We start from the raw sequence: 101,138 nt of genomic DNA, 5'->3' as shown, positions 1-101,138 counted from the left end.
AGCTTGGCCAAGCGCTCCTCGAGCTTCTCGCGGTCCCATTCGGAGTCGGAGACCTCGATCTCGGCCCGCAGCTGCGCCTTTCGCGCCTCGATGGCTTCCTTCGTTCCGCCGCCGTCGACGATCGTGGTGCTGTCCTTGTTGACCACAACGCGCCGGGCGGTGCCGAGCACCTCGAGGCCCACCTCGCGCAGTACCAGGCCGACGTCGGGGTTGACGACCTGGCCGTTGGTGACGATGGCGAGGTCTTCGAGGAACGCCTTGCGGCGATCACCGAAGAACGGCGCCTTGACCGCCACGGCCTTGAGCGTCTTGCGGATTGCGTTGACCACCAGTGTCGAGAGTGCTTCGCCCTCAACGTCTTCGGCGATGATCAGCAGCGGCTTGCCCGCCTCGGCGACCTTCTCCAGCAGCGGGAGCAGGTCCGGCAGGGAGCTGATCTTCTCGCGGTGCAGCAGCACGTACGCGTCCTCGAGCACCGCCTCCTGGGCGTCGAAGTCGGTGACGAAGTACGCCGAGAGGTAGCCCTTGTCGAAGCCGACGCCGTCGGTCATCTCCAAATAGGTCTCAAGCGTGGAGGACTCCTCGACGGAGACGACGCCGTCGGCGCCGACCTTCGTCATCGCCTCGCCGACCAGCTCGCCCACCTTCTCGTCGCGTGACGAGACCGTGGCGACCTGGGCGATGGCGTTCTTCTCCGACACCGGCGTGGCCGCGCTCAGCAACGCCTCCGACACCGCATCGGCGGCCTTGGCGATGCCCGAACCGAGCGCGATCGGGTTGGCGCCCGCCGCGACGTTGCGCAGTCCGCCCTTGACCAGGGCCTGGGCCAGCACGGTCGCGGTGGTGGTGCCGTCGCCTGCCACGTCGTTGGTCTTGGTGGCGACCGACTTGACCAGCTGCGCACCGAGGTTCTCGAACGGGTCTTCCAGGTCGATCTCGCGGGCGATCGTCACACCGTCGTTGGTGACGGTCGGACCGCCCCACGACTTGGACAGCACCACATTGCGGCCGCGCGGCCCCAGGGTCACCCGCACCGCGTCGGCCAGCTTGTCTACGCCGGTTTCCATTGCGCGGCGCGCAGTTTCGTTGAACTCAATCTGCTTGCTCATAGCTGTCTTTCTTTAACTGCAATTCGCTGTAAACGCATGCCGCCCCGGAAATCACCCGCGATAGACGGGGATTCCCGGGGCGGAACACGGGTGCTTACTTGTTGACGACGGCCAGCACGTCGCGTGCCGAGAGGATCAGGTACTCCTCGCCGTTGTACTTGATCTCGGTGCCGCCGTACTTGCTGTAGATGACGGTGTCGCCCTCGGAGACGTCCAGCGGGATGCGCTTTTCGCCGTCCTCATCCCAGCGGCCGGGGCCAACTGCGACGACGGTGCCTTCCTGCGGCTTCTCCTTGGCGGTGTCGGGGATGACCAGACCGGAAGCGGTCGTGGTCTCGGCCTCGTTGGCCTGAACGAGGATCTTGTCCTCGAGTGGCTTGATGTTCACGCTCGCCACGATGGAGCCCTCCACTAGTTCGGGTGTCGATCCGGGGTCCCGGATCTATCAGTTACCAGGTGTTCGGCATGGCGTCCGTGCCCACGCAACCGTCGTCGCGGGTGCCGGCGCTGGGGTTGGTCGCCTGCCACCTAGCACTCTATACATGAGAGTGCTAGCACTCAAGGTCGGGTCTCGACAAGATCAGGCGACCTGAGCCTGCACGACCGGCAGGCCCGGATCGCTGACCGCATCCAGCGGCGACGGCTGAGCGCCCGCGGCGATCAAGTGGGCCGCGAACGAAGCGATCATCGCGCCGTTGTCCGTGCACAGACGCGGTCGCGGGATCCGCAGGGTCAACCCGTTGGCGGCACACCGCTCCTCGGCCAGCTCGCGCAACCGCGAGTTCGCCGCCACGCCGCCGGCGATCAGCAGCGTCGACACGTCCAGCGCCTTGGCCGCCCGGATGGCCTTGAGCGTCAGCACGTCGGCGACCGCCTCCTGGAAACCGGCCGCGACATCGGCCGTCGACGCCTCCGGGTGGCTTTCGACGTACCGCGCGACCGCGGTCTTGAGACCCGAGAAGCTGAACGCGTACGGATCGTCGCGAGGTCCGGTCATGCCTCGTGGAAACACGATGGCATCTCGGTCGCCCTCACGGGCCAGCTCGTCGAGCACCCTTCCGCCGGGGTAACCCAGACCCAGGAGCCGCGCCACCTTGTCGTAAGCCTCCCCCGCAGCGTCGTCGACCGTGCTGCCGAGCTCGACGATCGGCTCCCCCAACGACCGCACGTGCAGCAGGTTGGTGTGCCCGCCCGAGACCAACAGGCCGACGCACTCCGGCAGTGGCCCGTGGTCGTAGACGTCGGCGGCCAGGTGGCCACCGAGGTGATTGACGGCGTAGAACGGCACCTGCCAGGCCGCCGAATAGGCCTTGGCCGCAGCCACTCCCACCAGCAGCGCACCGGCGAGGCCGGGGCCGATCGTGGCCGCGACGATGTCGGGCTTGTCCACCCCGGCCGCCTGCAGCGCGCGCCGCATCGTCGGCCCCAACGCCTCGAGGTGCGCCCGGGAGGCGATCTCGGGCACCACCCCGCCGAACCGGGCGTGCTCGTCGACGCTGGAGGCCACCTCGTCGGCGAGCAGCCTCACCGATCCGTCGGCGCCCGATTCGGCGATGCCGACGCCGGTTTCGTCGCAGGAGCTCTCGATGGCCAGGATGATCGTCATGTCGGGTCTCGCCGCATCGTATAGGCGTCCGCCCCGCTGGCCCGGTAGTAGCGCCTGCGCAGGCCGACGTTGGTGAAGCCGAAGCTCTCGTACAGTTTGATCGCCGCGTCGTTGTCGGTGCGGACCTCGAGGAACACCGCGCCACCCGAAGCGTGGCTGAGCAGCTCGGTCAGCATGCGCTTGCCGATGCCCTGGCCTTGGTATGCGGGGTCGACGCCGATCGTGTGAATCTCATACTCGTACGGCTTCTTTCGGCCCAATCGGGCGATACCCGCGTAGCCGACGAGCTTGTCCTCGTCGCGTGCGGCGACGTAGCGGATGTGTTTGGCGGCGAGCTCGGCGAGGAAGGCGCGTTCGGGCCACGGGTCGTCGCCGTCGAACAGCTGGGCCTCCAACTCGGCGCAACGGGCCGCGTCCGTCGGCTTCAGCGGGCCGTAGGTGATGCTCATCGCCGGGCCACCGAGGGTTTGGCGTCGGGCCGGCGCAGATACAGCGGCACCAGCGGAGCCGGCTCGGCGTCCCAATCGGCCACGGCGCGCACCAGCCCCGAGACGGTCGGATAGACGGGCTCCTGACGAGGCAGGTCGAACAGCGCGGCGTGCTCGGGTGATCCGGCGACCGCGGCGGCACCTGCAGGCACGTCCGCGGGCGCGCACACGGCGGGACCGTCGGTGCGCACCCCGTCGCGATAGCGCGCCCAGTACACCTCCCGGCGCCGGGCGTCGGTCACCACCAGCACCTCGCCAACGGTGTTCACCCCGATCGCGTCGAGGCTGCAGACGCCGTGGACGGGGACGCCGAGCGCGTGGCCGTAGGCGGCGGCGGTCGCCATCCCGACACGCAGCCCGGTGAACGGTCCCGGACCACATCCGACAACGACCGCGCCCAGGTCGTCGACGCCCAGTCCTGCGTCGGCGAGCGCCTGCACCGCATTCGGGGTGAGCTGTTCGGCGTGCGCCCGCGCGTCAACCGTCACCCGTTCGGCCAGCACCTCGACTGCGTCGAGGCGGACCACCCCGGCGGTGACCGCGGGCGTCGCCGTGTCGATGGCCAATACGTTCACGCCGTGCCCCACTCCCACACCGCCGTGCGCACCTCGGTGTCGCGGCCACGCTCGAGCCGGACGTCGAGGTGGTTGTCGGAGAGCCGTTCGACGAGCCCCTCACCCCATTCCACGACCACCACCGCGTCCTCGAGATCGGTGTCGAGGTCCAGCGAGTCGAGTTCGGCGAGCAGGTCGACCGACGGATGGTCGAGCAGGCGGTACATGTCGACGTGAATCATGGCCGGGGCCTCGGGTCGGCGGGCGCGATGTACGCGCGCCAACACGAACGTCGGCGAGATGACCGGGCCCTCCACATTCATCGCTTGCGCAATGCCCTTGGCGAGGACCGTCTTTCCCGCGCCCAGGGGCCCGGACAACACGACGACGTCACCCGCGCGCAACTGCTCTCCGAGTTCGGCGCCGAGCGCGATGGTGTCTTCCGCGGTCGGCAGTTCGGCCGTGCCCCCGCTGCGCTCACCCATTGTTGCGGACCTTCTCGCGGACCCGTCTGGTCAACGCGACGAGCTTGGAAGGGGTCGCGCGTTCGACCAGTCGGACCAGCGCCTCGTTGATCGCCTCGGGTTCTTCGAGCTGCACGAGATGCCCTGCGCCGCCGACGATCACCAGCTGCGCCTTGGGTAGCAGCGCGGCCATGGCTTGCGAGTACTCCATCGGGGTCAGCAGATCGCGGTCACCGCACGCGATGAGTGTCGGGATCTTGGCCAGTGTGGTCAGGCCGTCGATCTCGTTGTGCACCTCGAGCGCGTGCAGGAATTCCACGAGGGTCGCGATCGGCGTGCCGTGCATCATCCGTTCGGAGAACGCCACCACGCTCGGGCTGATCTTCTCGTCCCCGTACGACGCGGCGCGCAAGATCGGCGCGATCACCCGCTTCGCCGCGCCGCGGGTGCGGTGCACCATCTTCGGTGCATACCGCACCGCGAAACGTGCCGCCTCCAGTGCCGGGTTCTTCAGGATCTCACCCAACGGCGATCGCGAAACTCCCTCCGCCGCCGACGAAATGATCGCGGCACCGACGATCCGCTTCGGGTAGCGCTGCGGGAACTGCCGGGCGTGCGAGAGCACCGTCATCCCACCCATCGAATGCCCGACCAGGACCACCGGGCCGCGCGGAACCACCACCGACAGCACGGCCTCCAGATCCTGACCGAGCTGCGCCACGGTGTAGGTCTCGGGCGGCGCCTCGTCCGACTGGCCGTGACCCCGCTGGTCGTAGAACACCATCCGGACCTGGGGGCCCCACTGCTCGGTCAGCCGGACGCGCTGAAAGTAGAAGGCGCCCATGCGCAGACAGAACCCGTGGGCGAACACCACCGTCAGCGGCGCGTCCTCGGGACCGACCTCGCGCACTGCCAGCGATACGCCGTCCGGGGTGGTCACCACCGAACTGCGATCGGCGTCGAGCAGTTCGAAATCCTCGTCCTTGTAGCGGTCGACGGTCGCGAGCCTGCGCCGCAGCGAGCGTGCCGCCGACATGCTCGCCGCGCTACCGACCGCGGTGAGCCCGGCTGCACCCGCAAGCCATCGTCCGTTCTGGTTGCGGCGGCCACGCGGCATCGGGAGTCCGGCGTCGCTCAACGTGTCTCACCGATCGAACCGGTGTAGGTCCGCACGAAGCGGCCACGCGGACTGGTCACGACCTCGTAGTTGATGGTGCCGAGCAGGTCGGCCCAATCCTGCGCCGTCGGCTCACCGTGGGTGCCGGGCCCGAACAGGATCGCGTCGTCACCTTCTGCGGCGGCCCCGTCCGGCCCGAGGTCGACGACGAACTGGTCCATGCAGATCCGGCCGACGTTGCGGTAGCGCCGACCGTTGATCAACACGTCGATGCGGTTGCTCAGCGTGCGGAACACCCCGTCGGCGTAGCCGACCGGCAGCAGCGCGACCGTCGTGTCGCGGTCGGCGACCCACGTGTGCCCGTAGGACACCCCGTCGCCCGCCCGCAGCGACCGCACCAGTGCCACCGGACATTTCACCGTCATCGCCGGGCGCAGCCCCATATCCCCACGCTCGGGGATCGGGGCCTGCCCGTACACCGCGATGCCGGCGCGCACCATGTCGAAGGCGAGGTCGGGTCGCGTCATCGCCGCCGGGCTGTTGCTCAGGTGCGCGATCTCGAACCGCACGCCGTGTTCGGCTGCATACGTGCGCATCTCGGTGAGCCGCTGCGCCTGCAGTCCACTGAGGGCATTGTCGGGGTCGTCGCCGTGCACGAGGTGCGACATCAGACCGCGAACACTGATCGCGCCGTCGGCCTGGGCACGCGCGAGCGCTGCGACCATCGCCGGGAAGTCGGCCGAGCCGACGCCGTTGCGGCTGAGTCCGGTGTCGGCCTTGACGGTGACCGAGGCGCTGCGCCCGGTGCGGGTGACGGCGTCGAGAAGTTCGTCGAGTTGGCGCACCGACGACACCGCGATCTGCACGTCGGCGGCCACGGCGGGTGCGAAGTCGGTGCCCGGCGGGTGCAACCAGGCCAGGAGCGGGGCAGCGATGCCGTCGTTGCGCACCGCCAACGCCTCGCCGACGGTTGCCACGCCGAGTTCGGTGGCGCCCGCGGCCAGCGCGGCCCGGCTCACCTGCGTGGCGCCGTGCCCGTATCCGTCGGCCTTGACGACGGCCATCACCTGCGCGTTCCCCGCGAGGTCACGCAGCAGACGCACGTTGTGGGCGATCGCGTCGAGGTCCACCACCGCCTGGGGTGCCACGATCGCGGTCGGCGTCGTCAGCTCGGTCGTGTGCATTGTCGTTTCACCACGGCCGATTGTCCCAGACGGACGAGCGGCGGTCCGACGCGCTACGGCGGTAACCGCCTGAGCGCTCAGTGCGCGAAGGGCTGCTCCTGGTTGAAGTGTCCGCGCGGCTTGAGCTCGTCGAGGTGGCTAAGCACGGTCGCCATGTCGTCGTGCAGCGCCCGGGCCAGGTCCGCGGAGAATCCCTCGCGCACCACGATGCGCAACATCGTGACGTCGGTGGCTCCCTCCGGCATCGTGTAGGCGGGCACCTGCCAGCCGAACGCGCGCAGTCCCTGCGACACATCGAACTCGGTGTAACCGAAGTCCCCGGCCAGCTTGAAGCTGACCACCGGGATCGCCGAACCGTCAGCGACGACCTCGAAGTGCTTGCTTTCGCGGAGCTGGTCGCCGAGCCATCGTGCGGTCTGCGAAAGACACTGCATCACTTGCGAATAGCCCTCGCGACCGAGCCGTAGGAAGTTGTAGTACTGACCCACGACCTGGTTGCCGGGTCTGGAGAAGTTCAGCGTGAACGTCGGCATGTCGCCGCCGAGATAGTTGACGTGAAAGACCAGGCCCTCGGGTAGATATTCGGCGCTGCGCCACACCACGAAGCCGATGCCGGGATAGGTCAGGCCGTACTTGTGGCCGCTGACGTTGATCGACACCACCCGCGGGAGGCGAAAGTCCCATTCCAGGTCCGGGTGCAAAAACGGCACCACGAAACCGCCGCTGGCGGCGTCGACGTGCACCGGGATGTCGAGTCCGCCGTCGGCCGCCAGCTTGTCGAGGGCGGCGCAGATCTCGGCGATGGGTTCCAGTTCCCCGGTGTAGGTGGTGCCGAGGATGGCCACCACGCCGATGGTGTCCTCATCGATGTTCTCGAGCACTTGCTCGGGGGTGATGACATAGCGGCCCTCCGCCATCGGCAGGTAACGGGCCTCGACGTCGAAGTAGCGGCAGAACTTCTCCCAGACCACCTGAACGTTCGCGCCCATCACCAGGTTCGGCGTACGTCCCTTCCACTTCTCGCCGACGCGCTCGCGCCAGCGCCACTTCATCGCGAGCCCGGCGAGCATCACCGCCTCACTCGAACCGATCGTGGAAACGCCGATGGCGCTCGAGGGGTCGTCGTCGCGCAACCCCTCCGCGTGGAAGAGATCGGCCACCATGCACACACAGCGCTGCTCGATCGCGGCCGTGGCGGGGTACTCGTCCTTGTCGATCATGTTCTTGTCGAACGTCTCGGCCATCAGCCGTTCGGCCTGCGGATCCATCCACGTCGTGACGAACGTGGCCAGGTTCAGCCGGGAACTGCCGTCGAGCATCAGCTCGTCGTGAATGAACCGGTACGCCGCATCGGGATCCATCGCGTCGTCGGGGAGCCGCAGCGACGGCACCGGCGCCATCGCCAGCCGTCCGGTGTAGGCGGGGGCAATCTGCGGCGCGTGACTGCGCGTGGGCGGCATGAGCGTTCCTCTCGTTACAAACTGGCTTACAAACTTGCTATGGCGGTTCGGACGTGCGCGAGGATGCGTGACGCCGAAGTCGGGGCGGGCCTGGGCCCTGGGTCGGAAGCGGCCAGATTCGCGGCGCGGGCATGGACGAAGGCCGCGGCCGCGGCGGCCTCGCCGGGGGGCAGCCCTGCAGCCAGCAGGGCACCGATGATCCCGGTCAGCACGTCGCCGGATCCCGCTGTGGCGGCCCATGATTGGCCCGCCGGGTTGAGGTAGACCGGCCCGTCGGGTTCGGCGATGACGGTCACGTTGCCCTTCAGGAGCACGGTGACCCCGAGGCGGTCGGCGAGTCTGCGGGCGGCGCCGATGCGATCGTCGCCGGGCGATGAACCGGCGAGGCGGGCGAACTCGCCCGCGTGCGGTGTCAGCACCGTCGGCGCCTCGCGCCCGTCGACCAGATCGGGATGGGCGGCCAGGATCGTCAACCCGTCGGCGTCGACGACCACCGGCAGCCCGCTGTCCAACGCGAACCACAGCGCCGCCGCTCCGGTGTCGTCGGTGCCGAGGCCCGGCCCTACCGCCCAGGCCTGCACCCGCCCCGACGCGCTCGGACTCGGCGCCGCGATCACCTCCGGCCACTGCGAAAGAACCTGCTGTCCAGCACTTCCGGCGTACCGGACCATTCCCGACGTCGCCGCGACCGCCGCGCCGGTGCACAGCACCGCGGCGCCGGGGTAGGTGCCCGAGCCCGCGAGGACACCGGTGACGCCCTGGGTGTACTTGTCGTCTTTCGGACCGGGCACCGGCCACCGCGCAGCCGCATCGCCGGCGTCGAACGACATCATGTCCGACCGCGGCAGGTCCAGGCCGATGTCTACGAGTTCGACGCGGCCGCAATCGCCCAGCGCGTGAACGGGTTTGAGGGCGCCGAATGTCACGGTCAGCGCGGCGTGCACGTGCGGTCCGTCGGTGGCCCCGGTCTGCACGTCGACGCCGCTGGGGATGTCGACGGCGACCACCGGCACGCCCGCGTCGTCGACGGCGGAGAACACGCCGGCGGCGTTCGGCCGCAGCGGACCGGACCCAGAGATCCCGACCACGCCATCGATGACCAGGTCGGTGCCCGCCGGGACCGTTTCGGCGACGCGCCCGCCGGCGGCGGTGAACGCCGCGAGTGCACGGCGGTGGACGCGGTCCGGGTTGAGAAGCACTGCGGCGGCCCCGGCGCCGCGGCGGCGCAGGAACGTCGCGGCCCACAGCGCGTCGCCGCCGTTGTCGCCGGACCCGACCACGGCGCAGACGCGGCGCCCGGCGACACCTCCCGTGCGCAGCACGAGTTCCCGGGCGATCGCGAGGGCGAGACCGTTGGCGGCACGGCGCATCAGCGCGCCTTCGGGCAGGGACGCCAACAGCGGCGCTTCAGCCTCGCGGATCTGGTCCGCGGTGTAGTAGTGCCGCATCGCTGACCACGTTAATAGCAAACCGCTCGGCGGGGCTCAGTTTGGCGATCCCGATCACGGGCCGGTGCGGGTGAAGGTGCGCGATGTTGCCTCGCCACATGACCGGCGACCGAACGAGGTTGCCACGTCGCGGGATTCGGCGACCGGCGGCAGCTCTGCCATCGCGGCCCGGTAGACACCGAGGAACTGGGCGCGAGCCCGTTCGTTCTTGAAGGCCCCGACCCGGCCCGGCGCTACTCGACGGTGACGGACTTGGCCAGGTTGCGGGGCTTGTCGACGTCGTAACCGCGCGCCTGTGCGACACCCGCGGCGAACACCTGCAGCGGGATGGTCGACAGCAGTGGCTGGAAAAGGGTTGACACCGCGGGGATCTCGATCAGGTGGTCGGCGTACGGGCGGACGGTGTCGTCGCCCTCCTCGGCGATCACGATGGTGACCGCGCCGCGCGCCTGGATCTCGCGGATGTTCGACAGCAGCTTGGCGTGCAGCATCGGCGAGTTCTTCGGCGACGGCATCACGACGATGACCGGGAGGTCGTCTTCGATGAGCGCGATCGGACCGTGTTTGAGCTCGCCGGCGGCGAAGCCCTCGGCGTGCATGTACGCCAGCTCCTTGAGCTTGAGGGCACCTTCGAGCGCGACCGGGTAACCGACGTGCCTCCCGAGAAACAGCACGGTCTGCGACTGCGCGAAGCGGTGTGCCAGCGCCTTGACCGGTTCGACGGTCTCCAGCACGCGGCTGACCAGGTCGGGCATGGCCTCCAGCTCGCGGTACTCGCGCTCGACCTCATCGGGGTATTTCGTGCCGCGCGCCTGCGCCAGGGCAAGCCCGACAAGGTAATTCGCCGCGATCTGAGCGAGGAACGTCTTGGTCGACGCCACTCCGATCTCGGGCCCGGCGCGGGTGTAGAGCACCGCATCGCATTCGCGCGGAATCTGGCTGCCGTTGGTGTTGCAGATGGCCAACACCTTGGCCTTCTGCTCCTTGGCGTGCCGGACGGCCTCTAACGTGTCGGCGGTCTCACCCGATTGCGAGATCGCCACCACCAGGGTGTGGCTGTCCAGAACCGGGTCGCGATAACGGAATTCGCTGGCGAGTTCGGCCTCGACCGGCAACCGGGTCCAGTGCTCGATCGCGTACTTGGCCAGCAGCCCCGAGTGGTACGCGGTGCCGCAGGCCACCACGAAGACCTTGTCGACCTCGCGCAGTTCCTGATCGGAGAGCCGCTGCTCGTCGAGCACGATGCGGTTGTCGGCGAAGTGGCCCAGCAATGTGTCGGACACCGCGGCGGGCTGCTCGGCGATCTCCTTGAGCATGAAGTACTCGTAGCCGCCCTTTTCGGCCGCCGACATGTCCCAGTCGATGTGGAACGCCCGGGCGTTCGCACCATCGTCCACGCCGTCGAAGTCGGTGATGCGGTATCCGTCGGCGGTCACCACCACCGCCTGGTCCTGGCCGAGCTCGACGGCGTCGCGGGTGTGCTCGATGAACGCGGCGACATCGGAACCCACGAACATCTCACCGTCGCCGACTCCGAGCACCAACGGCGTGGAGCGCCGCGCCGCGACGATCGTGCCTGGGTCGTCAGCGTTGGCGAACACCAGCGTGAAGTGTCCTTCGAGGCGGCGCAGCACCGCGAGCACCGAGGCGGGGAAATCGCCCGCAGTGGGGCCGTGGTGGAACTGCCAGGCGACCAGGTGCACCGCGACCTCGGTATCGGTGTCGCTGGCGAACTCCACGCCCGTCTTCTCGAGTTCTGCCCGCAGCGCGGCGTAGTTCTCGATGATCCCGTTGTGGACGACGGCGATCTTGCCCGCGGCGTCGCGGTGCGGGTGGGCGTTGCGGTCGGTGGGCCTGCCGTGCGTCGCCCACCGGGTGTGGCCGAGGCCCGTGCTGCCGCCGAGGCTGGACGCGTCGGTCTCGGTCAGCGCGGCCTCGAGGTTGGCCAGCCGACCGGCCCGGCGTCGCACCGTGAGCCCGCCGTGGCCGTCGAGCAGGGCAACGCCCGACGAGTCGTATCCGCGGTACTCCATCCTGCGTAGCGCGTCGACGACGATGTTGCAGGCAGGACGCTGCCCGACATAGCCGACGATTCCGCACATAGGCATTCAGGGTAGTGCAAGAGCCGCCCGAAACCGTGTGGGCTACGGTCGTCTGGTGGCCAGCACGAAGAAGCTGTTCAAGGCCCTGACTCGCCGCGGCCCGCACCGCGTTTTACGAGGTGACCTGGCCTTCGCCGGGCTTCCCGGTGTGGTGTTCACTCCCGAGGCCGGACTCAACCTGCCGGGCGTCGCGTTCGGCCACGACTGGCTTGCCGGAGCCGACCGCTACCACGGCACGCTGGAGCACCTGGCGTCGTGGGGAATCGTCGCTGCGGCACCGGCGACCGAGACCGGACTGGCCCCGTCGGCGCTCAACTTCGCCTATGACCTGGGCACAACGCTCGACATCATCACCGGGGTGCGGCTGGGCCCGGGCGAGATCAGCGTGCAGCGCAGCAAGCTCGGGGTGGTCGGGCACGGGTTCGGCGGGTCCGCGGCGGTCTTCGCCGCGGCGGGGCTGCCCACCAAGCCGAAATCCGTCGTTGCGATATTCCCCACAGTCACCGCGCCGCCCGCCGAGGAGCCCGCGGCGACCCTGCAGGTGCCCGGTCTGGTGCTCAGCGGACCGGGCGACCCGATGACGCTGCGGTCCAATGCGGTCGAGCTCGCCAGGACGTGGAAGACGGCCACCTTGCGCACGGTCAGCAAGGCCAAGCCGGGCGGGCTGATCGAGGGCCGCCGCCTGGCGCGCGCTGTGGGCCTGCCCGGGGCCGACCGCAGCACCCAGAAGGTGGTACGTGCGCTGATCACCGGGTTTCTGCTGCATACGCTGACCGGCGACAAGACCTACCGCGACTTCGCCGACCCCGACCTTCCCCTGCCGAAGGCCCCGAACGTCGACCCGTTCTCCGACGATCCGGTGGACCTTGAGAACAAGGTCGTCGCGCTGCTGAAGCCCTGACCAGTGCCAACCAACCGGTTGGGTGTATAACTCGATGATGCGCACCGGGATCTTCCTCAACTACACCGACGGCTTCCTGCAGGCGGTGGATCAGGTCGTCGAGCTCGAGAAGGTCGGCGTCGACCTCGCCCTGGTCGCCGAGGCGTACTCCTACGACGCGATCAGCCAACTCGGCTTTCTGGCCGCCAGGACCTCGCGCATGGAACTCGGCACCGGAGTCGTGCCGATCTACATCCGTACGCCGACGTTGTTGGCCATGACGGCGGCGGGGCTCGACTACGTCTCCGGTGGCCGCTTCCGCCTTGGCATCGGCACGTCCGGCCCCCAGGTGATGGAGGGCTTCCACGGCGTGCCGTTCGACGCTCCGTTGGGACGCACCCGCGAGGTCGTCGAGATCTGCAGGCAGGTCTGGCGTCGCGAACGCGTGCAGTTCGACGGCAAGCATTACCAGATCCCGCTGCCCAGCGAGGGACCCGGGGCTCAGGGCACAGGACTGGGTAAGCCATTGCAGTTGATCAATCACCCTGTGCGCGACCGCATCCCGGTCACTATCGCGGCACTGGGACCGAAGAACGTCGAACTCACCGCCGAGATCGCCGAGGGTTGGCAGCCGGTGTTCTTCTATCCCGAGCAGGCCGACGCGGTGTGGGGCGAGGCGCTGCGGGCCGGCTTCGCCAAGCGCGATCCGTCGTTGGGTCCGCTCGACGTCATGGTCAGCGCTCCCCTGGCCATCGGCGAGGATGTCGACGACCGGTTGTCGTGGGTCAAGCCGCAGTTGGCGCTGTACATCGGGGGCATGGGCGCGCGGGGCCGCAACTTCTACCACAACCTGGCCACCCGCTACGGGTACGGCGACGTCGCGAACACCATCCAGGACCTCTACCTGGCGGGCAAGAAAGCCGAAGCGATCGCGGCGGTGCCGGATGACTTGGTGCGCAACGTCTCGCTTGTCGGACCGCGCGGGTTCGTCAAGGAGCGGTTGGCGGCGTTCGCCGAAGCCGGTGCGACGACGCTTCTGCTGCAACCACTTTCGGTAGACAGGCGTGAAATCGTCGGATTCGTCGAGGAACTGCACGACCTGCTGTCGTAGGCCCGATTACGCTGAAGGCCGCCATGGAGGGTACAGTGGGTGAAGCGGCATCTTCTGTTCTGCCTTTTGCCGCTTCTCGATCGTCACACCGAGCGCCGCGGATCATCCGCGCCGGGCAGGACGACCACACTGAACTTTCGGAGCTTTTACTTGTCTGTGCAATCCCCCTGTGGCACAACCGTGCCCACGTTCGCTGACCTCGGCCTCCCGAAGACCGTCGTCGACACTCTGGCTGCCAACGGCATCGACTCGCCCTTCCCCATTCAGGCCGCGACGCTGCCCGACTCGGTGGCAGGCCGCGACGTTCTCGGCCGCGGTCGCACCGGATCCGGGAAGACGTACGCCTTTTTGCTGCCCGTGGTGACGAGGCTCACTGCGAACCCGTCGAAGCGCGTCCCCGGCCGTCCGCGGGCGCTCATCCTCGCGCCGACCCGCGAACTGGCCGCTCAGATCAGCGCGTCGTTGGCGCCGCTGGCGGCGGCCACCAACCTGCGCTCGGTGACGATCATCGGCGGCGTCGGACCCAATCCTCAGATCGCGGCGCTGCGCCAGGGTGTCGACATCGTGATCGCCTGCCCGGGCCGGCTCGAAGATCACGTCAAGTCCCGCCACGCCGACCTGTCGGCCGTCGAGATCACCGTGCTGGACGAGGCCGACCACATGGCCGACCTCGGCTTCCTTCCCCCGGTGAAGCGACTGCTGGACAAGACCCCTCGCAACGGACAGCGGATGCTGTTCTCGGCCACCCTCGACGGAGGCGTCGACGTGCTGGTGAAGCGCTACCTGAACAATCCCGTTGTGCACAGCGTCGATTCGGAGCAGTCGCCGGTCACCGCGATGGAGCACCACGTACTGCACGTCGACAAGGCGTCCCGTTTGGCCGTGCTCGCCGACCTCGCCGCATCGCCGGGCCGGACGATCGTCTTCGCGCGCACCAAGCACGGCGCCAAGAACCTTGCCCGGCAGCTGAACTCGCGTGGCGTGCCCGCGGTCGAGTTGCACGGCAACCTGTCGCAGAACGCGCGGACCCGTAACCTCGCCGCGTTCTCCGACGGTTCGGCGACCGTGCTGGTCGCCACCGACATCGCCGCGCGCGGCATCCACGTCGACCACGTCAGCCTCGTGGTGCACGCGGACCCGCCCGTCGAGCACAAGGCGTACCTGCACCGCTCGGGCCGAACGGCACGCGCCGGGGCCGACGGCACGGTGGTCACGCTGATGCTCGACGAGCAGGTGTCCGATGTGCGGCAGCTGACCCGCAAGGCCGGCGTCAAGCCGACGATCACCCGCTTCAGCGGCTCGTCGCATCCGGTGCTCAACGAAATCGCCCCCGGCGCTCGGGCTTTCGGCGACCCGATCGTCGCCAGCCGTCCCGAGCCCACACGCCCGCACCAGCCATCGTCTCCGAGGGGTCGACAGCAGCGGCGGCGACGCCCGCAGCGCTCGCGTCGTCCGGCGAACGCCTAACGCTTGGCCACGATCTCGGCCAGCAACGCGACGACCACACCGAACGCGAAGTACAGCGGCACCAGCCACGGTGCGACACCGAAGAGGCCGTCGCAGGCTGGGTGATACGCGAACAGGCCCGCCTCGGCAATGACGATCTCGACGACGGGCCCGATGACCGCGGCCAGCACGCCGCACACGACCGCCGGGCCGTCGCCCAGTGCACACCAGGTGATGGTCGCGAGCGTGACGATCAGCGCAGTGGCCGGAACGGCGGGTGCGACAGCCCGTCTCGCAGCCGCAACTTCATCGCAGGGACGCTACCGATTCCGCGGCGCGGTCAGATGATGTATCGCTCGGCAAACTGCGGCAGGAGTTCCATGGACTGCCGGCCAGGATTACGGCCGAATGCGGTGAGTTTTGGTTATCGAACTGTAACAAGTGCCGGAGTGATCTTCGCCGAAGCGTGGGTATCCGGACATCACTCCGGAAGGGGTGTCGCAATGAGATCAGGCGAATGCTCACGGTTCACAACCCAGACGTGTGCGCGACACCCACATGGCAGCCGCAGAGGAGTCAGCCGTGCATGGCGGGCGACGTTATGGAGTTGCGAACGTCTCGGCACTAAGCGGCCGGCAGTCCATTTCTGGTGCGATCACTGCGGTACGAATCACCAGAACCGCTTGATCGTCGCGGAGTGCCTCCGGCTGTCGGCCAACGGTCCCGACTGGCCAGACCTCGGCACGTAGACACACACCGCCAGTCATTCGCCGACCTGCGGCAGCTCGTCGGCGGCTATTTCGCACGGCGTCCCGGCGGTGGGCGGCTCAGCCGGCACGGCTAACGGTTCCGGCGGCACCGGCGGTTCCGGCGGCACCGTCGCCGCGGGCGGTTCCTCAACGGGTGCCTCAGCCACCTCAGCGGGCGCAGCGGTGCATACCGGCTCCTCGACCGTCGGCTCAACGGAGTCCTCCGGTTGCGCCCCAGCTTCTTCGTTTTCCTCGTCTTCGTTTTCTTCGTCTTCCTCGGCCAACTTCTCGTCGTCTGACCCCTCATTCAGCGTGCCGATGTCGGGCTCCGTCGGATCGTCGAGACCGCCGTCCAGCGCGCCCTCGCCCAGAAGGCCGCCGAGCAGCTCAGCGAGCTGCTGGCCGAAACCCGAGAACGCACCGCCGAGGTCGGGCACTCCCCCGCCGAGCGAGGGCAATGCCGGAGCTGCGGACTCGGGCGGCGGTGGCGGCGTCACGGCCGGCGGTGGCGTTCCGGCCAGGGGCGGCGGCGTTGCGGACAGCGCGGGTAGCGCCGGTGACACAACAGGCGCGGCCCATCCGGCAGGCGTGACGGGAGCGGGCGCCACGCCCGCCGCGGCGGGTGGCGCGGAAACGCCCGTTGCGGCCGGTGTCGCGGAGATGCCCGTCGCGGCCGGGCCGAGCTGGCCGGGGACGTCGAACACCGCGCCTATCTCGGGCGCGAGCTGCGCCGTCACCGCTTCGTAGGCCGCCTCGATCGCATCGGTGGCCGCCCGCATTGCCGCGAGCCAGTCACCGCTGATCACGGTGTCCACGAACGGCTTCACCTCGTGATCCACCAACTCACTGGCGACCGCCCGATCGCCGGCCCCCATGGTGACGGTCTGCGCCGCCGCCAACCAGTCGGCACGCCGGGCTTGCACGCCGTCGCCGATGGCCGTCACCTTCGCGACTTTGTCATCCACCGTGGTCCACAGGCGCTCGCGCAGATCCGCGAGCGCGGACGCGGCGGTCTGGACCGCCGTCGCGGCAACGGTCGCTGCCTGCCCGTGGCGGCGCAAGAACTCGCGGGATGCGCTCGCCCCCGCCCCCTGCCATGCCGTCGAGAGCGCCTCCAGCTGAGCTTCGTGGCGTGCGAGTGCATCCTCTGCCGCCGTCACCGCCGATTGCAGTGCCGCACAGTCTGTCCCGAGAGCGCCGAGGTCCAAACCGTCCTCGGCGGCGTACCAGTAACGTACCTGGCCGGGATGCGCTGTCAGGTCCGGATGTCGGTAGCCGAGGCACTGACACGCTAAGACGTACTGCTCGAGATCGGCGACACCGGGTGCCCCGTCGGCCAAACGCGCTGTGGCGTCGAAACTCTCAGTCATGTCACCCCAACCGTCCCGCGACTTGTGCGTCGACTTCGGTGTAACGCTCGACGGAGGCCCGCAGCGCGGAAGCGATCTCGGCCGACGCGCGCGACCACGCGCGCAACTGGTTCACGACATCCTCGACCGCCGAACGCACCGCGTCGCCGTGTGCGACATACGATCGGCCCGCAACGGCCCCGCCGAACGCCAAGCCGCTCAGATGCGTTCGCACGGTGGCATCGACGATGTCGGCTGTGCTCTGGTACTGCCGCGCCACGCTCAGCAGCGCGGCGGCGTCGACACGTGATGCGTCCATATAGGAGTTCGACGCGCGACGACGGCGGCCGGTTCCACCTCAGCGTTGTGCGCTGACCTGCTCGGCCACCCGTACCGCGAGTTGGCGCGCGGTGTCCTCGTCGGCCGCTTCCACCATCACGCGCACAACTTGCTCGGTTCCCGAGGGGCGCAACAGAATTCGACCGGTATCACCGAGTTCGGCCTCGACCTCGGCGACCGCGGTACGAACCGAAGGCGCGTCGGCGACCGTCGTCTTGTCCGCCACCTGGACGTTGATCAGGACCTGGGGCAGTGTCCGCATCGGCTCGGCCAGGACCGCCAGCGGGGAACGGGTCTGCGCCATCCGCGACATCAACCGCAGCCCGGTGACGATGCCGTCCCCCGTCGTGCCCAACGCGGGCATGACGATGTGCCCCGATTGTTCACCGCCGAGCGCGAATCCGCCGGCGCGCAACTCCTCGAGGACGTAGCGGTCCCCCACGCTGGTGGTGCAGACCTCGACGCCGGAGGCACGCATGGCCAGATGCAGGCCGAGGTTGCTCATCACGGTCGTCACCAGGGTGTTCGACGACAGTTCGCCGCTCTCCTGCATGGCCAGGGCGAGGATCACCATGATCGCGTCGCCGTCGATCACGCGACCGTGCGCGTCCACGGCCAGGCATCGGTCCGCGTCGCCGTCGTGCGCGATTCCCAGATCGGCTCGGTACGACACCACTGCGGACCGCAGGCTCTCCATATGCGTCGAGCCGCAGCGCTCGTTGATGTTCAGCCCATCGGGCTGGGCGTTGATGGTGATGACGTTGGCGCCCGCGGCGCGGTAGGCCTGCGGCGCGGCGGCCGATGCGGCGCCGTTGGCGCAGTCGACGACGACGGTCAGCTCGTCGAGCCTGGTGGTGACGGCCTTGCTGACATGTCGCAGATAGCGGTCCAGGGCGTCGTCGGCATCGACCACCCGACCGATCCGCGCGCCCGTGGGGCGCTCGCCGGGGCCCTGGCTGACCAGCTCCTCGATCCGGTCCTCGGTGGCGTCGTCGAGCTTGTGGCCGCCGGGCCCGAAGATCTTGATGCCGTTGTCGGGCATCGGATTGTGGGAGGCGCTGATCATGACGCCGAAATCGGCGTCGTAGGCGCTGGTCAGATAGGCGACGGCCGGGGTGGGCAGAATCCCGACGCGGAGAGCGTCGACGCCTTCGCTGGCCAGCCCTGCAATGACGGCGGCCTCGAGCATTTCCCCGCTCGCCCGCGGGTCGCGGCCGACGACGGCCACGCGTCTGGCGTGTCCACCAGCCGTCGCCAACCGGCGCGCCGCGGCGGAAGCGAGGGCCAATGCCAGCTCAGCGGTCAGATCCTGGTTGGCGACGCCGCGCACCCCGTCGGTGCCGAACAGTCGAGCCATGCCGACAAACTTCTCACAGATGCCCGCCGGAGAGCCAACCGCGCGTGTCGGGGGCCGTGCCGTCGCCGAATCGGTACCCAGACGCGACTCACCGCCCGCATCCGGGGCGATACGGGCGGTGAGCCATGGGTCGGGGCCTGCCGGTCAGCCTCCGAGAATGCCGAGAATCTGGTTCAGCAGATCGATGATCGGCTGCAGCGGATTCGGAGGCACGGGAAGTCCGCCGGCCAGCGAGCACAGCAGCGAACCGAGCAGACCGCCACCCGGATCGGCGGTGATGTTGAGGACGACCTGGTTGAGGTCAACGATCAGGCCGAGCAACTCCAGATGCAGCGGCCCCAGCACCAGGTTCAGGACGTCGCAGACGGCCTGCTGGCTAGCGAAGCGGACTCGGTCGTCCTGGCCGTTTCCGGTGGTGGCCGATGATGGCGCAGCTTCTCCGCCGGGTGCGGAGATCTCATTGACGGGCATCGAGAAGTCGGAGATGTTCACATCTTGGGCGGCACCCCGATCACCCGGTTGATTCCCCTGTTGCGGTTGGCCCGGCGAGACCAGCTTGCCGGTCAGCTGACCGGTCAACGCGATGCCGGTGTTCGACGAGGTCGCGCCGTTGTCGTCGGCTGTGGCCGGTCCGGACTGTTGGGTCACTTCCTTGGCCGCCGTGGCCACGAACTGCCCGTTGAACTTGACCCCGTTCGGGCCGGTCCCCTGCACCTGGACAACGTTCTTCTTGCCCACGCCCGGCGGTTGCGCTACCGACGTTCCGAGCCCGGTGACACCCCCCACCAGCACCAACATTGCGGCGCTCACCAAGACGGTGAGCAAACGCGTCATGAGAATTTTCATGATCACTCCATTCATATTTCTCAGGAAGCAGCGACCCGGCCCCCCGACTGCTCCTGACGTCACGCCGGTGGCGGTAATGGACCGCCCTGCGCGCAGCATCCGTGCTCCCGCGCAGGTGGTTCCACTTGACGACGGAGACGAAACGGCAATTGTCGATAAAATTTTCGTCTGCGTAAGTATGTCGACCCTGCCTAATTAGCTATGCAGTCAATATCAAGCGCATTGCCCCAAGACCCAGCGCAATTAGCTGATCACACAAATGTTCACCGGCCAGCAAAAAGTTTTTTCAGCGCCGTTGACGCCACCGAACCCCCCGGAAACGACTCGCCGCCCGCATCCGGGCGGATGCGGGCGGCGAGGTTGCGGTCTTAGCTGCCGCCGTTCTCGGCGGTCGGGGCAGCCGTCGGCGGGGTCGTCGGCGTCTCGGACGTCGGCGTCGCCTCATGCTGGCGGTCCTGACCCGGTGCATTCTCGGAGTGACCCGGTCCGTTCTGCTGGATCGCGACCGTGCCGAGGGTGTTCGTGCACACCGTCTGATCGGTGCCCTCGGTGTCGGCGGCCTGCGCCAACGCGTTGACCGAGTTCACATCGGTGTGGCACACATCGGCGGCAATCTGCGCCGCGGCGGTCACGTCGACGTCCTCGAGGACACCGGCGTTCCCGAACGAGACGTTGACTCGGCTGTCGTTAGCCGTGTCCGGCTGCGCCATAGCCATACCCATGCCAGCTGTAAAGAGCAGCGATCCGCCCAACAGGGCGCCTGCGGTCAACTTCTTCGCGTTCTGCATCCATCACTCCTTTTCAGTCCGGAGGCGACGATCCGGTCCCCCACGAGGGGCGACTGGGTCGTATCGGTGGCAGTTGCGGTCTGCCGCGCGTGCAGCGCCGCCGCCTCCAACCCCGGTGCATTTACGACGGGAGGGCAAGCGAAACCGGATTTCGTCGAATTGTGAGATAGCCCGCAGCGGGTCTTGAATACAAAACCGCCGGGCGTGCAGTGCACACCCGGCGGTTTCTCGGTTTGATCAGCGCTTGCTGTACTGAGGAGCCTTACGGGCCTTCTTCAGGCCGTACTTCTTGCGCTCGATGGCCCGCGGGTCGCGGGTCAGGAAGCCGGCCTTCTTCAGCGCGGGCCGGTCCTCGGGCTGCACCAGGATCAGCGCCCTGGCGATCGCCAGACGCAGCGCGCCGGCCTGTCCGGACGGTCCGCCACCGTCGAGGTGGGCGTAGATGTCGAAGCTGTCCACCCGGTCGACGGTGACCAGCGGGGCCTTGATGAGCTGCTGGTGAACCTTGTTCGGGAAGTAGTCCTCGAGGCTGCGTCCGTCCAGGTTGAACTGCCCCGTTCCGGGAACCAGGCGCACCCGCACGACCGCCTCCTTGCGGCGGCCGACGGTCTGGATCGGGCGGTCGATGAAGACGGGCTCGCGAGGGGTCGCCTCGACGGCGGCCTCGGTCACGGCATCAGTGTTGTCATCGGTCGTCTCAACTGGCTGAGTCACTGGGCCACCTGCTTGATCTCGTATGGAATCGGCTGCTGGGCGGTGTGCGGATGATCCGGCCCGACATAGACGCGCAGCTTCTTTTTGACCTGGCGGCCGAGCTTCGTGTGGGGAATCATGCCCAGGATCGCGCGTTCGACGACCCGGTCGGCGTGCTTCTCCATCTCCTGAGCGAGCGAGCGCTTGCGCAGACCACCGGGATAACCCGAGTGGCGGTAGAAGAACGTGCGGTCCGCCTTGTTACCGGCGATGGCGATTTTCTCGGCGTTGATGATGATGACGAAGTCGCCACCATCGACATTCGGCGTGTATGTCGGCTTGTGCTTGCCGCGCAGCAATGTGGCTGCTGCGACGGCGAGCCGGCCGAGCACCACGTCGGTGGCGTCGATGACATACCATGAACGTGTGGTGTCACCCGCCTTCGGCGTGTACGTAGGCACAGCGCTACCTCTCCTCTATCGGGTTTCGAGTCCCGGTGACCCGGGTGCCGGTCAGGCGTATTCGGTGGGGCTGATCTCGGCGACCGACGTTGACCCGAGAACCCGTGCTTACCGCACGCCAACGAGGCAGCTTACCTGGACGCGTCGTCGCAGGTCAAAACGTGCATCAGCCCTCGCGCTCCAACTATAGGGAAATCCCTGATTCCTTTTCCTTCCCGTCGCCTTAGCGTCGTCGCCGGGGAGACAGCAAACCGGCCGTCTCACGTCCGATTGTCCAAGATCTCAACGGAGTGAAAATGATTCGTGGCTTGATCGTTGCCGCATTCGTCGTCGCGGCAACCGCCGCCGGGGCCGCCACCGCATCGGCGGACACGTACTACAAGAACTGCAGCGCCGCCCGCGAGGCTGGCGTGGCGCCGATCATGCAGGGCGAGGACGGTTACGCCCCGCACCTGGACCGCGACGGCGACGGAATCGCCTGCGAGTAGTCGACGGTGATGCGCCACCGTGGCCGCTCTCCTCGACCACGGTGGCGCGTACCGTGCGGTCGCCTGGCTCCCCTCCAGTCGGACCGCACAAACCTCTCGGCGTCAGAATCCCCACGCGCCGGCGGCGCTGCGGTCGGTCGCTGCCACGTCGTCGGCGCCGTCGCGGACCGCGTTGCCGAGACTGAACAGGATCTCGTTGAGCGCTCCGGCCGCCTGCTCCCATCGGGCCTGTTCGATGCGGTACGCGTCCGCCGCCTGGCGGGTCCACACCTCCTGAAGCGGCGCGATCTGTGCACGCAGCTCCTCGAGCGCGTTGTTCAGCCTCGCCGAGGTGGTGTGAATTTCCTGGCGGACGGTGTATTCGATCTCGTCGAAGTTGTACGACAACACGTTTTCCATGACCGGCCCTACAGGTGATTGGCCACCGCGCCGATGCGCTGCGAGTGGCTTTCGTTGGCTTCCCGCAGCGTCTGCTCGTTGAGCCGGATGGTCTCGGCGATGCGCTGTAGCGAGGCGTGCAGTTTCAGGGACTCGGCATTCCACCGGTCGACGACGTCGCGGAAGCGGGTCGCCGCGACGCCGCCCCAGACCGAGGGCGGCACAGCGCTCATCCGGCCGATGAACGACTGCAGCATGGCCCTGATTTCGTCGTTGCGTGTGTCGGTCTGATTGGCGACCGCCACCATCATGTCGAAATCGGTGTTGAGCGAACCGCCTTGCGGTGCTGTCATGGAAATCCTTTCATTCGGGCTCTGATTGATACGACGCATTGGGCGCCGGTCCGGTTCCACCCGATTTTTCAGGTGACCGCGTGCGCGGAGCTGATCGCTTGATCGCATACGTCGCGGACCCTGTCCTCGTCGCCCGGTGCGGTTTGACATCCGATGGCGATGCGAACACCGGCGTCGGCGAGAACGGTCCACGCGACGTGACGGTGGGCGCGGAGTTCGCGATAGGTCACGGCGGTTCTTCCCGCCCGAGAGTCGACCGGGTTGAAGTCGACGAAGACATCGCCGGGCTCGCCGGACAGAGCTTTGCGCAACGAGGCGGCGGTCTGCACGAGGTCCGCCTCGGGTGGGCCGACCGACTGGGTCAGGTGCAGCACGATGCCGTCGTCCGTCGGTGACGTGACTTGCACCCGAGCCGAACCCGGCCCGGTCGTGATGTGCTCCACCGGCCATCCTGCCGGCACCATCACCTGAACTCGGCCCTCCGCCAGCACGGTTGACGCGAGGTCCGGTGCTCGGTCACCACCACCGCGCAACCCCAAAGCGCCGCACACCGCCACCATCGACGCGACGGCACCGACCAGCACGGCCGTCCGCCGCGGTCGGGTCGGCTCGGGGACGGCCGTGGGGTCGGGTGTCGGCGGTGCCTGACGGATGGCGTCCTCGTCGACGGGGCGAGCCTCGATTCCGTTGTGCCGCAACTGAGTGAAGATTTCGTCGGTCAGCGGTCCACCGGCTCCGTCGATCAGCACTGGGTCCGCCGAACCCGCCGCTGCCACCACCTTCTCGACCACCTCGTGACCGATGTTGGCCATGACGACGGTCCGAGCGCCCGGACGGGTGACAACGATCAACTCCGGGGCGATTTCCACGACGGTGACTCGCGTGCGCCCCTGAAGCAGCGCTGCTCGTCCGATCACCTCGACGTCCGGTGCCGCCGTCGCGTGGCGCACGCGCTCGATCCGAGCGCTCGGCCACCATGTCGGGCAGACGAGGACGACGGTGTCGGCGTCGCACACCGCGACGCGCATCAGTTCGGTCCAGAGTTCCGTTACGGATACGGCGCGCTCGCCGACCAACACCAGTTCGTCGTCGATCGCGTCGAGCGCCGCTGAGACCAGTTCGGCGTCAGCCGGATTCGGGCCGCGAACCGCGGCCGGCCCTATCTCGACGACGGCGCGGCTCATGACGGCTTCACCCAGCCGATCTGGATGAGGCGCTCGCCGTCACCCCGAGCGATCAGCGTGCCGCGCCCCGGCGGCTGCGCCGACGGCCGAACCGACCCCAGCAGTACACCATCGTCAGGGCTCGCGCTCATCATCACGCCGAGGCATCCGATCTCACGCGTCCGAGAGAGAAGTGGATCGAACATCGCCCGCGCCGCGCCTCCGGACCGGCGGGCGACGATGATGTGCAGGCCGAGGTCGGCAGAGTGCGGCAGGAGGTCGGCGAGCGGGGTCAACGGGTTGCCGGTCCCGGCGGCCACCAGGTCGTAATCGTCGACCACGAGGAAGATCTCGGGCCCGGACCACCACGACCGGTCACGCAACTGCTGTTGCGTCACGTCCTCACCCGGCATCCGGGTTTCAAGCGTCGCAAGCAGTTTGGGCATACGTGTGGCCAACGCCGCGGGCGATGCCGCGTATCCCGTGAGGTGCCCGGATTCGACGACGCCGAGCAGCGAGCGTCGGAAGTCCACGATCTCCAGTCGCGCCTGCTCGACGGTTCGGGTCCGGACGATCTCGTGACACAGCAGTCGCAGCAGCGATGTCTTGCCGCAAGCACCCTCCCCGAGTACCAGCAGATGTGATTGCTCGGTGAAATCGATGCTCACCGGGCGTAAGTCACTCTCATCGAGACCGAGCACGATTTGCTGCCTGCACTGTGCCGGGCAAGTCGCGACCAGTTCGGAGTGATCCACCACTGTCGGAAGTAGCTCGATGCGGGGAGCACGCCGTCCGTTCCACCGCTTCCTGCATTGCTCGACGCTCACCGCCACCGCCTCACCCAGGCCTTCGGTTCCGGCCACGCCGTCCCAGCGCGGCAGCGCGATCGCCATCTCCCGACCGTCGACCGTGATCCCCCTTCCCGGCGGACAGTCGATCAACATGCGGGCCCGGCGGCGATCCATCTCGGACTCGGCCGGGTCGCCGAGCCGGAGTTCGATGCGCGTCGCGATCTGGTCCTTCAGCGCAGGCCGCAGTTCGGCCCATCGCGATGCGGTGATGACGACGTGCACGCCGAACGCGAGTCCCTGCGCGGCGATCGCGGTGATCGACGCCTCCAGCGATTCGAGATGCCGGCGTAGCTGACCCCAGCCGTCCACAACGAGAACCACGTCGCCGTAGGGGTCGTCGGCCGCGGCCGGTACGCGTGCGGCGCGCAGTGCGCGGTATTCGGCCATCGAACCGATACCCATTGCGCGAAACAGATTTTCCCTGGATCGGATCAGTGCTTCGACCACGGCGACGGTGCGACGGCACAAGTCGACATCGGCTTGGCTCGGTACCGCGCCAACCTGCGGGAGTCCCGCGAGCCCGGCCAGGGCGCCGCCACCGAAATCCAGGCAATAGAAGACGATCTCGTCGGGGCTGTGCGTCACGGCGAGCGCGAGGATCAGCGTTCGCACGGTAGTCGACTTACCCGACTGGGGTGCACCGACGATCGCAACGTGTCCGGCAGCCATCTGCGCGACGAGCAGATCGCGGCGCTGGTGGAAGGGATCGTCCACCAGCCCGATGGGGGCGCTGAGCGCGGGTCGGCCGCCGGGCGGGGTGATGAGGTCGAGCGTCGGAGGCGCGGCCAGCGGCGGCAACCACACGGGGTGCGCCGCCGCCCCTCGACCGGCGAGCTTTTCCAGCACGACCTCGAACACGGTGCGGGACTGCGCCGCGACGTGATGGTCCGGAACCGGTTCGGGTGTGGCGGTGAAGACCATCGGCTCTGGTTGCTGGTCATCCGAACACAGTTGGCGACACGGGCCGGAGACGAACCCCGTTTGGAACCGGGACAGGTCACCGTCGGCTGTCTTCAGCAGCGCCGCGCCTGGGGACAACGGAAGTGTGTGCGCGTCGGCGACGCCCAGCACGGCGCGGGATTCGCTCGCGGAGAAGGTCTTGAGGCAGATCCGGTATGACAAGTGGGTGTCCAGACCGCGGAGCCGCCCCTCGTCGAGCCGTTGACTGGCCAACAAGAGGTGAATGCCCAGTGATCGGCCCAGCCTGCCGATCGCGACGAACAGTTCGGCGAAGTCGGGATGTTGGCTCAGCAGCTCAGAGAACTCGTCGACGACGATGAACAGCGTGGGCAGGGGCGGCAATGCGCCGCCGCTTGCACGAGCCTGAGCGTAATCGGCGATGTTGGCGAAATTGCCTGCTGCGCGGAGCAATTCCTGCCTGCGGTGGACCTCACCGGCGAGCGCGTCGCTCATCCTCGCGACGAGGTGCACTTCGCCCGCCAGGTTCGTGATCACAGCGGCCACATGCCGCGCACGTTCCATGCCGAGGAACGTCGCACCGCCCTTGAAGTCGACGAGGACGAGGTTGAGCACCTCGGGCGGATGCATCGCGATCATGCCCAGGACCAATGTGCGCAACAGTTCGGACTTCCCGGACCCGGTGGCACCGACACACAGCCCGTGCGGGCCGATGCCGTCGCGGGCGGCCTCGTTGATGTCGATCCGGACCGGTGTTCCGTCGTCGGTGACGCCGATGGGCACCCCCCGCACCTGGCGCGTCTGCGCCCAGAGCGCCTCCGCGACAAGCTCGGCGGGGCGCTCGATGCGCATCAGATCGAACCAGCCGCCGCGGACCGGAGCGTCGTCGAGTCGGTGACCGGCCAACCGGCGCGCACACACCGTCGCCTGCACCAGCGTCATGAAGTCCGGCGTGCATTCGAGACCACCGCCGGCGGTCAACTTCTCGCCGTCGAGATGCATCCGCAGCACGTCGTCACCCGGGGAGATCCCGATCCCCAGGACCGTGACACCACCGGTCGCCGATGAGCGCCCGTGGCCGTCGACGACGACCACGAGGTGCTGCTGCGCCGACGGATGCGGCGAATGTCGATACTGAGGAAGCCATTTGAGCCACTCCCACTCGTAGCGCGTTCCGCGGTCGGTGAGGGCCGCGATCGCTATCGAATCGCTCGCGTGATGTGTCGCGAGTTGGCACACCATCGCCCGCACCAGTCCGCGGGCACGCTCGACGTCACCGTCCACCGCGATCACCGGGTGTCGGCGCAGCGGCACCGCAATCGGCATCTCACCGATGCTCGAGCGCTGCCGGATCAGTGCGCGCAGCGCGGACACCGTCACCGGGTCCTGCTCATCGACGCCGCCCAGGTCGGGCTCCGACAGCGGTGTGCGCAACGGCTGCTCGCCGACACCTACCCGGACGCAACAGAAGTCCGTGTCGGCGGGGCGCGGTCGCGCCATGAGCCGACCGCCCACTGATGCCCACAGCGACTCCGGCGCCGGGTAGCGCGAGAGCTGTTCGCGGCGTTGGTCCATCGCACTCGCGACGATCTCGTCGTCGAGCTCGTCGAGATAACGCAGGTAACTTCGCCGATTTCGGTCGATCTCAGCGGATCGTTCCGCCCCGCCCCTGGCGCCGTACACCAGCGTGCCGAGGACCGACATGACCATCATGGCCGGAAAGAACATGAACATCGGCGCCCGGCCGGCCGTGGCCCCCGACGTGAAGTACAGGGCCGTCATGCCGACGGTCGCGACAATCATGGCCAGCGGCAACAGGCGTGCGACGGGATTGGTTGACGACGCCTTCGGCAGCGCCGGTGGGGGTTTCACCACGAAACCGCGCGATTCAGTGGGCAACTCCATCGATGACTCGGACGCGGACGGACGGGATTCGGTTCCATCCACAGCCCGGAAAAGACGTGCAACGCGGCCAGCGTCGGGCGCGTTACGGTGACCACGCGGCGTCACAAGGGGGGATGCGGTGTCTGATTCACGCTGCCGGGTCAGCGTTCACGTCGACGACGTGGGCGCGACGAGCGCCGATCTGACGCTTCCGGGGCGGGTCTGCGTCGGCGACATGCTCCCGTCGATCATCGACCTGACCCGCGCCGGTCCGCGCGATCCCGCTCTGCGCTGGCGACTTCACCGAGTCGACGGATCGTCACTCGATGAGTCGCTGACCCTTCTGGACAACAACATTCGCGACGGCGAGCTGCTGTGGCTCAGCGCGGAGACCATTCCTGCGCCGGTCTTCGTCGATCGGGATCCCGGCGGTGCCGTCGCCCGGCTGCGACCGACGCACGACGGCGTCCCGGGCACGTTGTGTGTCGGAGGCAGCGTGGTCGCGGCCGGAATCGGTGGCATCGCGATCCTGACCTCGGGAAGTGGAGGTGCAGTTGTCGCCGGCGCCGCACTGACCGGGGCGATGATGACCGCCGCGCTGGTCGCGCGCCGCACCGCCCCGGAACCGTTGGTGTGCAGCGCTTTCAGCGCGTTGACCGCGATATCGGCCGCGGTGACGGGTGCGGTCGTGGTGCCTGACGGAGCCCTCGCCGCACATCTGCTGCTGGCGTCGGCGGCCGCGCTTACCGCCGCGGTCGTCTGCCTGCGCATCACGGGTCGCGGTCGCATCCCGCTCACCGCGATCGCCACCGCGTCCCTGCTGTGCAGTGCGGTTTCGGCCGCGTCAGTCGCGTGGCGTCTCGACGGTCTCGCCTCGGGCGCGTTGCTGGCGACGATCGCGCTGGTGACTGTCAGTTCATCGCCGAGGCTGGCGATCAAGCTCACCCGCGTCGGCTCCGATCCGCCGGAGGAGCGCCACGCGGCCCGAGCCCATGACCTGCTGACCGGCATTCTCACCGGGGCATCGACCGCCGCTGCCATCGCCACGGTGTTCCTCGGCCATGGCGCGCTGGCCGTGCGGCAGTTCTCCATCCCGGCTGCGGCGTTCGACGGCGTCGTCGGTGCGGCGCTGTTGTTGCGCACTCGTACGCATATCGGATCGGCCCGCCGTACCGCGCTGGGTGTATGCGGATTCGGCTCGCTCGCAGCAGGATTCGTGATCATGGTGGCGGCCATGCCGGGTCACGCACACTGGCTCGGCGCCATGGCCGCTGTCGCGGGCACCGGATTCCTGATCCCGTTTCTCCAGATCGCGCCCGGTCTGGTCGCACGCCGCGCGGTCGAACTGGCCGAGTACGCGACGCTCGCGGCGGTCATCCCGCTGAGCTGCTGGATCGCCGGGGTGTTCGGTCTTGTCCGCGGCCTGGCCCTGGCGTGAGACGCGTACTTCCCCTCGCCCTCGCCGTGGCGTTCGCCTCGGCCCCACTGACGGGCGCCTCCACGGCGGCAGCGATAACCCCACCGTCGGTGGACAAGTCACTGCTCCCCCCATCTCAGTCGCCGGTTCCCCCGCGACCCACCGTGCAGACGGAGGCGTGCACGATCGCTCAGAAAGCGTCGCTCGGCGGCGAAGTCGGCGGCCAACTCGACGACCTCGATCTGCAGTCGGTGTGGCCACTCACACGTGGAGCCGGGCAGACCGTCGCGGTTATCGACACCGGTGTGGCGCGCCACCGCATGCTTCCGCGTCTGCTTCCAGGCGGCGACTACGTGTCGAGTGGCGACGGCACCGAGGACTGCGACGGTCATGGAACGATCGTCGCGGGCATCGTCGGCGCCACACCGGGTTCCGCCGACGCGAACGCTTTCAGCGGTGTCGCACCTGAAGCCGCGATCATCGGTATTCGGCAGTCGAGCGCCAGGTTCAGCGAGGAAGGCGCTCCGACATCCGGTTTCGGAGACGTCGATACGCTCGCGCGCGCGGTGCGCACCGCGGCGGACATGGGCGCGACCGTGATCAACATCTCGACCGTTGCCTGCGTACCTGTCGGCACGCCGCTCGACGACGGTGCCCTGGGCGCCGCGCTGGCCTACGCAGTGGACGTGAAGAACGTCGTCGTCGTGGCCGCGGCGGGCAATGTGGGCGGCGCCGGACAGTGCGAGCACCAGAACCCTACGCCACCGGGTCGACCGGACTGGAACGACGTCAAAGCGGTGGTCAGCCCCGCCTGGTATGACGACCATGTGCTGACGGTCGGGTCGCTCGGATCCGACGGTGCGCCTTCGTCATTCACCTTGGCGGGTCCCTGGGTCGACGTCGCCGCCCCCGGCGAGCGGGTGGTGTCGCTGGATCGTGACGGCGACGGCCTCGTCGCTACGACTCCGACGGTTTCGGGTGGGAAGCCGCTCGCGGGAACCAGTTACGCCGCACCCGTGGTCACGGGTGCCGTCGCACTACTGCGGTCGCGCTCACCGCAGTTGACCGCCCGGGAGGTCATGCGGCGCATCGAGGACACGGCACGCCACCCCGCCGCGGGGTGGGACCCGCTGGTCGGTCACGGCGTCGTCGATGTGCTGGCGGCGGTGACGGGCGGCGCCCCACCCCGCGCGCACTCCGACCATCCGGTGACGGTATCGCTGACCCGGCCGTCTCCGGCAGACGAACAGGCGGCGGGTGTCGCGGTGCGGGGCGCAGTCGTCTGCCTGACGGCGGCAACCGCCATCACCGCGATGACGTTGTCGGCCAGACGGTTACGGCGCTCCGGTCCCGTCCCGCGCGACTGAGGCGGCCTCGACGCTCAGCTCCGGCCCGCGCGGCAGCCTGGCCAGCAGCGGCCACGGGGCGGGCACCGGGTCGCCGGTCAGACCGAGACGCCGCGCCGTCTCGTCGTCGCGGATGCCGAAGACCACCCCGGCATCGTTGACCAAGAACAGGGTTCCGGTGCGTGCACCGTCACCGCTCACCCCCGCCGCTCGCACATATGCGCTGCGGCCACCACTCATCGCAAAGCCGTCGATCGCGGCGCCGTCGTCGTCAGCCTGTGCCAGCCGCACTGTGGGCGCATCCGGTACTGCGTCGACGGCGATCGTATCGGTTACAACGGACTTCGCGTTCGCCGACCAGAACCACCGTCCGCACACCACCGGATCGTCGATCGGATCGGCGCGTTCGGGGAAGTGTCCGACGGGCAGATCGTCCACGACGGGGACGGTGCCGATGATGCCCGGCTCGACGGTGACGATCTCGTGCGCCTGCTGAGGCTGAGTGAATCGAATGAGATCGGCTGCCACCATCCCGATCCGCTGCACTCCCGTTCCCAGCACCACGTAGTGCTCCCACGACTCGGCACGCGGCACCCGGACCACGGCGCCGATGCGCAACCCGTGCAACGGCGCCGGCGCGGGCGCACCGGCGTCGCGGATGGCAGGCGCCTTGATCTCGGGCACCTCCGGCACGGTGTCGAGCAATGCGCGCGCAACCGGCCGCGGCACAACGCCGTCGAGCCCGAGCGCATGGACGACGGCCGGGCTGCGCATGTCGACGTTTGCGCGCCGGCCGCCGAAAAGCAGGTACGTTTGCGCCTCGCCTGCTGCGCTGACCAGTACGCCATCCTCCGCGGCGCGGGTGTCGCCGACGAACCCCACGAATACGGTCGATAGCCCCGAATCGTCCTCGCACACCATCCATGTCGATTCGTCGCCGGTCAGCGGCGAGCCCACCGCATCGGGAGCGCCCGGAATGCCGAGTGTCGCGCCCCGCGGCGCGGCCTCGACGGCCGAGCTGTTGACCAGCCGGGGCTTGGCGGGCGAACCGCTGACCAACCGGGCCGAAGCGAGGTTCGGCACCGGGTGCAGAGTCCGGTCGACCCGCACGTACAGCGCGCCGCTGTCGCGCACCATCACGATCGGGTCGTCGCCGAGTGCCCCTCGCGGCTGCAGGAACGCCAGGACGGCGGCCACCCCGAGTCCGACGACGGCAAGGATCGAACCAGCGAGCAGCGAAAACGCCTGTGCGCGCAGGGGATCGTCGATCATCCGCACATCGCCGCGAACCAGTGCGTGCTCCAAGCGCCGCAGCAGGAACCGGTGCGCGCTGATCTGCACGCCGGTGGTCGATCGCCCCGTCATCACTCCCCCGCGCAAAGCTTAAGGCCCGCGGGCAGTCCCGATCGTCACCGCTTTCGGGCTCGACGCTCCCGGTACGCCGCCACGTGCTGGCGGTTGCCGCAATTGCCGGTGTCGCAGAACTTCCCCGACCGATTGCGGGAGAGGTCGACCAGAACCGCGTCGCAGTCGGACGCCGCGCAGATCTTCAGCCGGCGCAGTTCGCCGATGCGGATGAGGTCGGCCAGGGCCATCGCCATTTCGGCCCCCATGCGCTGCCACAGCGGGTCGTCGACCGACGCCAGGTGCAGATGCCACTCCGGCATCTCCGGATGCCGCGTCAGCCACGGCGAGGCGTTGGTGTCGCTGAGCAACGCGTTGACCTGATCCACCGTGCTTTCCTCGTCGTCGGCGACCGCCCAGATCTGGCCGAGCCGCTCCCGCAGGCCGTGGACGGACGCGAGTTCGGCGTCGTCGTAGTCGCGTCGGCCCGTCCAGCCGAAGCTGTCGAGGTACTCGTTCAGCGCCGCCATGTCGGAAAGCCGCTCACCGTCGACGCGGTCGCTGTTGATCAGCACACACGCGGCCCGAAGGGTGAGCTCGGTGTCATGACTGAAAAGCATTTGACTCATGACGCCTCTCATCGCTAGTGTCAGGACCGTAGTTCATTTTACTCATTACATTACCCCGGAGGTGCGGTCATGGCTGTGACGAGTCCTGGCACGCGGCCGGCCGCCGACCACTTCCGGCTCGGTATGGCCCTGGCGTTGGGGTCGGCGGTTGCGTTCGGCTCATCGGGACCGTTCGCGAAGGCGCTGATGGAGTCGGGCTGGACCCCTACTGCCGCGGTCGTCGCCCGGCTGGCGGGTGGAGCGCTTGTGATGGCGCTGTTCGCGACCGTCGTCAGGCGCGGATGGGTGCGCGAGGCGCTGCGCCACCCCGCCACGGTGCTGGCGTACGGGGTGGTGCCGATCGCCGGCGCCCAGCTGTTCTACTACAACGCCGTCGCGCACCTCTCGGTCGGCGTCGCGCTGCTGCTGGAATACACCGCGCCCATCCTCGTCGTGGGGTGGGTCTGGGCCACCACCCGGCGCCGCCCGACCACGTTGACACTGGCAGGCGTCGCGCTGGCGATCGCCGGGATCACCCTGGTGCTCGACGTGTTCTCGGGCGCCCACATCGACCTCGTCGGCGTGGGCTGGGGCCTGGCGGCGGCGCTGTGCGCCGCCGGATACTTCCTGATGTCGGCCAACGTCGGTGTCACCGCCGACGATGATGACGGGATCAGCCCCGTCACCCTGGCCGCCGCCGGTCTGGTCGTCGGCTCGGCCGCCGTCACCCTCCTCGGCCTGGCCGGGGTGATGCCGCTGACGTTCGCCACCAACGACACCGTCGTCGCCGGGCACACCACGTCGTGGGTGGTGCCGGTCATCGCCCTGGGCATCGTCGCCACCGCGATCGCCTACACGCTGGGCATCATGGGCATCGCCTGGCTGCGGCCGCGTTTTGCGTCGCTCGTCGGCCTGTCCGAAGTCATGTTCGCGGTGCTGGCGGCGTGGATCCTGCTCGGCGAGGCGATCACCCCCACCCAGGCGGTCGGCGGCGCCATCGTCCTGGCCGGGCTGGCGTTGGCCCGGGCCGGTGACCGCACGGAAGCGGTTGCCGAGGCGAGCTGGCCGGACGGCCCACTCGAGGAGTCACCCGCACAGGCGAACTGTTAGCCCCCGGACCCCTCGGTATGTGAGGATGTGCGCGTGACTTTGCTGCGCGTGACGGCCCGACTGGCGGCCGCGGCCGTCCTCGGCGCACTCGCGGGCGGCGCGGCCCCGCTCGCGGCCGCCCAACCAGGTCCCCTGCCCGGCCCCGTCGACCCCGGATACCCGGGATACGGCGCGACCTCGTCGTCGTGCAGCGATATCGAGGTGATCTTCGCGCGCGGCACCGACGACACCCCGGGCCTCGGCACACCGGGCACCGCCTTCGTCAACGCGCTGCGAGGCCTGAAGAGCGGGAGCACGATCAGCACCTACGCGGTCAACTACCCCGCGTCCTATGACTTCCTGGCCGCCGCCGACGGCGCGACCGACGCCACCAACCGCGTCGCGATGCTCTCGCAGCAGTGCCCGAGCACCCGCATCGTGCTCGGCGGCTACTCGCAGGGCGCAGCGGTCGTCGACATGCTGGCGGGGGTGCCTCCGCTGGGCAACAAGATCGGCTCGATCGGGTCGGCTCCGCCGTTGCCCGGGAGCCTGGTGCCCAACGTCGCCGCCGTCGCGGTGTTCGGCAACCCGGCGACCAAGTTCAGCAACCCGATCACCAAGTCGGTGTTCGCGGGCCGGGCAATCGACCTGTGCAAGGACGGCGACCCGATCTGCTCCCGCGGCCGTAACCCGTTCGCACACAACGACTACGTCACCGCCGGCCTGGTTCAGGAGGCCGCGAACTTCGTCGCCGGTCTCGTCTGAGTCCGCGCGGCGATAACATCTCGTCCCGTGATTTTCGCGCGCCTCCGTCGGTTCGCCGCCGCAGCCGTCATCGTGGCGATCGGACTGATCCCCTCGCTTCTGCAGCCCCCGACCGCTTCGGCGCAGGGCTGCTCCGACGTCACGGTGGTGTTCGCCCGCGGGACCGGTGAACCACCGGGCATCGGCCGCGTCGGCCAGGCGCTGGTGGACGCCCTCCGCCCTCAGCTCGGGGGCCGGACCCTGTCGGCATACGGGGTGGCCTACCCGGCCACGTACGACTTCGCGCTGGCCGCCGACGGTGCCGCCGACGCGGCGGCGTTCATCACGACCACCGCACAGTCGTGCCCGGACTCGCGCATCGTGCTGGGCGGGTTCTCGCAGGGCGCCGCGGTCGTCGACATGCTCGCCGGAGTGCCGCCGCTGGGTAACCGGCTCGGCGCCCTGGGGCCGGTCCTGCCGCCGAACGTCACACCCAACGTCGCCGCGGTGGCGGTGTTCGGCAACCCCGCCACGAAGTTCGGCAACCCGATCACATCGGCTCCGCTGTTCGGGGGGCGCGCGATCGACCTGTGCACCGACGGCGACCCGATCTGCTCCCGCGGCCGCAATCCGTTCGCTCACAGCGACTACGTCGGAGCCGGAATGGCGAACCAGGCTGCAGATTTCGTGGCGCGACTGGTCTGAAATCACAGCACCCGCGCCGGATTACCTTCGTGCGCGTTGATTAGGTCCTATAGGATCGGCGAGGTGCTAAACGATCTTGTTCGCTGCTGGGGACGCCGCGGGATGCAGCTCACCGGAGCGCTCGCACTCGCCATTGCGGGTCTGATCGCACCTGTGCCGCAAGCCAGCCCGGGGCTCGTGCCCGTCGCCGCCGCACAGTCGTGCCCGCCGGTCGAGCTGATCTTCGCCCGCGGCCGCACCGAAGCACCCGGTGCGGGCGTGATCGGAAACGCGCTCATCAGCGCGCTGCGCAGCAAGACCGGCAAGAACATCAGCCTCTACTCCGTGCAGTACCCGGCCGACACCGAGGTCGACATCGGCGCCAACGACATGAGCTCACGGATCCAGGACATGGCGGCCCGGTGCCCCGACACCCGGCTGGTCCTCGGTGGGTACTCCCTGGGCGCCGCCGTGACCGACGTCGTGCTGGCCGCACCGATCGCCGCATTCGGGTTCAAGAAGCCGCTGCCCCCGGGCATGGACACCCACATCGCCGCGGTCGCGCTGTTCGGTAACGGCGCGGCGTGGGCGGGCCCGATCACGAACTTCAGCCCGCTCTACCGTGAGCGCACCATCGAGCTGTGCCACGGTGCCGACCCGATCTGCAACCCCGCCGAGCCGAAGACCTGGGAGGGCAACTGGCCCGACCACGCAGCAAGGGCGTACGTGAACGCAGGCATGGTCAATCAGGCGGCCGACTTCATCGCGGGGCGTGTCTAGTCGACGACCCGAAGGTCACGAGTCACCTTGGTCCTGGCCTCGAGCTGATCGTCGGGCGGATAGTCCACACCGACGAGCGTCAATCCCTGAGGCGGCGCCGCCGCGAATTCGCTGGACCGTCGCTCGGCCGTCAACAGTCCTGCGCACCAAGCGGGTTCGCGGCGGTGTTCACCGACCGCCAGCAGCGCCCCGACCAGCGAGCGGACCATCGACCAGCAGAACGCATCGGCGGTGACGTGCGCGGTGACCCGGGTGCCCTCGCTCGACCAGTCCAGCCGCTGCAGGTCACGGATGGTGGTGGCACCCTCGCGGTGCCGGCAGAAGGCGGCGAAATCGTGCAGACCCAATAGTTTCCGGGACGCCTCGGTCATCGCCTCCACGTCGAGCGGACGCGGCCAAGCGGTCACATAGCGCGCCTCGTGCGGTTCGACACCGTACGGCGCCGTCGACAACCGATACACGTAGTGCCTGCGCAGCGCGGAGAATCGGGCGTCGAAACCGGAGGCGGCACGCGCGATCTGGACCACGCGGACATCGGCGGGCAGGAACCTCCCGAGCCGACGCACCAGCGGTAGGAACTCGCTGTCGCCGGGCCGCGGCGTGCGCGGATACGCGTGCGCCAGAGCGTCTTCCGGCACGTCGACATGGGCGACCTGGCCGGTCGCGTGCACCCCCCTATCGGTGCGCCCCGCCGCGCGGGTCACCACCGCAGCGCGGAACACCGTCGACAGTGCGTCGTCGATGACGCCGGCGACCGTGCGCTGTCCGGCCTGGACCGCCCAGCCCGCGAATTCGGTTCCGTCGTAGGCGATGTCGAGCCGAAGACGAACGAGCCCGCCACCGGAATCGATGGCGGGCCCGCTCATGACGTCCTCAGGACTTGTCGTCATCCTTGTCGGCTTCGGCCTCGGCGTCAGCCTCGGCGGGAGCCTCCGCCTCGGCTTCCGAGGACTCGGCCTTGGCCTCCTCGACCGACTCGTCTTCCGTGGGACCCTCGGCGGCCTCCGGCTCGACCGCGGCTTGCGGCGCGGCTGCCGCCGCGACCGGCTGCTCGGTCTTCGAGCCAGCGGCGCCGGGCTGGATGTCGCCGCCGGAGCGGCTCCGGCGGGCCCTATCGGCCTCCGAGGTCACCGTCTTCTCCCGCACCAGCTCGATGACCGCCATGGGAGCGTTGTCGCCCTTGCGGTTCTCGACCTTGATGATGCGGGTGTAGCCGCCCTCACGGTCGGCGAAGAACGGGCCGATCTCGGCGAACAGCGTGTGCACGATGTCCTTGTCGCGGATCTTCTTCATCACCTCGCGCCGGTTGTGCAGCGTGCCCTTCTTGGCGTGGGTGATGAGCTTCTCCGCGTAAGGACGCAACGCCCGCGCTTTGGGCTCGGTCGTCTTGATGCGGCCGTGCTCGAAAAGCGACGTGGCCAGGTTGGCCAAAAGCGCCTTCTGGTGCGAGGACGACCCGCCGAGGCGAGGGCCCTTGGTGGGCTTGGGCATTGCGACTATCTCCTAAATGGGGCCGGCCCCCGTATCAGGTAGGGCCGGGACGGTTTGTGCTTAGAGCTGTTCGGTTTCGGCGTAGTCCTGGTTGTCGTCCAGGTCGTAGCCGGCATCGCTGTTCCAGGTGCCGGTGGCGACGTCGTAACCGGCGACCTCGGACGGGTCGAACGAGGCGGGGCTGTCCTTGAGCGATAGGCCCAGCTGGTGCAGCTTGATCTTTACCTCGTCGATGGACTTCTGGCCGAAGTTGCGGATGTCCAGCAGATCGGACTCCGTGCGAGCGACCAGTTCGCCAACGGTGTGCACACCCTCGCGCTTGAGGCAGTTGTACGACCGCACCGTGAGGTCCAGATCGTCGATCGGCAGCGCGAAGCTGGCGATGTGGTCGGCCTCGGCCGGCGACGGGCCGATCTCGATACCCTCGGCCTCGACGTTGAGTTCCCGTGCCAGACCGAACAATTCGACCAGCGTCTTGCCCGCCGATGCGAGCGCGTCACGCGGGGTGATCGAGTTCTTGGTCTCGACGTCGAGGATCAGCTTGTCGAAGTCGGTGCGCTGCTCGACGCGGGTGGCCTCCACCTTGTAGGTGACCTTGAGCACCGGCGAGTAGATCGAATCGACCGGGATCCGGCCGATCTCGGCACCGGAGGCCTTGTTCTGCACGGCGGGGACGTAACCGCGGCCGCGCTCGACGACCAGCTCGACCTCGAGCTTGCCCTTGTCGTTGAGGGTGGCGATGTGCATCTCAGGGTTGTGCACCGTCACGCCGGCCGGCGGAACGATGTCACCCGCGGTGACCTCACCCGGGCCCTGCTTGCGCAGGTACATGGTGACCGGCTCGTCCTCTTCCGACGAGACGACCAGGCCCTTGAGGTTCAGGATGATGTCGGTGACGTCTTCCTTGACACCGGGCACCGTGGTGAACTCGTGCAGCACCCCGTCGATGCGGATGCTGGTGACCGCCGCGCCCGGGATGGACGACAGCAGCGTGCGCCGAAGCGAATTGCCAAGGGTGTAACCGAAACCGGGCTCCAGGGGTTCGATGACGAACTGAGAGCGGTTCTCGGCCTTGACTTCTTCGGACAGTGTGGGTCGCTGAGAAATCAGCATGTGTTTCTTTCCTCCTCTACGGCACCCGCTATTTGATGCCGCAAATCCCTACCGCCATCCAAGCGGCGGGAAGACTACTTCGAGTAGAGCTCGACGATCAGCTGCTCGGACAGCGGGACGTCGATCTGCGCGCGCTCCGGCAGCTGGTGCACCAGGATGCGCTGACGCTCTCCGACGACCTGCAGCCACGACGGGATCGGCCGCTCGCCCGCGGTCTCCCGGGCGATCACGAACGGATCGGTGTTGAGCGACTTCTCCTTCACGTCGATGATGTCGTACTGCGACACCCGGTAGCTCGGGATGTCGACCTTGACACCGTTGACCAGGAAGTGCCCGTGGCTGACCAGCTGGCGCGCCATCCGGCGGGTGCGTGCCAAGCCGGCGCGGTAGATGACGTTGTCCAGCCGGCTCTCCAGGATGCGCAGCAGGTTGTCACCGGTCTTGCCCGGCAGACGGTTGGCCTCTTCGTAGTAGCGACGGAACTGCTTCTCCATAACCCCGTACGAAAAGCGGGCCTTCTGCTTCTCCTGCAGCTGCAGGCGGTATTCGCTCTCCTTGATCCGCGCACGGCCGTGCTGGCCGGGCGGGTAGGGGCGCTTCTCGAACGATTGATCTCCGCCGACCAGGTCGACGCCGAGGCGGCGTGACTTGCGGGTCGCGGGTCCGGTGTAACGAGCCATGTCTGTTTCTCCCTCGTCCTACTAGACCCGGCGCCGCTTCGGCGGACGGCATCCGTTGTGCGGCTGCGGCGTGACATCGGCGATCGCGCCGACCTCGAGGCCGGCGGCCTGCAGCGACCGGATCGCGGTCTCGCGGCCCGAGCCCGGGCCCTTGACGAATACGTCGACCTTCTTGACGCCGTGCTCCTGCGCCTTGCGGGCGGCGTTCTCGGCCGCCAGCTGCGCGGCGAACGGCGTCGACTTACGCGAGCCCTTGAAGCCCACGTGGCCCGACGATGCCCACGCGATCACGTTGCCCGACGGGTCGGTGATCGTCACGATCGTGTTGTTGAACGTGCTCTTGATGTGTGCGGCGCCGTGCGGGACGTTCTTCTTTTCCCGGCGACGGGTCTTCTGACCGCGTTTTGCGGAGGCCGTCTGCCCGGTCTTCTTGGTTGGTGGCATCTCTCTTACCTGGCCTTCTTCTTACCCGCGATGGTGCGCTTCGGACCCTTGCGGGTGCGCGCGTTGGTCTTGGTCCGCTGGCCACGCACCGGCAGGCCACGGCGGTGCCGCAAGCCCTGGTAGCAGCCGATCTCGATCTTGCGGCGGATATCGGCCTGCACCTCGCGGCGCAGATCGCCCTCCACCTTGAGGTTCGCTTCGATGTAGTCGCGCAGCTGGGTCACCTGATCATCGGTGAGGTCCTTCGTGCGCAGGTCCCGGCTGATGCCGGTGGCGTCCAGGATCTCCTGGGAGCGGGTACGGCCGACGCCGTAGATGTAGGTCAGGGCGATTTCCATGCGCTTATCGCGCGGAAGATCAACGCCCACGAGACGTGCCATCAGGCAGTGTTCCTTCTTCTATGCGGAGGTCTTGTCCCAGTCCGTTCCCGCTGTCTCGGGGTCCGGCCTCCGTGCCGGGCGTGATCGAGCGGCCTATCCGCTCAGTGGTACTGGGATTTCGTCATTCAGTTGTTCGGCAGCTAGCGCGTACTAACCCTGGCGCTGCTTGTGGCGCGGATCAGAGCAGATCACCATGACCCGCCCATGCCGGCGGATCACCCTGCACTTATCGCAAATGGGCTTGACGCTCGGGTTCACCTTCACGGCGTTCGATCCTGTTCTTCTGAAGTGTCTTTACTTGTACCGGTAAACGATGCGGCCCCGGGACAGGTCGTAGGGAGACAGCTCCACCACGACGCGGTCCTCGGGCAGGATGCGGATGTAGTGCTGCCGCATCTTGCCGCTGATGTGGGCAAGGACCTTGTGTCCGTTCTCCAACTCAATGCGGAACATCGCATTGGGCAGGGGTTCGACCACGCGACCCTCGACCTCTATGGCACCGTCTTTCTTGGCCATTGTGTTTCGGAGATCCTCCGTGTCCTGATCGTTGGCGCCTGCTGGGACAGCAAACGCTCCGACCACAGAACGTGAGCCAGTAGCCAGAAATTCCTGAACAGGGGCACGCAAAGAGTCGGCGCGGTCGCCGCACCGTTGGTAAAGAATACCCGCTGACCACCGGATGACCAAAATGCGCCGGCACCGGCCCACCCACCGTCGCCGACCATCGGGATCGCGGCCGGTGAGCCGGGAAATCTCGCCCCGATATCGGCTGGACGATAGGCGCATACTTATACGCGATGACCGGCCCCTCGCTCCAGCCCCGTAAACCCGTCATATTGAGTGTGGACGACGACCCGGCGGTGTCGCGTGCCGTCGCACGCGACCTGCGCCGCCACTACGGCGAGGGATTTCGCATCGTGCGCGCCGAGAACGGCCCCGACGCGCTCGAAACGCTCAACGAACTCAAGCTGCGCGGTGAGACCGTCGCCGTCTTCGTGGCCGACTACCGCATGCCGCAGATGAGCGGGATCGAATTCCTCGAAGAGGCGATGGACATCTTCCCGATGGCCCGCCGGGTGCTGTTGACCGCATACGCCGACACGCACGCCGCGATCGACGCCATCAACGTCGTCGATCTCGACCACTACCTTCTCAAACCCTGGGACCCGCCGGAGGAGAAGCTCTACCCGGTCATCGACGCGCTGATCGAGGCCTGGCGCGAGACCGGCGACCGCGCGATCCCGCACACCAAGATCATCGGGCACCCGTGGAACGCGCGCTCGTCGGAAGTCCGCGAGTTCCTCGCCCGCAACCGGCTCTACTACACGTGGTTCCGCGCCGACGAGCCCAAGGGCAGGCAGCTGCTCGACGCCGCCGGGCTCGACGGGCTGACGCTGCCGGTGGTGATCACCGAGCAGGGCGAGACGCTGGTCGCGCCCGACGACGCCGAACTCGGCGCGACGCTCGGCCTGTCCATTACGCCCGCGGAGGACTTCTACGATCTGGTCGTCATCGGCGGCGGCCCCGCGGGCCTGGCCGCGGCGGTCTACGGCGCCTCCGAGGGCCTCAAGACGGTGCTGATCGAGCGCACGGCCACGGGTGGGCAGGCCGGGCAGAGCTCGCGGATCGAGAACTACCTGGGCTTTCCCGACGGCGTCTCGGGCTCTCAACTCGCCGAGCGGGCCCGCAGACAAGCCGAGAAGTTCGAGGCCGAGCTCATCACGGCGGCCGAGGTCACCGCGCTCGAGATCGACGGCAACGCCCGCACCGTCCATCTGCCCGACGGCCGATCGATCGGGACGCGGGCGGTGATCCTGGCGATGGGTGTGGAGTATCGCCAGTTGCCTGCCGAGGGCTGCGCGGATCTCACCGGCGCGGGCGTCTACTACGGGGCCACCTCGTCGGTGGCCGCCGATTGCGAGGACGAGGAGGTCTTCGTCATCGGCGGCGCCAACTCCGCGGGACAGGCCGCGATGTTCCTGTCGCGAACCGCGAAGAAGGTGAGCATCGTCTGCCGCCGCACCCTCGAGGACTCGATGTCCTACTACCTGATCCAGCAGATCAGGGCGACCGACAACATCCGCGAACTGCCGCACACCGCCGTGCACAAGGTCGAAGGCAACGGCCACCTGGAACGCATCTGCCTGGAGAATCTGCAGACCGGGGTACGCGAGGAACACACCTGTGGGCGCATGTTCATCTTCATCGGGGCCCAACCCCGCACCGACTGGGTGGAGCAGGCCGGCATCGCCCGCGATGACCACGGTTTCATCCTGGCCGGGCCGGATCTACGCGACGTCGCCGGCTGGACGCTGGACCGTCCGCCGCACCACCTGGAAACAAGCGTGCCCGGTGTGTTTGTTGCAGGAGATGTGCGTTCCGAATCCGCCAAGAGGGTGGCGGCCGCCGTCGGCGAAGGGTCGATGGCGGTGATGTTGGTGCACCGATATCTGGCGGAGGCGTGATGGGCGACAACGAACCCCGGTGCCTGCCGGACGAGCTGCGGACGCTGTTCCTGTTCGAGGCGCTCTCTGACCGCCAATTGCAGGTTCTGTGCGACAACGGGCATATTGCCACGTTCGAACCCGGTCCGGTGTGCAGCGAAGGCGACCCGGCGACCTGCTTCTACGTCCTGCTCGACGGTGAACTGGTGATGTCCAAACGCTCGGGCGGGGTGGACATCGAGACGGGCCGCACCTCGCAGCGCGGGGTGTACTGCGGCGCCTGGTCGGCCTACGTGCCCGGCGAGGAGCACCTCTACGAGGCGTCGGTCCGCGTGACGCGGCCGTCCCGGTTCTTCGTGCTCGACGCCGACGCGTTCGCGAAGTTCATGCAGTCGGAGTTCCCGATGGCCGTGCACCTGCTCGAGGGGCACCGCGTCGGCGGCCGTCGCCAGAGCCAGATCCTCGGTCAGCGCGAGAAGCTGCTGGCGCTGGGCACCATCACCGCGGGCCTGACCCATCAGCTCAACAATCCCGCCGCCGCCGCGGCCCGTGCTGTCGCCGACCTGCGCGAGGGCGTCGGCAAAATGCGGCACAAGCTCGCGATGTTGGCCGACGGCCAGTTCACCCCCGAAGCGCTGCGGGTGTTGGTGCGGATCCAGGAAGAGGTCGCCGAGCAGGTCGCCAAGTCCAAGGCGCAGGAGCTCACCGCGCTGGAGCTGTCCGACTCCGAAGAGCAGATCGGCGACTGGCTCGAGAGCCGCGGCATCGCCAGCGCGTGGGATTACGCACCGACCTTCGTGGAGGCCGGCCTCGACCTGGACTGGCTCGAACGCGTGCAGGCCTCGATCGACGACGTCGACTGCTCCGCCACGCTGCAGAGCGCGCTGGGCTGGTTGAAGTACACGATCGACGCCGAGCTGCGGATGAACGAGATCGCCGACGCCAGCAAGCGGATCTCGGCGCTGCTGGCCGGCGCCAAGCAGTACTCCCAGATGGACCGCAGCGAGTATCAGGCCGCCAACGTCCACGAGTTGATCCACAGCACGATCAAGACGATCTTCGGCGACAAGGTCGGCAAGGACAAGCCGGTGAAGCTGGTGTGGGAGAAGGACACCTCGCTGCCTCAATTGTTGTGCTACCCAGGCGATCTCAACGAGGTATGGACCAACGTCATCGACAACGCGATCCAGGCGATGAACTACGAGGGCACGCTGACGATCCGTACCTCGCGCGTGAACGACGAGATGATTCGGGTCGAGATCTGCGATGACGGTGAGGGCATCGCCGTTGAGAACATCGACCGCATCTTCACCCCGTTCTTCACCACCAAACCGTTCGGCCAGGGCACTGGGCTTGGGCTGGACCTCGCCCGACGCATCATCGTCGAGAAGCACCACGGCGACATCCGGGTCACGTCCGCCCCCGGCGACACCCGGTTCGTCATCGATCTGCCGTTGGTCGCCCCTGCCCCCGAGGCGCCGACGCCGACGGAACTTCCCGTCACGGCCGGTTAGTCGGAATACGCCGTCGGCACCGAGAAGTTGGAGCGAACATGACGAAACCCGATCTCGGTTCCTACGGCGCGTTCGGCCACTACTCCATGTGGCAGCGAGTGGCCCCTGAGCAGCTGCGTGCGATCGATGACCTCGGATACGGCGCGATCTGGGCGGGTGGCTCCCCCGCGGCCGAGTTGGACTGGGTGGAACCGATTCTCGAAGCGACCACCAACCTCAAGCTCGCCACCGGCATCGTCAACATCTGGACCGCCGAAGCCGGTCCGGTCAGCGAGTCGTTCCACCGCATCGAGAAGGCCTACCCCGGACGCTTCCTGCTGGGCATCGGCGTCGGCCACCCCGAGGCTCACACCGAGTACCGCAAGCCGTATGACGCGCTCACCGACTACCTCGACAAGCTCGACGAGTTCGGGGTGCCGAAGGACCGACGGGTGGTCGCCGCGCTCGGTCCGCGGGTGCTCAAGCTGTCCGCGGAACGCTCCGCCGGCGCGCATCCGTACCTGACGACGCCCGAACACACCGCCGAGGCACGCAAAATCATCGGAGCGGATGCGTTCCTCGCGCCGGAACACAAGGTGGTGCTGACGACCGACCCCGAGCAGGCCCGTGCGGTCGGTCGCAAGGCGCTCGACATCTACCTCAATCTGCGCAACTACCTCAACAACTGGAAGCGCCTCGGATTCACCGACGACGAGGTCGCCAAGCCGGGCGGTGACCGGCTTGTCGACGCCGTGGTGGCGTATGGCACCGTCGAGGCCATAGCCGGACGACTCGAGGAGCATCACGCGGCGGGCGCCGACCACGTGCCCGTGCAGGTGCTCACCGGACCGGACAAGCTGGTGGACGCGTTGGCGCAGTTGGCCGGTCCGCTCGGCTTGAAGTGACGTCACCACCGAAGGGATCCGCATGACTGAGCTCAAGCCCAACCTCGGCCGCTACGGTGTCTGGACGTTCGGGGCGCCCACGCCCGAGCAGGCCGTGGAGATCGAGAAACTCGGGTATGGCGCGGTGTGGATCGGCGGATCCCCTGCCGGCGACCTCGAATACGTCGAGCCCATCCTCGAGCGCACCGAGAACCTCTCGGTCGCCACCGGGATCGTCAACGTGTGGACGGCGCCGGCAGACGAGGTCGCCGAGGCGTATCACCGCGTCGAGGACGCCTATCCGGGCCGCTTTCTGCTGGGCATCGGTATTGGCCACCCCGAACACACCGAGGAGTACCGCAAGCCGTACGACGTGCTCGTCGAATACCTCGACGCGTTGGACGCGAAGAAGGTGCCCACCAGTCGCCGGGTGGTCGCGGCGCTCGGGCCCAAGGTGCTGAAGCTCTCGGCGCAGCGCAGCGCGGGGGCGCACCCTTACCTCACCACCCCGCAGCACACCGGGGAGTCGCGAAACCTGCTCGGGCCCACGGTGTTCATCGCACCCGAACACAAAGTCGTGCTCGCCCGCGACGCCGAGGCGTCGCGGGAGATCGGCAGGCAGACAATCGATTTCTACCTGAACCTGTCGAACTACCTGAACAACTGGAAGCGCTTGGGGTTCACCGATGACGACGTCGAGAAGCCCGGAAGCGACCGGTTGATCGACGCGCTCGTCGCGCACGGCACGCCCGATTCGATTGCCGCGCGGCTCAACGAGCATCTCGATGCCGGCGCCGATCATGTCGCGATCCAGGTGCTCGGCGGCTGGGACGTTTTGATCCCCACCCTTACCGAATTGGCGGGCCCGCTCGGTCTGAAGGGCTGACCGTCGCGGCGTTCCGCTGAGTCAGAACGGTCGCGCGTTGTATCGGTCGTCGTTGGCGAAGCGCTCGTGGAGGGTGCGCAGCACGGTGGCGCAGGCGGCACGATCGGCGGCGGCAATGCGGTCCAGCACCCGCCGCAGCTCACGACGGCGGTACGCCGTCACCTGCCGGACAACGTCGCGGCCCTTGTCCGTCAGTTCGAGGGTCACGACACTGCGGTTGGCGGGATCCCCGCCGCGCATCAGGTAGCCGCGGGCGTGCAACCGGTCGGCCAGGCGGGTCACCGAAGAGCCGACCACGCCGAGCGCAGCGGCACAGGCCGACGATGTCGACGGCCCAGACTGCGCCAGCACGAGCAGTAACCGAAACTGGGGCAGCGACACGTCCACTCGGTCCACGCTGCGCAGTGCGACCCCGACCAGGTCCGCCGTCGCGACCTCGAACGCCACGAGCTCGTCCACCGGCGTCTTGGTTACGTCCGCCTTCTGCCTGGGCACGCGCCAAGTATCGCATGACGCAAGCCCGCCGGCCATCTATTGCTTAGAGCAACACTTGCACTATGCAAGACGACGTAGCAGAGTGGCACTTGAGTCGATCCAATCTTCAGGGGTGGTGCATGGTGACCCTCTGGCAGAGCCGCCTGCGACTGTCGGGATTGCGGGTGACGAAACCGCGTCTGGCGGTGCTGGCCGAGGTGAGCGAGCAACCGCACGCCGACGTGGAGGCCATCACCGCGGGTGCGCGCAAGCGCATCGGATCGCTATCGACGCAGGCGGTCTACGACGTGTTGTATGCGTTGACGGACGCCGGCCTGTTGCGGCGTATCGACCCGGCCGGCTCGCCGGCCCGCTTCGAGCTCGAGACCGGAGACAACCACCACCATCTCGTCTGTCGGTCCTGCGGCGAGATCGTCGATGTCGAATGCGCGACCGGCGAGAAACCCTGCCTGCGACCTGACGAAGAGTCGGGCTACCTGATCAAGCAAGCCGAAGTGACGTTCTGGGGCATCTGCCCCGAATGCCAAGCCAGCCCTAAGAATTAACAGCCCACGCGATTGGAGATCGGCATGACCACATCACCCTCCGGCTCGACCACCGGATCCGGCGCCCCCGCCCTCAGCGACCGCAACTCGTTGACGGTCGGCGCAGGCGGCCCGATCGTCCTGCACGACGTGCACTTCCTGGAGCAGATGGCGCACTTCAACCGTGAACGCGTGCCCGAACGCAGCCCCCACGCGAAGGGCTCCGGCGCGTTCGGCGTCCTGAAGGTGACCGAAGATGTCAGCCAGTACACGAAGGCGGCGCTGTTTCAAAGGGGCGCCGAAACCGACTTGCTCGTGCGCTTTTCCACCGTCGCCGGCGAACAGGGCAGTCCGGATACCTGGCGCGACGTTCGCGGTTATGCGATGAAGTTCTACACCTCCGAGGGCAACTACGACATCGTCGGCAACAACACCCCGATCTTCTTCCTGCGCGACCCGATCAAGTTCCCCCACTTCATCAGAAGCCAGAAGCGGCTACCCGACTCCGGGCTGCGCTCGGCGCAAATGCAGTGGGATTTCTGGACTCTGAACCCGGAGTCGGCGCACCAGGTCACCTACCTGATGGGGCAACGGGGCTTACCGAGGACCTGGCGGCACATGAACGGCTACGGCTCGCATACGTACATGTGGGTCAACGGAGGCGGCGAGAGATTCTGGGTGAAGTACCACTTCCACACCCACCAGGGCATGGAATTTCTCACCAACGCCGAAGCCGCGACGATGGCCGGTGAGGACGCCGACTTCCATCGGCGCGACCTCTTCGAGGCCATCGCCCGCGGTGACCATCCGAGTTGGCGCCTCTCGGTGCAGGTGATGCCCTACGCCGAGGCCGCGGACTATCGGTTCAATCCTTTTGACCTGACCAAGGTCTGGCCGCACGCGGACTATCCGTTGATCCCGGTCGGCATCTACACGCTCAACCGCAACCCGGAGAACTTCTTCGCCCAGATCGAGCAGGCCGCATTCTCCCCCGGCAACACCGTGCCGGGCACCGGATTGTCCCCGGACAAGATGTTGCTGGGCCGCGCCTTCGCCTACAACGACGCGCAACGCAACCGCATCGGAACCAACTTCCACCAGCTGCCGGTCAACCAGCCCCGCGAGGGCGTCGAAATGAACACCTATCTGTTCGACGGGCAGATGACCTACCACCACTCCGGCGCCTCCGCGGTCTATGCACCCAACAGCACCGGTCGCCCCTGGGCCGATACCACCGGCCCGGCGGAGGACGGCTGGGAGGCGGACGGCGAGTTGCTGCGCGCGGCGTACGCCCTGCACTCCGAGGACGACGACTTCGGACAGGCCGGCACGCTGGTGCGGAACGTCTGGGACGACCCGCAGCGCAGCGCTGCGGTCGAGACGATCTCCGGGGCCCTGCTCGGCGGCGTCAGCGGCGACGTCCTGGATCGGGCGCTGCAGTACTGGCGCAACGTCGACGCCGATTTCGGCGCTCGCATCGAGAAGGCCGTCCGCGCAGGTGGACAGGCCGAACCGGTGGACGGCATGGGCGAGGCCTAGTCACGAAACCGCGCCGGCGTCGACTCTTGCGTCGCCTGCCAAGGCATTACTAGGATATCCAACTATCTAGTAGTGAGGGGCACGCTCATGACCACCCAGGTTCCGCATTTCATCGACGGCAAGCGCACGAACGGACAGTCGAGCCGCACCGCCGACATCTTCAACCCCAGCACCGGTGAAGTGCAGGCGCAGGTGTCGATGGCCTCGACGGCCGACGTCGATGCGGCGGTGGCCGGCGCGGCCAAGGCGCAAAAGGAATGGGCGGCGTGGAACCCCCAGCGCCGCGCGCGCGTGCTGATGAAGTTCATCGATCTGGTCAACCAGAACGCCGACGAGCTCGCTCGACTGCTGTCTCTCGAGCACGGAAAGACCCACGCCGACTCCCTCGGCGACATCCAGCGCGGCCTGGAGGTCATCGAGTTCAGCGTCGGCATCCCGCACCTGCTCAAGGGTGAGTACACCGAGGGCGCCGGCCCCGGCATCGACGTCTACTCGCTGCGTCAGCCGCTCGGTGTCGTCGCGGGCATCACGCCGTTCAACTTCCCGGCGATGATCCCGTTGTGGAAAGCCGGTCCCGCGTTGGCGTGCGGCAACGCTTTCATCCTCAAACCGTCCGAGCGGGACCCCTCGGTGCCGCTCCGCCTGGCCGAGCTGTTCCTCGAGGCGGGCCTGCCTTCCGGCGTCTTCCAGGTCGTGCAGGGTGACAAGGAAGCCGTCGACGCCATCCTCGAACACCCGGTGATTCAGGCCGTCGGCTTCGTCGGCAGCTCCGACATCGCCCAGTACATCTATGCGGGCGCGACGGCAAACGGGAAGCGCGCGCAGTGCTTCGGCGGCGCCAAGAACCACATGATCGTGATGCCCGATGCCGATCTCGACCAGGCCGTCGACGCGCTGATCGGCGCCGGCTACGGCAGTGCGGGTGAGCGCTGCATGGCGATCAGTGTCGCGGTACCTGTCGGCGACGAGACCGCAGATCGCTTGCGGGCCAGGCTCGTCGAGCGGATCAACAACCTGCGGGTGGGCCACAGCCTCGATCCCAAGGCCGATTACGGGCCGCTGGTGACCGAAGCGGCGCTTCAGCGGGTGCGCGGCTACATCGACGCCGGGGTCGAGGCGGGCGCCGAAATCGTGGTCGACGGCCGTGAGCGCACCAGTGACGAACTGCAATTCGGTGACGACAGCCTGGAGAACGGCTGGTTCATCGGCCCCACCCTGTTCGACCACGTCACCACCGACATGTCGGTCTACACCGATGAGATCTTCGGGCCGGTGTTGTGCATCGTGCGCGCCAAGGACTACGAAGAGGCGCTCGCACTGCCTTCGGAGCACGAGTACGGCAACGGCGTCGCGATCTTCACCCGCGACGGCGACGCGGCCCGCGACTTCGTCTCACGCGTCCAGGTCGGCATGGTCGGCGTCAACGTTCCGATCCCGGTGCCGGTGGCCTATCACACCTTTGGCGGTTGGAAACGGTCCGGTTTCGGGGACCTCAACCAGCACGGTCCGCATTCGATCCTGTTCTACACCAAGACCAAGACCGTCACGCAGCGGTGGCCGTCCGGCATCAAGGACGGCGCGGAGTTCGTCCTGCCGACGATGAAGTAGCGCACGAGACCACCGGCAACATGCACTATTTCGGGCTCGACGACGACGAGCGGGTGATCGCCGAGACGGCAGCCGCGTTCGCCGAGAAGCGGCTTGCGCCGTTCGCGTTGGAGTGGGACAAGACGCACCACTTCCCCACCGACGTGCTGCGTGAGGCTGCTGAGCTGGGAATGGCAGCGGTGTACTGCAACGAGGATGTCGGCGGCAGCGGGTTGCGCCGGCTGGACGGCGTGCGGATCTTCGAGCAACTCGCGACGGCGGATCCAACGGTGGCGGCGTTCTTGTCCATTCACAACATGTGCACGTGGATGGTCGACACCTACGGCACCCCCGAACAGCGCAAGAGCCTGGTGCCGAGACTGGCATCGATGGAGCTGATCGCCAGCTACTGCCTGACCGAACCCGGTGCGGGCTCGGATGCGAGCGCGTTGCGCACCAAGGCTGTTCGCGACGGCGACCATTATGTGCTCGACGGGGTCAAGCAGTTCATCTCCGGCGCCGGAGCCTCCGACCTGTACGTGGTGATGGCGCGCACCGGCGGCGACGGTGCGCAGCCGAAATCAAAGGGCATCTCGACGTTCATTGTCGAAAAGGGCACGCCGGGGCTGACTTTCGGAGCTGACGAGGAGAAGATGGGCTGGCACGCCCAGCCCACCGCCCAGGTGATCTTCGAGGGGGTGCGGGTGCCAGCCGAGGCCATGCTCGGCGGCGCCGACGGTGAGGGCACCGGCTTCGGCATCGCGATGAACGGGCTCAACGGCGGCCGGATCAACATCGCTGCGTGCTCGCTCGGCGGCGCCCAAGCCGCCTACGACAAGGCCATCGCCTACGTCCGCGACCGCGAGGCGTTCGGCGGCGCGCTGCTCGACGAGCCCACCATTCGGTTCACGCTCGCCGATATGGTCACCGCATTGGAGACGTCCCGAAACCTGTTGTGGCGGGCGGCCACCGCGTTGGACGAGGACCATCCGGACAAGGTCGAACTGTGCGCGATGGCGAAGCTTTACGTCACCGAGTCCTGCTTCACCGTCGCCGACCAGGCGCTGCAGTTGCACGGCGGCTACGGCTATCTCAACGAGTACGGCTTGGAGAAGATCGTCCGCGATTTGCGGGTGCACCGGATCCTGGAGGGGACCAACGAAATCATGCGCGTGGTCATCGGGCGGTCGCAGGCCGCCAAGGTGCGGGCGTCCACATAACGCTGAAAGGGCTTGTGAATGACGACGATCGCGTTCCTGGGGCTGGGCAACATGGGTGGTCCGATGGCGGCCAACTTGGTCGCGGCCGGCCACACGGTCCGCGGGTTCGATCCCGTGCCCGCACTGAAATCGGCCGCGGCCGAGCGGGGCGTGTCGGTGATCGACAGCGGCGCTGAGGCGGTCACCGATGCCGAGGTCGTGATCACCTCGCTGCCCAACGGCGACATCGTGAAAGCGTGCTACGCCGAGGTTCTACCCGCCGCCAAGTCCGGCGCACTGTTCATCGACACCTCGACGATCTCGGTCGACGATGCGCGGTTCATTCACCGGCAGGCGCTCGAGCGTGGCTTCGCGCAACTCGATGCCCCGGTGTCCGGCGGGGTGAAGGGCGCGACCGCAGGCACGCTCGCGTTCATGGTCGGCGGTGAGGATTCCGCCGTCGAGCGCGCCCGGCCCGTGCTGGAGCCTCTGGCGGGCAAGGTCATCCACTGCGGGCCGTCGGGCACCGGCCAAGCGGCCAAGCTGTGCAACAACATGGTGCTCGCGGTGCAGCAGATTGCGATCGGCGAGGCCTTCGTGCTGGCCGAGAAGCTCGGCCTGTCGGCGCAGTCACTGTTCGACGTGATCACCGGCGCCACCGGCAACTGCTGGTCGGTGCACACCAATTGCCCTGTCCCGGGACCGGTTCCGACGTCGCCGGCCAACAACGATTTCAAGCCAGGCTTCGCCACCGCGTTGATGAACAAGGACCTCGGGCTGGCTATGGCAGCCGTCGAGTCGACGGGTTCGAACGCGCCGCTGGGCAGCCACGCCGCCGAGATCTACAAGAAGTTCGCCGCCGACCATGCGGACAAGGACTTCAGCGCCGTGATCGAGCTGCTGCGCGGCAACTGATCACCGGTCGGCCCAGGCGCGCTCGCCGTACCGGTCGAGGTGGGCGACCTGCCCGACCGGCCTGCGGGTGGTGGGCCCGTACCGTCCACGCGGCCAGCCCATGGGCACGACGCACACCGGCGTCACCGTCAGGGGCAACCCCAGGGTGCGCCGGGCGGAGGTGACGCTCCACAGCGGCAGGGTGATCAGCGACGCGCCGAGCCCCATCGCCCGCGCGGCGAGCAGCAGGTTCTGCACGCTGGGATAGATCGATCCGAAGAACGACGACTCACCCACGAACGGTGACGGCATGTACGGCAACCGCATGCCGCCGCGTAGACACGGCACGACCAAAACCGGAATCTCGCTGAAGTGGTCCACCTGCCACTGCACGGCCCGCAGGATCTTCTGCATCGATTCGTCGCCTGCGGCGACGCGCCGGCCGATCCCGCCGTAGAGCGACCACGCCTGCCGATACCGCTTGCCGAGCTGATCCTTGACGGCCTGGTCCTTGACCACGATGAATTCCCAGTTCTGGCCGTTCGATCCGGTGGGCGCTCGGAGCGCCAATTCGATGCACTTCAGCACGACCGCGTCGTCGACGGGGTCGGGCAGGACGCGGCGCACGGCACGTTGGGTCATCATCGCCTCGACCAGCGGCATGTCGAGGCGGGCGAGGGCTTCTTCGGTGGTGGGGATCTCAGCCATGAGTCGAAACTACTCAGCGTTGAGTTCGGGCACCGAGAACGCCGCGGAACAGGGCTTGGCGAAGCGCGAGTTCCCGGGGGTCGCTGAAGAGATGAAAGCCCATCTTGTTCATCACGTAGCCGTAGCCGGTGCCGGTGTCCGGATCGGCGAAGCCGAACGACCCTCCCGCGCCAGGCCATCCGAAAGCCTTGTCCGACGAACCGAACACGAACGTCGACGTCGGCTTGCCGAAGCCCAGCGAGTACGACGTGTCGGTATGCATGATCCTGTCCCGCACACCCTTGCTCGGCGCCGCGGCGGGCGCCTCCAAAGCGTCACGCACTGCGCGCGTAAGACCCAGCTCGGGAGCGCCGGTGGCCGCGGCGCCGTACAGTTTGGCGACGGCCCGTGCTGTGGTCGTGCCGTTGACTGCGGGCATCTCGACGACGCGGCACTCGTCGCGGTTGAGCGCCTCGGCCTCGACCACCCCCTGGGCCAGCACGAAGGCCCGCGCTACGAGGCTGGCCTTGTTCATCATCGCCAGCGCGAACATCGGCGGCATCGTGTTCATGTGGAACAACAGATCCAACCGGGACAGCGCCTTGAGGCGGGCGATGCGCTCGCGGTCCACGGATGCAGGGACCCCGATGAACAGATCGAGGTCGAGCGGCGCGGCGATCTCGTCGGCGAGAAACCGGCCCACTGTCCGCCGCTGCGGATCGACCTGGCGGATCAACGCGGACTCGTACCACCCGAGGGTCACAGCGTGATACCCGTGGCGGGCGCCGGGCGGCCATGCGGGAGCCAGCTTCGCGATTCGCGCCGTCATGACCTCTGGGTCGTTGATCTCCGAAAGCGTGAGCGGAGGATCGATGGCGACCAGACCGGCCTGGTGGCTCAGCAACTGGCGAACGGTGATGTCGGCCTTGCCCGCCTGGGCGAAGTCAGGCCAGTACTCGGCGACCTTCGTGTCGTAGTCGAGGAGACCGCGCGAGGCAGCGACCGCCACCGCAAGGGAGGCAACACCTTTCGTCGTCGAGAAGACGTTGACGAGCGTATCGCCCCGCCACGGCGACTGCGTGGACGCATCGCGGTAGCCGCCCCATAGGTCCACCACCTTGCGACCGTCGCGGTACGCCGCCACCGCAGCACCGATTTCACGTCCGCTGCTCAGGTTGCGGCGGAATGCGTCGGCGACCTTTCCGTAGCCCTCGTCGACGTCACCGCCGATCAGGTCGGGCGAGATTCTGGTCTTCTGAGCCATCGCGCGATGGTAGAGCGACCGCGCCGAGCGGAGCGGCCTTTCGGCGAATGCTGCGGCTAGGCGGCCGTCTGCTTGCGGCCGCGCGACCAGTTGGCGTGCAGGCGCTGGCAATCGGCGAACCGCAACGGATCGGCGCCGGCGAAGTCCGGCCGCACCGCGACCGCAGCCGGGATCTCGGGCGTGCCTTCCCCCGTGATCACCAGGGTCGGCATCCCGGCGGCGTTCGCGGCCCGCAGTCCCGACGCCGAGCCGGTGATCGCGAACGCCTCGTTAGCGGAGAGGCCGAGCTCCCACAGCGCGTGCCGGTGCGCCTCCGCATCGGGCACCGGTTTCACGACGTCCTCGGCGGCGACCACGACCTCGACGAGGCCCTCGCCGACCAGCTGGCGCACCAGCGGCTCGGCCCAGCCGCGCTGGCCGTTCACCACCACGGCCACCTGCGCACCGCCGCCGACGGCGTCCATCACGAAGTCGACGAGGCCGGCGCGCGGGGCCAGGTCCCGCTCGAGGATCAGCTCGTCGAACAGCATGGACTTGGTGTTGTAGATCTCGTCAGCCAGCAGCTTGGTCAGCACATCGGCCTCAGTGGCCACGCAGCGCTTGCGCAGTTCGGCCGCGACCCGTTGCCGCTCGTCGGTCAGCGCGAGCAGCTGCCGGTAGCGCGGCACCGACCACTGGAAACCCAGCCCGTGCGCCTCGAAGGCGGCGTTGTAGGCGACCCGGTGGCCGTCGATCTCGATGTCGGTCAACGCATCGAGGTCGAACACCAGACCACACACCGCACTGCGCGAACCGGGAGGCGCGCAGTCCCACCAGAACCGGCCCGCCCGCCACGTCGTCTCCTGCGTTGTCGGCATAGGTCAAGAGTGGCCGCCATCACACGCGTGGGCCTCCCCCAATCGGGGGATCATCGGTGCGGATTCCTTCCGCCACGCACCGACAACCTGCTTCACCTGGGAAATGACGCCTCTAAGGTGGGGGCATGCCGAGCAGCCCACCGGTGCGTCTTGTGCTGGTCGACGACCACGAGATGGTCATCGAGGGCCTCAAGGCCATGCTGGCGGCGTTCTCCGACCGGGTGCAGGTCGTCGGGCAAGCCGTGGGTGCCGAACGCGCGGTGGCGGTGATCGACGATCTCGACCCCGACATCGTCCTGTGCGACGTGCGGATGCAGGGGGCGAGCGGGCTGGACCTGTGCGCCGAACTGCGCCAGCGCAACGCCGGGCGCAAAATTGTCATGCTCTCTGTCTACGACGACGAGCAGTACCTGTTCCAGGCACTCCGGGTGGGGGCGTCTGGTTATCTACTCAAGAGCATCAGCAGCGACGAGCTGGTCCGCCAGCTCGAGTTCGTGCACCGCGGCGAAACCGCGATTGACCCGGGCATGGCGGCCCGAGCCGTCGACACCGCGGCTCGGCTGCAACGCGACGAGTTCTGGCCGGGTGCGCGCCAGGGCCTGACCCAGCGCGAAAGCGAGATCCTCTCGCTCGTCGTCAACGGGCTGTCGAACCGGGCGATCGCGGCCAAACTCGTGATCGGCGATGAGACGGTCAAGACGCACCTCAGCTCGATCTACCGCAAGCTGGGCGTCAACGACCGTACGGGCGCCGTCGCGACCGCTCTTCGCGAAGGAATCTTCAAGTGAGCACGGCACCGGGCTCGTCGGACGCGGTGCGCGATCTCAGCCAGTACGCGCTGGCCGCCGACCGCGAGCTGGCGCTGCTGCGCGAGCTGATCCAGGCGGCATCGAAGGGGCCGGGTGTCGAACCGCTGGCCGCGGCGGCCGCGCGGATGATCACCGCGGCGACGGCCAGCGATGTGTGCTTCGTCCACGTGCTCGACGACAGCGACCGCTCACTCACGCTGGCGGGTGCCACCCCGCCCTTCGACGCCGAGATCGGCAAGATCAGACTGCCGCTGGGACAAGGCATCTCGGGCTGGGTGGCGAGCCACCGCGAACCCGTGGTGATCACGCAGGACAAGGAGTCCGACCCGCGCTATATGCCGTTCCAGTCGCTGCGGGGTTCGGATTTCACGTCGATGGTGTCGGTGCCGATGGAGACCGACCCCGGCGGCCTGGTCGGCGTGCTCAACGTGCACACCGTCGAGCGCCGCGAGTTCACCGACCGCGACGTCGAACTGCTCGTGGTGATCGGCAGGCTCATCGCGGGCGCCATGCACCAGGCTCGGCTGCACCGGCAGCTGGTGGCCCGCGAACGCGCGCACGAGAACTTCGTCGAGCAGGTGATCGAGGCTCAGGAGCTCGAAAGGCGCCGTCTCGCGGGCGATATCCACGACGGCATCTCACAGCGGTTGGTGACGCTGTCCTACCGGCTGGACGCCGCGACCCGCTCCGACGACCCCGCGATCGTCGCCGAACAACTCGGCAAGGCGCGCGAACTCGTCGACCTGACGCTTCAGGAGGCGCGGGCGGCGATCAGCGGGTTGCGCCCGCCGGTCCTCGACGACCTCGGACTGGCCGGCGGTCTGGCCAGCCTCGCCCGGTCGATACCGCAGATCGGTATCGACGTAGACCTCGCCGAGCGGCGGCTGCCCGACCACATCGAGCTCGCCCTGTACCGGATCGCCCAGGAGTGCCTGCAGAACGTGGTCAAACACGCCAGAGCGACGTCGGCGCGCCTGATGTTCACCGTCGATTCCGGCGACAGTGGCGATGTCGCACGTCTCGAGATCGTCGACGACGGAATCGGTTTCGACACCTTCGAGCATCCGCTGGGCGGCGACGACATGGGCGGCTACGGCCTGCTGTCGATGGCCGAGCGCGCCGAGATCGTCGGCGGCCGGCTCAACATCCGGTCGCGCCCGGGCGCGGGCACCGCGGTGACGGCGACCATCCCGCTGCCGTCGGTGCCGGACTAGGGCCGATCACTCCAAGCTGCAGTCCTTCGCCCGATGCTCCTCGATTGTGGCGATCACGTCCTCGGACATTTCGCGAAGCGCCGCCAGCCGTTTCGGGCCGAGCACGTCGATGAACAACTCCCGTACCCGCGCCGCGTTGGCGGGTGCCGACGCCTTGATCGCGTCGCGCCCGGTCTCGGTCAGCACGATGTCCGGATAGCGGGCCCCTGAGTCTTCGCGGCGGATCATCCCGCGTTTCTCCATCCGGCGCAGGTGATGCGACAACCGGGTCTTCTCCCAATGGGTCGCCCTGCCCAGTTCATACGCTCGCATCCGGCCCTTCGGCGCCTCGGACAGGTTGACCAGGATCTCGAAATCGGAGTCCGACAACCCGAAATCCCGCTGCAGGTGGGCCACCAGGTGACGCTCAAGCCCGTGCCGCATCGCCACGAACGCACGCCAGGCGTCCAGTTCTTCCTGTGACAGCCGCCCTTCACCAGCCATGTTTCCGATGCTACCCGATTGGGTTGACATATCAACCTGACGGACTACCCTGAGTTGGGTTGACGTATCAACCTAAAAGGAGATGACCATGTCGCAGCAAGTGATCACCGTGGTGGGGGCCACCGGCAAGCAGGGCGGCGGGCTGGCCCGAGCGATCCTCGCCGATCGGGACCGGCAGTTCCGGGCGCGCGCGATAACGCGCAACCCGCGGTCGCCACAGGCCAAACAACTGGCCGACGCCGGCGCGGAAGTGGTCGAGGCCGACCTCTACGACTCCGCCAGCCTGGAGCGCGCATTCGACGGCGCCTCGGCGGCGTTCGTCGTCACGAACTACTGGGCGGACCGGACGGCGCAGGAGGAGGCTGCACGCAGCCGCGCGGAATCCGAACTGCACCAGGCTGAAACGGCGGCTCGCGCGGCGAAGTCCGCGGGCGTGGCACACGTCGTCTGGTCGACGCTCGAGGACACCCGTGACCACTTCGGTGACGACGACCGGGTGCCCACCGTCGAGGGACGCTACAAGGTGCCGCACTTCGACGCCAAGGCCGAGGCGGACGGCTTCTTCACCGAACTCGGTGTGCCGACGACGTTTCTTCGCACCGCCGGGTTCTACGAGGGGTTCACCGCGGACCTGCAACCGATGCGCGCCGACAGCGGCGAACTCGTGCTCACGTTGCCGATGGCGGACCGGCCGATGGCCGCGATCGCCGTGGAGGACATCGGCCGCACCGCGCTGGGCATCTTCAAGCGCGGGGCGGAATTCATCGGCGAGACGGTGAGCATCGCGGGTGACCAGTTGACCGGCGAGCAGTTCGCCGCGGAACTGTCGACGCTGCACGGCGAACCGGTGCTCTATCGTCCTCAGTCCTGGGACGAGTTGCGCGCGCTGGGCTTTCCCGGTGCGGTCGAGATAGCCAACATGTTCCAGTACTACGCCGAGAATTCCGAACGGTTCATCGCGGTGCGTGATCTGGAGTTCGTGCGGACGCTCAATCCCGATCTGCAGTCGTTCCGCGAATGGGTGGCGCGCCAGAAAGCGTGACCGCGTGACCTGAGACCGCGAGCAGACGCAAAGCTGCCCGAAAACGCGCTGAAGGTGGGCAAGTTTGCGTCTGCCCGGGCGGGGACGGGTTAGACCTAGAAGTCCCCGGAATTGCGGCGCAGCGTCTGGATCGAGTCGGCCAGCGCCCGCGATTCGGCGGCCGACATGCCGATGTCGGCGAACACTTCGTTGTTCAACGTCACCGTGGCGTCCTCGACCGTCGACCGGCCGAGGCCGGTGATCTGCACCAGCGTGGTCCGGCCGTCGGTGGGATGGGGAATCCGCTCGACCAGACCGTCGGCCTCGAGCCGTCGGATGGCGTGCGTGACGCTGGTGACGTGGACCTGTAGCCGGTCGGACGCCTTGGTGATCGGCAGTGCGCCGTTACGGGTGAACGCCAGCAACCTCAGCAGCTCGAAGCGCGAGAAGCTCAGGTCGTAGGGGCGCAGTGCGCTCTCCACGCGGGCCAGCAGGATCTGGTGGGCCCGCATCACCGACGTCACCGCGACCATGCCGTCGGCGACATCCCCCCAGCCGGAGCGCTCCCAATTGGCGCGGGCGAGCGCGATCGGGTCACGGTCGTCCTTCGGCGGTCGTGACGGTTCAGGGGCCACGCCTCTTCATACCGCATCGCTCGACGCGGTCCGCAGATTTCAGCGCAGCGCTTCAGCCATCGCCGCGACCACGGCGCGCGTCGACCGGCGATCGCCCACGGTGATGCGCACACCGCCGTCGGCGTACTGCCGGACGCGCACCCCCATCGACGCGAATGCCGCTCTCCAATCTCGGCCGCGGTCCGGCACGTACACGAAGTTGGCGTTGCTCTCGGTGCTGTACACGCCCATCGACCGCAGCCGCATGCGCAGGTAGCGACGCTCGCTGGTGATCATCCGGATGCGTTGGTACAGCTCGGCTTCCGCGTCGAAGGACGCCGCCACGGCGACGAACGCCGTGATCGCCACGCCGAACGGCAACTGCATGGTCCACAGCCGTCGGGCGAGCCGAGGTGAGCAGAAGCCGTAACCGATGCGCAGTCCGGCCAACCCGTACGCCTTCGAGAACGTCCGTAGCACTACGACATTGGGGTAGCGGGCGACGAGATCCACGGCGTCTATCCGGCACTCCGGCGCCAAGAACTCGACGTAAGCCTCGTCGAGGAGCACCACGGTATCCGGCGACACCCCCCGAAGGAACCGCTCGAGGTCGGCGGCGGGTTCGATGGTCCCCGTCGGATTGTGCGGACGGCACACCACCACGACGCCGGCATCGGCAGCGGCCGACGCCATCGCGTCGAGATCGTGGTGACCGTGCGCGTCCAGCGGGACGGTGACGGATCGGAGCCGGGCCATCTGCGCGAAAATCGGATATCCGTCGAATGTCGGCGAGGCCATCACCATGGTGTCACCGGGGCTCGTCACCGCATGCAGCACCTGCATGATCACACCGGTCGCACCGGCCCCGATGACGACCTGCTCGTCGCACAGACCCATCCGATCGGCGATCAACGAACGCAGCCGCTCGGGTAGGTACTCCGGATATCGGTTGGCCGCCTCGATCGAGGCCGTCAACGCCGATCGCACGGAGGGCAGCGGCGGAAAGGGATTCTCGTTGAGCGACAACGCCGTTGGGTCAAGGGCGGTGGGTAGCGCGCCGACGACATGCGAACCGCTGTGCCTGGGGGACGCCATCAGCCGCGGCCGCCCCACCGCACAGCGGCCGCGCCTGCGAAGTCACCGGCATGAGCGAACGCGGCCATCAGGACGACTCCACCCGACTCGAGCTTGCCGCTGCCGATCGCGCGATCCAGATTGACCGGAATGCCCGCGCCGAACAGGTTGCCGCACTCGTCGAATGTGTCGACGTGATGGTCGGCGGGAAGTTCGAGCGCCTCACGCCAGTTGCGCAAAAACACGCGATTCGGCTGATTGGTGACGAGCACATCGAGGTCGGGTGGCTTGATCCCGATGCGGTCGCACACGGCGTACGACACCTCGGGAACCTGGCGGTTACCCCGCGCGAGCACCTTGGTGATCTTGCTCTCGGTGAAGCCGATGTAGCCCTCCCCGGGGCCGGGCTGCCACCATTTTCGCGGCGGATCGGAGGTGACCGTCATATCGCCGGCGAACTCTCCGTACGTGCGGCATTCGACATCGAGTATCGGCGACTGTTCAGACACGGTGACGAGGCCGACGGCCGCACCGTCGCCGGGCACCGCGGCCTGCGCCTTGCGCCGGACCCCCGGCTGGTCGAACGCCTGCCCGGCGGCGTTCTGCGCGACGGCGATCAGCGCCGTGCGGCCGGCGCCGGACGACAACAGTTGTCGGGCCACCTGAAGGCCGAGCACGAACGCCGCGCAGCCGCCGTTGTGCAGATCGAGCACCCAGGACGGTTTCATGCCGAGACGGTGCGCCATGGCACCGCCGCCTCCGTAGAACGGCACATCGGGCATCTGGGTGTGGGTGATCAACACGTCCGCGCCCGCGACCGCATCCTGGCCGTGACGTTCGATCAAGCCCGCGGCCGCACGCTCGACCATGTCCACGGCCGTCTCGTCGGGGGCGACGTGGTGACGGAATCGCGGTGCGCGGAACATCAGGTTGTCCCGCAGGTCGTCGGATTCGGCGAACTGCGCATAGTATTCGGCACCGATCGGTTCGCCGGGCAGATACGTCGAGACGTCGAGAAGGCTGACGGTCATCGGTTCACCTCATCCATTCGGGTGTCACGGGAAGGCCGTTGCGGTGCCGGTACTCGGCGATCGCCTTGAGATTGCGCAACTCGAGCAGATGGCCGGGCCCGAACATGTCCCAGAAGTCACCGACCCAGACCGGCCGCTCGGACGGGGCCGTTTCCGGGTAGGGGTTTCGGTCGTAGAACGGGTGATGACAGTTCGTCCACAGCACCACCGATCCTGGCTTGTCGAGAACGACCCGTGCGTCGACGACGCGCATCAGGTAGATCATCCACAGATGCCTGCCCTGATCCCAGGCGCAGTGGTAATCCACCGTCATGGCGGCTTCGTTCGCCACCGTGCGGGTGAAAATCTGTGTCTGCGAACCCAACCGGTCGTAGGCCACCCACAGTCCAGGTTCTTCGGTGGGGGCGAAGCCGCGCAGGCTGTATGTCCATTCCTCGAGACACCGGGTGTCGGACAGGTATGCGAACAACTCGTCGGGCGGACAGTCGATGTAGTCGTTGACGGTGCAGTACTCGCCGTAGACGTAGTCGTGCGGATAGACCGAACGCATCATCTCCATGATGATCGGCGTCGCCTTCTCACGCGGCGACGTTTCGACGCGTATCAGACCGTCCAGTGGCTCGGCGGTACCCCGGTGGGCCGTGATGTCGTCAAGGGCGGGTAGCGACATGGCTTGAGATCTCCTCTGCAGCAGGCGGTTCGGTGGTGGCCTGGTCGAGAAACGCGGCGAACGGCGGAACCTCGTCGGCGGAACATTCGATGCTGACGACGGCGGGGCCGTCGGTCTGTAGCGCTGCGCTGAGCGCGTCTGGAAGCGACGCGATGTCATCGACGTCGACGCTCGGGAGTCCCGGGAACATCGCACCGAGCCCGGCGCCCAGCCGACTCGGCCCGAACCGGTTGTAGCTGTAGCGATCTCCATAGAAGCGCTGCTCGCGGGTGACGCACATCGCGTGCGCATGGTTGTCGAACAGGCAGAACGTCACGGGCAGGTGGTACTCGCGTGCGGTGTGGATCTCCATGCCGTGCATGAGGAAGCTGCCGTCGCCGGCGATCACCAGCGTGCGTCCGCCCCTACCGAACGCCATTCCGATCCCGGCGCCGAAGCTGTATCCCATCCCGCCCATGCCGAGCGCGACGACGAAGCGACCGTCGCGGCGCGCCGCCAGGTGGTGGATCGCCGCTGCCCCGATGTTGCCTGCGTCGACGACGATGTCCACGCCGTCGGGCAGCGCCGCGTCGAGCGCGATCATCGCGTCGCGGTAGCGGATGCCCGGCCCGCGGTGCGTAGGCGGCCGCAGCTCGGACCGCGTCACCGTGTCGGGCACCCGCACGTGTGTAGGACGGCCCGCACCCGACAGCGCTTCGGTGAGCGTCGTCAGCGAGCCACGAAGATCGTCGGTGTGCACATGCGTGCACGCGAGATATGGTGGCGCGGAACCGATCGAGTACACCGGCACCGAAGCCAGTGCGTCGTCGAGGCCCGCGCGGGCCGTCACCGTCATCCTGGTGCCGATCACCAGGCACACCGCGCTGCCGGCGAGTGCCGAGACGATGTGCGGACGCCCCATCACACCGATCACGCCCAGCGCCGACGACGAACCCATCCCCGGTGTGCCCGCCGCATCCTTCGCGTCGGGCACGGTGGCGATCCGGGCGCGAAGAACCGCCCGCAGCGCCTCGAGTTCTGCACGTGCATCGTCTCGGGCGACCTGTTCACCCGCGATGATCGTGACCGGCCCCGCGGCCCGGCGCAGCGCCCGCGCGATCACCCGCGGATCGCCCGAGCGCACATCCGCCTGCTCACCGACCACCACGCCGCCGTTGGCCGGCACCTTGCCTTGCTGAATATCTTTGGGCAGCAGGAGGACCGACGGCCCCCGCCGTGTCCGTGCGGCCTCGATCGCGGCGGGCAGCGCACACACGATGTCGGCGGGCGCAGTCACCCGACGGCAATGCACGGACACCGCCGAGAACAGCGCGTGCGCGTCGAGTGCCCCGTTGCGGCCACTGGTGTCCTGAAACGCGCCTCGCCCGTCGAGCGCGGTCGGTGACTGCCCTATCAGGGCCAGCACGGGAACTCGGCTCGCGAGGGCCTCGCCCAGTGCGGGAACGGTGTTCAGCGCGCCGCCACCCGACGTCGCGGCCACCACGCCGATGCCGCAGCCGCTACGGCTGTAGCCGTCGGCCATGGTGGCGGCGGAGAATTCGTGTTTGGCGAGCACGGCGTCGATGCCGGAACGGAAGAACGCCGCATCGTAGAGATCCTCGATGTTGGCACCGTCGACACCAAAGATGTGGCGCACTCCGATCGCCGCGAGGTACTCGACGATGTGGTCGACGACCCGATGGCCCATTGCTCACCTGCTTCCGGACTTCACGAGTGACACGGTGCGCGGGCCGGTGGAGTTCATCGGTCCAGCGGATTCACAGCGAACGCTCGAGAAGCACCTTGCCGGAGTCGGGTGAAACAAGTTGCACGGCAGCGATTTCGTCCATCTGCATCGGCGTGGTGGCGCTCGGCAACGCGGTCGCACCGGAGAGCCCCAGCCATGTCGCCACCTGGTTGCGGCTGCCGTCATGGCCCACGACCACCATCCCCAAATTCTGCGGCGGCGCATCGCGGCGGCCCCAATCGCCGTACGTGCACGCCATGTCGATCCGGGTGCCCCAGCCGTACCCCGTCATCGAGATGGTCGCGTTGATCGGTGTCTCGGACACCTTGGTCATCTCCAGTTGCTGACTCGAGGCCGTGGGCGGTGTGCCGGTCTGCAGCCCGAATGCCTCGGGGCGGACCGCGATCACGATCCCGATCGCCATCACCGCGGCGGCCAGACCGACGGCGGCCGAGGCCAGCCATCGCGAGCGCCTGCGACGCGAGCGCACCGTGTCGAGTAGGCCGGTCAGCAGTTCGGCGGGCGGTTCGGCCCGCACCGGGTCGAGGCCATCGAACTCTGCGGGTTCGACCGTGCTCAGCAAGGCGGGTATACCACTGAGTTCGGCCACGGCGGCCGCGCAGCGCTCACAAGCGTCCAGATGCGCCTCGTACTCACGGCGCTCCCCCTCGGAGAGCGATCCCAGAACGTAGGCGGCGTCCCATGTCACGTACCGGTCGTCGCCCGTCCGGCCGACGGCCGGTTCGAATGGCGTCACGGTGTCACCCCCATCTCCTCCAGCCGAAGCTTGAGCGCACGCACCCCGTAGTGGAGCCGCGACTTCACGGTTCCTTCCGCGATGTGCAGATCGGCCGCGATCTGCGCCGTGGTCCAGCCCTGGTAATACGCGCGACTGATGACCGCGCGATGCTCCTCGGACAGTTCACCGATGGCTTCGCCGAGCATCATTCGGTTCAACGCAGCCTCCACCTCGTCGGGCCCGGGCCGGTCCGCGGTTGTTTCCATGTCGGCGGTGCCCGACTCACTGCGGAACCGGGCGCTGCGCGCTTCGTCGATGATGAGGTTGCGGGCCACGGTGAACAACCACGCCCGCGCCGACCTCGAGGCGTCGGCCGTCACCTCGGGGTGCCGCCACGCCCGCAGTAGCGTTTCCTGCACGACGTCCTCCGCCCGGGCCGTATCGCCCGTCAGCCGCACCGCATAGCGCCAGATCGCGGCGGCGTGCTCCGCGTAGAGCACCCGCATCACGGTCGCTTCCGGGTCGTCCAATATCAACCTCCGCTTTAGACACGAGGTTGGCGGTCGTCCGGTTCAGTATTCGCGCTTGTCAGCGCTAACAGGTGAGGATGCGCGGTCCGTCTTCGGTGGCGGCCACCGTGTGCTCCCAGTGCGCAGCGCGCGAGCCGTCCGCGGTGATGACGGTCCACTCGTCGTCGAGGACCACCGTCTTGGTGGTGCCGAGCGTGAGCATCGGCTCGATGGCCAACACCGAGCCGACCGCCAGGTACGGCCCGCGGCCCGGGGCACCCTCATTGGGCAGGAACGGGTCCATGTGCATCTCACGTCCGATGCCGTGGCCGCCGTAGCCGTCCACGATGCCGAATGCGCGGCCGTACCGTTTCTCGGCGGCGCGCGTCGCGGTCTCGATGGCGTGCGAGACGTCGGTGAGCCGGTTGCCGGGCACCATCGCGGCGGCGCCGGCCTCCATGGCCTCCTTGGTCGCCTGCGACAACGCCTCGTCGACCGGGATCAGCGTCCCGACCCCGAACGTGATCGCCGAATCCCCATGCCAGCCATCGACGATCGCCCCGCAGTCGATGGACACCAGGTCACCGGGCGCGAGGGTCTCGTCGGAGGACGGAATGCCGTGCACCACACGGTCATTGACCGAGGAGCAGATGCTGGCCGGATATCCGTGGTAACCGAGGAAGGACGGTACGCCACCGCCGTCGCGGATCACCGACTCGGCGATCTCGTCGAGCGCCAGCGTCGATACCCCGGGAGCCGCGGCTTCACGCACCGCCGCCAGCGCGGAGGCCACCAGGGCTCCGGCGACCGCCATCGCGTCGAGTTCACCGGGGGTGCGCTGCGGAACGACCTTGCGGCCGCGCAGGCCCATCAGGCCCATACCGGTTTACTTACCAAGCGCCTGCAGCGCCCGCGCGAACACCTCGTCCAGGCCGCCGACCGCGTCGACCTGCTGCAGGTTGTTGCCGCTGTAGTACTCCAACAGCGGGTAGGTCTCGTCGCGGTAGACCTGCATGCGGTTGCGGATCACGTCTTCGGTGTCGTCTTCGCGGCCGCGGGACTTGAGCCGCTTGAACAGCTCGTCCTCGGAGACCTTGAACTCCAGCACCGCGTCGAGCTTGGTGTTGTGGCGTTTGAGCATCTCGTCGAGGGCCTTGGCCTGCTCCACGGAGCGCGGGTAACCGTCGAGGATGAACCCGTCGACGGCGTCAGCCTGTTCGATGCGGTCCTCGACGAGCTTGTTGGTCAGCTCCGAGGGCACCAGATCGCCGGCGTCGAGGTACCTCTTGGCCTCCACGCCCAGCGGTGTGCCGTCGCCGATGTTCTTGCGGAAGAGGTCACCGGTCGAGATCTGCGGGATCCCGAGCTTCTCGGAGAGCTTCTGTGCCTGTGTGCCCTTGCCGGCGCCGGGCGGTCCGAGCAGAACGACTCTCACTTCAGGAACCCTTCGTAATTACGCTGCATCAGCTGGCTTTCGATCTGTTTCACGGTATCCAAGCCGACGCCGACCAGGATCAGAACGCCCACACCACCGAACGGCAGGTTCTGCACCGGCCCGCTGCTCCCGACGGAGAGGAACAGGTTGGGCAGGACAGCGATCAGACCCAGGTAGATCGAACCTGGCAGGGTGATCCGGCTCAGCACGTAGCGCAGGTAGTCCGCGGTCGGCTTGCCTGGCCGGATGCCGGGGATGAAGCCGCCGAACTTCTTCATCTCGTCGGCGCGCTCATCGGGGTTGAACGTGATGGACACGTAGAAGTAGGTGAAGAACACGATCAGCCCGAAGTAGATCGCGATGTAGGCCGGGCTGCTCGGGTCAGTCAGATAGCTCGCGACGAAGGTGCTCCACCAGCTGTTGCTGTTCGGGTTTGAGCTCCCGCTCTGGATGAGCTGCGTGATGAGCTGCGGGATGTAGATCAGCGACGAGGCGAAGATCACCGGGATGACGCCGGCCTGGTTGACCTTCAACGGCAGATACGTCGACGTGCCGCCGTACATCTTGCGCCCGACCATCCGTTTGGCGTACTGGACCGGGATCCGACGCTGGCCCTGCTCCACGAACACCACGCCGATGATGATCGCCAGCGCGCCCGCGCAGACCAGGGCGAAGACAAGGCCGCCGCGGCTGTCGAGGATGGTCTTGCCCTCGGCCGGAATCGCGGAGGCGATGCTCGCGAAGATGATCAGCGACATGCCGTTGCCGATGCCGCGCTCGGTGACCAGCTCGCCCATCCACATCACCAGCGCCGCGCCGGCGGTCATCACGAGCACCATCACGACGAGCGTGAAGATGTTCAGACCCTCGTGCTGGCCCTGGATGATGTCCAGCGAGCAGCCCTGGAGCAGGCCGCCGTTCGCGGCGAGCGCCACAATGCTGGTGCTCTGCAGGATCGCGAGCGCAATGGCCAGATAGCGCGTGTACTGCGTCATCTTGGCCTGGCCGGACTGGCCTTCCTTACGCAACTGCTCGAACCGCGGGATCACCACCGTCAACAGCTGCACGATGATGCTCGCGGTGATGTAGGGCATCACACCGACGGCGAACACCGACAGGCGCAGAAGCGCGCCGCCGGAGAACAAATTGATCAGCGAGTAGATCTGTCCGGACTCACCACCGGTGACCTCCGCGACGCACTGCTGCACATTCGGGTAGTTCACCCCGGGAGACGGGATCGAGGCACCGACCCGGTAAAGGATCACGATGCCCAGGGTGAACAGGATCTTTCGCCTCAGGTCGACCGTCCTGAGTGAAGAGATGAAAGCCGAAAGCACTCTTCCTCCTGCGCAGCCGGCCTGTTGATCGCGGCGTGCGGATGGGGCTGGATTCGACCAGCGTCTTGGTTAAGTCGTGTGCGGACCCCCGTCAAGCGCGCAGCCTGCGGAGTCACCCGTCAAACAGTCTACGAGAGTAACAGTTGGGACCCCGTTGGCCCGCATCCCGCTGATCGTCCCGTCCTCACAGCGTTTTCTCAGCCCGGGAACATACCGTGGACCCAATCTCGTTATATCCACTAATTAATAACGTCAGGAGCGATAGATGGCACGTACCGACAACGACACCTGGGACCTCGCATCGAGCGTCGGCGCCACCGCGACGATGGTCGCGGCCGCGCGGGCGATCGCCAGCACCGGCGACGACCCGCTGATCTCCGACCCCTACGCCGAACCGCTGGTGCGCGCCGTCGGTGTCGACTTCTTCACGCGCCTCGCCAGCGGCGAGCTCAAGATCGAGGACCTCGACACGGACAATGCGGCGGTCGGTATGGCGCGGATGACCGACAACATGGCCGTGCGCACCAAGTTCTTCGACGAGTTCTTCCTCGCCGCCACCGGAGGTGGCGATTCAACGGGAGCGGGCGAGGCGGGCATCCGACAGGCGGTGATCCTGGCGTCGGGTCTGGACGCGCGGGCGTACCGGTTGGCCTGGCCGGCCGGGACGACGGTCTACGAGATCGACCAGCCGGAGGTCATCGCGTTCAAGAGCCGGACGCTGGCCGACTTCGGCGCCGAGCCGACCGCGCTGCGCCGTGCCGTGGCCAGCGACCTGCGGTTCGACTGGCCGGAGGCGCTGAAAGCGGCCGGTTTCGATCCGGCCCTGCCGACGGCCTGGAGCGCCGAGGGGCTGCTGGGTTACCTGCCGCCGGAGGCGCAGGACAAGCTGCTCGACACGATCTCCGAGCTGAGCGCACCCGGCAGCCGGGTGGCGGTCGAGAGCGGCCCGTCGAGCACGGACCCGGCCGACCGCGAGAGGGTGTTGGCGCGGATGCAGGAGTCGGCACAGCGGTGGCGCGACCACGGATTCGAACTCGACTTCGCCGATCTGATCTACCTCGGCGACCGCAACGAGGCAGGCGCCTATCTCGAGGAGCGGGGCTGGCGCCTGACGCGGCGCACGGTCGGTGAGCTCCTGGCCGAAAGCGGTCTGCCGCAGCTGCCCGACGACGACGAGGTCAGGTTCGGCGAGCTGCAATACGTCACGGGGATACTCGAGGGATGAGCCGGACGGATTCGGACAGCTGGGATCTGGCGTCGAGCGTGGGCACCACGGCCACGATGGTCGCGGCCGCCCGCGCGATCGCCAGCCGCGACGAGGATCCGCTGTTCGACGACCCGTACGCCGCTCCCCTGGTGCGCGCGGTCGGCATCGACTTCTTCACGAGCCTGGTCGACGGCGGCATCGACGGCAACGACATCGACGGCGCCGGAGCGGACTTCATGGCGAAGATGATCGCGGTGCGCACGCGGTTCTTCGACGACTTCTTCGTACACGCGACGAGCACGGGCATCCGGCAGGCGGTGATCCTGGCGTCCGGTCTGGACTCGCGGTCCTACCGGTTGCCGTGGCCACAGGGGACCGTCGTTTACGAGATCGACCAGCCTCAGGTGATCGAGTTCAAGGCTTCGACGATGTCGTCACTGGGTGCCAGGCCGTCGGCCGAGCTGCGCACCGTCGGTGTCGACTTGCGGGACGACTGGCCGAAAGCACTGCGGGACAGCGGTTTCGATCCGGCACAGCCCACAGCGTGGAGCGCCGAGGGGCTGCTCGTCTACCTGCCACCCGAGGCCCAGGACCGACTGTTCGACGACATCGGGGCGCTGAGCGCACCGGGCAGCAGGCTGGCCACCGAATACCATCCCGACGCCGCGGCGACGATCGGCGAACGCAGCAAGGCGATCAGCAAGCAGTGGGGCGACAACGGTGCGCACCTCGACATCTCGCACCTGTTCTATGCGGGCGAGCGCCGTCACGTCGGCGAATATCTCACCGAACACGGATGGCAGGTTTCTGCGAGAAACCGGCCCCAGGTGTTCGCCGACTACGGCCGCGCCTTTCCCGATACCGATCTGCTTGCGCCGATGCGGGATTCGCTCGCGATCATCGCGACCCGAGACTGAGGAGCACGAATGGCACGCAGCGACAACGACACCTGGGACCTGGCATCCAGCGTCGGCTCGACCGCAACGATGGTCGCCGCACAACGCGTGTTGAGCCACCGCGAAGGCCTGATCGACGACCCGTACGCCGAACCTCTGGTGCGCGCGGTCGGGCTCGATTTCTTCGTGCGCGCGCTCGACGGCGAGATATCGCTCGAAGCTGTCGACCCTCGATTCAATACGCGCCGGGCCGCCGAGGGCATGAGCGTGCGCACCCGCCATTTCGACCGCATGTTCACCGACGCCGTCGACGCGGGTGTCCGCCAGGCGGTGATCCTGGCTTCTGGGCTCGACGCCCGCGCCTACCGGCTGCCGTGGCCGACTGGCACCATCGTCTTCGAACTCGATCAGCCCGACGTCATCGCCTTCAAGAGCAATACGCTCGCGGCGCTGGGAGCCGAGCCGACGACGGACCGGCGGGCCATCGCGATCGATCTGCGCGAGGATTGGCCGAAATCCCTGCTGGACAACGGCTTCGACCCGACGAAGCCGGCGGCGTGGAGCGCCGAGGGGCTGCTGATCTACCTGCCACCCGAGGCGCAGGATCTGTTGTTCGACCGGATCCACGAGCTGAGCGCGCCCGGTAGTCGGCTCGCGACCGAGCACATCCCCGACGTCAGCATGTTCGCCGACGAGCGCTCGCGCGAGATCGCCGAGCGATTGCAGGCATACGGGCAGAACATCGAGATGGGTGAGCTCATCTATCACGGCGAGCGCAACGACGTCGTCGAGTATCTCACCAACCGCGGCTGGGACGTCACGACGCAGAAGATGCCAGATGCATACGCCGCCAACGGATTCACGTTCGACGAGAACAGCACGATCGGCCTGTTCACCGACATGACCTACCTGTCGGCGATCAAGCGCTGACCCAGAACCGGTGCTCGCCCAGCCACAACGCGCCGAGCCCGGTGAACCTAGAACCGGTGGTCTCCGAGCCAGAGCGCCTTCGCACCAGTCAACGACTGGTGCGTCTCATCGAGAATTTCTGCAGCAGATCGGCTCAGCAGAGCCGCCACTGCATGCGACAACGACGCGGCTGCCGGCCTCGAGGATGATTTGGGTCGGAACATGTCGATCAGGGAAGCTTCGGGGTAGTTGACGACGCGAACGTCCTCGTCGCTATTTATCCCGGCGAGCGCCTTGGCCCGATCAATCGCCGTCCGCAGCCCGCCGAGTTCGTCGACCAGGCCGTGCTCCAGTGCATCGGCGCCGGTCCATACCCTACCCCGGGCGACCGCATCGACGGCCTTCGCGGACATATTGCGGCCGGCGGCGACTCGTTCAATGAAGTCAGCGTAGGCCAGGTCGGCCTCACCCTCGACGCGCGCGCGTTGTTCCTCTGTGAACGGTTGGTCGATGGACCACGCGTCTGCATTAGCATTCGTGCGTACCGCGTCGGTACCTAGACCAAGGCGTTCTTTGAGCCCCCGGGCGATGAGCTTACCGGTGAAAACACCGATGGAGCCGGTAATAGTGCCGGGGTTCGCAATGATGAGGTCCGCACACATCGACACGTAATAGCCGCCCGATGCGGCTTCCGCGCCCATCGACGCCACAACAGGCTTGCCACCGTCCCGGACTCTGATGACTTCCCGCCAAATGCTTTCCGAGGCAGTCAGGGTGCCGCCTGGGCTGTCAACCCGCAGCACGACGGCAGACACGTCGTCATCGGCGGCTGCCTTACGCAGTGCGGCCGAGATGGTGTCGGCTCCGATATTTCCTCTGCCGAACGGCACCAACTGGGGCGCGCCATGGCCACTGACGATTGCGCCATGGACCGTGACCACGGCGATGACTGGCTTGGACTTACGCCCCGGTATCGACGGCACGGGTCGTGAAGCGGTACCGCGGGCATACCGCGACAGGAACAGCCGCGGCGGCGCGTCATCGGCGTCCGCATCCGCCCCGGGCGTGAAGTCCGGCGCCCCAACCAATTCGGCGAGTCGAGCGTAAGCCTCGTCGCGGAAACCGACGCGGTCGATCAGCCCGCCCGCCAGGGCGTCGTCACGAAGCAGCGGCGCCTTGTCGGCGAGGGCGTCGACTTCAGTGAGGGTTAGGTGACGCGACTCCGAGACCGCCCGCCACACCTGGTTCTGAAAGCTGGCAAGGACGCGGCTCAGCGCCTCCCGGTCAGCTTTGGTGTATTTGTCCTCAGTGAAACGATTTGTGGCGGACTTGTATTCGCCACGCGCGATGAACTGCGCCTCGACACCGATCTTGTCGAGCGCGCCGCGGAGGAACATCGCATTCGTCGCGAATCCCACCAGGCCGACGGTGCCCGCCGGCTGCATCCAGACCTCGCGGAACGCCGACGCCAGGTAGTACGACAGGGTGCCCGGATAGGTTTCGGCCCACGCCAGTGACGGTTTGACGTCGCTGAACGCGGAGATCGCCGACCGCAGTTCCTGTACCGGGCCCGGCGACGCGGCCGGCAGCTGCACCCGCGCGACCAACCCGGCGACCCGGTTGTCGTCCGCCGCGCGGTGGATCGCGGCGACGGCCTCACCCAGCAGTAGCGGCTTGCCCGCCCCGGAGATCAACGCGAGCGGATCAAAGCCGCCGGTCTCGTTCGGCACGGACGTCAGATCGAGTTCGAGCACACACCCGTTCGGGACACCGTTGTGGCGGGCGGTGTCGATGCGCCGGGCCAGTGCGCGTAGATCGGCCAGACCGGGCAGTCCGGGCATGCCGGGGAGGAAGGCGAGCATGGTTCGAGCGTACCGACGCCGCCTCGCGGCGAACCCCGTCTACCGTGGTGCCGTGCGCTTCGACATCTCCCTTCCGCAGCGCGTGGCGGCCGGCTTCGACTCCGAGGGTATTCGCGACTACTTGATCCGGGCCGAGGAACTGGGCTTCACCGGTGCGTGGACGCTGGAGCAGACGATCGGCCCGTCACCGCTGCTCGCGCCGCTGGAGATGCTGGCCTGGGCCGCGGGGCACACCGAGCGGCTCCGCCTCGGGGTGGCCGTCCTGGTCACCACCCTGCATGAACCGCTTCAGCTCGCTTCGGCGGTCACGGCCGTCGACCACCTCAGCCACGGCCGGCTCGACCTCGGTGTGGCTCCGGGCGGGGGCAAGCGCAAGTTCGCCGCGTTCGGGGTCGAACCCGCCACCTTCGTCCGCACCTTCACCGAGGGGCTCGAGCTGATGAAGGCGGCGTGGTCCGACGACCCGAAGGTGACGTACCGCGGGCGTTTTCGCGACGTCGACGCGTTACCGGTACAACCGAAGCCCGTCCAGCGGCCGCACCCGCCCATCTGGTTCGGGGCCAACGCCCCTCGCGCGATCGCCAGGGCGGTGCGGCACGGTGACGCGTTCCTCGGGGCGGGGTCGTCCACCACGGCCGCGTTCACCGAAGCTGTCCAGACCGTGCGCCGCGAGCTCAGGAAACAGAATAGAGAGGCAACGGGTTTTACGATCGGCAAGCGTGTGTACCTGATCGTCGACGACGACCCTGCGCGCGCCGAGGAGCGAGTGTTGGCCGGCCTGCACCGCATCTACGGCGGCATGGCAGGCATCGACACCGTGCCGGTCTCGGGCCCCCCGGCCGACGTTGTTCAAGGGCTGCGCGAGGTCATTGACGCAGGCGCCGAGATGCTTTTGCTCAACCCGGTCGGGGAGAACGTTGCCGAGGACCGCGAACAGATGGAACATCTGGCGGCAGCGGTGATTCCGCACCTGCGGTGACGGCCCAACGCGTCGGGAAGTTCGCTGACGCTTAGGTGATTCAAGTTTTATTGATCTTGGTGGTAAACCGGGATCATGATCGCGAAACTGAGAACCCTCGCCCCGCTGCTGATGGCGGGCGCGGCCGCGACGGCGATCGCCGCGGCAGCGATGGCGGTCGCCCAGAGCTACCCGGGCACGCCGACCAATTACGTCACGCAGGGGCCCGACTAGGGCGGCTGCGCCGCCGACGGTACGTGCGGCCACGGCGGACCGGACGGCGGCGGTGGCTGCACCGCTGCCGGAGTCTGCGGTCACGGCGGCCCCTGGGGCGGCGGCGGCGGCTGCGTGCCCGGTGTCGGATGCTTCGAGTGGCGGCAGTAGATCAGCGGCCCATGAAGCGGCCGTGCTGCGGGCAATAGACGGCGACCGCTGCGCGCATCAGGCCGGCGGCCTGTCCACGGTCCATGCCGGTGCTCGCGAGGCGATTGACCACCCCGCGCACGACGGGAACGGGGTTGGCGGTACCAGCCAGACCGGAAGTGAGCATGTCGCAGATCCCGTGCCCCAACGTCGGCAGGTCGGTTTCGCCGAGCGGGATGTTCAGCGCAGCGACCTGATCGGCGAACTTCGCGTCCACGGCTGCGTTCTCATCCTGGGCATGGGCGGCCGCCGTGCCTGCGGACAACGCGAGACCGGCGGCCACGGCGGCGACGGTGAGCCGGCGGATGAGGGTCATGTCTGCTCCTGAGAGTTCGCGCCTACGCACAATATCGGTTGACGGCGCACGGCGTTACGCCCGCCCGAACACGAAAGCCCCCGCCGTGACGGCAGGGGCTCCCGATCGACAGTTGTTACAGCTCGGTCGCCGAGCCGCCCGCCGCAGAGATCTTCTCGCGTGCGCTGCCGCTGAACTTGTGCGCGGTGACGTTCACCTTCACGGTGAGCTTTCCGTCACCGAGCACCTTGACCAGCGTGTTCTTGCGCACCGCACCCGCGGCCACCAGCTCGTCCACGCTGACATCGCCGCCCTTCGGGAACAGCTTGTTGATGTCGCCGACGTTGACGACCTCGTACTCGGTACGGAAGCGGTTGCGGAAGCCCTTGAGCTTCGGCAGCCGCATGTGGATCGGCATCTGGCCGCCCTCGAACGTCGCGGGGACGTTCTTGCGGGCCTTGGTGCCCTTGGTACCGCGACCCGCGGTCTTACCCTTCGAACCCTCACCTCGACCCACGCGGGTCTTGGCGGTCTTCGAGCCGGGTGCAGGCTTCAGGTCATGGAGCTTGATGGGTGTCATGCTTTAGCCTTTCGCTCTTCGCGCGAGCGCTCATCGCCGGCCTCTACTGCTTCAACTTTGACGAGGTGATGCACGGTCTTGATCAGGCCGCGCGTCTGCGCGTTGTCCTCGCGGACGACGGACTGGCGGATCTTATGCAGCCCCAGCGACCGCAGGCTCTCCCGCTGCTTCCAGCGCGCACCGATGGTGCTGCGCACCTGGGTGATCTTCAGTGTCTTTTGTGGTGCCATGGTTACGCTGACCCCTCACGCGCAGCCGACGCGGCGAGCGCCTCGGCCTCACGACGCGCCCGCAGCATGCCCGCGGGCGCCACGTCCTCGATCGGCAGGCCACGTCGGGCCGCGACCTCTTCTGGACGCTGCAGCAGCTTCAGCGCGGCGACGGTGGCATGCACCACGTTGATCGCGTTGTCGCTGCCCAGCGACTTGGCCAGGATGTCGTGCACGCCTGCGCATTCCAGCACCGCGCGAGCGGCACCGCCGGCGATCACACCGGTACCGGGGCTGGCCGGACGCAGCATCACGACACCGGCGGCGGCTTCGCCCTGCACCGGGTGGGTGATGGTGCCGCCGATCAGCGGGACCCGGAAGAAGTTCTTGCGGGCCTCTTCGACGCCCTTGGCGATAGCGGCCGGAACTTCCTTGGCCTTGCCGTAGCCGACACCGACCATGCCCTTGCCGTCGCCGACGATCACCAGCGCGGTGAAGCTGAATCGGCGACCACCCTTGACCACCTTGGACACGCGGTTGATGGAGACGACGCGCTCGAGGTAGTTGCTCTTGTCACCGCCGTCGCGACCACGACCGCCACGGTCGTCGCGGCGGCCACGTCCGTCGCGGTCTCGCGACCCGCGGCCGTCCTGGGGGCCGCCGGCTGTTGCCTGTTCGGCCATCATGCAGTCCTTCCCATTGTATTGAAGTCAGTCATCAGAATTGCAGTCCGCCCTCGCGCGCCGCATCGGCCAGCGCCGCGATCCGTCCGCCGTAGGTGTAACCCCCGCGGTCGAACACGACCTTGTCGATCCCTGCGGCCTTCGCGCGCTCGGCGATCAGCTGACCGACCCGCACGCTGTGCGCTTTCTTGTCCCCGTCGACCGCCCGTACGTCGGCCTCGATCGAGGACGCGGCGGCCAGAGTGGTGCCTTCCAGGTCGTTCACCAGCTGCACGTGGATGTGCCGCGACGAACGGTTGACCACCAAACGCGGCACCTCTGCCGTGCCGGAGATCTTCTTGCGCAACCGAGCATGGCGACGCAGCCGCGCGACCCGCCGGGTCTCGGAGATGTTCTGGCCCACGGGCTTGCGCGCAGGCGCTGCCGAATCCTTTGTGGTTGAAGCCATTTCTACTTACCTGTCTTTCCGACCTTGCGGCGGATCTGCTCGCCCTCGTAGCGGATCCCCTTGCCCTTGTAGGGGTCGCTCTTGCGCAAGCGGCGGATGTTCGCCGCGACCTGGCCGACCTTCTGCTTGTCGATGCCGGAGATCGAGAACTTCGTCGGCGTCTCCACCGCGAACGTGACACCCTCGGGCGCGTTGATCGTCACCGGGTGGCTGTAGCCCAACGCGAACTCGAGGTTGGACCCCTTGAGCTGCACGCGGTAACCGACACCGAAGATCTCCATCTTGGTGGTGTAACCCTCGGTGACACCGGTGATCAGGTTCGCCACCAGCGTCCGTGACAGACCGTGCAGCGAACGGCTGCGCCGCTCGTCGTCCGGACGCGTCACCACGATGGCGCCGTCGTCGTCACGGGAGACCCGGATCGGGTCGGCCACCGACAGTTCGAGAGTCCCCTTGGGCCCCTTGACCGACACGTTCTGCCCGTCGATCGAGACGTCGACCCCGCTGGGGACCGGGACCGGCTGCTTTCCAATACGCGACATTTGAGCTCTACTCCCTCTCGCCTACCACACGTACGCGAGGACTTCGCCGCCCACGCCCTCTTGGGCTGCCTGGCGGTCGGTTCGGAGGCCCGACGACGTGGAGATGATCGCCACGCCGAGGCCTCCGAGAACCCGCGGCAGGTTGGTGGATTTCGCGTACACCCGCAGACCGGGCTTGGACACGCGGCGCAGACCGGCGATGCTTCGCTCGCGGCTGGGGCCGTACTTCAGTTGTACGACAAGCGACTTGCCGACCCGAGCATCCTCGGTGCGGTAGTCGGCGATGTAGCCCTCGCGCTTCAGGATCTCGGCGATGTTGGCCTTGATCTTGGAGTGGGGCAGTGTCACCTCGTCGTGGTACGCCGAATTGGCGTTGCGCAGACGTGTCAAGAAGTCTGCGATCGGGTCCGTCATAGTCATCGAGCGCTGCTCCTCTTCGTTGCTGCGTCCCCCTCGCAGCTGCGCGGCTGGGGGTACCCCCACCGCATCGTCATCGCGGTCATGACAGCGGTCTCACCTTTCTCGCGGTGGTTCCCGGTATCCGGGCCTGCCGCAACCTGTTTGGTTGGTCTGGTCTGTTGGCGTGCTCGCGGCGCTTCGCGCGAGCGCTCATCGCTGTTACCAGCTGCTCTTCTGCACGCCGGGCAGTTCGCCGGCGTGCGCCATTTCGCGCAGGCAGATCCGGCACAGGCCGAACTTGCGGAAGACGGCGTGCGGACGCCCGCAGCGCTGGCAGCGGGTGTAGGCGCGCACCTTGAACTTCGGCTTCTTGTTGGCCTTGTTGACCAGTGCCTTCTTTGCCATTACTCAGTTCTCCTTGAACGGAAAGCCCAGCGCCCGCAGCAGCGCTCGTCCTTCGTCGTCGGTCGTCGCCGAGGTGACGACGGTGATGTCCATGCCACGGGGGCGGTCGATGGAGTCCACGTCGATCTCGTGGAACACCGACTGCTCGGTCAGACCGAAGGTGTAGTTGCCGGTGCCGTCGAACTGCTTGGGGCTCAAGCCGCGGAAGTCGCGGATACGCGGGAGCGCGATCGAGATCAGCCGGTCAAGGAACTCCCACATCCGGTCGCCGCGCAGCGTGACGCGCGCACCGATCGGCATGCCCTCGCGGAGCTTGAACTGCGCGATGGACTTGCGGGCCCGGCGGATCTCCGGCTTCTGGCCGGTGATCAGAGCGAGGTCGTTGACCGCACCGTTGATCAGCTTCGCGTCGCGCGCGGCGTCGCCGACACCCATGTTGACGACGACCTTGATCACGCCGGGGATCTGCATGACGTTGGCGTAGCCGAATTCCTTGGCCAGCGCGTCGCGGATCTCTTCGCGGTAGCGCTGCTTCAGGCGCGGGAGGGTCTTCTCAGCGGTAGTCATGTCAGATGTCCTTGCCGTTGGTCTTGGCGATGCGGACCTTCTTGCCCGTCTCCTCGTCAACCTGGTATGCGACGCGGGTGGGCTTGCCGTCGGAGTCGACGACCATCACGTTGGAGGCGTCGATCGGCGCCTCCTGGGTGACGATGCCGCCGGACTTGGCGCCGCGCTCGTTGCTCGACACCGCCGTGTGCTTCTTGATCCGGTTGACGCCCTCGACCAGCACCTTGTTGCGGGTCGGGTAGGCGACCAGGACCTTGCCCTTGGCGCCCTTGTCCTTACCGGAGATGACCAGGACGGTGTCGCCCTTGTGGACCTTCATCTACAACACCTCCGGAGCGAGCGAGACGATCTTCATAAAGCGCTTCTCGCGCAGTTCGCGGCCGACCGGCCCGAAGATGCGCGTTCCACGCGGGTCGTTGTCGGGCTTGATGATCACGGCGGCGTTCTCGTCGAACTTGATGTAGCTGCCGTCGGCCCGGCGGCGTTCCTTGACGGTGCGCACGACGACGGCCTTCACCACATCACCGCGCTTGACGTTGCCGCCCGGAATGGCGTCCTTGACGGTCGCCACGATGACATCGCCGATGCCGGCGTAGCGTCGCGACGAGCCACCGAGCACACGGATGCACAAGATCTCCTTGGCGCCCGTGTTGTCGGCGACCTTGAGCCGCGATTCCTGCTGAATCACTCGATCTCCTCGACCTGGTTTTTGTATGCACGCCAGATACCGACCTGGACGTGCGCGGTCTTGCTGTCACCTATGAGCACGCGGGGCCTGCCGAACGACTGGCCGAGGTCTGCCCAAGGCAACCGCCTGATTCTATGGGAGGACCTGCAGGAAACCAAATCGTCGCTGATCAGCGGCCCCTGCCCAACGGGTGGGCGCGTTCGTCGACGCCTTCAGGGTATGACGATGCCGAAGTCGCCCAGCAGCGGCGAGGTCAGCGGGTCGAAGTCCGCACCCTGCGCCGGAGCCTCGACGTGCACCGCGACCAGGTACTCGCCGCTGGTCGTCGGGATATGGGCCAGCCTGTCGCCGAACTCGACAGCGTGCTCTGGCGAGTCCGCCCACGATCCGAGCAGCTTCTGGCCGCTGAAGCCGCACAATTCGGCCGGCAGCACGCTCAGGGTGCTGATGTCGGAGGCCGCCATGGCCTCGTCGGCATAGCGGTCGAAGGCTTCGGCGGGCGGCAGCGTCGTCTTGGCGATCGTGACCGACGCCGACATCCCGTCCGGACCGGCCAGCCGAAGGCCGACGTCGCCCTCTCCCTGCGTGGTTGACCACCCCGCTGGGAGCACCACCGTGATCTTCGGCGCGGCCGGATCGGACACCGACGCCTCTTCGTAGGGGGGGTCGGGCATATCGCAGGCGCTGCCCGCCGGCGAAGGCGATGCGGTCGTCGACACGATGCCTGGCTGTTCGGTATCGGCTTCAGCGGCGGGGCTCGTGGTCGACGACGGCGGGGCGGTGCTGACGGAGATGGTCGTATCGGAGACGACGGCCTCTTCCGCGATCGGCGTGCCTTCGCTGTTGTCGATGCACGATGTCAGCAGGCATGTCAGCGCGATCGTCGACCACGCGGCGTTCTTCATGAGCTGGATCCCGCCTTGTCCTCAGTCCTGCGCGAAAGCGCGCGCGAACTCCCTCTCCACGTCCACGTACGGCTTACCCGAGACGTCGATGTTCACCTGGGTGATGGTGCCGCCGGTGAAGGCGAACGGGGGCTTGTACGACCGCGAGACCGGGGATCCCGAGTTCCTGCCGATGCTCAGACTGGCACCGGCAAGCCCGAACGTCCCCGGATGCACACGCATGCCGCTGAACGTCGCGACCTCTTGGTCGTCGATGTACAGCGCAGCGTCTCCCAACGGAGTGTGGCTGCCCTCTGCGGTTCCGGTGCGCACGTACGCGACCCCGAATATGTGCCGCCCCAACGGTATCGGGTCCGGCGACGACAGCTGTTGTTCCTGTTCGCCGAGGAAGTTGTAGACGTAGTGGAGCCGGCCATCCTGGATGAACATCACGTGTCCCCCGTGTGCGCCACCGTGTTTGAAGATCACGCCCTCCGCTCCGGAGGTGTCGATCGTCAGCTCGGCCATCACCGAGAACGACCGGCCCATGATCTCGGCCGCCGCGCCGGTGCCGACGTCGGCCGTTCCGGGGTAGTAGAGGTAGGACTCGCGCTGCCCGGCGAGGCTGGGCCGCCACCGCGATATGGTGTCGAAGATGTTGAGGTCGCCCAGCGGAAGGCCGTTGTACTTGTCGGCTTCGGTGAACCACAGTTTCTTGAGTTCTTCGAGCTTGCCTGGTTTTTCGGCGGCCAGATCATGGCACTGGCTGCGGTCGGCTTCGATGTGGAACAGCTCCCACCGGTCTTTGTCGAAGTGCGACCAACCGGCCGGGGAGGCGGCGTGGACGGTGTTGGCGAACCAGCCGTCATGCCAGATTCCCCGCGTGCCGAGCATCGTGTAGAACTGCGTGTGCTTATCGGTCACGGCCGACGAATCTTTGAGCGCCGCCTCGAAACTCACACCGTCCAACGGCTTCTGCGGTACTCCCCTGACCGTCTCCGGCGGCGTGATTCCCAACAGTTCGTAGATGGTTGGGGTGACGTCGCACACGTTGATGTAGGTGTCCAGTACCTCGCCGTGCGCGGCGATGCCCTTGGGCCAGGAGATGATTGCGGGGTCGGCTATTCCGCCTTCGTGCGAAGCGTAGCGCTTGAAGAGCTTGTAGGGGGCGTTGAACGCCATCGCCCAGCCGGTCGGATAGTGGTTGTAGGTATCCGGTCCGCCGAGATTGTCGAGCAGCCGTAGACCGTCCTCGACCGTGTCGATGTAGCCGTTGAAGAACTTGACCTCGTTGACCGAGCCGTTCGGTCCGCCTTCCCCGCTCGCCCCGTTGTCGGAGATGACGACGATGATCGTGTTGTCGAGCTGACCCGAGTCCTCCAGATAGTCGAGGATGCGGCCGATCTGGGCGTCGGTGTACGACAGGAAGCCGGCGAACACCTCGGCCATGCGGGAGAACAGGCGTTTCTCGTCGTCACTGAGCTCGTTCCAGGGCCGCACCGAGTCCTGCTCCGGCCACGGTTCACCGTTGGGTCCCTTGATGTCTCCATACGGATTCATCGGTGAGAGTTCGGTATCGGCGGGGACGATACCGAGCCCCTTCTGGTTCTCGAGCACCATCTCGCGGTAACGCTCGTAGCCCATGTCGAACTTGCCGGCGTAGCGGTCGGCCCACTCCTTGAATACGTGATGCGGCGCGTGGCCGGCTCCGGGACACACGTAGGAAAACCACGGCTTGTCAGGTGCGATGACCTTCGCATCGCGGATGAACTCGATCGTCCTGTCCGCCAGGTCTTTTGACAGGTGGTAGCCCTCCTCCGGTGTCGTCGGCGGAGCAACGGGATGGTTGTCATAGACCAGGTCCGGATACCATTGGTCCGTCTCACCGCCCATGAAACCGTAGAAACGCTCGAAGCCCCGTGACAGCGGCCAATGTCGTTTCGTAGAAGCTAGATTCGACTCCTCGAGTGGGGTCAGATGCCACTTTCCGACGCAGTAGGTGTTGTATCCGTGCTCGGCGAGCACCTCGGACAGCAGCGCGGTGTCGAATGGAATCCGGCCGTTGCAACCGGGAAAGCCGTCGGTGAACTCTTCGATGGTGGCCATGCCGACGGTCGTCGGATTTCGACCCGTCAGCAGTGAGGCGCGGGTCGGCGAGCAGAGCGCGGTGGTGTGGAACTGCGAGAGCCGAACGCCGCGTTCGGCGATACGGCTCATAGTCGGCATCTCGACAAGCCCACCAAAGCAGTCCCATGTGGCGATCCCGATGTCGTCCCACACGAGGTACAGGATGTTGGGTGCGCCGTCGGGGGCGGTGGGCGCAGCGTAGGGTCCCCAGTCCGGTTCGGAGTCTCGGATGTCGAGTTCGATCCTGCCGTTGAATTCGGTTGCCATGCCCCGCCTCGGTGTCGCGTCGAAGGTTGGCCCGGAGATTACACCCGGGCGTCCCGGTTGGCTGACGATCTGACGTCGAGGTCATCAACGCGAGTCGCGCCCCAGGGCGGCGATGCGTCGCTGCAAGTCCCGCCACCCAGCGAAGTCAACGCGAAGTTGCATAGCGCAAACAGCTCTCGCGAGGACCAACGCGAAGCGTTCGCAAGAAGGCCCCCACACGGATGTCGTGTGAGGGCCTGCTGCGAGGCTGGGGCTGTGCGCCCTATTTGGCCTTCTCGAGGATCTCGACGAGCCGCCAGCGCTTGGTCGCCGACAGCGGACGCGTCTCCATCAGCGACACCCGATCGCCGATGCCCGCGCTGTCGTTCTCGTCGTGCGCCTTGACCTTCTTGGTGGTGCGGATGATCTTGCCGTAGAGCGGGTGGCTCTTACGATCTTCCAGCTCGACCACGATGGTCTTCTGCATCTTGTCCGACACCACGTAACCGATGGCCGTCTTACGCCGGCCGCGCTCTTCTTCCTTCCGCGGCGTGTACTTGGGGCCTGCCCCTTTGTTCTCTGCCATTACGAATCCTCACCCACGGGTCCGGAGGCCAGACCCAACTCACGTTCGCGCAGCACGGTGTACACACGCGCGATTTCCTGACGCACCGTGCGAAGCCGGCGGTTGTTCGACAACTGGCCGGTCGCCATCTGGAAGCGCAGGTTGAACAGCTCTTCCTTGGACTCGCGCAGCCGATCCTTCAGTTCGTCGTCGGTCAGCTCGCGCAGTTCGCCCGGCGTCACTCCCACTGCCATCAGAAGTGCTCCTCTCGGGTAACGATGCGTGCCTTGATCGGCAGCTTGTGGATCGCACGGGTCAGCGCGGCCCGGGCGGTCGCCTCGTCGGGGTAGCTCAGCTCAAAGAGCACGCGACCCGGTTTGACGTTGGCCACCCACCACTCCGGCGAACCCTTGCCGGAACCCATACGGGTCTCGGCCGGCTTCTTGGTCAGCGGGCGGTCCGGGAAGATGTTGATCCACACCTTGCCGCCACGCTTGATGTGCCGGTTGATCGCGATACGAGCGGACTCGATCTGCCGGTTGGTGATGTAGGCGTGTTCCAACGCCTGGATGCCATAGTCACCGAAGCTCACCGTCGTGCCGCCGCTGGCGATGCCGCGCTGCCTCGGGTGGTGTTGCTTACGGTGCTTGACCTTGCGGGGAATCAACATGGTTCAGCTCTCCGTGTTTTCCGTGGGCGTCTCGACCGCAGCCGCTGCCTGCGCAGCCGCGGCGTTGTCTGCCACACTGCCTGCCGGAGCGGTGCCGCTGTCGGAACCGCCGGTGGCCGCCCGGCCGGCTTCGGTGCTCGTCGCGGTGGTGCCCGACGCGCCGCTACGGCGAGGCCGGGTGCCCGACGGACGCTCGCGACGCGGACGATCCGCACCCGCGGGCACCGCAGCGGCCAGCTCACGCTTGCCACCGACGATGTCGCCCTTGTAGATCCACACCTTCACGCCGATACGGCCGAAGGTGGTCTTGGCCTCGTACAGGCCGTAGTCGATGTCGGCGCGCAGCGTGTGCAGCGGCACGCGACCTTCGCGGTAGAACTCCGAGCGGCTCATCTCGGCGCCACCGAGGCGGCCCGAGCACTGGACGCGGATGCCCTTGACGTTCGGCTGCCGCATCGCGGACTGGATTGCCTTGCGCATGGCGCGGCGGAACGCCACGCGGTTGGACAGCTGCTCGGCGACGCCCTGGGCCACCAACTGCGCCTGCGACTCGGGGTTCTTGACCTCGAGGATGTTCAGTTGCACCTGCTTGCCGGTCAGCTTCTCCAGATCGGCGCGGATGCGGTCGGCTTCGGTGCCACGGCGGCCGATCACGATGCCCGGACGTGCGGTGTGAATGTCGACGCGCACGCGGTCGCGGGTGCGCTCGATCTCCACGTCGGCGATGCCGGCGCGCTCGAGACCGGTGGCCAGCAGCCGCCGGATCGCCACGTCTTCCTTGACGTAATCCTTGTACTGCTTGTCGGCGTACCACCGGGACTTCCAGTCGGTGGTGATACCGAGCCGGAAGCCGTGGGGATTGATTTTCTGGCCCACTACTCCGAGCCCTCCTTCGCATCGGACGCTTCAGCAGTCGATTTCTCGGCCTTGGTGCTGGCCTTCGCCTCTGCCGACTTCTTGGGCGCCGCCTTCTTGGCGGGCGCCTTCTGGGCGGCCTTGTCAGCGGGCGCCTTCTTGGCCGCTTCAGCGCTCTTGGCCTTGCTGCCCTGAGCGCGACGTGCGCGCGCCGCGCTGGCCGACTGGCCGCTGCCACGCTGCTCCTGGCTCACTCGGCTTTCCAGGACCACCGTGATGTGGCTGGTGCGCTTGCGGATCCGGAAAGCACGGCCCTGGGCGCGCGGCCGGATGCGCTTGGCGGTCGGCCCTTCGTCGGCGTAGACGGTGGCGACCACGAGGGTGGACGGATCCAGGCCCTGGTTGTTCTGCGCATTGGCCGCCGCGCTCGCGATGACCTTGGCGACCGGCTCGCTGGCCGCCTGCGGTGCCCACCGCAGGATGTCCAGCGCTTCGGACACCGACTTGCCGCGCACCAGGTCGATGACCCGGCGCGCCTTCGTCGCCGACACGCGCACGAAGCGCGCCTTGGCGACGGCAGACGGATATTCAGTCGTGATACTCATCAAAAGCCTTTGCTCTTCGCGCAAGCGCTCATCGGCGCTTAGCCTTCCGGTCGTCCTTGATGTGACCCTTGAATGTGCGGGTCGGGGCGAACTCGCCGAGCTTGTGACCCACCATCGCCTCGGTGACGAACACCGGGACATGCTTGCGGCCGTCATGCACCGCAAAGGTGTGCCCGATGAAGTCGGGGATGATGGTCGACCGACGCGACCAGGTCTTGATGACCTGCTTGGTGTTTTTCTCGTTCTGTGCGTCGACCTTCTTCAACAGATGGTCGTCGACGAACGGACCCTTCTTCAGGCTGCGTGGCATATTCCTTGTACCTGCCTACTCTCAGCGCTTCTTGCCGGTGCGCCGGCGACGGACGATGAGCTTGTTGCTCGCTTTGTTGGGCTTGCGGGTGCGGCCTTCGGGCTTACCCCACGGGCTCACCGGGTGGCGACCACCGGAGGTCTTACCCTCACCACCACCGTGCGGGTGGTCGACCGGGTTCATCACGACGCCACGGACGGTGGGACGCTTGCCCTTCCATCGCATGCGGCCGGCCTTGCCCCAGTTGATGTTCGCCTGCTCGGCGTTGCCCACCTCACCGACGGTGGCGCGGCAGCGCACGTCGACGCGGCGGATCTCACCGGACGGCATACGCAGCGATGCGTACGTGCCTTCCTTGCCCAGCAGCTGAATGCTGGACCCGGCCGAACGCGCGAGCTTGGCTCCACCGCCCGGTCGCAACTCGACCGCGTGCACCAGCGTGCCCGCGGGGATGTTGCGCAGCGGAAGATTGTTGCCCGGCTTGATGTCGGCGTTGGGACCCGACTCGACGATGGTGCCCTGCTTGAGACCCTGGGGGGCGATGATGTAGCGCTTCTCGCCGTCAAGGTAGTGCAGCAGTGCGATGTTCGCGGTGCGGTTCGGGTCGTACTCGATGTGCGCGACCTTGGCGTTGACGCCGTCCTTGTCGTTGCGACGGAAGTCGATCACCCGGTAGGCGCGCTTGTGCCCGCCGCCCTTGTGCCGAGTGGTGATGCGCCCGTGCGCGTTTCGGCCGCCCCGACCGTGCAGCGGACGAACCAGCGACTTCTCCGGATGGTCGCGGGTGATCTCAGCGAAATCGGAGACGCTGGCACCGCGGCGACCGGGGGTCGTCGGCTTGTACTTGCGAATTGCCATGATTCTTTAAGTTCTTTCTGCCGGCTAGGCCGGCGCTCCGAACAGGTCGATGGGCTTGCTGCCTGCGGCCAGCGTCACGATGGCGCGCTTGGTGCTCTTGCGCTTTCCGTATCCGGTCCGGGTGCGCTTGCGCTTGCCCTGCCGGTTGGCGGTGTTCACCGAGTCGACCTTGACGCCGAAGATCTTCTCGATCGCGATCTTGATCTGCGTCTTGTTCGAGTCGGGATGCACGACGAACGTGTAGACGTTGTCCTCGATCAACCCGTACGACTTCTCGGAGATGACCGGCGACAAGATGATGTCGCGGGGATCAGTGACGGTCGCCATCAGGCCGACACCTCCTCTTTCGCAGTCTGGTTGGCGCTGATGTAGGCGTTGAGCGCCTCGACACTGAAGATCACGTCGTCAGCGTTCAGCACGTCGTAGGTGTTGAGCTGATCGGGCGAAAGCACGTGCACGCCGGGGAGATTGCGCACGCTCTTGGCGCCCACCTCGTCGGTGCGGCCGATGACCAGAAGCACCTTGCGACGATCGGTCAGCGTGGCCAGGAACGCCTTGGCGCTCTTGGTCGACGGGGTCTGACCCTCGACGATCTCGGTGACCGCGTGGATCCGGTCGTTGCGCGCGCGGTCCGACAGGGCACTGCGCAGAGCGGCGCGGATCATCTTCTTCGGGGTCCGCTCGCTGTAGTCGCGCGGCTTGGGGCCGTGCACCGTGCCACCGCCGGAGAACTGCGGGGCGCGGGTCGAGCCCTGGCGCGCGCGGCCGGTGCCCTTCTGCCGGTACGGCTTCTTGCCGCCGCCGGAGACCTCACCGCGGGTCTTGGTGGAGTGCGTGCCCTGCCGTGCCGCGGCCAACTGCGCCGTCACCACCTGGTGCATCAGCGCGATGTTCGCCTCGACGTCGAACAGCTCGGCGGGCAGCTCGACGGAGCCGTCCTTCTTACCCGCCGGGGTGTGGACATCAACTTTGAGAGCTCCGCCTGTCTTGCTCCTCGCGTCCGCGGTCACTTCTCGCTCCTCTTAATCGCGCTGCGGACCATCACGAGCCCGCCGTTACGGCCGGGGATGGCGCCCTTGATCAACAGCACGCCGTTCTCGGCATCGACCTTGTGCACCAACAGGTTCTGCGTCGTCACGCGGTCGTTGCCCATACGGCCCGACATGCGCGTGCCCTTGAACACCCGGCCCGGTGTGGCGCAGCCACCGATGGAGCCGGGGCGGCGGTGCACAGCCTGCGCGCCGTGGCTGGCGCCCTGACCGCGGAAGCCGTGGCGCTTCATCGTGCCGGCGAAGCCCTTGCCCTTGCTGGTGCCGGTCACGTCGACATAGGTGCCGTCGGCGAAGATCTCGGCGGTCAGCTCCTGACCGACCTCGTACTCGGCGACGGCGGATTCGTCATCGAGCCGCAACTCGGCCAGATGCCGGCGCGGGTTGACCCCGGCGGCCGAATACTGGCCCGTGACAGGCTTGTTCACCTTGCGGGGGCTGATCTCGCCGTAGGCCAGCTGCACAGCGCTGTACCCGTCGCGCTCCGGCGTGCGGATGCGCGTCACCACGTTGGGCCCGGCCTTGACGACCGTCACCGGCACGACCCGGTTGTTCTCGTCGAACACCTGCGTCATGCCCAGCTTGGTGCCCAGAATGCCTCGCCGCGGGGCGGCGGATTTACTACCGCTAGCCATGTTCTGGTCTCTCCTACTGGATGTTGACGTCGACGCTGGCCGGCAGATCGATGCGCATCAGAGCGTCAACGGTCTTCGGCGTCGGGTCGAGGATGTCGATCAGCCGCTTGTGAGTGCGCATCTCGAAGTGCTCCCGCGAGTCCTTGTACTTGTGCGGGGACCGGATGACGCAGTACACGTTCTTCTCGGTCGGCAGCGGCACAGGACCAACCACGCTGGCGCCGGTTCTGGTGACCGTTTCCACGATCTTGCGCGCCGAGGCGTCGATCGCCTCGTGGTCGTAGGCCTTGAGCCTGATGCGGATCTTCTGTCCCGCCACGCTTCTCCTACCTCACTCATACTGGGCCCGGTTGGGCCGCTCTCACCGGCGCAGTCATGCTGCTATGCCGCCGCTGTTCTTCTGTCTGTGGTCCACCGGTCCCCGCGGTCGGGTGTGTCGCCCGCACACGCACTCGTCCGCTCCAAAAATCGTCGCGATCGAGATTGGCACCGGATGCGCCCGGTTGGGCGCCGGTCGTATGCCCCGGCCACGCGGTCCGAACAGGCACCGTCCCGGCTCAAGGCAACCCGAACAGTATGCCCTAGAAAACGGCACGCTCCAAATCCCTGGCCACGGGAAACCCGGCTGCGGAGACGTCGGCGGCCGCAGCCGACCTTACCGCGCAGTAAGGTATACCGCCATGGCCGCCGCGACCACGACATATCGCGTCTGGCGACACCTGGCCGGCATCCCGCGTCAGCCGCTGTAGGTGCCGTACCCCTCGCGGACGAGTCCGTCGGCACCGAAGGTGAGCACCTCGTTGACCAGACCGCCGCGGTGATTGCGGTAGTTGATCACCAACGTCGACTCACCGCGGTAGACCCCGACGACCTCGAAGTGGAGATCCGGCTGGGTAGCCAGCGCCGTGACCCAGTACTGACGCAGCGCATCCTTGCCGCGCACCACTCCCCCGGTCTGCGGCAACACCCGCGCGGCGACCGGCGAGGTGAACAGCACGTCGTCGGTGAAATGCACGAGCACGGCCTCGACGTCATGAGCGTTCCACGCGCGCACCCAGTCGTCGGCGAAGCCTCGGGCTCAGGAGTCGGCACGCGATCAGCCTCGCAGACCCGCCCAGAAAGCGCACTGGTGTTTTTCGGCGAAGTCCGTGATGACGCGGTTGCCGTCTGGTTCCAACCACATCCGCTCGCCCGGAGGCGAATTCGTCAGCTTCGGCCAGTCGGGTCCTGGCGACCCGGTCGCGACGAACTGCGCCCAGTAGTCGATCATCTCGTCGGACAGTCGCTCTTGCGCGGGGCTCAGCGGCGTCGCACCGCCGACGTCGAACAGATACCGCAACTCCAGCGAGTGCGCCGCCCCGATCGGGAACGGTGCTTCGTGCAGCGGTTCGGGCGCAGGCGCGTCGTGGTCGCCGAACTCGTATGCGTAGACCGGCCGGTCCGCCATGGCGCCGGCCATCCGGTCGGCCACACACGCGAAGTCGGCAGCCGTCACCGCCGCCGAGTACGCCAGCGCGACATTGCCGCCGTACCGGTCGGGCGGATACCGCTGAGCCACGGCGGGGGCATGCGGCCCGAACGCCTCGGCCAGCAGCTCGGGGTAGTGGCCGGCGTCGAACGGACGACCGCGCAGCGTCTGCAGCGCGGCGAACAAAGCGAATTCGTCCGCGGTGGTGCCGATCATGACCGGCACGCGGGCGGCCTTACCGCCGGTGATCGCGGCGAACGAGTTCTCGGGCAGCGCCTCGGTGCCCGCGACCGGACCGCTCAGCCGTTCTGTGCCGAATCGGGCGTAGGTGAGCGGTTTTTGCAATCGGTCCGCGGGTAGCGACCGAAGGCAGCCCGCGGCGACGCGGGGATCGGTGCATCCGACGTCCGCCGCGTAGGCGGCGCTGGCCTCCTGGGCGGCCGGCAGATCGTATTGCGCCTGACAAGGCGCGCTCTGGATGATCGCCGCGCTGAACAGGCCGCGCGATTGAGGAGCGACGAGGTGGTCACACACCGCCATCCCGCCCGCCGACTCGCCCGCGATGGTGACCTTGTCGGGATCGCCGCCGAATCCGGCGATGTTGTCGCGGACCCAGCGCAGCGCGGCCTGCTGGTCGGCGAGGCCGTAATTCCCGACATCACCGCCGGAGTCGAACGCCGGGTGGGCGAGGAAGCCCAGAGCGCCGAGGCGGTAATTGATCGTGACCACGACGATGCCGCGGCCGGCCAGGCGCCGTGCCGGGTAGATGTCGCCGCTGCCGTTGAGGAAGCTGCCGCCGTGGATCCACACCAGCACCGGACGCTTCTCATCCGATGGCGGCGGGGTCCAGACGTTGAGGGTCAGACAGTCCTCGCTGGGTGGCCGCCGGTCGACGTCGGAGCTGGTGTCCTGGATGCACCGCGCGCCGGGGCGCGTCGCGTCGCGGAATCCGGCCCACGGCGCGACCGGCGCGGGCGGCTGCCAACGCAGCGCTCCGACAGGCGGTGCCGCATAAGGGATTCCGGCGAAGTAGCGGTGATCGTCGGCGATAGTCCCGCGTACGGCCCCCGCGGCGGTCTGCACAACCCCGGGGTCGACGGGCACATCAACGGCGGCAGTCTCGCCCCGGCCGCACCCGGACAGCGCGATGGCGAGCAGAACCAGCAACGCCGTCGCACGTCGGGCGCCGCGCCGGACGCGCCGCCCACCCGTTCCACTCGCCACGCCGCGAGCGTACTGAGGCGATGCGGATCCCCGGCCGCGTCATCGCTTAGGGTGCATACTTGACAGCTGTCAAGAATGACCCTGAGCGAGGGAACTATGAGCACGCCGATCATCGACGACGCCGCCAAGGTGCTGGCGTACCCGAAGGCCTACACCGACGAGGCGAACCTGCACGCCGCGTTGGCCCACCTGCGCGAGAACGCCCCGGTGTCCCTTGTCGACGTGCCCGACTACCGGCCGTTCTGGGCCGTCACCAAGCACGCCGACATCATGGCGATCGAGCGCGACAACGAGCTGTGGATCAACGCCCCGCGCCCGATGCTCGTCACGGCCGCCACCGACGACCTCTCCCAGGCCAACCTCGCCGCCGGCGGCGGACTACGCACGCTCATCCACATGGACGACCCGCTACACCGCGACATCCGCAAGATCGGTGCGGACTGGTTCCGCCCCAAGGCGATGCGCGCGCTGAAGACCCGCGTCGACGAGCTGGCCAAGATCTACGTCGACAAGATGGTCGAACAGGGCCCCGAATGCGACTTCGTCCAAGAGGTCGCGGTGAATTTCCCGCTGTACGTCATCCTTTCGCTGCTCGGCCTGCCCGAATCGGACTTCGGCCGCATGCTCAAGCTCACCCAGGAGATGTTCGGCGGCGACGACGACGAATTCACCCGCGGCAGGAGCGCGCAGGAACTGCACGAGGTCATCACCGACTTCTTCCGCTACTTCACCGCGTTGACCGCCGAGCGCCGGGCCAACCCCACCGACGACCTGGCCTCGGCGATCGCCAACGCCAAGATCGACGGCGAATACCTCAACGACGTCGACTGCCTGTCCTACTACGTCATCGTCGCGAGTGCAGGGCACGACACCACGAGCGCGGCGATCTCGGGTGGCCTGCTGGCGTTGATCGAAAACCAGGACCAGCTCGCCCGCCTGAAGGCTCACCCGGAGCTGATGGGCACCGCGGTCGAAGAGATGATCCGCTGGACGACCCCGGTCAAGGAGTTCATGCGCACCGCCACGGCCGACACCGAAGTGCGCGGCGTGCCGATCAAACAGGGCGAGTCGGTGCTGCTGTCCTACGTCTCGGCCAACCGCGACGAGGACATCTTTTACGAACCGTTCCGCTTCGACGTGGGTCGCGACCCGAACAAGCACCTGTCGTTCGGATACGGCGTGCACTTCTGTCTCGGCGCCGCACTCGCGCGCATGGAGATCAACAGCTTCTTCACCGAACTGGTGCCGCGGCTCGATTCGATCGAGCTGGCCGGCGACCCGGAGTTCATCGCGACGATCTTCGTCGGCGGGCTCAAGCACCTGCCGATCAAGTACGGGCTGCGCTGAACTTCGGCGCCGTCGCGGTGAGGGAGAGCACCCTCGCAGCGTGAAGTGGTGTCGGTCACATAGACTGCCCTTGACACCCGTCAAGTCGTTCCGAGGAGCTTCATGAGCACGCCGACGATGGATCAGAAATCACAGGAAGCCGCGAAGGTCTTCGCCGACCCCAAGGCGTATGCCGACGAGGACCGGCTGCAAGCCGCGCTGGCTCATCTTCGGACCCACAACCCGGTCCCCTATGTGGACCATGAGCCGTATCGGCCGTTCTACGCGATCACCAAGCACGCCGACATCATGGAGATCGAGAGGGCGAACAACCTGTGGCTGAGCGAGCCACGGCCCCTGCTGGCGACCGCCGAGGCGGACGACCTCGCGCGGGCTCAACTCGAGGCCGGCATGGGGCTGCGCACCTTGATCCACATGGACGATCCACATCACCGCGACGTCCGCAAGATCGGCGCAGATTGGTTCCGCCCCAAGGCGATGCGCGATTTGAAGGTCCGGGTGGACGAGCTGGCCAAGCGCTACGTCGACAAGATGCGTGACCTCGGGCCGGAGTGCGACTTCGTCGAGGACATAGCGGTGCACTACCCGCTCTATGTGATCCTGTCGCTGCTCGGCCTGCCCGAGGAGGACTTCCCGCGCATGCTCAAGCTGACCCAGGAGATCTTCGGCGGCGACGACGAGGAGTACCAGCGCGGCACCACTCCCGAAGAGAAGCTGCAGACGGTGATCGAGTTCTTCGCCTACTTCCACGAACTGACCGCCTCACGACGGGCCAACCCGACTGACGACCTGGCGTCGGCCATCGCCAACGGAACCATCAACGGTGAGCCGCTCTCCGATGTCGACACCGCGTCGTACTACGTCATCGTCGCCACCGCAGGCCACGACACCACCAAGGACGCGATTTCCGGCGGCCTTCGCGCGCTGGTCGACAATCCCGACCAACTCGCCCGGCTGAAGGCGCAGCCGGAACTGATGGGCACCGCGGTCGAGGAGATGATCCGCTGGACCACCCCGGTCAAGGAGTTCATGCGCACGGCCGCCGAAGACACCGAGGTCCGCGGCGTTCCGATCGCCAAGGGTGAATCCGTTTATCTCGCTTACACATCCGCCAACCGCGACGAAGACGTGTTCGACGAGCCGTTCAAGTTCGACGTGGGGCGCGATCCGAACAAGCACCTGTCCTTTGGATACGGGGTGCACTTCTGTCTCGGCGCCGCGTTGGCGCGCATGGAGATGAACAGCCTGTTCACCGAACTGCTACCGAGGTTGGATTCGATCGAACTGGCCGGCGAACCCGAACTCGCCGCGACGGTGTTCGTCGGCGGGCTCAAGCATCTCCCGATTCGGTACTCGTTGAGGTGATTGTGCTCGGCCTCTTCGCGTGAGTGGCCAGAAAACCGTCCACCGCAGCCTCGGCGCATGCGTGGTAATCGAAGTCGGCGACGGTCGACAACCTGCCGAGAACCAGCGGGCCGATGAGCAGCGACAGCGTCTGCAAGCGGTCCACCTCGTCCAACTCGTCGGCCGCCTGCGGACCATCGAGAATCGCATCGAAGGGTGCCGAATACAGCGCGATGATCCGTGACCTCAAGGTGCCCACCGCATCCGAATCCGGGTCCTGCACTTCGGAATACGTCCCCACATCGGGACCGGAGGCCATCCACGTCATGGCCGTGAGCATCGCCGGCACCTCGGCGATCGACTCCGCCCACCCGACGACGACCGCGATCAACTGATCGCGCAGGCTGCCCTCCGCGGGCGGCATCGGCGCAGGGTTGAGCAGGCTCATGAACGCCGCCGCCATCAAATCGTTGGCGCTGGAGAAGTGGCGGTACAGGGTGGCGCGCGCGACATTGGCGGTGCGGGTGACCGCGTCGATCGTGACCGCACTCGGCCCGCCGGCCCGCAGCAGCGTCGTCGCCGCTTCGAGCAAGCGGGCGCGGGACCGCGCCGGCCTCGGGTCGGTACTCGCCCCGCTCATCGTTTAACCCACCTCCTCGCCGGGAACAAGACTATCGGTCTCGAAACAAGACTGTTAGTCTCGAAAATCTTCGGCGGAAGAGAGCGACACATGGTCGACACCCTCAGCCGGTCTGATCAGGATATCGGCGCCAGTGTCGCGGACCTGACGACCCGAGCGCGCGTCTGGTTACTCACGGTGGCCTGCATGGGCGTCGCGCTGGCGATCAGCTCGATGGTGGCCCTCAATGCCGCGCTGCCCGACATCGCGGTCGAAACCACGGCCACCCAGGCGCAGTTGACGTGGGTCGTCGACGGTTACACCTTGGTACTGGCATGCCTGTTGCTGCCCGCCGGTGCGATCGGCGACCGGTACGGCCGCCGCGGCGCCCTGCTCGCCGGGCTGGCCATCTTCACCGTCGCCTCGGCCGCACCGCTCGTCATCGAGGGTCCGGTCGCGCTGATTGTCGCCCGCGCCGCGGCCGGGGTCGGTTCGGCTTTCGTGATGCCGGCGACGCTGTCGCTGCTGACGGCCGCTTACCCGAAGTCCGAGCGCAACAAGGCCGTTGGCATCTGGGCCGGCGTCGCCGGCTCGAGCGCGGTGGTCGGATTCCTAGGATCCGGTGTGCTGCTCCACTTCTGGTCGTGGCAGTCCATCTTCTGGGCATTCGCGATCTCCGGTGCGGGGCTGTTCGGCCTCGCCTGCACCGTGGCCTCGTCACGCGATCAGCAGTCCACACCGCTGGACTGGTCGGGAGCCTTACTGGTCGGTGGGGCCGTCGCGGTTTTCGTATACGGCGTGCTCGAGGCGCCCACCCATGGCTGGACGCATCCACTGGTATACGGATGCATGGCGGCGGGGGTTGTCATGGCGGCCGCGTTCGCAGTGTGGGAACTGCGCAGCGCCCACCCACTGCTCGACATTCGGTTGTTCGCCAAGGCCGAATTCACCACCGGTGCCGTCGTGGTGACGTTCTTTTTCCTCGCGAACTTCGGGTTCTTCTTCGTGGCGATGCAGTACATGCAGCTGTTGCTCGGCTACAGCCCCCTGCAGACGGCATTCGCGTTGGCGCCCCTGGTCGCCCCCCTCTTGGTCCTCAGCCTGGCAACGCCGTGGTATCTACCACGGCTGGGGCTGAGGATCGTCCTGTCCACCGGCCTGACACTGATCGCGGTTGGGTTGTTCTACATGCAGACACTCCAGGTCGACTCGCCATACTTGGACCTCGCACTGCCGCTGCTCATCATGTCGACGGGCATCGGATTATGTACGGCGCCAGCAACTTCGGCCATCATGGGTGCGGTGCCGGACGAGAAGCAGGGCGTCGCGTCGGCGGTCAACGACACCACCCGCGAGATCGGCGCGGCCCTGGGCATCGCGGTGGCGGGCTCGGTGCTCGCCGCTCAGTACGGCGATAGGCTACGGCCACATCTGGAAGGGCTGCCGGAAGCGCTCCGCACAGCCGCGTCGAACTCGCTGGCCGAGGCACTCGAAGTGGCTGCCCGGCTGGGCCCGCAGGGCGCCGGGTTGTCACAGGCCGCCCGGATGGCGTTCGTGGAATCGATGCACGTCTCCCTGATCGCGCTCGGCACACTGTGCGCGGTAGCGGCGGCGTTCATCGCGGTGTGGGCACCCGGCCGCGACGGGAGGCAGTTGCGCCTCCTGGAGCGACTGACCTCGCGGTCAGACGATGAACTCGGCGGCTCGGTGCCCGAGCATGACGATGGTGGCGTGCGGTCCGCGGCTCGGAATCACCGGTAGCACCGAACCGTCGACGACCCACAACCCCGCGATGCCGTACACCCGGCATTGCGGGTCGACCACCGCGATGTCGTCGCCTTCGGCGCCCATCGGCGCGGTCCCCGAGAGGTGTTGCGAGGTTGACCATGAGGTCTTTCCGACTTCGGCTGTCGCGCCGACGAGTTCGCGCGACAGCGCGACTCCGGTGCGGAGCTTGTCGACATCGTCTGGCTCGATGTCGTAACGGTGCTCGATGATCGGAGGCACATCGGGATCGGAGCTGACGATGCGCACCACGCCTCGCGACTTCGGCCGCATCAACGTCACCCCGATGTGGGGATGGTCTGCAGGATCGTCGCGCCGACCGCCCACCATCGCCCCGAAACCCGCTGTATACGGCCGGATCTCCAGACCATTTTCGGTGATGAGCACGGCCTCGAGTGGCGGCAGGCCGTGTGTCTCGGTCCAATTCACCGGCAGCACCAGCTCCGGATGGTCCGACATCACCACGCCCACTGGGAGATTCGCTGCCGTCGGGATGCCCGCGGCTGCCAGTACCTCGGGTGGGCCCACACCGGACAGCATCAGCAGCTGGGCCGATCCGATCGCACCGGCGCACAACACGATGCGGTCGGCCTCGAGATAGGCTGCGCCGCCCTGACCCGTGCACTCCACGCCGACCGCCTCGCCGTCGACGATTCGGATGCGTCGCACGCGGGTGTCGGTGAGCAGCGTGAGATTCGGACGAGACAGTGCGGGGTGAAGGTAGGCCCCGCCGGGACCCATCCGGGTGCCCTGGTGGATGTTCAGCGGCACCGCCCCGACTCCGTCGCCCACTGGATGCTCGGCGGTCGAGCCGTTCAGATCGGTTATCCAGGGATGTCCGGCCGCAGTCGCGGCATTCACGAATGAGCTTGTGCAGCCGTCGAATTCGGATACACGCCGCACCGTTATCGGCCCGTCCGACCCATGTACCGCAGTGTCGAAGTCGAGGTCGGTCTCGATGGCGCGAAAGTGCGGGAGCACATCGGACCACGTCCAGCCGGGCAGTCGCCAATCGTCGAAGTCGGACGGTAGCCCGCGACAGAAGTAGCCGCCGTTGACGGCCCCGGAGCCGCCCACCACCTCGCCGCGCATGAGCATCGCATGGCGGACCGGGTCGACGGTCAGGGTGGTCGGGTACCGCCGCACCACCGAGCTGGCCGTGCCGATCGGTAGCCGCAGTCCGTCGCTGATCTGCGCCGAGACGTGGGGGTCGGATGGTCCGGGCCCGGCTTCGACAACGGTGACGGTGCACGCCGGGTCGGCGGAGAGCCGCTCGGCCAGAACAGATCCGGCGCTACCGGCACCGACGATCAGGACGTCACTGCGCACGTAACGGTGTCGCTCAGGTCCGGATCTGGGGTTTGAGCGCGCCGAGATTCCGCTCGCGCACCACACCGGTCCACAGGCCCACGCCGTAGGCGACGTCGTCGAGGCGTTTGAGGAGGATGTAGGTGAACAGCCCAACCCGCTGGGTGTCGTCTTCGGTGTTGCGGCTGCGCGTCAACCAGTCGACGACCCCTTCCACCACCGCGGCCACCAGTACTACCTGACGGCATCGTCGAGACAGCAACGCAGCGATGAGTGCGAGCGGCCAATAGTGTCGGCATATCGCCGAGGCCAGCTGCATGGCGGCGGACCACAGTCCGTGTGCGGCCACCACCGCGATGTCCTTGGGTTCGGTTTCGACGCTCGACAGCGACTTGGCGATGCGGCGGCCGGTGATGGCGGCGACGACGACCGAGGCCAGATATCCGATGGACGATCCCATCGCCATCAGTATCCAGGCCACCAGCGTCCAGCCCGAGATCACCAGCGGGGCGGTCTTGCCGGGATGGCGGACCGACAGGGGCGCGGCGGCCTCACCGTAGAAAGACCTGCGCGCGAACCACTCTCGTAGTTGAGTGCGGTGGTCGTGAGCTACCAGGGCGATGGGCTCGTAGCGCAGGCGGGCGCCCGACTCGATGAGTCGCCAGCACAGATCCACGTCCTCGCCGGCGTTCAGCGTCTCGTCGAAGCCACCGACCTCGCGCAGCACTGCCCGGCGGCCGATGATCGCCGCACTGGGAACATAGGAGACTGTGCCGTACGGCATCACCGGGGCCTCACGCAAGCCGAGGTCGAGCGACGAGCGGACCGCCTCGTAGCGGGCGACCATATTGTCCGGTTCGCGAAGACCGACGATGCGAGGCGCCACCAGGCCGACGGCGGGATCGCAGAAGTGGCCCAGCAGTGCCTCCAGCCACCCGCGCCGCGGCACGACGTCGCTGTCCAGAAAGGCCACGAAGTCGGTGGTGCACGCGGCCAGTCCGGTGTTGCGGGCCGCCGCGGGGCCCCGGCTGTGCTCGTGCCGCAGCACCCGTACCTGCGCGTGAATGTCGGCGAAGTCAGTGTCCTCGATCGGCACGGCCGATCCGTCATCAACCACGATGACCTGCAGGCCGCGCACGGCGGTCAGGAGCCGCCGGACGCCAGAAGCGTTGTCGCGCACCGGTATCACCACCGTCACATCGCGATGCGACGGTCCGCTGGCGGGACGCGGATGTGCCACCGTCGCGTCGAGCAGCGTGCGGGCGAGCTGGGCGCTGACGGCGTCGTGCACTTCGAGCCGACCGCCGCTGAGCATCGTCTGGGCGGCGGGGGCCAAACGAAGGAGACGGGTAGGGGAACCGCCGAGCAGGGCCGACCCCTCTCCGAGCACCTTCACCCGGCGATCGACCTGAACGGCGAAGCCGTCGGGCAGCCGCGGTCCGGTCATGTCAGCATCCCGTCGCGGTCCGGAGCCCAGCGCGTGATCCGCCTAAGGCATGTCTCGACCATATCGGGAAAAATCCGCGCGCCGTCCTCCACGGTGGCCGTCGTGGGATCGCCGAGCACCCCGACCTCGCTCACGGCGGCGACACCACCCCGGCGCAGCTCTCCAATCAGCTCGCGCAGGGGCGCGACGTTGCCGGGCACCCGCTCGCCGAGGCGGACGTCCTGGGGCGAAATATGTAGCAATACAGACGTTTCGGTATGGCCGGCGTGCGCGTCCGCACCCGCGACCGTGCACGAGCACCACCCCGCGTCCCGGCCCTCGTAGCGCAGCAAAGCGGTCGCGGCGGCGAGCGCCTCGACGTTGCCGCCGTGGCCGTTGACGAAGACCAGCCGGGACGCCCATCGCGATGCCGACCTGCCGAACTCCACCAGCAACAGCCGCAGCGCGGACGTCCCGATCGAGACGGTGCCGCTGAACTCCTCATGCTCGCCGCTGGCGCCGTAGCCGATGGCCGGCGCGACCAACCAGTTCGCTTCGTCGCGGTCGGCCAGCCGGTCAGCAACCGCCCTGCAGACGGCGGTCGCGATCCGTGTGTCGGTGTCCAGCGGAAGATGGGGGCCGTGCTGCTCGGTAGAGCCGACCGGGACGAGGAGTGCTGACGTGGTGCTCTGCAGCTGCTTCGACGTCGCATTCGCGAGCTCGCTGACAGATGGCACTCGCCGATGGTAGGCCGAATTCACCTGTCGTGCGCCAATTGTTGAAGCAAGCACAGCAATTGATTCACCGATTTCTCCGCCACCGGCGCCGGTGTCGTCCCCCCTGTCCCCTGCGCCCCGCCTGTACCAGCACGTTCCCGGACGCCGGGGTCGGCCGTCAGGAGGTCGAGCCTCCGGGCACGCCGAGTGTGCGGATGAACCCGGGTGGGACCAGCACGTCGTCGGGCACAAGATCATGTACGGACGCTCGGCCCAGACCCATCAATGCAGAATCGATGCCCCCGCGCAGAACGTCGAGCACGTTCTCGACACCGGCCTGCCCGTTGGCCGCGAGGCCCCACAGGTAGGCCCGGCCGATCATCACCGCGCGGGCGCCGAGCGCGACGGCCTTGACCACGTCGCTACCCCGGCGGATGCCGCCGTCGAGCACCACCTCGATGTCGTCGCCGACCGCCTCGACGATCGGGCGCAGGGCGCGGATCGAGGCGGGCGTGCCGTCCAGGTTGTTGCCGCCGTGATTAGACACTGAAATCGCCGAAACGCCCGCATCCACAGCACGTTTGGCGTCGTCGACGCGCATCACGCCCTTGAGCATGAACGGACCGCCCCACAGCTCGCGCAGCCAGGCGATGTCCTCCCAGGTCGGCGGAGGAGTACCCATCCACTCGCCGTAGGCGGCGAAGAACGGCGGACCGTCCTCGCCACGCGCCGCCTGATTGGGCACCCGCAGGTTCGGCGGCCGCAGGGTCTTACCCCACTGCCACATCCAGCTCGGCCGCGTCAGACCGGTGGGGAGCATGCGCAAGGTGGTGCGCAAGTCCATCTGCTCGGGGATCTTCGGGCTGCCCCAATCGCGGCCGTGGGAGAAGCTCCAGTCCGTGGTGACGATCAGGCCGACCGCGCCCGCCTGGCGGGCCCGCTCGACGCGGGCCGCGATCGCGTCCCGACCGCCCAGCCAGTACACCTGGAAGAACAGTTTCGGATTGGCCGCGATCACCTCCTCGATCGGCTTGCTCGCAAACGACGACAGTCCCATGGCCGTACCGCGCGCGGCCGCCGCACGCGCGACCGCGACCTCGCCGTCCGGGTGGACGGCCTGCACACCCGTCGGCGAGATCAAAACGGGTAGCGACATCTCTTGCCCCATGACGGTGGTGGCGAGATCGCGCTTCTCCGTCGCTCCGACCACGTGCGGTGCGAAGCCCAACTCGGCGAACGCGTCAACGTTGTCGGAGACCGTGACGCCCTTCTCGCTCGCGGCGATGAGCGCCGAGTACACCGGCTTGGGAAGTCGGCGCTTGGCCCGCTCTTGGGCGGCGGCGACGGTTTCGAACCACGTGGCGGCCATGATCACACCGGGCTTTCGTTGCAGAGGCGTTTCGGAGGCGCGCCGGCGCCGACATCGGACCGGGGAGGCGCGCCGGCGCCGACATTGGCTCGGGGAGGCGCGCCGGCGCCGACATTGGCTCGGGGAGGCGTCGTCAGCAGCTTGAGCATCACCGGACCGGACCGCGAATGGTCGACACTGGACTTGGGCTTGACCCGCTCACGGGCCAGGGCGGGTGCGCCGTAGCCCTCGACGCATTCGGGGTCCGGGCCGTCCATCGGCAGCCCGGTGAAGAACTTGGCGGCCATGCACCCGCCGCGGCAGCTGTCGTAGTGATCGCAGCTGCTGCACGCCCCGGCCGACTGCGGTTCACGCAGCTCGCGGAAGAGCGGCGCGTTCTTCCAGACATTCTGAAAACCGCCGTCGGACAGAATGTTTCCGGCGTGGAAGCGGTCGTGGATGGCGAACGGGCAGGCGTAGACATCACCGACTGGGTCGATGAGGCAGACGACGCGGCCGGCCCCGCACAGATTCAAGCCGGCGAGCGCGCCCGGCTCACCCAACCCGGCGAGGTGGAAGAACGAGTCACCGGTGAGCACCCGCTCACCCCTGGCCACCAGCCAGTTGTAGAGCTGGACCTGTTGGTCGGCGGTGGGGTGCAGATCGTCCCACACGTCGGCGCCGCGGCCCGACGGCCGTAGCCGGGTGATGCGTAGCGTCGCGCCGTATCGGTCTGCCAGGGCGGCGAATTCATCGAGCTGGTCGACATTGTGGCGGGTGACCACCACCGAGATTTTGGCATCCTTGAAGCCCGCGTCGGCGAGGTTCTGCAGCGCCCGGGTCGCCATCGCGAACGAGCCTGCGCCGCGCACGGCGTCGTTGATCTCCGCGGTCGCACCGTCGAGTGAGATCTGCACGTCGACGTAGTCGCTGGCCGCCAACCGCGCCGCCACCTCCGGCGTGATGCGCACGCCGTTGGTGGAGAACTTCACGCCGACGTGGTGTGCGGTGGCGTAGTCGACGAGCTCCCAGAAGTCCGAGCGCACGGTCGGCTCGCCGCCGCCGATGTTGACGTAGAAGACCTGCATGCGCTCGAGCTCATCGATGATGTCCTTGCACTGTTGCGTGGTCAGCTCACGCGGGTCACGCTTACCCGACGACGACAGGCAATGCACGCACGCCAGGTTGCAGGCGTACGTCAGCTCCCAGGTCAGGCAGATCGGGGCGTCGAGGCCGTGCTCGAACTGCTCGACCAGCTTCGGCACACGTACGGTTTCCGTTGATGTCATTGCGGCACCAGCATTTTCGATCGAGCAAGCACGCCGAGCGCTTGCAGGTACGGGGCCTGCTGGGTGTCGTCGATACCGGCGGCACGGCAAGCTGATCGTACGTCGGGATGTTCGGAAAGCATGTTGACGACGTCGACGATCGTCCGGTTCTTCAGGAACGACAGCTTGCGTGTCCCGAAGTGGTAGAGCAGCGCCCCGAACGGCTCCGGCCGCACCGCCACCTGGTGGTGCAGCCGCCAGCCGACTTCCGGGTCGAATGCGGTGCCTT

General features: G+C 67.5%; 113 protein-coding genes (1 of these 113 only partly in view). 30 read left to right on the top strand and 83 right to left on the bottom strand.

Annotation, left to right across the window (positions count from 1 at the left end; genetic code table 11):
* The 11 genes from groEL to glmS form a co-directional block, all read right to left on the bottom strand.
* Positions 1–1,109, bottom strand: a 1,109-nt coding sequence (gene groEL, locus A5650_RS25425) for a chaperonin GroEL (RefSeq protein ID WP_067298520.1), incomplete at its 3' end; no start/stop codon positions are given.
* 94 nt (positions 1,110–1,203) lie between these two features.
* Entirely contained in the window at positions 1,204–1,506 is a 303-nt protein-coding gene (gene groES / locus A5650_RS25420; RefSeq protein WP_046754122.1) for a co-chaperone GroES, read from the bottom strand.
* A 183-nt stretch (positions 1,507–1,689) separates the two neighbouring features.
* The gene (tsaD, locus tag A5650_RS25415; RefSeq protein ID WP_067298519.1) at positions 1,690–2,715 is read right to left on the bottom strand and encodes a tRNA (adenosine(37)-N6)-threonylcarbamoyltransferase complex transferase subunit TsaD; all 1,026 of its coding nucleotides are present in this window, start codon (positions 2,713–2,715) and stop codon (positions 1,690–1,692) included.
* Positions 2,712–3,164: a ribosomal protein S18-alanine N-acetyltransferase gene (gene rimI, locus A5650_RS25410; RefSeq protein WP_067298518.1), complete on the bottom strand. Its 453-nt coding sequence runs from the start codon at positions 3,162–3,164 to the stop codon at positions 2,712–2,714. Before rimI ends, tsaD begins: the two co-directional genes overlap by 4 nt.
* Positions 3,161–3,796 (bottom strand): tRNA (adenosine(37)-N6)-threonylcarbamoyltransferase complex dimerization subunit type 1 TsaB, encoded by a 636-nt coding sequence (gene tsaB, locus A5650_RS25405; RefSeq protein ID WP_197501983.1) that lies wholly within the window; start codon positions 3,794–3,796, stop codon positions 3,161–3,163. The genes rimI and tsaB overlap by 4 nt, the downstream gene beginning before the upstream one ends.
* Positions 3,775–4,242 (bottom strand): tRNA (adenosine(37)-N6)-threonylcarbamoyltransferase complex ATPase subunit type 1 TsaE, encoded by a 468-nt coding sequence (gene tsaE / locus A5650_RS25400; protein WP_067298517.1) that lies wholly within the window; start codon positions 4,240–4,242, stop codon positions 3,775–3,777. Before tsaE ends, tsaB begins: the two co-directional genes overlap by 22 nt.
* Complete coding sequence (locus tag A5650_RS25395) at positions 4,235–5,338, bottom strand: alpha/beta fold hydrolase (RefSeq protein ID WP_067298516.1); 1,104 nt, start codon at positions 5,336–5,338, stop codon at positions 4,235–4,237. Before A5650_RS25395 ends, tsaE begins: the two co-directional genes overlap by 8 nt.
* 17 nt (positions 5,339–5,355) lie before the next feature.
* Positions 5,356–6,543, bottom strand: a complete 1,188-nt coding sequence (gene alr, locus A5650_RS25390) for an alanine racemase (RefSeq protein ID WP_502687109.1) — start codon at positions 6,541–6,543, stop codon at positions 5,356–5,358.
* 56 nt (positions 6,544–6,599) lie between these two features.
* The gene (gene gad / locus A5650_RS25385) at positions 6,600–7,982 is read right to left on the bottom strand and encodes a glutamate decarboxylase (RefSeq protein WP_067298514.1); all 1,383 of its coding nucleotides are present in this window, start codon (positions 7,980–7,982) and stop codon (positions 6,600–6,602) included.
* Positions 7,983–8,008: 26 nt separating this feature from the next.
* Entirely contained in the window at positions 8,009–9,430 is a 1,422-nt protein-coding gene (locus A5650_RS25380; protein ID WP_067298513.1) for a bifunctional ADP-dependent NAD(P)H-hydrate dehydratase/NAD(P)H-hydrate epimerase, read from the bottom strand.
* A 233-nt stretch (positions 9,431–9,663) separates the two neighbouring features.
* A complete protein-coding gene (gene glmS, locus A5650_RS25375; protein ID WP_067298512.1) occupies positions 9,664–11,532 on the bottom strand; it encodes a glutamine--fructose-6-phosphate transaminase (isomerizing) in 1,869 nt (622 codons plus the stop codon).
* 55 nt (positions 11,533–11,587) lie between these two features.
* Between glmS and A5650_RS25370 the strand changes: the two genes are divergently transcribed.
* The 3 genes from A5650_RS25370 to A5650_RS25360 all read left to right on the top strand — a co-directional run bounded on the left by A5650_RS25370 (position 11,588) and on the right by A5650_RS25360 (position 14,990).
* Positions 11,588–12,433 (top strand): dienelactone hydrolase family protein, encoded by an 846-nt coding sequence (locus tag A5650_RS25370; protein WP_067298541.1) that lies wholly within the window; start codon positions 11,588–11,590, stop codon positions 12,431–12,433.
* A 37-nt stretch (positions 12,434–12,470) separates the two neighbouring features.
* Complete coding sequence (locus A5650_RS25365) at positions 12,471–13,523, top strand: LLM class F420-dependent oxidoreductase (RefSeq protein ID WP_067298511.1); 1,053 nt, start codon at positions 12,471–12,473, stop codon at positions 13,521–13,523.
* 180 nt (positions 13,524–13,703) lie between these two features.
* Complete coding sequence (locus tag A5650_RS25360) at positions 13,704–14,990, top strand: DEAD/DEAH box helicase (RefSeq protein WP_067298510.1); 1,287 nt, start codon at positions 13,704–13,706, stop codon at positions 14,988–14,990.
* Here A5650_RS25360 and A5650_RS25355 read toward each other — a convergent pair.
* The 8 genes from A5650_RS25355 to rplM form a co-directional block, all read right to left on the bottom strand.
* The gene (locus A5650_RS25355) at positions 14,987–15,160 is read right to left on the bottom strand and encodes a hypothetical protein (protein ID WP_197501982.1); all 174 of its coding nucleotides are present in this window, start codon (positions 15,158–15,160) and stop codon (positions 14,987–14,989) included. The two genes, A5650_RS25360 and A5650_RS25355, sit on opposite strands and share 4 nt — an antisense overlap.
* Positions 15,161–15,732: 572 nt before the next feature.
* A complete protein-coding gene (locus A5650_RS25350) occupies positions 15,733–17,088 on the bottom strand; it encodes a hypothetical protein (RefSeq protein WP_067298509.1) in 1,356 nt (451 codons plus the stop codon).
* A 1-nt stretch (position 17,089) separates the two neighbouring features.
* Complete coding sequence (locus tag A5650_RS25345; protein WP_067298508.1) at positions 17,090–17,386, bottom strand: DUF7162 family protein; 297 nt, start codon at positions 17,384–17,386, stop codon at positions 17,090–17,092.
* Between the two features lie 39 nt (positions 17,387–17,425).
* Positions 17,426–18,763, bottom strand: a complete 1,338-nt coding sequence (gene glmM, locus A5650_RS25340) for a phosphoglucosamine mutase (RefSeq protein WP_067298507.1) — start codon at positions 18,761–18,763, stop codon at positions 17,426–17,428.
* Between the two features lie 144 nt (positions 18,764–18,907).
* Positions 18,908–19,609, bottom strand: a complete 702-nt coding sequence (locus tag A5650_RS27230) for a hypothetical protein (RefSeq protein WP_197501981.1) — start codon at positions 19,607–19,609, stop codon at positions 18,908–18,910.
* Between the two features lie 368 nt (positions 19,610–19,977).
* Positions 19,978–20,397, bottom strand: a complete 420-nt coding sequence (locus A5650_RS25330) for a hypothetical protein (RefSeq protein WP_067298505.1) — start codon at positions 20,395–20,397, stop codon at positions 19,978–19,980.
* Between the two features lie 237 nt (positions 20,398–20,634).
* Positions 20,635–21,069 (bottom strand): 30S ribosomal protein S9, encoded by a 435-nt coding sequence (rpsI, locus tag A5650_RS25325; protein ID WP_067298540.1) that lies wholly within the window; start codon positions 21,067–21,069, stop codon positions 20,635–20,637.
* Between the two features lie 38 nt (positions 21,070–21,107).
* Positions 21,108–21,551: a 50S ribosomal protein L13 gene (gene rplM, locus A5650_RS25320; protein ID WP_067091191.1), complete on the bottom strand. Its 444-nt coding sequence runs from the start codon at positions 21,549–21,551 to the stop codon at positions 21,108–21,110.
* A gap of 296 nt (positions 21,552–21,847) precedes the next feature.
* Between rplM and A5650_RS25315 the strand changes: the two genes are divergently transcribed.
* Positions 21,848–22,039, top strand: a complete 192-nt coding sequence (locus A5650_RS25315; RefSeq protein ID WP_064413289.1) for an excalibur calcium-binding domain-containing protein — start codon at positions 21,848–21,850, stop codon at positions 22,037–22,039.
* A gap of 102 nt (positions 22,040–22,141) precedes the next feature.
* Here A5650_RS25315 and A5650_RS25310 read toward each other — a convergent pair whose 3' ends face one another.
* From A5650_RS25310 to eccCb, 4 genes are all read right to left on the bottom strand, one after another.
* The gene (locus tag A5650_RS25310) at positions 22,142–22,438 is read right to left on the bottom strand and encodes a WXG100 family type VII secretion target (protein WP_067298504.1); all 297 of its coding nucleotides are present in this window, start codon (positions 22,436–22,438) and stop codon (positions 22,142–22,144) included.
* 8 nt (positions 22,439–22,446) lie between these two features.
* The gene (locus A5650_RS25305) at positions 22,447–22,770 is read right to left on the bottom strand and encodes a WXG100 family type VII secretion target (RefSeq protein ID WP_067298503.1); all 324 of its coding nucleotides are present in this window, start codon (positions 22,768–22,770) and stop codon (positions 22,447–22,449) included.
* Between the two features lie 68 nt (positions 22,771–22,838).
* Positions 22,839–23,954, bottom strand: coding sequence for a type VII secretion-associated protein (locus tag A5650_RS25300; RefSeq protein WP_067298502.1), 1,116 nt, complete (start codon positions 23,952–23,954; stop codon positions 22,839–22,841).
* Positions 23,951–27,607 (bottom strand): type VII secretion protein EccCb, encoded by a 3,657-nt coding sequence (gene eccCb / locus A5650_RS25295; RefSeq protein ID WP_067298501.1) that lies wholly within the window; start codon positions 27,605–27,607, stop codon positions 23,951–23,953. Before eccCb ends, A5650_RS25300 begins: the two co-directional genes overlap by 4 nt.
* 118 nt (positions 27,608–27,725) lie before the next feature.
* Here eccCb and eccD point away from each other — a divergent pair, with 118 nt between their 5' ends.
* Entirely contained in the window at positions 27,726–29,024 is a 1,299-nt protein-coding gene (eccD, locus tag A5650_RS25290) for a type VII secretion integral membrane protein EccD (protein ID WP_082950940.1), read from the top strand.
* On the top strand, positions 29,021–30,370 hold the full coding sequence (gene mycP / locus A5650_RS25285; protein WP_067298499.1) for a type VII secretion-associated serine protease mycosin: 1,350 nt from the start codon (positions 29,021–29,023) through the stop codon (positions 30,368–30,370). The genes eccD and mycP overlap by 4 nt, the downstream gene beginning before the upstream one ends.
* Here the strand turns inward: mycP and eccB are convergent.
* Positions 30,338–31,714 (bottom strand): type VII secretion protein EccB, encoded by a 1,377-nt coding sequence (gene eccB, locus A5650_RS25280; protein WP_067298539.1) that lies wholly within the window; start codon positions 31,712–31,714, stop codon positions 30,338–30,340. The two genes, mycP and eccB, sit on opposite strands and share 33 nt — an antisense overlap.
* A gap of 44 nt (positions 31,715–31,758) precedes the next feature.
* Positions 31,759–32,313, bottom strand: coding sequence for a CGNR zinc finger domain-containing protein (locus A5650_RS25275; protein ID WP_067298498.1), 555 nt, complete (start codon positions 32,311–32,313; stop codon positions 31,759–31,761).
* Between the two features lie 78 nt (positions 32,314–32,391).
* Between A5650_RS25275 and A5650_RS25270 the strand changes: the two genes are divergently transcribed.
* The 4 genes from A5650_RS25270 to A5650_RS25255 all read left to right on the top strand — a co-directional run bounded on the left by A5650_RS25270 (position 32,392) and on the right by A5650_RS25255 (position 35,598).
* Positions 32,392–33,411: an EamA family transporter gene (locus A5650_RS25270; RefSeq protein WP_067298497.1), complete on the top strand. Its 1,020-nt coding sequence runs from the start codon at positions 32,392–32,394 to the stop codon at positions 33,409–33,411.
* 33 nt (positions 33,412–33,444) lie between these two features.
* Complete coding sequence (locus tag A5650_RS25265; protein ID WP_067298538.1) at positions 33,445–34,155, top strand: cutinase family protein; 711 nt, start codon at positions 33,445–33,447, stop codon at positions 34,153–34,155.
* A gap of 30 nt (positions 34,156–34,185) precedes the next feature.
* Positions 34,186–34,839, top strand: a complete 654-nt coding sequence (locus A5650_RS25260; RefSeq protein ID WP_156744336.1) for a cutinase family protein — start codon at positions 34,186–34,188, stop codon at positions 34,837–34,839.
* 102 nt (positions 34,840–34,941) lie between these two features.
* Positions 34,942–35,598 carry a cutinase family protein gene (locus A5650_RS25255; protein ID WP_082950939.1) on the top strand — a complete coding sequence of 219 codons (657 nt, stop codon included), beginning with the start codon at positions 34,942–34,944 and terminating at the stop codon, positions 35,596–35,598.
* Here the strand turns inward: A5650_RS25255 and truA are convergent.
* The 8 genes from truA to infA form a co-directional block, all read right to left on the bottom strand.
* Positions 35,595–36,464, bottom strand: a complete 870-nt coding sequence (truA, locus tag A5650_RS25250; protein WP_067298495.1) for a tRNA pseudouridine(38-40) synthase TruA — start codon at positions 36,462–36,464, stop codon at positions 35,595–35,597. The genes A5650_RS25255 and truA overlap by 4 nt on opposite strands.
* 7 nt (positions 36,465–36,471) lie before the next feature.
* A complete protein-coding gene (gene rplQ, locus A5650_RS25245) occupies positions 36,472–37,089 on the bottom strand; it encodes a 50S ribosomal protein L17 (RefSeq protein ID WP_067298494.1) in 618 nt (205 codons plus the stop codon).
* A gap of 60 nt (positions 37,090–37,149) precedes the next feature.
* Positions 37,150–38,202 (bottom strand): DNA-directed RNA polymerase subunit alpha, encoded by a 1,053-nt coding sequence (locus tag A5650_RS25240; RefSeq protein WP_067091154.1) that lies wholly within the window; start codon positions 38,200–38,202, stop codon positions 37,150–37,152.
* Between the two features lie 74 nt (positions 38,203–38,276).
* Positions 38,277–38,882, bottom strand: coding sequence for a 30S ribosomal protein S4 (gene rpsD / locus A5650_RS25235; protein ID WP_064413278.1), 606 nt, complete (start codon positions 38,880–38,882; stop codon positions 38,277–38,279).
* Positions 38,883–38,903: 21 nt separating this feature from the next.
* Positions 38,904–39,326, bottom strand: a complete 423-nt coding sequence (gene rpsK / locus A5650_RS25230) for a 30S ribosomal protein S11 (RefSeq protein WP_067298493.1) — start codon at positions 39,324–39,326, stop codon at positions 38,904–38,906.
* Between the two features lie 5 nt (positions 39,327–39,331).
* A complete protein-coding gene (gene rpsM, locus A5650_RS25225) occupies positions 39,332–39,706 on the bottom strand; it encodes a 30S ribosomal protein S13 (protein WP_064345640.1) in 375 nt (124 codons plus the stop codon).
* Between the two features lie 150 nt (positions 39,707–39,856).
* Complete coding sequence (gene rpmJ / locus A5650_RS26605; RefSeq protein ID WP_003879483.1) at positions 39,857–39,970, bottom strand: 50S ribosomal protein L36; 114 nt, start codon at positions 39,968–39,970, stop codon at positions 39,857–39,859.
* 30 nt (positions 39,971–40,000) lie between these two features.
* Positions 40,001–40,222: a translation initiation factor IF-1 gene (gene infA, locus A5650_RS25220; RefSeq protein ID WP_003418601.1), complete on the bottom strand. Its 222-nt coding sequence runs from the start codon at positions 40,220–40,222 to the stop codon at positions 40,001–40,003.
* Between the two features lie 281 nt (positions 40,223–40,503).
* Between infA and A5650_RS25215 the strand changes: the two genes are divergently transcribed.
* Genes A5650_RS25215 through A5650_RS25200 form a run of 4 tightly spaced genes read left to right on the top strand, consistent with a single transcriptional unit; the run spans position 40,504 to position 45,413 of the window.
* A complete protein-coding gene (locus tag A5650_RS25215) occupies positions 40,504–42,171 on the top strand; it encodes an NAD(P)/FAD-dependent oxidoreductase (RefSeq protein WP_067298492.1) in 1,668 nt (555 codons plus the stop codon).
* On the top strand, positions 42,171–43,664 hold the full coding sequence (locus A5650_RS25210) for an ATP-binding protein (RefSeq protein WP_067298491.1): 1,494 nt from the start codon (positions 42,171–42,173) through the stop codon (positions 43,662–43,664). The genes A5650_RS25215 and A5650_RS25210 overlap by 1 nt, the downstream gene beginning before the upstream one ends.
* Before the next feature lie 38 nt (positions 43,665–43,702).
* The gene (locus A5650_RS25205; RefSeq protein WP_067298490.1) at positions 43,703–44,548 is read left to right on the top strand and encodes an LLM class F420-dependent oxidoreductase; all 846 of its coding nucleotides are present in this window, start codon (positions 43,703–43,705) and stop codon (positions 44,546–44,548) included.
* 22 nt (positions 44,549–44,570) lie between these two features.
* Entirely contained in the window at positions 44,571–45,413 is an 843-nt protein-coding gene (locus A5650_RS25200) for an LLM class F420-dependent oxidoreductase (protein ID WP_067298489.1), read from the top strand.
* 21 nt (positions 45,414–45,434) lie between these two features.
* Here the strand turns inward: A5650_RS25200 and A5650_RS25195 are convergent, their stop codons facing one another.
* Complete coding sequence (locus A5650_RS25195; RefSeq protein WP_231992803.1) at positions 45,435–45,908, bottom strand: MarR family winged helix-turn-helix transcriptional regulator; 474 nt, start codon at positions 45,906–45,908, stop codon at positions 45,435–45,437.
* A 119-nt stretch (positions 45,909–46,027) separates the two neighbouring features.
* Between A5650_RS25195 and A5650_RS25190 the strand changes: the two genes are divergently transcribed.
* From A5650_RS25190 to mmsB, 5 genes are all read left to right on the top strand, one after another.
* The gene (locus A5650_RS25190) at positions 46,028–46,453 is read left to right on the top strand and encodes a Fur family transcriptional regulator (RefSeq protein WP_067298487.1); all 426 of its coding nucleotides are present in this window, start codon (positions 46,028–46,030) and stop codon (positions 46,451–46,453) included.
* Positions 46,454–46,477: 24 nt separating this feature from the next.
* Complete coding sequence (locus A5650_RS25185) at positions 46,478–47,971, top strand: catalase (RefSeq protein WP_067298486.1); 1,494 nt, start codon at positions 46,478–46,480, stop codon at positions 47,969–47,971.
* Positions 47,972–48,058: 87 nt separating this feature from the next.
* Positions 48,059–49,579, top strand: coding sequence for a CoA-acylating methylmalonate-semialdehyde dehydrogenase (locus A5650_RS25180; RefSeq protein WP_067298485.1), 1,521 nt, complete (start codon positions 48,059–48,061; stop codon positions 49,577–49,579).
* A 20-nt stretch (positions 49,580–49,599) separates the two neighbouring features.
* Positions 49,600–50,778 carry an acyl-CoA dehydrogenase family protein gene (locus tag A5650_RS25175; RefSeq protein WP_067298484.1) on the top strand — a complete coding sequence of 393 codons (1,179 nt, stop codon included), beginning with the start codon at positions 49,600–49,602 and terminating at the stop codon, positions 50,776–50,778.
* 18 nt (positions 50,779–50,796) lie between these two features.
* Complete coding sequence (gene mmsB / locus A5650_RS25170) at positions 50,797–51,672, top strand: 3-hydroxyisobutyrate dehydrogenase (protein WP_067298483.1); 876 nt, start codon at positions 50,797–50,799, stop codon at positions 51,670–51,672.
* Here the strand turns inward: mmsB and A5650_RS25165 are convergent, their stop codons facing one another.
* From A5650_RS25165 to A5650_RS25155, 3 genes are read right to left on the bottom strand one after another with little or no spacing between them, the layout of a single operon-like run.
* Positions 51,673–52,359 carry a nitroreductase family protein gene (locus tag A5650_RS25165; RefSeq protein WP_067298482.1) on the bottom strand — a complete coding sequence of 229 codons (687 nt, stop codon included), beginning with the start codon at positions 52,357–52,359 and terminating at the stop codon, positions 51,673–51,675.
* A 13-nt stretch (positions 52,360–52,372) separates the two neighbouring features.
* The gene (locus A5650_RS25160; protein WP_067298481.1) at positions 52,373–53,602 is read right to left on the bottom strand and encodes a serine hydrolase domain-containing protein; all 1,230 of its coding nucleotides are present in this window, start codon (positions 53,600–53,602) and stop codon (positions 52,373–52,375) included.
* Between the two features lie 56 nt (positions 53,603–53,658).
* Entirely contained in the window at positions 53,659–54,459 is an 801-nt protein-coding gene (locus tag A5650_RS25155) for an HAD family hydrolase (RefSeq protein ID WP_067298480.1), read from the bottom strand.
* Between the two features lie 125 nt (positions 54,460–54,584).
* On the opposite strand from A5650_RS25155, the gene A5650_RS25150 reads away from it, so the two are divergent.
* On the top strand, positions 54,585–55,247 hold the full coding sequence (locus A5650_RS25150; RefSeq protein WP_067298479.1) for a response regulator: 663 nt from the start codon (positions 54,585–54,587) through the stop codon (positions 55,245–55,247).
* Positions 55,244–56,482: a GAF domain-containing sensor histidine kinase gene (locus tag A5650_RS25145; RefSeq protein WP_067298478.1), complete on the top strand. Its 1,239-nt coding sequence runs from the start codon at positions 55,244–55,246 to the stop codon at positions 56,480–56,482. The genes A5650_RS25150 and A5650_RS25145 overlap by 4 nt, the downstream gene beginning before the upstream one ends.
* A 6-nt stretch (positions 56,483–56,488) precedes the next feature.
* On the opposite strand, the gene A5650_RS25140 is transcribed toward A5650_RS25145, so the two are convergent.
* Positions 56,489–56,965, bottom strand: a complete 477-nt coding sequence (locus tag A5650_RS25140) for a MarR family winged helix-turn-helix transcriptional regulator (RefSeq protein ID WP_067298477.1) — start codon at positions 56,963–56,965, stop codon at positions 56,489–56,491.
* A gap of 88 nt (positions 56,966–57,053) precedes the next feature.
* On the opposite strand from A5650_RS25140, the gene A5650_RS25135 reads away from it, so the two are divergent.
* Positions 57,054–58,007 (top strand): NmrA/HSCARG family protein, encoded by a 954-nt coding sequence (locus tag A5650_RS25135; protein ID WP_231992802.1) that lies wholly within the window; start codon positions 57,054–57,056, stop codon positions 58,005–58,007.
* A 95-nt stretch (positions 58,008–58,102) separates the two neighbouring features.
* Here the strand turns inward: A5650_RS25135 and A5650_RS25130 are convergent, their stop codons facing one another.
* The 10 genes from A5650_RS25130 to secY form a co-directional block, all read right to left on the bottom strand.
* Entirely contained in the window at positions 58,103–58,621 is a 519-nt protein-coding gene (locus tag A5650_RS25130) for a MarR family winged helix-turn-helix transcriptional regulator (RefSeq protein ID WP_067298475.1), read from the bottom strand.
* Positions 58,622–58,660: 39 nt separating this feature from the next.
* The gene (locus A5650_RS25125; RefSeq protein ID WP_067298536.1) at positions 58,661–59,695 is read right to left on the bottom strand and encodes a pyridoxal phosphate-dependent aminotransferase; all 1,035 of its coding nucleotides are present in this window, start codon (positions 59,693–59,695) and stop codon (positions 58,661–58,663) included.
* Positions 59,695–60,705 carry a 3-oxoacyl-ACP synthase III family protein gene (locus A5650_RS25120; RefSeq protein ID WP_067298474.1) on the bottom strand — a complete coding sequence of 337 codons (1,011 nt, stop codon included), beginning with the start codon at positions 60,703–60,705 and terminating at the stop codon, positions 59,695–59,697. Before A5650_RS25120 ends, A5650_RS25125 begins: the two co-directional genes overlap by 1 nt.
* A 4-nt stretch (positions 60,706–60,709) precedes the next feature.
* Complete coding sequence (locus A5650_RS25115) at positions 60,710–61,375, bottom strand: hypothetical protein (RefSeq protein ID WP_067298473.1); 666 nt, start codon at positions 61,373–61,375, stop codon at positions 60,710–60,712.
* Positions 61,356–63,062: a thiamine pyrophosphate-binding protein gene (locus A5650_RS25110; protein WP_067298472.1), complete on the bottom strand. Its 1,707-nt coding sequence runs from the start codon at positions 63,060–63,062 to the stop codon at positions 61,356–61,358. The genes A5650_RS25115 and A5650_RS25110 overlap by 20 nt, the downstream gene beginning before the upstream one ends.
* A 70-nt stretch (positions 63,063–63,132) precedes the next feature.
* On the bottom strand, positions 63,133–63,858 hold the full coding sequence (locus A5650_RS25105) for an anti-sigma factor family protein (RefSeq protein ID WP_067298471.1): 726 nt from the start codon (positions 63,856–63,858) through the stop codon (positions 63,133–63,135).
* Positions 63,855–64,370: a sigma-70 family RNA polymerase sigma factor gene (locus A5650_RS25100; protein WP_067298470.1), complete on the bottom strand. Its 516-nt coding sequence runs from the start codon at positions 64,368–64,370 to the stop codon at positions 63,855–63,857. Before A5650_RS25100 ends, A5650_RS25105 begins: the two co-directional genes overlap by 4 nt.
* Before the next feature lie 64 nt (positions 64,371–64,434).
* On the bottom strand, positions 64,435–65,229 hold the full coding sequence (map, locus tag A5650_RS25095; protein WP_067298469.1) for a type I methionyl aminopeptidase: 795 nt from the start codon (positions 65,227–65,229) through the stop codon (positions 64,435–64,437).
* A 6-nt stretch (positions 65,230–65,235) separates the two neighbouring features.
* The gene (locus tag A5650_RS25090) at positions 65,236–65,784 is read right to left on the bottom strand and encodes an adenylate kinase (protein ID WP_067298468.1); all 549 of its coding nucleotides are present in this window, start codon (positions 65,782–65,784) and stop codon (positions 65,236–65,238) included.
* Positions 65,781–67,121 carry a preprotein translocase subunit SecY gene (secY, locus tag A5650_RS25085; RefSeq protein ID WP_067298467.1) on the bottom strand — a complete coding sequence of 447 codons (1,341 nt, stop codon included), beginning with the start codon at positions 67,119–67,121 and terminating at the stop codon, positions 65,781–65,783. The genes A5650_RS25090 and secY overlap by 4 nt, the downstream gene beginning before the upstream one ends.
* Positions 67,122–67,386: 265 nt before the next feature.
* Here secY and A5650_RS25080 point away from each other — a divergent pair, with 265 nt between their 5' ends.
* The 3 genes from A5650_RS25080 to A5650_RS25070 are packed head-to-tail and all read left to right on the top strand — an operon-like array spanning position 67,387 to position 70,154.
* The gene (locus A5650_RS25080) at positions 67,387–68,346 is read left to right on the top strand and encodes a class I SAM-dependent methyltransferase (RefSeq protein ID WP_067298466.1); all 960 of its coding nucleotides are present in this window, start codon (positions 67,387–67,389) and stop codon (positions 68,344–68,346) included.
* Positions 68,343–69,245: a class I SAM-dependent methyltransferase gene (locus tag A5650_RS25075; RefSeq protein WP_067298465.1), complete on the top strand. Its 903-nt coding sequence runs from the start codon at positions 68,343–68,345 to the stop codon at positions 69,243–69,245. The genes A5650_RS25080 and A5650_RS25075 overlap by 4 nt, the downstream gene beginning before the upstream one ends.
* A 9-nt stretch (positions 69,246–69,254) precedes the next feature.
* Complete coding sequence (locus A5650_RS25070; protein WP_067298464.1) at positions 69,255–70,154, top strand: class I SAM-dependent methyltransferase; 900 nt, start codon at positions 69,255–69,257, stop codon at positions 70,152–70,154.
* A gap of 47 nt (positions 70,155–70,201) precedes the next feature.
* Here A5650_RS25070 and sppA read toward each other — a convergent pair whose 3' ends face one another.
* Positions 70,202–71,995: a signal peptide peptidase SppA gene (sppA, locus tag A5650_RS25065; RefSeq protein ID WP_067298463.1), complete on the bottom strand. Its 1,794-nt coding sequence runs from the start codon at positions 71,993–71,995 to the stop codon at positions 70,202–70,204.
* A 52-nt stretch (positions 71,996–72,047) separates the two neighbouring features.
* Between sppA and A5650_RS25060 the strand changes: the two genes are divergently transcribed.
* Complete coding sequence (locus A5650_RS25060; RefSeq protein ID WP_067298535.1) at positions 72,048–72,974, top strand: LLM class flavin-dependent oxidoreductase; 927 nt, start codon at positions 72,048–72,050, stop codon at positions 72,972–72,974.
* A 75-nt stretch (positions 72,975–73,049) separates the two neighbouring features.
* Positions 73,050–73,187 carry a hypothetical protein gene (locus A5650_RS27465; protein WP_231992801.1) on the top strand — a complete coding sequence of 46 codons (138 nt, stop codon included), beginning with the start codon at positions 73,050–73,052 and terminating at the stop codon, positions 73,185–73,187.
* A 151-nt stretch (positions 73,188–73,338) separates the two neighbouring features.
* Here the strand turns inward: A5650_RS27465 and A5650_RS25055 are convergent, their stop codons facing one another.
* The 27 genes from A5650_RS25055 to A5650_RS24930 all read right to left on the bottom strand — a co-directional run bounded on the left by A5650_RS25055 (position 73,339) and on the right by A5650_RS24930 (position 89,688).
* Entirely contained in the window at positions 73,339–73,692 is a 354-nt protein-coding gene (locus A5650_RS25055) for a DUF732 domain-containing protein (RefSeq protein WP_067298462.1), read from the bottom strand.
* Positions 73,693–73,807: 115 nt separating this feature from the next.
* Positions 73,808–74,251: a 50S ribosomal protein L15 gene (rplO, locus tag A5650_RS25050; RefSeq protein WP_067298461.1), complete on the bottom strand. Its 444-nt coding sequence runs from the start codon at positions 74,249–74,251 to the stop codon at positions 73,808–73,810.
* The gene (gene rpmD, locus A5650_RS25045; protein WP_067298460.1) at positions 74,248–74,481 is read right to left on the bottom strand and encodes a 50S ribosomal protein L30; all 234 of its coding nucleotides are present in this window, start codon (positions 74,479–74,481) and stop codon (positions 74,248–74,250) included. Before rpmD ends, rplO begins: the two co-directional genes overlap by 4 nt.
* 2 nt (positions 74,482–74,483) lie before the next feature.
* Positions 74,484–75,143 (bottom strand): 30S ribosomal protein S5, encoded by a 660-nt coding sequence (rpsE, locus tag A5650_RS25040; protein WP_067298534.1) that lies wholly within the window; start codon positions 75,141–75,143, stop codon positions 74,484–74,486.
* 34 nt (positions 75,144–75,177) lie between these two features.
* Positions 75,178–75,591: a 50S ribosomal protein L18 gene (gene rplR, locus A5650_RS25035; protein WP_067298459.1), complete on the bottom strand. Its 414-nt coding sequence runs from the start codon at positions 75,589–75,591 to the stop codon at positions 75,178–75,180.
* Positions 75,592–75,593: 2 nt separating this feature from the next.
* Positions 75,594–76,133 carry a 50S ribosomal protein L6 gene (gene rplF / locus A5650_RS25030; protein ID WP_067298458.1) on the bottom strand — a complete coding sequence of 180 codons (540 nt, stop codon included), beginning with the start codon at positions 76,131–76,133 and terminating at the stop codon, positions 75,594–75,596.
* A 21-nt stretch (positions 76,134–76,154) separates the two neighbouring features.
* Entirely contained in the window at positions 76,155–76,553 is a 399-nt protein-coding gene (gene rpsH / locus A5650_RS25025; RefSeq protein ID WP_067298457.1) for a 30S ribosomal protein S8, read from the bottom strand.
* Positions 76,554–76,751: 198 nt separating this feature from the next.
* The gene (locus A5650_RS25020) at positions 76,752–76,937 is read right to left on the bottom strand and encodes a type Z 30S ribosomal protein S14 (RefSeq protein ID WP_059101363.1); all 186 of its coding nucleotides are present in this window, start codon (positions 76,935–76,937) and stop codon (positions 76,752–76,754) included.
* A 3-nt stretch (positions 76,938–76,940) separates the two neighbouring features.
* Entirely contained in the window at positions 76,941–77,504 is a 564-nt protein-coding gene (gene rplE, locus A5650_RS25015) for a 50S ribosomal protein L5 (protein WP_067298456.1), read from the bottom strand.
* Position 77,505: 1 nt separating this feature from the next.
* The gene (gene rplX / locus A5650_RS25010) at positions 77,506–77,823 is read right to left on the bottom strand and encodes a 50S ribosomal protein L24 (RefSeq protein ID WP_067298455.1); all 318 of its coding nucleotides are present in this window, start codon (positions 77,821–77,823) and stop codon (positions 77,506–77,508) included.
* Positions 77,824–78,192 carry a 50S ribosomal protein L14 gene (rplN, locus tag A5650_RS25005; protein WP_067091049.1) on the bottom strand — a complete coding sequence of 123 codons (369 nt, stop codon included), beginning with the start codon at positions 78,190–78,192 and terminating at the stop codon, positions 77,824–77,826. It abuts the gene before it with no gap.
* Complete coding sequence (locus A5650_RS27570) at positions 78,189–78,314, bottom strand: hypothetical protein (protein WP_286150406.1); 126 nt, start codon at positions 78,312–78,314, stop codon at positions 78,189–78,191. The genes rplN and A5650_RS27570 overlap by 4 nt, the downstream gene beginning before the upstream one ends.
* Positions 78,315–78,404: 90 nt before the next feature.
* Positions 78,405–79,097 carry a hypothetical protein gene (locus A5650_RS25000; RefSeq protein ID WP_067298454.1) on the bottom strand — a complete coding sequence of 231 codons (693 nt, stop codon included), beginning with the start codon at positions 79,095–79,097 and terminating at the stop codon, positions 78,405–78,407.
* A 21-nt stretch (positions 79,098–79,118) separates the two neighbouring features.
* The gene (locus A5650_RS24995) at positions 79,119–81,470 is read right to left on the bottom strand and encodes an arylsulfatase (RefSeq protein WP_067298453.1); all 2,352 of its coding nucleotides are present in this window, start codon (positions 81,468–81,470) and stop codon (positions 79,119–79,121) included.
* A 262-nt stretch (positions 81,471–81,732) separates the two neighbouring features.
* The gene (gene rpsQ / locus A5650_RS24990; protein ID WP_067298452.1) at positions 81,733–82,035 is read right to left on the bottom strand and encodes a 30S ribosomal protein S17; all 303 of its coding nucleotides are present in this window, start codon (positions 82,033–82,035) and stop codon (positions 81,733–81,735) included.
* Entirely contained in the window at positions 82,035–82,268 is a 234-nt protein-coding gene (rpmC, locus tag A5650_RS24985) for a 50S ribosomal protein L29 (RefSeq protein ID WP_059101354.1), read from the bottom strand. The genes rpsQ and rpmC overlap by 1 nt, the downstream gene beginning before the upstream one ends.
* The gene (gene rplP, locus A5650_RS24980) at positions 82,268–82,684 is read right to left on the bottom strand and encodes a 50S ribosomal protein L16 (RefSeq protein ID WP_059101353.1); all 417 of its coding nucleotides are present in this window, start codon (positions 82,682–82,684) and stop codon (positions 82,268–82,270) included. Before rplP ends, rpmC begins: the two co-directional genes overlap by 1 nt.
* 3 nt (positions 82,685–82,687) lie before the next feature.
* Positions 82,688–83,560 (bottom strand): 30S ribosomal protein S3, encoded by an 873-nt coding sequence (gene rpsC, locus A5650_RS24975; protein WP_067298451.1) that lies wholly within the window; start codon positions 83,558–83,560, stop codon positions 82,688–82,690.
* Entirely contained in the window at positions 83,560–84,144 is a 585-nt protein-coding gene (gene rplV, locus A5650_RS24970) for a 50S ribosomal protein L22 (protein WP_067298450.1), read from the bottom strand. The genes rpsC and rplV overlap by 1 nt, the downstream gene beginning before the upstream one ends.
* A 28-nt stretch (positions 84,145–84,172) precedes the next feature.
* Positions 84,173–84,454 carry a 30S ribosomal protein S19 gene (gene rpsS / locus A5650_RS24965; RefSeq protein WP_007167837.1) on the bottom strand — a complete coding sequence of 94 codons (282 nt, stop codon included), beginning with the start codon at positions 84,452–84,454 and terminating at the stop codon, positions 84,173–84,175.
* A gap of 21 nt (positions 84,455–84,475) precedes the next feature.
* The gene (gene rplB / locus A5650_RS24960; RefSeq protein WP_067298449.1) at positions 84,476–85,312 is read right to left on the bottom strand and encodes a 50S ribosomal protein L2; all 837 of its coding nucleotides are present in this window, start codon (positions 85,310–85,312) and stop codon (positions 84,476–84,478) included.
* 24 nt (positions 85,313–85,336) lie between these two features.
* Complete coding sequence (gene rplW, locus A5650_RS24955; protein WP_067091015.1) at positions 85,337–85,639, bottom strand: 50S ribosomal protein L23; 303 nt, start codon at positions 85,637–85,639, stop codon at positions 85,337–85,339.
* Complete coding sequence (gene rplD, locus A5650_RS24950; protein WP_067298448.1) at positions 85,639–86,322, bottom strand: 50S ribosomal protein L4; 684 nt, start codon at positions 86,320–86,322, stop codon at positions 85,639–85,641. Before rplD ends, rplW begins: the two co-directional genes overlap by 1 nt.
* Positions 86,319–86,996 (bottom strand): 50S ribosomal protein L3, encoded by a 678-nt coding sequence (gene rplC, locus A5650_RS24945; protein ID WP_067298447.1) that lies wholly within the window; start codon positions 86,994–86,996, stop codon positions 86,319–86,321. The genes rplD and rplC overlap by 4 nt, the downstream gene beginning before the upstream one ends.
* Positions 86,997–87,009: 13 nt before the next feature.
* Positions 87,010–87,315: a 30S ribosomal protein S10 gene (gene rpsJ / locus A5650_RS24940; protein WP_003883485.1), complete on the bottom strand. Its 306-nt coding sequence runs from the start codon at positions 87,313–87,315 to the stop codon at positions 87,010–87,012.
* A gap of 417 nt (positions 87,316–87,732) precedes the next feature.
* Positions 87,733–88,050, bottom strand: coding sequence for a YybH family protein (locus A5650_RS24935; protein ID WP_067298446.1), 318 nt, complete (start codon positions 88,048–88,050; stop codon positions 87,733–87,735).
* A 42-nt stretch (positions 88,051–88,092) separates the two neighbouring features.
* The gene (locus A5650_RS24930; protein ID WP_067298445.1) at positions 88,093–89,688 is read right to left on the bottom strand and encodes a carboxylesterase/lipase family protein; all 1,596 of its coding nucleotides are present in this window, start codon (positions 89,686–89,688) and stop codon (positions 88,093–88,095) included.
* Between the two features lie 96 nt (positions 89,689–89,784).
* Between A5650_RS24930 and A5650_RS24925 the strand changes: the two genes are divergently transcribed.
* Both A5650_RS24925 and A5650_RS24920 read left to right on the top strand, forming a co-directional pair.
* On the top strand, positions 89,785–91,035 hold the full coding sequence (locus A5650_RS24925) for a cytochrome P450 (RefSeq protein ID WP_067298444.1): 1,251 nt from the start codon (positions 89,785–89,787) through the stop codon (positions 91,033–91,035).
* Positions 91,036–91,137: 102 nt separating this feature from the next.
* A complete protein-coding gene (locus A5650_RS24920; RefSeq protein ID WP_067298443.1) occupies positions 91,138–92,400 on the top strand; it encodes a cytochrome P450 in 1,263 nt (420 codons plus the stop codon).
* On the opposite strand, the gene A5650_RS24915 is transcribed toward A5650_RS24920, so the two are convergent.
* Positions 92,366–93,019: a TetR/AcrR family transcriptional regulator gene (locus tag A5650_RS24915; RefSeq protein ID WP_067298442.1), complete on the bottom strand. Its 654-nt coding sequence runs from the start codon at positions 93,017–93,019 to the stop codon at positions 92,366–92,368. The two genes, A5650_RS24920 and A5650_RS24915, sit on opposite strands and share 35 nt — an antisense overlap.
* A gap of 90 nt (positions 93,020–93,109) precedes the next feature.
* On the opposite strand from A5650_RS24915, the gene A5650_RS24910 reads away from it, so the two are divergent.
* Positions 93,110–94,759 carry an MFS transporter gene (locus tag A5650_RS24910; protein ID WP_067298441.1) on the top strand — a complete coding sequence of 550 codons (1,650 nt, stop codon included), beginning with the start codon at positions 93,110–93,112 and terminating at the stop codon, positions 94,757–94,759.
* Here A5650_RS24910 and mftG read toward each other — a convergent pair.
* The 6 genes from mftG to mftB form a co-directional block, all read right to left on the bottom strand.
* Positions 94,682–96,112, bottom strand: coding sequence for a mycofactocin dehydrogenase MftG (gene mftG, locus A5650_RS24905; RefSeq protein WP_067298320.1), 1,431 nt, complete (start codon positions 96,110–96,112; stop codon positions 94,682–94,684). The two genes, A5650_RS24910 and mftG, sit on opposite strands and share 78 nt — an antisense overlap.
* A 13-nt stretch (positions 96,113–96,125) precedes the next feature.
* Positions 96,126–97,538 carry a mycofactocin biosynthesis glycosyltransferase MftF gene (gene mftF, locus A5650_RS24900; RefSeq protein WP_067298318.1) on the bottom strand — a complete coding sequence of 471 codons (1,413 nt, stop codon included), beginning with the start codon at positions 97,536–97,538 and terminating at the stop codon, positions 96,126–96,128.
* Positions 97,535–98,278, bottom strand: a complete 744-nt coding sequence (mftE, locus tag A5650_RS24895; RefSeq protein WP_067298316.1) for a mycofactocin biosynthesis peptidyl-dipeptidase MftE — start codon at positions 98,276–98,278, stop codon at positions 97,535–97,537. Before mftE ends, mftF begins: the two co-directional genes overlap by 4 nt.
* A gap of 133 nt (positions 98,279–98,411) precedes the next feature.
* Complete coding sequence (mftD, locus tag A5650_RS24890; RefSeq protein WP_067298533.1) at positions 98,412–99,602, bottom strand: pre-mycofactocin synthase MftD; 1,191 nt, start codon at positions 99,600–99,602, stop codon at positions 98,412–98,414.
* Between the two features lie 2 nt (positions 99,603–99,604).
* A complete protein-coding gene (mftC, locus tag A5650_RS24885; protein ID WP_082950937.1) occupies positions 99,605–100,870 on the bottom strand; it encodes a mycofactocin radical SAM maturase in 1,266 nt (421 codons plus the stop codon).
* A protein-coding gene (mftB, locus tag A5650_RS24880) for a mycofactocin biosynthesis chaperone MftB (RefSeq protein WP_067298314.1) crosses the window boundary here: on the bottom strand, positions 100,867–101,138 show its 3' portion. The gene runs 46 nt beyond the window's last position; only the last 272 of its 318 coding nucleotides appear in the window; its start codon lies beyond the right edge, outside the window; the stop codon is at positions 100,867–100,869. The genes mftC and mftB overlap by 4 nt, the downstream gene beginning before the upstream one ends.

The organism is Mycobacterium sp. 1164985.4 (genome assembly GCF_001668575.1).
In the GTDB taxonomy this organism is placed as follows: Bacteria; Actinomycetota; Actinomycetes; order Mycobacteriales; family Mycobacteriaceae; genus Mycobacterium.
The sequence above is the reverse complement of the archived record's forward strand: the minus strand, read 5'-3'. Positions and strand labels throughout refer to the sequence as shown.

Coding starts and splice junctions, on each gene's coding strand:
- A5650_RS25125 (WP_067298536.1), bottom strand. CDS start 59,695: ATGGCGTCCCCCAGGCACAGCGGTTCGCATGTCGTCGGCGCGCTACCC.
- tsaE (WP_067298517.1), bottom strand. CDS start 4,242: ATGGGTGAGCGCAGCGGGGGCACGGCCGAACTGCCGACCGCGGAAGAC.
- A5650_RS25380 (WP_067298513.1), bottom strand. CDS start 9,430: ATGCGGCACTACTACACCGCGGACCAGATCCGCGAGGCTGAAGCGCCG.
- A5650_RS24910 (WP_067298441.1), top strand. CDS start 93,110: ATGGTCGACACCCTCAGCCGGTCTGATCAGGATATCGGCGCCAGTGTC.
- A5650_RS25345 (WP_067298508.1), bottom strand. CDS start 17,386: ATGGACGCATCACGTGTCGACGCCGCCGCGCTGCTGAGCGTGGCGCGG.
- rpsK (WP_067298493.1), bottom strand. CDS start 39,326: ATGCCACCAACCAAGAAGACCGGGCAGACGGCCTCCGCAAAACGCGGT.
- A5650_RS25075 (WP_067298465.1), top strand. CDS start 68,343: ATGAGCCGGACGGATTCGGACAGCTGGGATCTGGCGTCGAGCGTGGGC.
- gad (WP_067298514.1), bottom strand. CDS start 7,982: ATGCCGCCCACGCGCAGTCACGCGCCGCAGATTGCCCCCGCCTACACC.
- A5650_RS25185 (WP_067298486.1), top strand. CDS start 46,478: ATGACCACATCACCCTCCGGCTCGACCACCGGATCCGGCGCCCCCGCC.
- A5650_RS25240 (WP_067091154.1), bottom strand. CDS start 38,202: ATGCTGATTTCTCAGCGACCCACACTGTCCGAAGAAGTCAAGGCCGAG.
- A5650_RS25160 (WP_067298481.1), bottom strand. CDS start 53,602: ATGGCTCAGAAGACCAGAATCTCGCCCGACCTGATCGGCGGTGACGTC.
- A5650_RS24915 (WP_067298442.1), bottom strand. CDS start 93,019: ATGAGCGGGGCGAGTACCGACCCGAGGCCGGCGCGGTCCCGCGCCCGC.
- eccCb (WP_067298501.1), bottom strand. CDS start 27,607: ATGGAGTTGCCCACTGAATCGCGCGGTTTCGTGGTGAAACCCCCACCG.
- A5650_RS25300 (WP_067298502.1), bottom strand. CDS start 23,954: ATGAGCCGCGCCGTCGTCGAGATAGGGCCGGCCGCGGTTCGCGGCCCG.
- A5650_RS25115 (WP_067298473.1), bottom strand. CDS start 61,375: ATGTCGCTACCCGCCCTTGACGACATCACGGCCCACCGGGGTACCGCC.
- tsaD (WP_067298519.1), bottom strand. CDS start 2,715: ATGACGATCATCCTGGCCATCGAGAGCTCCTGCGACGAAACCGGCGTC.
- rplF (WP_067298458.1), bottom strand. CDS start 76,133: ATGTCGCGTATTGGAAAGCAGCCGGTCCCGGTCCCCAGCGGGGTCGAC.
- A5650_RS24920 (WP_067298443.1), top strand. CDS start 91,138: ATGAGCACGCCGACGATGGATCAGAAATCACAGGAAGCCGCGAAGGTC.
- sppA (WP_067298463.1), bottom strand. CDS start 71,995: ATGCTCGCCTTCCTCCCCGGCATGCCCGGACTGCCCGGTCTGGCCGAT.
- rpsS (WP_007167837.1), bottom strand. CDS start 84,454: ATGCCACGCAGCCTGAAGAAGGGTCCGTTCGTCGACGACCATCTGTTG.
- rpsQ (WP_067298452.1), bottom strand. CDS start 82,035: ATGGCAGAGAACAAAGGGGCAGGCCCCAAGTACACGCCGCGGAAGGAA.
- A5650_RS25150 (WP_067298479.1), top strand. CDS start 54,585: ATGCCGAGCAGCCCACCGGTGCGTCTTGTGCTGGTCGACGACCACGAG.
- A5650_RS25000 (WP_067298454.1), bottom strand. CDS start 79,097: ATGAAGAACGCCGCGTGGTCGACGATCGCGCTGACATGCCTGCTGACA.
- A5650_RS25365 (WP_067298511.1), top strand. CDS start 12,471: ATGCGCACCGGGATCTTCCTCAACTACACCGACGGCTTCCTGCAGGCG.
- rplW (WP_067091015.1), bottom strand. CDS start 85,639: ATGGCGACCGTCACTGATCCCCGCGACATCATCTTGTCGCCGGTCATC.
- mftD (WP_067298533.1), bottom strand. CDS start 99,602: ATGGCCGCCACGTGGTTCGAAACCGTCGCCGCCGCCCAAGAGCGGGCC.
- rplE (WP_067298456.1), bottom strand. CDS start 77,504: ATGACTACCGCTGAGAAGACCCTCCCGCGCCTGAAGCAGCGCTACCGC.
- rpsM (WP_064345640.1), bottom strand. CDS start 39,706: ATGGCACGTCTCGTGGGCGTTGATCTTCCGCGCGATAAGCGCATGGAA.
- A5650_RS25175 (WP_067298484.1), top strand. CDS start 49,600: ATGCACTATTTCGGGCTCGACGACGACGAGCGGGTGATCGCCGAGACG.
- A5650_RS25315 (WP_064413289.1), top strand. CDS start 21,848: ATGATTCGTGGCTTGATCGTTGCCGCATTCGTCGTCGCGGCAACCGCC.
- rpsD (WP_064413278.1), bottom strand. CDS start 38,882: ATGGCTCGTTACACCGGACCCGCGACCCGCAAGTCACGCCGCCTCGGC.
- A5650_RS25140 (WP_067298477.1), bottom strand. CDS start 56,965: ATGGCTGGTGAAGGGCGGCTGTCACAGGAAGAACTGGACGCCTGGCGT.
- glmM (WP_067298507.1), bottom strand. CDS start 18,763: ATGGCTCGACTGTTCGGCACCGACGGGGTGCGCGGCGTCGCCAACCAG.
- A5650_RS25350 (WP_067298509.1), bottom strand. CDS start 17,088: ATGACTGAGAGTTTCGACGCCACAGCGCGTTTGGCCGACGGGGCACCC.
- rpsH (WP_067298457.1), bottom strand. CDS start 76,553: ATGACTATGACGGACCCGATCGCAGACTTCTTGACACGTCTGCGCAAC.
- rimI (WP_067298518.1), bottom strand. CDS start 3,164: ATGAGCATCACCTACGGCCCGCTGAAGCCGACGGACGCGGCCCGTTGC.
- rplC (WP_067298447.1), bottom strand. CDS start 86,996: ATGGCTAGCGGTAGTAAATCCGCCGCCCCGCGGCGAGGCATTCTGGGC.
- glmS (WP_067298512.1), bottom strand. CDS start 11,532: ATGTGCGGAATCGTCGGCTATGTCGGGCAGCGTCCTGCCTGCAACATC.
- A5650_RS25155 (WP_067298480.1), bottom strand. CDS start 54,459: ATGCCGACAACGCAGGAGACGACGTGGCGGGCGGGCCGGTTCTGGTGG.
- A5650_RS25190 (WP_067298487.1), top strand. CDS start 46,028: ATGGTGACCCTCTGGCAGAGCCGCCTGCGACTGTCGGGATTGCGGGTG.
- rplX (WP_067298455.1), bottom strand. CDS start 77,823: ATGAAGGTCCACAAGGGCGACACCGTCCTGGTCATCTCCGGTAAGGAC.
- A5650_RS25275 (WP_067298498.1), bottom strand. CDS start 32,313: ATGCTTTTCAGTCATGACACCGAGCTCACCCTTCGGGCCGCGTGTGTG.
- A5650_RS27465 (WP_231992801.1), top strand. CDS start 73,050: ATGATCGCGAAACTGAGAACCCTCGCCCCGCTGCTGATGGCGGGCGCG.
- A5650_RS27230 (WP_197501981.1), bottom strand. CDS start 19,609: ATGAAAATTCTCATGACGCGTTTGCTCACCGTCTTGGTGAGCGCCGCA.
- A5650_RS25305 (WP_067298503.1), bottom strand. CDS start 22,770: ATGACAGCACCGCAAGGCGGTTCGCTCAACACCGATTTCGACATGATG.
- A5650_RS25270 (WP_067298497.1), top strand. CDS start 32,392: ATGGCTGTGACGAGTCCTGGCACGCGGCCGGCCGCCGACCACTTCCGG.
- rplP (WP_059101353.1), bottom strand. CDS start 82,684: ATGTTGATTCCCCGCAAGGTCAAGCACCGTAAGCAACACCACCCGAGG.
- rplQ (WP_067298494.1), bottom strand. CDS start 37,089: ATGCCCAAGCCCACCAAGGGCCCTCGCCTCGGCGGGTCGTCCTCGCAC.
- A5650_RS25110 (WP_067298472.1), bottom strand. CDS start 63,062: ATGGGCCATCGGGTCGTCGACCACATCGTCGAGTACCTCGCGGCGATC.
- rpmC (WP_059101354.1), bottom strand. CDS start 82,268: ATGGCAGTGGGAGTGACGCCGGGCGAACTGCGCGAGCTGACCGACGAC.
- A5650_RS25020 (WP_059101363.1), bottom strand. CDS start 76,937: ATGGCAAAGAAGGCACTGGTCAACAAGGCCAACAAGAAGCCGAAGTTC.
- A5650_RS25200 (WP_067298489.1), top strand. CDS start 44,571: ATGACTGAGCTCAAGCCCAACCTCGGCCGCTACGGTGTCTGGACGTTC.
- rplR (WP_067298459.1), bottom strand. CDS start 75,591: ATGGCTTCAACCACAAAGGATTCGGCAGCGCCTGCGCGCAAGCCCGTG.
- A5650_RS25210 (WP_067298491.1), top strand. CDS start 42,171: ATGGGCGACAACGAACCCCGGTGCCTGCCGGACGAGCTGCGGACGCTG.
- A5650_RS24995 (WP_067298453.1), bottom strand. CDS start 81,470: ATGGCAACCGAATTCAACGGCAGGATCGAACTCGACATCCGAGACTCC.
- A5650_RS25255 (WP_082950939.1), top strand. CDS start 34,942: ATGCAGCTCACCGGAGCGCTCGCACTCGCCATTGCGGGTCTGATCGCA.
- rpmD (WP_067298460.1), bottom strand. CDS start 74,481: ATGGCACCACAAAAGACACTGAAGATCACCCAGGTGCGCAGCACCATC.
- A5650_RS25070 (WP_067298464.1), top strand. CDS start 69,255: ATGGCACGCAGCGACAACGACACCTGGGACCTGGCATCCAGCGTCGGC.
- infA (WP_003418601.1), bottom strand. CDS start 40,222: ATGGCCAAGAAAGACGGTGCCATAGAGGTCGAGGGTCGCGTGGTCGAA.
- rplO (WP_067298461.1), bottom strand. CDS start 74,251: ATGACACCCATCAAGCTCCATGACCTGAAGCCTGCACCCGGCTCGAAG.
- A5650_RS25205 (WP_067298490.1), top strand. CDS start 43,703: ATGACGAAACCCGATCTCGGTTCCTACGGCGCGTTCGGCCACTACTCC.
- truA (WP_067298495.1), bottom strand. CDS start 36,464: ATGAGCGGGCCCGCCATCGATTCCGGTGGCGGGCTCGTTCGTCTTCGG.
- rplV (WP_067298450.1), bottom strand. CDS start 84,144: ATGAGTATCACGACTGAATATCCGTCTGCCGTCGCCAAGGCGCGCTTC.
- A5650_RS25080 (WP_067298466.1), top strand. CDS start 67,387: ATGGCACGTACCGACAACGACACCTGGGACCTCGCATCGAGCGTCGGC.
- map (WP_067298469.1), bottom strand. CDS start 65,229: ATGGGCCTGATGGGCCTGCGCGGCCGCAAGGTCGTTCCGCAGCGCACC.
- rpsE (WP_067298534.1), bottom strand. CDS start 75,143: ATGGCCGAACAGGCAACAGCCGGCGGCCCCCAGGACGGCCGCGGGTCG.
- eccB (WP_067298539.1), bottom strand. CDS start 31,714: ATGACGGGGCGATCGACCACCGGCGTGCAGATCAGCGCGCACCGGTTC.
- rplB (WP_067298449.1), bottom strand. CDS start 85,312: ATGGCAATTCGCAAGTACAAGCCGACGACCCCCGGTCGCCGCGGTGCC.
- A5650_RS25215 (WP_067298492.1), top strand. CDS start 40,504: ATGACCGGCCCCTCGCTCCAGCCCCGTAAACCCGTCATATTGAGTGTG.
- A5650_RS25165 (WP_067298482.1), bottom strand. CDS start 52,359: ATGGCTGAGATCCCCACCACCGAAGAAGCCCTCGCCCGCCTCGACATG.
- A5650_RS24925 (WP_067298444.1), top strand. CDS start 89,785: ATGAGCACGCCGATCATCGACGACGCCGCCAAGGTGCTGGCGTACCCG.
- A5650_RS25310 (WP_067298504.1), bottom strand. CDS start 22,438: ATGGAAAACGTGTTGTCGTACAACTTCGACGAGATCGAATACACCGTC.
- A5650_RS25055 (WP_067298462.1), bottom strand. CDS start 73,692: ATGACCCTCATCCGCCGGCTCACCGTCGCCGCCGTGGCCGCCGGTCTC.
- mmsB (WP_067298483.1), top strand. CDS start 50,797: ATGACGACGATCGCGTTCCTGGGGCTGGGCAACATGGGTGGTCCGATG.
- A5650_RS25135 (WP_231992802.1), top strand. CDS start 57,054: ATGTCGCAGCAAGTGATCACCGTGGTGGGGGCCACCGGCAAGCAGGGC.
- A5650_RS25330 (WP_067298505.1), bottom strand. CDS start 20,397: ATGCAGAACGCGAAGAAGTTGACCGCAGGCGCCCTGTTGGGCGGATCG.
- A5650_RS25395 (WP_067298516.1), bottom strand. CDS start 5,338: ATGCCGCGTGGCCGCCGCAACCAGAACGGACGATGGCTTGCGGGTGCA.
- mftC (WP_082950937.1), bottom strand. CDS start 100,870: ATGACATCAACGGAAACCGTACGTGTGCCGAAGCTGGTCGAGCAGTTC.
- A5650_RS25120 (WP_067298474.1), bottom strand. CDS start 60,705: ATGACCGTCAGCCTTCTCGACGTCTCGACGTATCTGCCCGGCGAACCG.
- mftF (WP_067298318.1), bottom strand. CDS start 97,538: ATGACCGGACCGCGGCTGCCCGACGGCTTCGCCGTTCAGGTCGATCGC.
- A5650_RS25180 (WP_067298485.1), top strand. CDS start 48,059: ATGACCACCCAGGTTCCGCATTTCATCGACGGCAAGCGCACGAACGGA.